The organism is Rhodococcus sp. NPDC060084, from assembly GCF_042730335.1.
Lineage (GTDB): Bacteria > Actinomycetota > Actinomycetes > Mycobacteriales > Mycobacteriaceae > Rhodococcus.
Map to the genome: position 1 here is coordinate 1 of NZ_JBHWWX010000003.1, position 113371 is coordinate 113371.

The window sequence follows — 113371 nt, forward strand, 5'->3', positions numbered from 1 at the left end:
CCGGCCCCGTCGTATGTTTCCTGCGTCTGTCAGCCACCCACGACGATGTAATCCTCGGTCGTCAAGGTGTTGTCGGGTCCGAAGACGAGACGGCCGTACGAACCGACTCCGGGCTCACCGGCATCCACGAACGACAGCTCGCCGGTCGCGCCGTCGTAGTCGATGTCCTGTCCCGATGCGAGGAGGTCCTTGCACTGCTGGAAGGTCGTGCACTTCTCGCCGTCCTTGGTGACCGCGTTGATGTTCGCCGCGATGTCGACGCCGGCGGTGGAGCCGGCCACCTCGGCGGCGAGCGCCGACACGACAGCTGCGTCGTAAGACTCTCCGGCGTAGTTGAAGTCGATGAGCGCGGGGTCGACCTCGAGCAGACGCTGCTGGAAGGCCTCACCGGTGTCGGTGAGAGGGGTCGTGCCGGCCATACCCGCGAGCAGGCCGTCGGCGACACTGTCGCCGAGCGCGTTGCCCATGTTCCCGTCGACACCGAAGACCGCCATGCCGTCGGACGGGCCGATGCCGACCTCGGCCATACGCGTGATGATCTTGGCCGATTCCTCGAACCCGATGAGCGCCACGGCGTCGGGGCCGAAGTTGGCAACCTGGTCGACCTCGGCGTTGAAGGACTGCGCGTTGGGGTCGTAGATGATCTTCTGGATCTGGTCTTCCGGGATACCGGCGTCGACGAGGTTCGTCACGGTGTTCTCGGCCAGGCCCGTGCCGTACGGGTCGTTCAGTGCGAGGATCGAGACGCGCTGAGCGCCGTCCTCGGCGATGAGCTGAGCGAGTGCCTGCGCCTGCAGGGAGTCCGTGGGCGCAGTACGGAAGTACATGCCGCCGTCGGCGTAACACACGAACTGATCGGACGTGTTGGCAGGCGAAAACATGACCACGCCCGCGCTGGCGATCTTGTCGATCACCTTGAGCGAGACCGACGACGACGCCGCACCGATGATCACCTGGGTACCAGCGGCGAGTTCCCGGTCGACGGTGGCGTTCGCTGTATCGGTGGTGGTGTCGCCCGAGTCGCCCGGGATCAGCTCCACGGGCTGGTCCAGGACGCCACCGGCGGCATTGATCTCGTCTACTGCCAGGCGCACCGCCGCGACCTCCGGCGGACCGAGGAACGCGAGGCTGCCCGTCTCGGGGAGCAGGGTGCCGATCTTCAGCGGGCCGGTCGCCGGGGTCGCCCCGGGCGTGGCCTGTTCGGGTTCGCAGTCGGTGTCGACAGTCGTGGCAGTCGCGGAACCACCGCCCTCGGCAGAACCACTCGTGGAATCGTCGCTGTCCGAGCTACAACCCGCGAGTGCGAGTGTCACAGCACCGAGAACCGCAGCGGCGCGGACATAGGTCCGTTTTGCCATCCAACTCTCCTTCAATCGCCTGTCCCCCCGGCTGATGCGCCGGATGTCGTCGAAACATAGCCGGAGAAGTGACGATTCGAACACAGCCGAAATCGTTGTGACCCGACCGTTATATTTCAGGCAGGAGAATTGATCCGGACGTAACGAGCCGAGGCTCAGCCGGCCGCTTCGGAACCAAGGGTGTCGACGATGACCTCGGCGACCTGTTTCATGGTGGTCCGCCGGTCCATCGCGGCACGCTGGATCCACCGGAAGGCCTCCGGTTCGGTCATTGCGTGCTTCGCCATGAGCAGGCCCTTGGCGCGATCGATGAGCTTGCGGGCCTCGAATCGCTCCGACAGCCCGGCAACTTCACGTTCGAGTTCGCGCAATTCGGCGAACCGGCTCACCGCCACCTCGATCGCGGGAACGAGGTCGCTCTTGGAGAACGGCTTGACCAGATAGGCCATCGCTCCGGCGTCGCGAGCACGTTCGACGAGGTCGCGCTGGCTGAAGGCTGTGAGAATAACCACAGGCGCGATGCGGCGCTGCGCGATCTCCGACGCTGCGTCGATCCCGTCCCGGCGAGGCATCTTCACGTCCATGATCACGAGGTCGGGCGAGAGTTCCTCTGCCAGTTCCACCGCCCGCTGGCCGTCGCCCGCCTCCCCGACGACGTCGTACCCTTCTTCGCGCAGCATTTCCACCAGGTCGAGCCTGATCAGCGTCTCGTCTTCCGCAACGACGACCCTCCGGGGGGTTGCGGTGCTGTCGTGCGGCGCGGTTGTCATGATCGGCCCTTCCCATCGTGCTCTGGCGGCCCCCGCGAAGGGGTGGAACGATTGAAGGGTACCGGTGTTTGACCGCCACGCCTGATCCCTTACAGTGGTCTCCGCAAGCACGCCCTCGTATCCCAATTGGCAGAGGAAACGGATTCAAAACCCGTGCAGTGTGAGTTCGAGTCTCACCGAGGGCACCACCACACCGGTCGACGAATGATGGTGCGGCACCACCTGCGTGGTCCCGCACCATCGCCCGTTTCAGGAGTCCGCCCACTCCCCTAGGATCGCCGGGTGACCGGTTACGACGATCTCGATATGTTCGGCGGCCTCGACGCCTCCGCCCTTCCCCATCGCCAGCAACTGATTCTGGCGACCATCAGGGATTGGGTGGCCTCCCACGGTTCCGCCCCGAGCACCCGGCAGATCGCCGATGCGGTCGGCCTGAAATCGACGTCGACGGTGTCGAAGCATCTGCGACTCCTCGAGGATGCGGGTTTCCTGCGCCGTGGCTCCGCGATGGCACGCCAACTCGATGTGCGACCCTTCCTCGCCGGATCGTCGGCGGGCCGATCGTCCGACAACAGGGTGTCGGTGCCCGTCGTCGGCGACATCGCGGCCGGCACACCGATCCTCGCCGAGGAGCATCCCGACGAGGTGCTCGATCTCCCCCGCGAACTCGTCGGCACCGGCACCGTGTTCGGCTTGCGCGTACGCGGGGAATCGATGATCGACGCCGCGATCTGCGACGGCGATGTCGTCGTCGTCCGTCGCCAGGACGAGGCCCACTCCGGAGAGATCGTGGCGGCGATGATCGACGGCGAGGCGACCGTGAAGGTTTTCCGGCGCCGCAGCGGTCACGTCTATCTCGAACCCCGCAACGCCGCATACTCGGTGATCGACGGCGACAACGCGGTCGTGCTGGGCAAGGTGGTGTCGGTGATGCGGCGGCTCTGAGCGCCGGGCCGCCCCGCCGCACAGTGAGGTGTCGCGCGGCGGTCGGGCTCACTTCGACTGTGCGCGCATTCGGAACCTAAGGATCCGGTCCAATTCGACCGGGCCCCATAAACGGCGCGCTCCCTCGGGTGGATAAGAAAATCCTGGCACGATACGCCCGGCCATTTCGGCACCGAGCAGCACGATCACCAACGCGGGCACGAGGGTCTGCCACAAATATGCGAAACCGGGATCGGCGAGTCCTATTCCGCCAGCGCACAGCGCCGCCGGTACGTGAGGAGCGCGGAGAAACACCGTGACGGCGACGGCAGTCACGGCCGACAGCGCCGCAGCGGTCTGCGAGGGGGCGAGCAGTTCGGCGATGGTGAGCGCACCGATGGTTGCGGCGGGATACGCGCGGAGGATGACACCCGGACGCGGTCGCCCGAGCCTGCCCGCCATGCGAAGGAAGCGGCGCGGGTCCTGCTCGTGGAGTCCGTTCCGTGACGGCTCCGGGACGGAAGATGTTCTCGGACTGCACGCTTCGGAGCGCTCCCTGGTGCACGATGCCGCGCCCCGAAGTGCGCTCCATGAGGAGGATCGCCGCGGACATCGCACAGTCCGTGAGTCCGTCAGCTCCGCTGTCGAGGTACGAATCATCGCCGCCGATCCGCTTCATTCGCCCGAATCGCACCGGGCCGACAGACCACTGCTTCTACAAGTCGGAGAACCCCTACGCAGTCGGCTCCTCCGCCCGAGGAAGATAGCGGAGCAGAACGACGCCGGACCGCGCGAACGTTTTCGACTCCACCAATCGCAGATTTCGGCACCCCAGGGGAGGAAGCGGCATTCCCTTGTCGAGCAGCACCGGGAAGACCATCAGCCGGTATTCGTCGATCAGATCGTGGGAAGCGAAGGCAGAGATCGCGGTCGCCCCGGCGAAGAGTGCCAAGTCCTTACCGGGCTGTTCCTTCATCTGCGCGACCTCCCGTGGGAGGTCGTCGCCGACCCGCCGGGCCGGGCCCCAGTCGGTGGTGAGTGACGAACGCGAGAGCACGTACTTCGGCAGCGAGTTCATCCGCCGCGCCTGCTCGGCTTCGATTTCCCTGCTCGAGTTCTCGGCGGCGGGCCAATGCTGCGCCAGAAGTTCATAGGCCACGCGCCCGAAGAACATGCCGTCGATCCCGGCAAGCAACTCGGCGATGCGAGTGTCCAGTTCGTCGTCCGCGACGTCGATCCACTCGAGCTCTCCGTTCGGTCCCGCCGTGAAGCCGTCGAGTGTTGTCATGACAGACAGAATTACTTTGCGCATCGTCGTCGCCTTTCGTCCGGGTCTCGACAACACGGACTCGCAACCCGCGGCGAACTCATCGGCCACAGTTGTAGAGACTGGATCATTCGCGCAATTCTCTCACCACATGTGCGCAAGTGCGCACCTGTTGGCGTATCGTGGACAGTAGGAAAATGGTTCAGGAGGTAGCCGGGTGCTCGCGACCCTGCGGAACCGCACGTTCCGCCGATTGTTCGCCGCGCAGGTGGTCGCGCTCGTCGGCACCGGCCTGCTGACCGTCGCGCTCGGCCTACTCGCATACGACCTGGCCGGCACCCAGGCCGGCGCGGTATTGGGCACGGCACTGGCGATCAAGATGGTCGCGTACGTGGTGATCGCACCGGTGATCTCGGCCCTGACCGATCACGTGCCGCGGCGGGCGCTCCTGGTGGGTGCGGATGTGGTGCGTGCGGTGATCGCACTGGCGTTGCCGTTCGTCGATCAGCCGTGGCAGATCTACGTGCTGATCTTCGTGTTGCAGTCGGCGTCGGCGACGTTCACACCCGCGTTCCAGTCGGTGATCCCGTCGGTGCTCGTCGACGAGGACGACTACACCCGGGGGCTTTCCCTCTCGCGGCTGGCCTACGACCTCGAGTCGCTGCTGAGCCCGATACTCGCAGCGGCGCTGCTGTCGGTGGTGACCTACAACTATCTGTTCCTCGGTACCGTTGCCGGGTTCGCCGCCTCTGCGCTGCTGGTGGTCTCCACGACTCTGCCGATGATCGCGCCCGCCGATCGTTCGGTCCCGCTGGTGCAGCGGGTCACCCTCGGCGCGCGGGTGATGTTCTCCCGGCCGCGGCTGAGGGGCCTTCTCGCACTGAACCTGTCGGTCGCGGCAGCGACCGGGCTGGTCCTGGTCAACACCGTCGTCTACGTCCGCGAACTCCTCGGCGGCTCGAACACCGGGGTTGCGATTGCACTCGGTATCTACGGAGGCGGGTCGATGCTGGTGGCATTGACGCTGCCCCGCCTGCTCGCCCGGATCCCGGACCGGCGGGTGATGCTCACGGGCGCGGCCCTCCTGCCGATCGGACTGACGGCGACGGTCGCGCTGCTTGTCGCCGACGCGGGCCGCGGCGCCGGGTGGGCGTTGCTCGCAGGGACCTGGCTGGTCTTGGGCATGGGTACGTCGTTGATCAACACGCCGTCGGCGCGGCTGCTGCGGTTCGAATCCGAGCCGGAGAACCGGGGTGCGGTGTTCACCGCGCAGTTCTCGCTCTCGCACGCCTGCTTCTTCTTCACCTACACGATCGCGGGCTGGGTCGGGGCCACCGTAAGCCAGCCGATAGCGGCAATCACCCTCGCCGTTCTCGCTACACTCGCAGGACTCGTTGCTGCCCGGGCATGGCCGGCGCGCACCGAACCGATCACCGAGCCGGTGCCGGCAGGAAGGGCGTGAGCGATGAAGCCGGGAATCGAAGCGCCGCAACGGTCCGCGAGCCTGAGCCACCCGGTCGCGCCGGACCAGGAGCGGCTCGACGCAGCAACTTCTACATTCCGGATGCTCGCCGACCCGACCCGCTTCCATATTCTCTGGCTGCTCACGCACGGCGAAGCCGACGTCACCGCTCTGACCGATGCGTGCAGGGGCTCCCGCACCGCAGTCAGTCAACACCTGGCCAAACTGCGCTTCACCGGCCTCGTCGACACCCGCAAGGAAGGCCGGCGCGTGATCTACCGCATCCGTGACGGGCACCTCGCCCGCCTGGTCCGCGAAGGCATGAACCACGCCGACCATGTCGTAACCGGCGAACCCCCACACGAATAGACCCACCTACACTCCCCGGCGGGCTGTGCGCGGCTCGAAAGCGCAGGAGGCACACCATGAATGCAGACCCGCGCGACCCGTCCGCTTCCGACGGGCAACCACGGAAGATCCGGACCTACAGCCGGGGTCGCGCGCATCGCCTCGAGAACACTGTCATGAGTGCGCTGGTACGCGCCGGCGTCGTGCCCCACACCCACCTGCTGACCACCCGGGGCCGGCACACGGGCCGACCTCGCACCAACCCGGTGACGGTCGTCCGGCACGACGGCCGGCGCTGGCTGGTCGCGCCGTACGGCGCGGTTCCCTGGGTTCACAACGCCCGCGCCGCGGGCCACGTCCGTCTGACGCGCAGGTTCCGCAGCCACGACTATTCCGTGCGGGAAATCTCGGCACACGAGGCAGGACCCGTCCTGAAGCACTATGTCGCCGTCGCCTCGGCTACCCGGGACTATTTCCGCGCCGAGAAGAACGCGCCCGCGGAAAGATTCGAAGCCGAGGCACACCTGCATCCGGCTTTCGAACTGGAACCGCTGGCACCGCCGCAATAGCGCACGTCGCGGTGTGCTCGCCACCGGGCATGGCACGCATCGCGGCAGTCCCGCTCACGGGAGCGGGCCCGGATTCTGTCGGAGGTCCCGTCTAGGGTTGCGCCGTATCGGAGATTGCCTCGCACCTCACCGACACGGAACGGACTCCCACCATGACGCCGCCGGTCATTCCCCCCGCACCCCGAGCTTGTTCCGGCGCTGCCCCCGCACGCCCGGCGCGAGCGCCGGGCGACGGGCTGCCGCGCGGCGCATCTACATGCACTGCGGCCGCCCCCGCCCGCCGGACCCTGATTCCGTTCGGCCGCGACAGTGCGGGCATGCCGGTGTCCTGGGATCTGTCGGCCGGGCGCAATCTCCTCATCGCGCGCGACGAGCGACTCGCCCCGCCCAGCGTCGCCCTCGACCTGGCGGCCATGAACGCCCTGTCGTGTGGCACGCATGACGTGGTCGTGCTCGATCCGCACCGTCGGCACGGCTGGCTGACGGGGCTCGATGCCCGGCAGACCGCTGCGTGCCTTTCCGCCGTGACACCCGCACAGATGTCCCGGGTGGTCACCGACCTCGCAGCCGGCGTGGTGGTGCGGCCTCGCCTGTTGCTCGTGGCCGACCTCGCAGCCACGGTCGCGGCGCTGGGCGCCCAATCCCGTGTCGCGCTCACCGACCTGGCGGTCACGGCACGCGAGCGTCAACTGACGGTGGTGGCGACCACCGCGGACACCGATCCCCGATGGTTTCCCGAGCACCTGATCGACGCGTTCGACGACATCGTCGCGCCGCAGGTGGGCGCCGGGCGGTACCGCGAGCCGCGACTGTGGATGCGCTGACTCCCCTGCCCGGGCCGTGCCATGGCACCCCGGGCCCTCACCGTCGTCCGGTCACGCAACGCGCCGCGCGCCGGCGACCCTTTTGTCAGCGCGTGTCGGAGAACGGAGCGCTGTCCTCGGTGGCAGCGTGAGCAGGGTCAGCGGTACGCGCCTGGGTATCGGAGGGATGCCGGCCGCCTCCCGGCAAGGCAACGGTGCCCGGACGTAGTGCCTCCACGCGAAGGCCCGCCATGGCGGCTTTCAGCCCGAGATCCTTGATCGACAGGGCAATCCGGCCGGCAAATGCTCGATCCTTCGGGGTGTCGTCCCGCTCGTGGAACTGGACGACGCCCGAGCGTCGTCCCAGGCTGATACCGATGCCGTTGAATCCGAGGTCGAGCGTCGCGGGTTCCTCGCCCGCGATACGGCTGAGAACCGTATCGGCCGCGGTGAGTCCCATCGGAAGTGCAGACTGGCATGCCATCCGCACCGGGTCGCCCGAGGGGGCTGCGCAATCTCCTGCGGCGATCACACGATCGTCGTCGATGCTCGTCAGTGTCTCGTCGGTGAGGATCCGGCCGAGCGTATCCGTGCGGAACCCGCTCGCGCGGGCGAGTTGGGGAACCCCGAATCCGGCGGTCCAGACGGTGACCGCGCTGGGCAGAACCGTACCGTCCCCGAGCGCCAACTCATCCGGGCCGACCCGGACCACACGTGCATTCTCGTGGACCTCGACGTGCAGGTTCGACAGACGTTCGTGCGTGGCGCGGCGTGCTCTCCCGGTCAGCACCGGGCCGATGACACCGCTGCACACGAGACGGACCCGACGGCCTTGCTCGGCGAGTTCCCCGGCTGTTTCGAGACCGGTGAGCCCTGCGCCGACCACCGTGATCACCGCCTCGGCGTCGAGCGTGTTCAGGGCGTGCCGAAGGCGCTCTGCGTGCTCGAATTCCGCTACCGGGTAGGCGAATTCTTCGACCCCCGGCACGGTGGCCCGCCGTGTCGCGGTGCTCCCCACGGCGTAGATCAGGTAGTCGTACCCGACGGAGTCGTCGGTGGCGAGATGAACTGTCCGCGTGCGGGATTCGATGCGTGTCACGGTATCGACCAGCAGTTGTGTTCCTTTCCCCAGGAGTGTGCGGTAGTCGCCGGAAGCATGATGGTTTCCGACTGCGAACTGATGGAGCCGGGTCCGTTCGACGAAGTGCGGCCGAGGATTGATCACGGTGACCGCCGCCTTCCGGCTCATGCGACCGGCTGCGGCAGCTCCGGCGTATCCGCCGCCGATCACGACGACGCGGGGGCGTGGCTGAGACATGATTTCTCCGATCCCTACGTGGCTCTGTGTCGAGCCCTCGTCATCGAAGACAAGACAGGATCGGTGTTTGTGACACGGTTGCAGAGAATCGGGCCCGGCGGGTTCACGGTCGTTGCAGGTCGCGGAGCTGCTGCGCGAGCGCGCGTACGTCCGCGACCCGCCCGAGGTGCACGAGTTTGTCCGGGTTGATCACGACCCGGACTGCGCCGATCTTTCCGTCGGCGATGTCGAAAGACATGACCTGCACGATGGCACCGCTGTTGTCGCGCACGATCACACCTGGATGCCGGTTGATGTTTCGAGGCTCGAGCACCATGCCGATCTGCGCCATGGGCGCCACATACGAGGCGAGCAAACGCATGACCTTGTCGTCGCCGACGACAACCCTCCGCACCGCCGGCGCGTTGCCGCCGCTGTCGGCCACAAGGTGCACGTCGGCGGCCAGCAGGTCGCGCATGCCGTCGACGTCACCGTCCTGAAACGCCGTGAGAAATCGCGCGGTGAGCTGTTCGTGGGCATGCGGATCGGCATCGAATCGTGCCGCGCCGCGGTCGACGTGACGGCGTGCTCGCACCGCAAGCTGCCTGCACGCCGCCTCCGATCGGTCGACGATGTCGGCGATCTCGGCAAAACCGAATCCGAATGCTTCACGTAACACGAAGACGGCGCGCTCGAGGGGGGTCAGGCGCTCGAGCAGGACGAGCGCCGCCATCGACACCGATTCCGTCAGCTCTGCCGAGCGCTGCGGATCGTCGTAGGGCTCGTCGAGTATCGGCTCCGGAAGCCACTCCCCCACATACTGTTCGCGGCGCGCGCGGGCCGATTCGAGCACGTTGATCGACACCCTCGTGACGACCGTGGACAGGAACGCTCGAGGCGACTCCGGCAGTGTTCCGGATGCGTCGTATCGCACCCAGGTTTCCTGGACGGCGTCCTCGGCCTCCGCGACGCTCCCGAGGATGCGGTAGGCGATGGCGAAGAGCAGTGGACGCAGGTCTTCGAACTCCTCGACGGCAGTCACCTCTGCCCCTCCCGTAGATCGTGTGTTCGATGACAGCACCCCACCCGGGGTCGGTGCAACGACCCGCAGCCGACGGAGTCGCCCAACCCGTCCCGAGGTCGGCGCTCCGGGCGCACAATCGATCGGAGCGCCCGTGCACATCCGCCGGGACTTTCGGTGGCGGTCCGCGCGGCGGCAGATCGATCCGCAGGTCGGGAGGAGACTCATGTCGCATCCGGAACCCGGTCACTCCCATCCGGACTCGGCCACGGCCACGCACGCCGAGCACGTCACCCACGGCGAGCATCCGGCCCACGCGGAACAGGGCGGTCACACCGGACACGCCGACCACGGCGGGCATATGGGACATGCCGGTCACGCCGCGATGTTCCGCCGCCGATTCTGGATCAGCCTCGTCCTGTCTGTGCCCGTGGTCGCATTCAGCCACATGGTCGCCGACCTGCTCGGCTACCACCTGCCGGATTTCCCGGGCGCCTCGTGGATTCCGCCCGTTCTGGGCACGGTGATCTTCTTCTACGGGGGTATGCCCTTCCTCACCGGGGGCTGGGCCGAACTGCGCTCCCGCCGGCCGGGAATGATGCTGCTGATCGCCATGGCGATCACCGTCGCGTTCGTCGCATCGTGGGTCACCACGCTCGGAATCGGTGGGTTCGAACTGGACTTCTGGTGGGAACTGGCCCTGCTGATCGTGATCATGCTGCTGGGGCACTGGCTGGAGATGCGCGCCCTGGGATCGGCGTCCGGAGCCCTCGAAGCGTTGGCGGCGATGCTCCCGGACACCGCGGAGAAGATCACCGACGACGGGACCCGCGAAGTCCCCCTCAGCGAGTTGTCCACCGGCGATCTGGTGCTGGTGCGCGCCGGAGCCCGCGTGCCCGCCGACGGCACCGTCGTCGAGGGGCGTGCAGAGGTCGACGAGTCGATGATCACCGGCGAATCCAAGACTGTCGCCCGAAGCGCCGGCGACACGGTGGTCGCGGGTACCGTCACCACCGACAGCGCCCTGCGATTGCGGGTCACCGCGGTCGGCGACGACACCGCACTGGCCGGTATCCAGCGTCTGGTTGCCGACGCCCAGGCCTCCTCTTCCCGTGCCCAAGCGCTCGCGGACAAGGCTGCTGCGTTCCTGTTCTACTTCGCTGCCGGCGCGGGCGTGCTGACGTTCCTGATCTGGTCGCTGCTGGGGAACTTCGACGAGGCCGTGGTCCGCACCGTCACCGTTCTCGTCATCGCCTGTCCTCATGCTCTGGGTCTTGCCATTCCACTCGTGATCGCCATTTCCACCACGCGGGCCGCGCAGGCCGGGGTGCTGGTCAAGGACCGGCTCGCGCTGGAACGCATGCGCACTGTCGATGTGGTTCTGTTCGACAAGACCGGCACGCTGACCGAAGGCCGCCCGCGCGTCACGGGGGTCGCCACCACGGCGGACACCGGCGACGCGTACCTGCTCGCCCTGGCCGCCGCAGTCGAAGCGGACAGTGAACATCCCGTGGCCCGTGCGATCGTGGCTGCGGCCGACGACCGGGTCGCCGCGCCCGACCGTCTGGGCGCCACGGATTTCCGTTCCTTGCCGGGGCGCGGGGTGCGTGCGCTCGTCGACGGCACGGAAGTGATCGTCGGTGGCCCGGCGATGCTCTCCGACCTACGGTTGTCGGTGCCCGACGACGTCGCCGGAGTCACCCGTGGCTGGGTCCGGCGCGGCGCAGCGGTCCTGCACGTCGTGCTCGCAGGCCGCGTGCTCGGCGCCGTGGCGCTCGAAGATGCGGTCCGCGACGAATCCCGGCAGGCGATCGACGCTCTGCACGCCCGCGGAATCGATGTCGCGATGATCACGGGCGACGCCCGGCAGGTCGCGGAAGCCGTGGCCGCAGACCTCGGCATCGACGAGGTGTTCGCCGAGGTATTGCCCGAGAACAAGGACGCCGAGGTCGCCGAACTACAGCAGCGCGGTCGCACCGTCGCGATGGTCGGCGACGGCGTCAACGACGCACCCGCTCTGGCGCGCGCCGACGTCGGCGTCGCCATCGGCGCCGGCACCGACGTGGCCATCGAATCCGCCGGGGTGGTCCTCGCGGCCGACGACCCCCGGGCGGTGCTGTCGATCATCGAACTCTCCCACGCCAGTTACCGGAAGATGTGGCAGAACCTGGTCTGGGCGGCCGGCTACAACGTCGTCGCCGTGCCGCTCGCCGCCGGGGTACTGGCCTTCGCCGGGATCGCAATCTCACCCGCGGTCGCCGCCATCCTGATGTCGATCTCCACCATCGTGGTGGCCCTCAACGCCCAGTTGCTGCGCCGCCTCGACCTCGACCCTGTGCACCTCGCTCGCACCGGCACACCGGTGTCGCATCACCTGTCGTCGGAGCGCGTGCACCGGCTCTGATCGTCGGGCTCACGACCCGCCGCAGGGGTGATCGTCGGACCGCTACTGCAGGAATCCGACGGCTTGCTCCGCAAGGGAGAGCACCGGGGAAGGCATGATGCCCAGCAGAACGGTGATGACCGCCGCGAACGCCACCACCGCACCTGTGGACGTGCTCGTCGCCGCGAACTCCGGTGGCGACTCGGGTGGATCGTTGAAGAACATCAGCACGATCACCTTGACGTAGAAGTACGCGGCGATGGCACTGGCCAGTACACCGACGATCACCAACGGGACCGCGCCTCCCGCGACCGCAGCACCGAACACCGCGAACTTCGCGATGAACCCGCTGGTGAGCGGGATACCTGCGAGCGAGAGCAGGAACAACGCGAACACCGCGCCGAGGGCGGGATACCTCCTGCCCAGACCGGCCCACCGGGACAGATCCCACGCCTCGCCGTCCGGGTCGCGGACCAGGCTGACCACCGCGAACACGCCGACGGCACCCACGGCGTAGACGAACAGATAGAACAGTGTGGCCGCCACCCCGACCGCGTTCGAGGCCACGACGCCGGTGAGCACGAATCCCGTATGGCTGATGGCCGAGTACGCGAGCATGCGCTTGACGTCGGTTTGGGTCACCGCCAGCACCGCCCCGACGAGCATCGTCGCGATGGCGACGGCCCACAGGATGGGGCGCCAGTCGTCGCTCAGGCCCGGCACCGCGACGTACAGCACTCGCATGAGGGCACCGAATGCGGCGATCTTCGTCGCGGCGGCCATGAAGGCGGTGATCGGTGTGGGCGCTCCCTGATAGACGTCCGGGGTCCACGAATGGAACGGCACCGCACCGATTTTGAACAGCAACCCGACCGACAGCAGGCCGACGCCGATCAGCGCGACCGTCTCGTCTCCGATTCCCGCCGTGACCGCGTAGGCGATCCCGGGCAGTTGCACCGTGCCCGCGTAGCCGTACAGGAGGGCGATTCCGTAGACGAAGAACGCCGACGAGAACGCCCCGAGCAGAAAGTATTTCAGTGCCGCTTCCTGCGAGAGCAGCCGACGCCGGCGGGCGAGTCCGCACAGCAGGTACAGCGGCAACGACAGGACCTCGAGCGCGACGAACATGGTGAGCAGGTCGCCCGACGCGGGAAAGAGCAGCATGCCGCCGATCGCGAACAGTGCCAGGGGAAACACCTCGGTACGGGTGATTCCCGCCGCGGTCGCCTCACGCTCGGCGACACTGCCGGGCAGCGCGGCGGCTTGGGGTGCGAATGCGTCGGTGCGCAGGGGCGCACCCCCGCCGTCGGGTACCGGGAGAGGCGCGGTCTCGACGCCGCGTTCCGCGACGAGCCCGATGGACAGCACCGACACCACCAGGATCGAGCCCTGCAGGAAGAGCGTGACGCCGTCGATCACGACTGCCCCGCCCACCGTCCACCCTCGGGTGCCGATCAGCAGCACGACCGCTACGAGTGCGGCGATCAGTGCACCGAGACTCAGTACGACGTGCGTGACGTATCGCGCCCGGGACGGAACGAAGGCCTCGACGAGGACTCCGAGGACCGCAGCCGCGAATACGAACAGCATCGGCGCGAGCATGCCGTAGTCGATGTCGGGCGCCGGCAACGACTGTGCGAGCGCGGCTCCGCTGTCGGGAAGTATCACTCGTGGGCCCCTTCCTCGGTGCCGTCACCCGAGCCGTGCTCGGCTACGGGACTGTCCGACGGAACGGTCGGCTCGGGTTGGTCCAGGTCGATGGAGATCAGCGTGGCGTCGACCGCGGGTGTGATCACGTCGAGTACCGGCTGGGGGTAGAGACCGAGGAACAGCAGTACAGCGATGAGCGGTGCCACCACGGCGATTTCGCGCGGCACCAGGTCGGTGACGCGGGTGCCGTGCGGTGCGGCGTCACCGGACGTGTCGCCGCGGACCGGGCCACCCATCATGCGCTGGTACAGCCACAGGATGTAGAGGGCGGAGAGGACCAGCGCCACGGTCGCGATCACGGCGGCGGCCTGGTAGCGGGGATACGTGCCGACGAAGACGAGGAACTCGCTCACGAACGGTGCCAGACCGGGAAGCGAGAGCGTCGCCAGGCCCGCGACCAGGAACGTGCCGGCCAGGACGGGAGCCACCTTCTGCACCCCGCCGTAGGCGGCGATCGCACGGGAACCTCTGCGCGAGACCAGGAATCCCGCGATGAGGAACAATGCTGCGGTCGAGACGCCATGGTTGACCATGTACAGCGTCGACCCGGTCTGGCCTTGCGCGGTCATCGCGAAGATGCCGAGCACGATGAAACCGAAGTGCGAGATGGAGGTGTAGGCGATCAGCCGCATCACGTCCGTCTGGCCGATCGCGAGCATCGCGCCGTAGACGATTCCCACGACCGCCAGCGTGACCACCACGGGCGCGAAATACACCGACGCTTCCGGAAACAATTGCAGGCAGTACCGCAGCATGCCGAAGGTGCCGACCTTGTCGACCACCGCCATCATGAGCACCGCGGCCGCCGGGGTGGTCTGCACCGCCGCGTCGGGAAGCCATCCGTGCAGCGGCCACAGCGGCGCCTTGACCGCGAAAGCAACCATGAAACCGAGGAACAGGAAGTTGAGTACGACCGGTGCGACACCGAGATCCCCGGCCGCTGCGGCCTCGGTGATCACCCGAATGTCGAAGGTGCCGAACCCGGGGTCGCTGCCCAGTCCCGCCCGCGCGGTCACCACGTAGAGGCCGACCACGGCGGCGAGCATGACGAGACCACCGAGCAGGTTGTAGAGCAGGAATTTCACGGCGGCGCGCGACCGGGTACCACGGTCGCTGCCCCGGCCTCCGAAACCCGCGATGAGGAAGTACATCGGGATGAGCATGGCCTCGAAGAACACGTAGAACAGCAGCACGTCCAGTGCCGTGAACGAGACCAGCACCATCGATTCGACGAGCAGTATCAGCGCGACATAGGCGTGCGCGGAGCGGGGCCGTGACCGTTCTGCGCGGTCGCCGGACTCACGAGCGTGGGCATATCGTTCGTCGGCGTCCCGTTCGTCGGAGTCACGGCCGTCGTTCCACCCCGCCATCATGAGCAGTGGCACCAGGGCTGCTGTGAGCAGGACGAGCACGAGGGCGATGCCGTCGATGCCGAGCCGGTATCCGGAACCGAAAGACGGTATCCACGGCTGTGATTCGACGAACTGGAAACGGTCACCGGACGGATCGAAGCCGGCAGCCAGCCCGATACCGACGAGCAGGACCGCGACAGCCACCCCGAGCCCGAGCATCCTCGCCCCGGAGGCCATCCGGGCAGGCAGAGAAAAGACGAGCACTGCGCCGATCAGCGGGAGGACCCACAGGATCGTCAGCCAGGGCACGGTGGTCACGAGCGCTTCACCCCCATCACAGTCTCACCAGCATCAGGGCGCCGACGACGATCGTCGCGCCCGCGAACATGTAGAGGGCGTACGACCGGACGAACCCGGTCTGAAGACGACGCAACCGGCGGGACACACCACCGACGACGGCGGCCGTTCCGTCGATCGTGCCGTCGATTCCGCGGCTTTCGACCTCACCGAGCGCACTCACCGCCACCTGCCCGGGTCGCATGAAGACCTCTTCGTTCACGGTGTCGCCGTAGAGGTCCCGGCGGGCGGCAGTCGTGAACGACGACACGTCGACCGGGGCGGATTCCGGCACCGGCCGCGTCGCGTACTGCCGGTACGCCACGGCGACTCCGACGGCGACCACAGCGAGAGTGAGCGTCGTGACCAGCCACACCGGCAACCCGCCGCCGTGCGGTGCGACCCCCACCACCGGTTCGAGCCAGTGCTCGAGCGCCCCGCCGGCGACCAGCGCACCGCCCGCGGCCACCGATCCGATCGCAAGCACGATCATCGGCCACGTCATGATCCGCGGTGCTTCGTGCGGTTCGACAGGTTCGTCCCACCGCCGTTCTCCGAAGAACGTCATGATCATGACGCGGCTCATGTAGAACGCGGTCAGCCCCGCGCCGAGCAGCGCCGCACTCCCCAGTACGGCTCCCCCCACACCGCCCTCGGCGAAGGCGACCTCGATGATCTTGTCCTTGGAGAAGAACCCGGAGAACGGCGGAACCCCGATGATCGCGAGGTATCCGAGTCCGAACGTGGCGAAGGTGATGGGCATGACCGTCCGCAGCCCGCCGAATCGTCGCATGTCGGTCTCGTCGTTCATCGCGTGCATCACCGAGCCCGCGCCGAGGAACAACCCCGCCTTGAAGAATCCGTGGGTGAGCAGATGCAGGATCGCGAAGACGCATCCCGCGGGTCCCAGCCCGGCGGCGAGCACCATGTATCCGATCTGGCTCATCGTGGACGCGGCGAGCGCTTTCTTGATGTCGTCCTTCGCGCAGCCGATGATCGCGCCGAACAACAACGTGGCAGCGCCGACGATCACCACGGCGAGCCGCGCGGCGGGCGCGGCCTCGAAGACCGTGTTCGCCCGGACGATGAGATAGACGCCGGCGGTGACCATCGTCGCCGCGTGGATGAGCGCCGAGACGGGAGTCGGGCCTTCCATCGCGTCGCCGAGCCACGATTGCAGCGGCAGCTGTGCCGATTTCGCGCATGCGGCGAGCAGCAGCATCAAGCCCAGCGCGGTGACGATCCCCTCGCTCGCGTCCGGTACGGCAGCGAACACCGTGTCGTAGTCCAGGGAGCCGAAGGTGGCGAACATGATCATGAGCGCGACGAGCAGTCCCATGTCTCCCACGCGGTTGACCACGAACGCCTTCTTCGCGGCCGTCGCCGCGGAGGGCTTGTGCTGCCAGAAACCGATCAGCAGGTACGACGCGAGACCCACGCCCTCCCAGCCGAGGTACAGGACGAGGAAGTTGTCGGCGAGAACGAGCACCAGCATCGCCGCGAGGAACAGGTTGAGGTACGCGAAGAACTTCCGCCGGGCGGCGTCGTGAGCCATGTATCCGACCGAGTAGAGGTGGATCAGCGCCCCCACCCCGGTGATCAGCAGCACGAAACACACCGACAGCTGGTCGATCCGGAGCCCGAAGTCGACCTGCAGCCCGCCGACGGACACCCACTCGAACAGGGTCTGCCCGGTGCTGCGTGCGTCGGCGTCCGTGCCGAGCATCTGCGCGAACACCACCGCCCCGAGTACGAACGACACGAGTGCGGTGCCGCAGCCGAGCAGGTGACCCCACCTGTCGCTGCGGTGCCCCGCGAGTAGTAGTACCGCTGCCCCGAACAGTGGGATCGCGGGGATCAACCAGAGTGCCGACGAGGAGAACGAGTTCATGTCCTGTGTCCTCTCGGCGCGTCGTGGTTCGTCACTCTCACCGTCCTTTGGGGGCGACCGTCAGTATTTGAGAAGATCCGCGTTGTCCACCGAGGCGGAGCGACGAGTCCGGAAGATGGTGACGATGATCGCGAGTCCCACCACCACTTCGGCTGCAGCGACCACCATCGTGAAGAAGGCGAAGACCTGACCGTGCAGGTTGCCGTGCATTCTCGCGAACGTGACGAAGGCGAGATTCGCAGCGTTCAGCATGAGTTCGATGCACATGAAGACAACGATCGCGTTGCGCCGCAACAGCACTCCGGAGGCGCCGATCGTGAACAGCAATGCCGACAGGTAGAGATAGTTCTCCGGATTCACGGCCGTTCCCCCTCGTCACGGTCAGGCCGGGCCTCCCCATGCTTCGCGGGGCCCGGGATGCCGAGATCGGCAGGCCCCCAGCCGCGCCCGATCCGCCGCAACAGCGGACCGACGGAACTGTCCGCGAACGAGCCGTCGGGGAGCATCGCCGGAACGTCGGCGGCGTTGTGCCGGGCATAGACGCCCGGTCCGGGCAGCGGAGTCACCCGGCCGCCGTTGCGGAACCGTTCCTCGGAGAGTTCACGCTGGGTGCGCCGCGGCCCGAGCCGTTCCCGGTGCGCGAGCACCATCGCGCCGATGGTCGCGGTGATCAGCAGAGCGCCGGTGAGTTCGAAGGCCCAGACGTAGTCCAAAAACAGCAGTACGGAGAGTTCTTCGACATTTCCGGCTGCGTCGGCGGAGTCGAAGCCGACAAAGCCCGTCACCGCCGCGTTTCCGAGTCCGCCGATCAGCAGCACCCCGAAGCCGATTCCCACCGCGATGGCGAGAACGCGCTGTGCGCGCAGTGTCTCGACCAGCGAATCCGACGAGTCGATGCCCACGAGCATGAGCACGAACAAGAACAACATCATGACGGCACCGGTGTACACGACCACCTGCACGACACCGAGGAACAACGCTCCCTGGGCGATGTAGAACACGGCGAGCACCACCATGGTCATCGCGAGGAAGATCGCCGAATAGACGGCCTTCGCCGCGCCGACGACGCCGAGTGCACCGATCACCGCGACGGTCGCGAGAATCCAGAACTGAACCCCTTCCCCGGTAGAGGTGCGGGTGAGTTCCTGGGCGAGCAGCATTGTTCCCGGCGCACCCATCACTGTTGCCCTTCCGTCGGAGCCGACGCATCGCTGTCGTCCACCGGCGGGACGGTGCCGCGGTAGTAGTCCTCGTCCGTGGCGCCCGGCGACATGGGATGCGGCGCCGGCTGCATTCCGTCCTGGAGCGGCGCGAGAAGGCGATCCTTGTCGTAGATCAGATCGGTGCGGTTGTCGTCGACCATCTCGTAGTCGTTGGTCATCGTCAGGGCGCGGGTGGGGCACGCCTCGATGCACAGTCCGCAGCCGATACAGCGCAGGTAGTTGATCTGGTAGACGCGTCCGTATCGCTCACCCGGCGAATACCGTTCGCTCTCGGTGTTGTCCGCTCCCTCGACGTAGATGGCGTCGGCCGGGCACGCCCACGCGCAGAGTTCGCACCCGATGCACTTCTCGAGTCCGTCCGCGTACCGATTGAGCTGGTGGCGACCGTGGTAACGCTCGGCGGTCGGATTCTTTTCTTCCGGATAGAACTCGGTGTTGGGCTTTTTGAACATGGTCGAAAAGGTCACGCCGAAACCGGCGAGCGGGCCGAGGAATTCAGACATTGCTCTCCTCCTGGGTTGTGGCCGGCGCACTCGCGGGCAGTTGCCCGGGCAAGGGAGGCACCGGGTATCCGCCCATCGTGGGGTCGTGCCGGACGGGCGGCCCGGCTGTGCCGGTGCCGGGGTCGTTTCGGGGGTCGGCCGCACGACGCCAGCGGTACCCGAGGTACCAGAACGACACCGCCGAGACGGCGATGCCCGCGACGACGAGCGATGCGGTGCCGGGCAGGCGTCCTTCGCCGGCGAGAAGAACGATGACGGCGACCACCATCACCCACACCACGGCGATCGGGATGAGCACCTTCCATCCCAGTGCCATGAACTGGTCGTATCGCAGGCGGGGCAGCGTGGCCCGGAGCCACACGAACACGAACAGCACCAGCCAGATCTTCACGACGAACCACAGCAGCGGCCACCATCCGGTGTTCGCTCCGTCCCAGATGCTCAGCGGCCACGGCGCGCGCCAGCCACCGAGGAACAGCGTGGTGGCCAGCCCGGAGACGGTGATCATGTTGACGTACTCGGCAAGCATGAACATCGCGAACCGGAGCGAGGAGTATTCGGTGTGGAACCCACCGACGAGTTCGCCCTCAGCTTCGGGAAGGTCGAACGGCGCCCGGTTCGTCTCACCGACCATCGACACGCAGTAGATGAGGAATGCGGGCAACAGCAGCAGAGCGAACCAGATCCCCGTCTGCTCGGCGACGATCCCCGACGTCGACATGGTGCCGGCGAGCAGGAAGACGGCGGCGAAACACAGTCCCATCGCGATCTCGTACGAAATGACCTGCGCCGTCGAACGCAATCCGCCCAGCAGCGGGTACGTCGATCCCGACGCCCATCCGGCGAGCACGATCCCGTACACACCGATCGAGGTGACGGCGAGGATGTAGAGCACGGCGACGGGAAGGTCGGTCAGCTGCAGCGGCGTGCGTTCTCCGAACACGGACACCACGGGACCGAACGGGATGACCGCGAAGGCCATGAGCGCGGGGGCGGTCGCGAGCACGGGCGCAAGCAGGTAGAGGGGTTTGTCCACCCCGCTCGGGGTGATGCCTTCCTTGAGACCGAGTTTGATGCCGTCCGCGACGGTTTGCAGCAGTCCCTTCGGTCCGACCCGGTCCGGTCCGACCCGCATCTGCATCCATGCCATGACCTTGCGTTCCGCGAGGATCAGCACGAGCGTGGTGAGCACCAGGAAGGCGAAGACCAGCAGGGCTTTGACGATCACGAGCCACCAGGGGTCGATCCCGAACATCGACAGGTCGACCTCCCGCGCTGTGGGCACGGACCGGTCGGCGGAGATGATCATTGCGGTACCTCCGTATCCGGAAGCGCGGCACGGATACCCACCACGTCACCGGCCGTCGCGGCGAGGCGTTCGTGGACGCCCGCACCGGGCGAGGCCGTCGGGAGCCAGACCACCCGCTCGGGGAGCGCGTCGATCACGAGCGGCAATGTGATCTCACCGCGTTCGGTGAACACCGTGATCGATTCGCCGTCGCGGGCACCGATCTCGGCGGCCGTCGGCTCCGACAGCCGCACGACCGGTACCCGCGCGGTCCCGGCGAGATTCGGCTCGCCGTCCTGGAGCCGTCCCGCGTCGAGCAGCATCCGCCAGGTGGCCAGAACCGCTTCGCCCGGTCCGGGGCGTTCGCGTTCGGTGGGGACGACGTCGGGAAACGGTGCGTCCGGTGCCGGACGGTCACCCACACGGCCGAGTTCGGTTCGCGCCGAGGCGGTATCGGACGCACCGAGATCGATGTCCATGGCGTCGGCGATCGCGTGCAGTACACGCTGGTCGGGCATCGAGTCGGTCTCGCGCAGTGCGATTCCGAAGGGTCGTGCCCTGCCCTCCCAGTCGACGAACGTGCCGGACTTTTCGGCCACGGACGCGACGGGAAATACGACATCGGCACGGTCGGTGACCTCACTGCGGCGCATTTCGAGACTGACGACGAACGGCGCGGCGACGAGCGCCGCCCGCGCCGCGTCCGGGTCGGGCAGATCGGCGATCTCCACCCCGGCGACGACCAGAGCGCCGAGATCGCCCGCTGCCGTGGCCTCGAGTATCGCGGCGGTGTCGCGGCCGGGAACGTCCGGAAGATCGTCCGCCGAAGGCAGATTCCATGCCGCGGCGACCTCGCGTCGCGCGTCGGGGTCGGTGACGGCACGGCCACCGGGAAGCAACGCCGGGAACGCGCCCGCATCGAGTGCGCCGCGTTCCCCGGCGCGCCGCGGGATCCACGCCAGGCGCGCACCCGTGGCGTCGGCGAGTCGGGCGGCGGCGGTGAGTCCGCCCGGGGCACCGGCAAGACGCTCCCCTACGAGAACGAGTGCTCCGTCGCGGCGCAGGAGGTCGGTATCGACATCCTGCCGGTCACCCGAGCGCAGCGCGTCGAGCAGTTCCGCCTCGGTGCCGGGTACGCACCCGAGCACGCGGGCCTGCATTTTCTTCGCACCGGCACCGGCATACGGCGCGACGGTCCAGACCGCGGTGCGCCCGGCCCGGACGGCTTTGCGCAACCGGAGGAACACGATGGGCGATTCCTCTTCGGGTTCGACACCGACCAGGAGCACGACCGGCGCGTTCTCGAGGTCGCGATAGGTGACACCGACGCCGCGTCCCGCGACGCGGGTGGCGAGGAACCGGGTCTCCTCCGCCGAGTGGACCCGGGACCGGAAGTCGATGTCGTTGGTCCGGAGCGCGACGCGGGCGAATTTCGCGTACGTGTAGGCATCCTCCCGGGTGAGCCGCCCGCCGACCAGTACCCCGGCCTTGCCCCGGGCGGCTTTCAGGCCGCGCGCCGCGACCGCCAGTGCCATGGGCCAGGAGGCGGGGACGAGTTCACCCGACTCGTCGCGGACGAGCGGACCGGTGAGCCGGTCGGGCAGCGTGGCGTACGCGAACGCCCACCGGCCCTTGTCGCAGTTCCACTCCTCGTTGACCTCCGGATCGTCGCCGGCGAGTCGCCGGAGCACCACGCCGCGACGATGGTCGGTGCGCTGTGCGCATCCGCTGGCGCAGTGTTCGCACACGCTCGGGCTGGACACGAGATCGAACGGCCTCGCCCGGAACCGGTAGGCGGCGCCGGTGAGCGCTCCGACAGGACAGATCTGCACGGTATTTCCCGAGAAGTACGATTCGAACGGTTCTTCGGTGTAGATGCCGACCTGTTGCCGTGCCCCACGCTCGAGCATGTCGACGAAGGGATCGCCGGCGATCTGGTCCGAGAAGCGGGTGCAGCGCGCGCACAGGACGCAGCGTTCCCGGTCGAGCAGCACCTGCGACGAGATCGCGATCGGCTTGGGGTACGTGCGCTTTTCTTCGATGTACCGAGATTCGGCGCGACCGTTGCTCAATGCCTGGTTCTGCAACGGGCATTCACCACCCTTGTCGCACACCGGGCAGTCGAGCGGATGGTTGATGAGCAGCAACTCCATGACACCGCGCTGCGCTTTGTCCGCCACCGGCGAGGTGGCCTGGCTCCGGACGACCATGCCGTCGGTCACCACGGTGGTGCACGAGGCGAGCGGTTTGCGCTGCCCTTCGACGTCCACCAGGCACTGCCGGCACGCTCCGACCGGGTCGAGCAACGGGTGGTCGCAGAAGCGAGGGATCTGCACGCCGACGAGTTCGGCCGCGCGGATCACCAATGTTCCCTTGGGAACGCGGATTTCGATGTCGTCGATGGTGACGGTGACCTGATCGTCCGCCGGGGCGGCGCCGACCGGGTCCGTTCCTGGAGCTGAACTCATGAAGTCTCCTCGCGTACTGCGCCGGCGGCGAGTGTGGCGCTGTGCGGATCGAAGGGGCAGCAGCCCTGTTCGACGTGCGCGCGGTACTCGTCGCGGAAGTATCCGATCGACGAGGTGATCGGACTCGTCGCGCCGTCGCCGAGTGCGCAGAACGCCCGGCCCAGGATGTTGTCGGAGATGTCGAGCAAGGTGGCGAGGTCCTCTTCGGTGCCCCGGCCCGCCTCGAGCCGCTCGAGGATCTGCACGAGCCACCACGTGCCTTCGCGGCACGGGGTGCACTTCCCGCACGACTCGTGGGCGTAGAACTCACTCCAGCGCAACACCGTCCGGACCACGCACGTCGTGTCGTCGAAGATCTGCAGGGCGCGTGTCCCGAGCATCGACCCTGCGGCGCCGACACTTTCGTAGTCGAGCGGTGTGTCGAGATGCTCGGCGGTGAAGATCGGTGTGGACGATCCGCCCGGAGTCCAGAACTTCAGCTCGTGACCGGAACGGACACCGCCCGCGTACTCGAGCAGTTCGCGCAGCGTGATCCCGAGCGGAGCCTCGTACTGACCCGGGGTCGTGACGTGCCCGGACAAGGAGAACAGGGCGAAGCCCGGAGACTTCTCGGTGCCCATCGACCGATACCACTCGACTCCGTTGCGGATGATCGGCGGCACGTTGGCGATGGATTCGACGTTGTTGACCACGGTGGGGCACGCGTACAGACCCGCGACCGCCGGGAACGGCGGCCGCAGTCGCGGCTGCCCGCGGCGACCTTCGAGCGAGTCGAGCAGCGCGGTTTCCTCACCGCAGATGTAGGCACCGGCGCCGGCGTGCACGACGAGATCGAGGTCGTATCCGGAGCCGAGGATGTCGTTGCCGAGGTACCCGGCGGCGTACGCGTCGGCGACAGCGGCCTGCAACCGCCGCAGTACCGGAACGGCCTCACCGCGGAGGTACACGAACGCGTGCCGCGCGCGGATCGCGTAGGCCGCGATGATCGCTCCTTCGAGGAGGGCGTGTGGAGTGGCGAACAGGAGCGGGATGTCCTTGCAGGTTCCGGGCTCGGATTCGTCGGCGTTGACGACGAGGTAGTGGGGCTTGTCGTCACCCTGCGGAATGAACGACCATTTGGTGCCGGTGGAGAACCCCGCGCCCCCACGCCCGCGCAGGCCCGCGTCCTTGACCGCCGACACCACGGCGTCGGGTTCCATGCCGAGGGCGATCGGCAACGCCTCGTAACCGTGCTGACGGCGGTACGCGTCGAGTGTCCACGCCTCGTCGTCACCCCAGGACCGCGTGAGCACGGGCGTCAGAGCCGTCCCCACGTTCCCGAGATCGCTGTCGGCGCGGGCGTCACCGTCGCGCGGCGCCGGCGGGGCGGCCATACCGCGATCGCGAGCGACGCGCAGACCGGCCAGCGAGGCGCCACCTGCGGTGCCGCCGGCTTCGAGCGCGCCGTCGCGTTCGTCGGGGAATCCGGCGAGCAACCGGGAGGTGTCGCGGAACGTCGTGAGCGCGGCGCCGCGGGTGGGCTGAGGCGGCCGCCCCGCACGGAGGTCGTCGACGAGGTCGACCGCGGACTCCACGGACGCGTTGTCGAACAGTTCCCAGTTGACGGTCATCGCGGGGGCGAAATCGCAGGCGGCGTTGCATTCGATGTGCTCGAGCGTGACCGCACCGTCCTCGGTGGTCTCGCCGTTGGCGACGCCGAGATGATCCCGCACCGCTTCGAAGATCTCGTCACCGCCCATGACCGCGCAGAGCGCGTTCGTGCACACTCCGACGTGGTAGGTGCCGGTGGGCTTGCGCCGGTACATGGTGTAGAAAGTGGCAACCGCAGCGACCTCCGCGCCGGACAATCCCAGTTGCCGGGCGCAGAATTCGAGTCCTGCGGGCGTGATGTAGCTGTCCTCGGCCTGGACGAGGTGCAGCAGCGGAAGCAGGGCGGAGCGGCCGTGGGGGTAGCGGCCGATGATCTCGGCGGCATCCTTCTCGAGCCGGGCGAGCACGTCGTCGGGATAGCTCCGGCGTGCACCGGGGCGCACGATCGAGGCGTCTTCTTCCGGTCGCGGCCCGAGCGGAAGGAAGACCGGTTCCTGCCCTCCGGTGGGAACGGGTGTGTCTCCCTTGTGGACGTATTCGGTGCTCATCGGTCCACCCCACCCATCACCGGATCGATACTCGCGAGCGAGGCGATCACGTCGGACACCATGCCGCCCTCACACATCGCGGCCACCGCCTGGAGGTTCGTGAACGACGGGTCGCGGTAGTGCACCCGGTAGGGCCGTGTGCCGCCGTCGCTGACCATGTGGACCCCCAATTCGCCACGAGGCGACTCGACCGAGACGTACACCTGGCCCGCGGGCACCCGCAGTCCTTCGGTGACGAGCTTGAAATGGTGGATCAGTCCCTCCATGGACGTGCCCATGATCCGGCGGATGTGCTCGGGGGAATTGCCGAGACCGTCGCTGCCGCGGGTGAGTTGCGACGGCCACGCGATCTTCCTGTCCTCCACCATCACCGGGCCCGGGCGCAGCCGGTCGAGACACTGTTCGACGATCTTCAGCGACTCCTTCATTTCACCGATCCGGATCCGGTACCTGCCGTAACAGTCGCTGCCGGTGTCGGTGACCACGTCGAATTCGTAGTTCTCGTATCCGCAGTACGGCTGTGCCTTGCGCAGGTCGTGCGGCAGGCCGGTCGCCCGCAGGATCGGCCCGGTGACCCCCAGCGCCATGCACCCGGTCAGGTCGAGGTAGCCGATACCCCGGGTGCGCGAGATGAAGATCGGGTTGTCGTCGAGAAGCATCTCCATGTCGCGGATCCTCGAGGGCAGGATCGCCAGCAGATCGCGGATCTTCGGGACCGCGTCGGAGGGGAGGTCCTGGACCAGCCCGCCCGGCCGGATGTACGCGTGGTTCATCCGAAGTCCGGTGATGGTTTCGAAGACGTCGAGGATCAGTTCGCGCTCGCGGAAGCCGAACAGCATCGGCGTGGTGGCGCCGAGTTCCATGCCTCCGGTCGCGAGGGCGACCATGTGCGAGGAAATCCGATTGAGTTCCATGAGCATCACCCGGATGACGTCGGCCCGCTCGGGCACGAGGTGGGTGATGTCGAGCAGTTTCTCCACGCCGAGGCAGTACGCAGCCTCGTTGAAGAACGGCGCGAGATAGTCCATGCGGGTGACGAACGTGACGCCCTGCGTCCAGTTGCGGTATTCGACGTTCTTCTCGATACCGGTGTGCAGATAGCCGATACTGCATCGCGCTTCGGTGATGGTTTCGCCGTCGATCTCGAGGACGAGCCGAAGGACGCCGTGCGTGGACGGGTGCTGCGGGCCCATGTTGACCACGATGTGGTCTTCGCCCGCCGCCGCGGCGGCCGTGACGACCTCGTCCCAGTCCTGGCCGGATGCGGTGAGGATGGTGGTGTCGTCACGCGCGCCGCCGGACGTGGCTGCTGTGTCGCTCATCAGCTGTATGCCCTCCGTTCGTCCGGAGGCGCGATGGTGGCGCCCTTGTACTCCACGGGGATCCCGCCGAGCGGGTAGTCCTTGCGCTGGGGATGCCCGGACCAGTCGTCGGGCATCTCGATCCGGGTCAGCGCGGGGTGACCGTCGAACCTGATCCCGAAGAAGTCGTACGTTTCACGCTCGTGCCAGTCGTTGGTCGGATAGATGGCGTAGAGCGACGGGATGTGCGGATCGGACTCGGGCGCAGTGACTTCGAGTCGCACGCGCCGGTTGTGTGTGATGGACATGAGGGCGTACACCGCGTGGAGTTCCCTGCCGGTCTCCTCCGGATAGTGCACCCCGCTGACGCCCAGGCACAGTTCGAACCGCAACGCGGCGTCGTTGCGCAGGGTGAGGGCGACACGCGGCAGATGCTCTCGGCGGACATGGATCGTCATTTCGTCGCGGAAGACGACGATCTTCTCGACCGCGTCGGCGAATCCCTCCCCCGCGGTGGGCGCGAGCGCATCGTCGAGGGCGTCGGCCACGTCGTCGAAATAGCCGCCGTAGGGCCGGGGCGAACTGCCGGGAAGGGTGATCCTCCGTACGAGGCGCCCGTACCCGGAGGTGTCGCCGCTGTCGCGGGCACCGAACATGCCGCGCCGGACATCGATCTGCTCCCTGCCGGTCTCGGGGCCGATCTGTTCCCCGCCGGTCCGAGTGGGGTGTTCGCCCGTCATCGCCGCGGCACCGTCAACTCGATGAGCGGGCGTGCCGAGAGTGCGGCCTCCTCGGCGGCGCGCACAGCGTCCGCGCGGTTGGCACCGAGAGGCATGTGCGCGATCTTCTCGTGCAGCGCCAGAATCGCGTGGATCAGCATTTCCGGGCGCGGGGGGCACCCGGGCAGGTAGATGTCGACCGGCACCACATGGTCGACGCCCTGGACGATGGCGTAATTGTTGAACATGCCGCCCGAGGATGCGCACACCCCCATGGCGAGCACCCATTTGGGTTCGACCATCTGGTCGTAGACCTGGCGCAGCGCCGGCGCCATCTTCTGGCTTACCCGGCCGGCGACGATCATGACGTCGGCCTGCCGGGGGGACGCCCGGAAGGCTTCCATCCCGAATCGTGCGAGGTCGTAGCGGCCTCCCGCGGTGGACATCATTTCGATCGCGCAGCACGCGAGGCCGAAGGACGCCGGCCACAGCGAACCCTTGCGTGCGAATCCTGCGAGGGTTTCGACCGTGCTCAGCAGAAATCCGCTCGGCACCTTCTCCTCGAGACCCATGTTCGACTCCTACCACTTGCGTCGTTGGTGTGGATCACTTTCTCGCGCAGCCACTTCGACGACACCGCCCTCGGCCGGTGCGTCACGCGGGCTACTCCCAGGCGAGTCCTCCGCGTTTCCATTCGTAGGCGTACGCGACGAACACATTGACCATGAACAACCCCATCGCGAGCAGTCCGAACACGCCCAGCGCGTCGAAATTCACCGCCCACGGATACAGGAAGACGATTTCGATATCGAAAATGATGAACAGCATGGCCGTGAGGTAGTACTTGACGGGAAAACGTCCGCCTCCGACGGGCTGCGGTGTCGGATCGATGCCGCATTCGTAGGCTTCGAGCTTGGCACGGTTGTAGCGACTCGGCCCGGCTATCGACGCGACGACCACCGAAAACACCGCGAACGCGACAGCGATCGCTCCCAGCACCAGGATCGGTACATAGACGTTCATCGCCACCTCCGGTTCCGCTGACGTCTCCCGGTCGTGCCGTAGTCACAGAACCTCGGTCCCCGGTGCCCGAGCCCGGCAATCCGGGACAACTCGGTCACATGTGAGCTACCGCACACACACTAGTAGCGTTCGTGCCGCAGTTGTCAGCGATTTCGGATGGAGAATTCCGTCGCGCGTGTCCGCTCGGGAGCGAGGTACGAATGGGGTAGGTTCGTGCGCGCCGTTCGGTACGGAGCGGTCGGTTCGGTATCGGCCCGCGGGCGGTTCAGCGGCCGGCCGGACGCAGCAGTCGTACCACTTCACGGGCGAGCGTCAGTGGATCGATCGGGCGCGTGACGACCGCCTCGGCACGTGACCAGGACGCGAGCCACGCGTCATCGGCTCTGCCCGTGAGCACCACGATCGGTGGGCACGGATCGATCTCGTCCTTGAGCTGTTTCGCGATGCCGAGTCCGCCCGCGGGCGCCGTCTCACCGTCGAGTATCGCGAGGTCGACGTCGCCCGCGTCCATATGTGCGATCACCACCGGCGCGGTGGCCACTTCGAGGTACTCGAACCGGGGCAGGTCGGGGTGCACCCGGTCCCCGAGCGCCGACCTCAACTGCGCGCGCACACCCGCGTCGTCGCTGTAGAGGAGTATCCGCAGCGGCGCGGAGGGGCTGGTGCTGTCGGGCGCGGCGGTCACGCGCCCGATGCTAGAGGCTCACCGGGCGAGCGGGGCGTATCCGGCGGGCGTCGGGACGCGTGTCGCCGGAGGCCGGTCCGAAGCGCTCGCTGCCGCCGGTCTCACAGTGCTCCCGACCGGGAGGCGCCGGCGCGGACCGTGACGGGTTCGGCGAGGGACTGCCGGACAGCGCGTTCGTAGGCACCGACAAGGTCGACGACGGCCCGTCCCCAGGAATAGCGCGTTTCGGCACGATCGCGCCCCGCGACACCGAAAGCGCCGTGCTGCCCCGGATCAGCGATCAGTTCCCGTACGGCCGTAGCGACGGCGTGCGGGGAGCGCGGTGGTACGAGGAGCCCGGTCACCCCGTCGACCACGATGTCGCGCAGGCTCGCGACTGCGGTCGCCACCACCGGGCGTCCGCACGCCATGGCCTCGAGCGCCACGATCCCGAACGGTTCGTACCGCGACGGGCACAGCACCACGTCGGCCGAACGCAACAATGCGGGCATCCTGTCTCGCGTGACGTGCCCCTCCATGTGCACTCGCTCGCGCACCCCGAGTTCGTCGGCGAGCGCGAGCAATCGGTCCGTTTCGTCCGCCGCCGCGTCGTCGTGCGCGGCTCCCCCGGCGATGACGAGTTCGGTGTCGGGCAGCAGCGACAACGCCGTGACGGCGGTGTCGAACCCGTCCTCCGGCGCCGGCCGCCCCGCCGCCACGAGCCGGTACCGTCCACGGGACGACGGGACCGTGCCGAATCCGGCGACGGTGAAGTGGTCGACGTCGACGCCGGACGGGACTACCGATGCCCGCGTTCGTGGCAGACCCATCCGAGACAACTCGAAGACTTGTTCCGAGCACGTCGCGACCACATGATGTGCTCCCTTCGCCAGCACACGTTCGAGCCGCATCCGGCTCGAAAGGTCCATCTCCCCACCGGATTGCAGCGCGGATTCGGCAACGCTGAGGGTGGCGAAGGTCTGCACGGTAGGGAGGGAGAGCGCTCGGGCGGCGAGTTGGGTGGCGATTCCCGATGTCCACGAATGCGCATGCGCGACGTCGGGACGGTGCCGCATCCAGTCCGCTTCCAGGAAGCCTGCGAACGTGCCCATCGTCGGCAGCACTTCGTCTTCCGCCAGCGGGGCTGCCGGGCCCGCGGGTACATGGACCACCGTGTATCCGTGAGCTGTGGTGACGCGTTCGGGGAGATCAGGATTGTCGCGCCGGGTGTAGACGGTCACGTCGTGGCCCGCACGGGCGAGAGCGGCGAACAACTCGGCACTATGCGCTTTCCGGCGGTCCGTGTCCGCACGCCCGCAGGTGGCGAGCGGGCTGATGTCGTCGGATACCATCGCGATTCGCATGATCTTCCTCTTTCTTCTTTCGCGTATTCCGGTGGCCGGTCGGAGTCGGCTACTGCTGCCGACCGCGGCCGTAGCGCCGGTGCTCTCGACAGCGGAGGGGCGCCGCCTCCCACTGCGCGAGCGTTGTGTGCATCCGATGCCGAGCTGAAGACGAGCCGGCGACCTGCGCTGATTCGCGCGGTGACTCCGGAGCGCGCATGCTGACGACACGGTCGGCAGGCACGGGGCTCGGGGCTTTCATCCACCCGTCACCGAGGGCGGGAGCCCATCGGGGGCGTGGAGAACACCTCGTCCAGAGTGCGGCGATGAGCCGTTCGAAATACGTCGGATCCATCAGCAATGTCGCTTTCGCCTCGCCGGTGCCAAGCGCGGCACGCGGTGCATTCGATGCGAGGGCGGCGCACTGCTGGACCGACCTATCGGTACCGGACTTGTACCCGCGGTACGGGAGCACCAAACATGCGACGGGAGGGGCCGACATATGTCGGCCCCTCCCTGGTTCCTGCGCCCGAGCGCCGCTGTGCGTTTCCACTGCGGACCCGAACCACTCCGTGGTGTCCGTGGCCGCCGGGCACCGGCGACCGTCTCCCTCGCCTACTCAGGGTTCGGTGTTGACTGCGTCCTTCATCTTGCCCATCAGCCCCTTCTCCGTGCCCAGCGCAGCCGAACGCGGCTCACCCTGCGACCCGTCATAGGTCGCATACAGCTTCGGATCCGGCGGCGGCGCACTGGCCACATCACCGAGCGGAACCGGATCGGCCAGGAACGACATCGGCGTCGACCCGTCGGGACCGGTACCGTGCGCCCACCGGCCCTGATCCGACGCGACACCGTCCGACAGATGCCACAGGCTCGTGGCATGTTCGGAATGCTCCTCGTCGAACAACGCGTTCGGTGCGATCGGGGACGGCCCGATCCCGTCGGCCTGCAGTTCCTCGATCGCCGCGAGCCACAGATTCTGGTGGTACGTATCGCGCGCCAGGTTGAACTCGAGCATGTCCTTGACACCCGGATCGTCGGTCATGTGATACAAACGCGCGGTTTGTACCCTGCCCTGCGCTTCGGCAGCGACGTTGGCCCGGAAATCGGCGAGCAGGTTGCCGCTCGCGACGATGAACCGTCCGTTCCAGGGCACACCGTTGCTGTCCGACAGCGTCGGTCCGCCGCCGGAGACGATGGCCTGTTGCGGGTCCATCCCGCCGAGCACGGCCGCGACGACGGGGTCGGCGGCGGCGTTCTTGGTCGATTCGGTGGCCGGTGCGCCTTCGAGGAGCCGGGCGACCATGGTGGCGATCATTTCGACGTGGCCGATTTCTTCGGTAGCGACGTCCATGATCATGTCCTTGTACTTGCCGGGCATCCGGCAGTTCCATCCCTGGAACAGGTACTGCATGGTGACGGTCATTTCGCCGTATGCGCCGCCGATGAGTTCTTGGAGTTTGCGGGCGTAGACGGGATCGGGCTTCTCGGGTTTGACGTCGAACTGGAGGTGATCTGTGTGACGGAACAAGGGTTTCACCTTTCAGGAGGTCGGCGCACAGTGCGTGCAGTAGCGGTGTCGTACCACCGCACAACGCGCCCAAACTCCTGGAGCGGATCTGTCCCTTTTCGGTTCGGCCGGTGTCCGTCCCGGCGACTCACGGCGGCGCCCCGGTGCCACACCGGCCGTGACCGTCACCGTGCAGAACGATCCGGAGCGCCCCGGGTGTTGCGGACGCGCTCCGGATACGGAGGCACTCATCAGCCGTGACGGATCTCGAATACTCATGGCGGAGGTGCGATTTCGTGCCGAGCGGGACCATGGACAGTCCCCCGTCCGATGATCGCGCCGGGCGCGATCATCAGGTGCGCCACGATGATGCACGCTCCGATGAGCAGCGACGAGATCAGCCCCACCGAGTACGAACCGGTGAGTGCGGCAGCGACGAAGCCGATGGTGAGCATGCCGGAAAGAACAAGTATGGCGAGCATCCTCCGCTGCGACGACAGCGCGTTCTCGGATGCCTTTCGGCGGTGTGCAGCCATCACGATCTCTCCGTTCCCTCCCTGGAGAACAGTTGCCGGACGCCCCCACGTCCGCACCCCTGCCGACCGATGCCCTTCTCGGTACGACGGTGTGCACCTCCGCTGTCAACGGATTCGGCGTTCTGCTTCCCTTCCGCTCGAAGAGAGCGGGTTTGGTAACGGAAATACTATCAACTGTGACATACGTCTCGCAATCGATTAGTGACTCGTCACCGGCCTGTATCTGTCGACGATCACCGCCGGTGCGCGTAGGCCCGGATGATGCCGTCGCCGACCGATTGCATGATCTGCACCATCACGATCAGCACGACCACGGCAACCAGAAGCACCGGCGTGTTGAACCGCTGGTAGCCGTACACGATCGCGAAGTCGCCGAGTCCGCCACCGCCGATGACACCGGCCATGGCGGAGTACCCGACGAGAAGGACCAGGGTGAGCGTCGCGCCGGCCACGAGAGGCGAGACGGCTTCGGGCAGGAGAACCTTCCGCACGATCTGCCCGGTCGACGCTCCCATCGCCTGGGCTGCTTCGACCCGGCCGCGCGGCACCTCCCGCAGCGCGGATTCGACAATCCGCGCGAAGAACGGGATGGCCCCGATGGTGAGCGGGACGATCGCCGCCGTCGGGCCGATCGCTGTACCGACGATCGCCCGGGTGACTCCGATCAGCGCGATGAGCAGGATCAGGAACGGCAACGACCGGAACAGGTTCACGATCACACCGAGCACCGTGTTGAGCGTCCGCCGCGGCAGGAGGCCCGACGGGGAGGTGACCTGCAGGACGATGCCCACCAGCACTCCCCCGATCACCGTGAGCACGAACGACACCGTGACCATGTACAGCGTTTCGAGGGTCGCCTCCCACACTTCGGGCAAGGAGTCGTACCACGTGAGCTTGTTCATCGCGGATGTGACCTCATTCGGTGAGTCCCTCCAGTTCGGTCCCCGCGCCCCACGACAGGGTCAGGTGCGGGTGCTGGTCCACGAATCGTTCGACCCGGGCGTGGTCGGTGTCCGTCGTGAATCGCAAACGCATCCGGCCGACGGTCACGTCGCCCACCTGCTCGACGCGCCCGCCGACGACGGCGATATCGGCGTCCGCAGCCCGGATCATCTGGGACAGCCACGGCCCGTGCGCCGCGTCTCCGATCGCCGTGACCACTGCGGTGTCGGCGCTCGACCCCAGAGAGGGGTCGTCACCGACCGGCAACATCGCGGCACCGAGCGCAGAGTCGGGTGAGGCGACGAGGTCGGTGATGCGCCCGGTCTCCACGATCCGGCCGGCTTCGAGTCGCGCCGCCGACGTGCAGATTCTGCGTAGCACCCCGAGTTCGTGGGTGATCACCACAACCGTCACGCCCAGGGTGCGGTTCACCTCGGCGACGAGGTCGAGAACCTGCTCGGTGGTGTCGGGGTCGAGGGCGCTGGTCGCTTCGTCGCACAGCAGCACCTCGGGTTCTGCGGCGAGCGCGCGCGCAATGCCGACGCGTTGCTGCTGGCCGCCCGACAACTGGGACGGGTAGCTCTTCTCCTTGCCGGACAGGCCGACGAGGTCGATCAGCGACGCCGCGCGGGCGCGCCGCTCGTCCTTGCCCAAGCCGGCGAGCTCGAGTGGCAACTCGATGTTGCGGAGGACGGTGCGCGAATGCAGCAGGTTGAACTGCTGGAAGACGGTGCCGATCCGGCGCCGGGCGGAGCGCAGTTCGGCCCCGGAGAGAGTCGACAGGTCGTCCCCGCCGAGAAGGATCCGACCCGACGTGGGCTTTTCGAGGAGGTTCAGGCACCGGAGAAGAGTGGATTTACCCGATCCGGACGGACCCACGATGCCGAAGATCTCTCCGTCCGGGATGTCGAGAGAAACCCCTCGCAACGCCGCGACCTCCCCGGCGCCACCGGCGCCGGGGAAGGTCTTGACGAGGTTGTCGACGACGATCATCAGTTCGTGGGCTGGACCGGAACGACGGAACCCGAGTAGGTCTCCTCGATCCACGCAGCGGTTTCCGGCGACTCGAGAGCGTCCGCGAGTGCGACCACCGCGGGGTCGTTCTCGTTCTCGGCGCGCACAACGAGCAGGTTGGAGAAGGGGTTGCCGTCGACCTGCTCGGTGACGATGCCGTCCTCGGCCGGGGTGAGTCCGGCCTCGAGGGCGTAGTTGGAGTTGATGACGGCGGCGGTGACCTGCGCGTCGTCGAGCTGACGCGCGAGCTGGGGCCGCTCGATCGCCAGGAACTTCAGGTTCTTCGGATTCGCGGTGATGTTCGATTCGGTGACCACCGACAGATCTGCCTGGTCGAACGGCACGTCCATCTCGATCAGCCCGGCCGATTCGAGCAGGTACAGCGCGCGGGCGTAGTTGGTGGTGTCACGCGGCACCGCGATGGTGTCGCCGTCCTTCAACTCGTCGAGCGACCCGATCTTGTTGGAGTACAGGCTCAGCGGCTCGAGGTGCACGTCTGCAACAGCGACGAGATCGTCGACACCGTTCTGCTTCTGCCAGTCGATCAGGTACGGCTCGTGCTGGAAGAAGTTCGCGTCCACGTCACCGGCTTCGAGCAACTCGTTGGGATCGACCTCGCCGGTGATGTCGAGGATGTCGAGCTGGTAGTCGCCGAGCGCACCGGTGCTCACGAGGTGATCGAGGATCTCGACGTGCGGCGTGGACGAGGCCGAGATCCGCAGGGTGTTCTCGTCTCCTCCGGACGACGAGCAGGCTGCCAGGCCGAGGGCGAGGGTGAAAGCGGTGGTCGCGACGACGGTACGACGCAGGAACATCGGGTACTACCTTCCGTTGTGGAACTGCCGGTGCTCGGCAGGGTGGAACTGTGGGAGCGCCCCGGACGACGCGGGATCACGCAGTCCGGACGGGTCGGCTCTCAGGCTACGGCGGACGTGTGGTCGGGCCGGACGAATCCGGCGGTGCGGGGGCGGCAGGCGACGACGCGGTCATCGGCCGAGTTCGAACGAGCGGAGCAACTCCGCGTGGTACCGCTCGGTGACATTGGGATGAGCACGCAACCGGGATTTGAGCGCGTTCAGTCCGTACACCGCGTGCAGCGCTCCGCCGTGCGCGTCGTGTCCCACGCCCCGCGCCGCGGCCGCCAGATGATCCGGCAGCGGGAGGGTGGGCAGCGCTTTGTCGAGTGCGGGATTGAGGAAGAACGGCAGGGACACCCGATCCGTTCCTGTCGACGGCGGTTCGACGCGGTGGACGGTCGCCGTGAGATATCCGCCGGTGGCCACCTCGAGCAGTTCGCCGATGTTGACGAGGAGGTGCCCCGGGAGCGGATCGACCTCGAACCATGCGCCGTCGCGCTGCACCTGAAAGCCGGTGCTCCCGGGCTCGGGGTACAGAAGGGTCAGCGCGCCGACATCCTTGTGGCTGCCCACTCCCTGGTCGGTCACCGATCGATCGTGGCCGGGATAGCGCACGATCTTGAGCAACGGGTCCGGGTGGGCGAAGGCCTCGTCGAAGAAATCTGCGGGGGCCCCCAGGGATTCGGCCCAGGCGCGCAGCAAGCGGAGACCGACCACCTGGAGCCGGTCCATCCACTCCACTGCTGCCGGGCGCAACTGCGGAACCTGCGCGGGCCACAGGTTCGGTCCGTGGAGCATCTCCCAGGGACGCGCCGGATCGAACTCGGCGACGGCGTCGCGTTCCGGCCCGATGTCGAGTTGTTCGCGCCAGTCGACGTGGCCCTGGGTGCGCTCACCGCCGACCCGGGTGTAACCGCGGAAGTGTGGTGAGTGGCTGTTCTCGACCTCGAGTTTGGCGGCGTCGGGAAGCGCGAAGAACTCGCGGGAGGCAGCAATCAGGCGATCGGCCGCCGCGGGATCGATTCCGTGGCCGGCGAGGTGGAAGAAGCCGATCTCGTGCGTGACGGTGCGAAGACGGTCGAGCGCAGCATCGCGTGTTTCGGGTGCATCGAAGTCGGCGAGATCGATGACGGGAAGTGCCGTCGAATCGGACATGCGGAGGATCCTTTCGAACCGTCGCGGACTCGGGTGACGAGGCCAACGGCGCACGGTTCGGGGGACGGATTTCGGGCACGGCTCCCGAGGGGGACCTATGCCCCGGTCGGGGGTATCAGCGGCAGGCGCAACAACACGACGGGGCGGCGACGCCCGCACGTGTGTGCATGTCCTGTGCTCGATTCATGCCGAACATGTCCCCTCCGATGGGTCGGGCTCGACCCTAGACGACAGCAAAACCACCGAGTGGTCGATACGAGGCTAATCGTCGACGCGGCGGTCGGGCAAATCGTCCATCGACGGCATACCATTGACAGCACGCTGTCATGCTGACAGCATACTGTCATGGATGGCATCGTGTACTTCGCCGTGTACGACACGCTCGCCGACTGGGAGATCGGATACGCGATGTCGGGCATCGCAGATCCCGACTTCCAACGTCAGCCGGGGCGCTACAGCGTCCGCACCGTCTCGACCGGACGCGACCCGGTCACCACCATGGGCGGCCTCCGCATCGTGCCGGATGTCACACTCGACGAGGTGGATCCGCCCTCCTCCGCAATGCTCGTGCTCGCCGGCAACAACATCTGGCCCACCGAGGCCTTCACTCCGTTCACCGACAAAGCGAGAGAGTTCCTCGACGCGGGCGTCCCGGTCGCCGCGATGTGCGGAGCGACCGGCGGACTCGCGCGGGCGGGGCTGCTCGACGACCACGCCCACACGAGCAATGCGAGGGAATTCTTGGAGAGCGTCGGATACGGCGGCGCACACCTCTATCGCGACGACCTCGCCGTCACCGACCGGGACCTCCTCACCGCGAGCGGCATAGCGCCGGTCGAGTTCGCCCGCGCCATCTTCGAGCGTCTCGATCTGTACACACCCGAGGTGCTCACCGCCTGGTACAAGCTCTACGGCGAGCACGACCCGTCGGGATACTACGGACTGACGGCACACGAGGGATGAGCACGACCGAAACCTCGATTCCGGAACTGCTCAGCGCCGCCGCGTTGACGTCGTTCCGCCTCAACGGCCAGTTCCTGGACCTCGCGGACACCCTCGCCGCACCCGCGGGTCTGACCGCCTCGCGCTGGCAGGTACTCGGCGCCGTACTCACCACGCCGCTGCCCGTCGCGGGGATCGCACGCGAGATGGGTATCACCCGCCAGAGCGTGCAGCGCATCGCGGATCTGCTCGTCGAGCAGGGTCTCGCGGAATACCGGCCGAACCCGGCGCATCGCCGCGCGAAGCTGGTCGCCGCGACGCCGGCGGGTCTCGAGGCGGTCGCACAGATCGGCCCCGCGCACGCGACGGCCGCGCGCCGTCTGTGCGACGAGATGGGCTGCGACGACTTCGAGGAGGCCGTGTCGGCGCTGCGACGGTTGTCGGCGGCGCTCGAGCGGATGACCGGCGATTCCGGCGACCGCGCGTGAGCGTCGCTCAGCGACGGGACGGGAAGTGCCGCACCAGACCTTCCTGCACGACCGTCGCGACGAGTTGCCCGTCGAGGTCGAAGTACCGGCCCGTCGCCATCCCGCGCGACCCGGCCGCGACCGGCGACTCGGTGGCGTAGAGATGCCAGTCGTCGAATCGGAGCGGGCGGTGGAACCAGATCGAATGATTGACGGTGGCCGCGACGATCCGGTCGAGACCCCACGACAATCCGTGCGTGGTCAGAATCGAGTCGAGGACCGTGGTGTCGGAACTGTAGGCCAGAGTCGCCGCGTGCAGCAGCGCATCGCCGGGCATCTCACCGTCGGGACGCATCCAGACACGGTTGTGGTTGAGCTTCTCGCCGGTGCCCCGCAGCACCCATGCGGGGTCGTTCGCGTACCGCATGTCGATGGGCTTGAGTGCCCCCGCGAAGTACGGCAACTGTGCCTCGAACCCCTGCAACCGCTCCCCGATGGATGGAAGTGTTTCCGGCAGAGGAACTTCCGGAACCCCGACGGAATGCTCGAGTCCCTTCCCCCAGCGCTGGAACGCCGCGAGCATGACGAACAGTTCCTGCCCGTCCTGGTAGGCGGTCACCATCCGGTTCGCGAAGTCACGACCGTCACGGTGCCGCGCGACCCGGTACTCGATGGGCGCCTTGACGTTTCCGCCCCGGATGAAGTGCGCGTTGATAGCGTGTACCGGCCGGTCTCCGACCGTGCGCCCCGCCGCGACGAGCGCCTGCGCGACGAGCTGCCCTCCGAACGTCCGGGCACCGACCTGCGGGGGATGTTCGCCGCGGAGCACGTCCTCCCCGGTCTGCTCGAGATCGAACAGTCCGAGGAGGACGTGGAGATCCGACGTGTCGACACCCGTCACCGGGTGTCCTTCTCCCCCAGCCGGTGTACGTGGATCAGGTTGGTCGAACCCGTCCGTCCCGGAGGGGCACCTGCGACGATCACCACGAGATCGCCACGCTGGTAACGCCCGAGCGAGAGCAGCGCCGCGTCGACCTGCTCGACCATCTGGTCGGTGGTGTCCACCGGCGGCACGGAGAACGTTTCGGTGCCCCACGTCAGTGCCAGCTGATTGCGAATACTCGGCGCGGGCGTGAAGGCGAGCAGCGGGAGCCTTGTGTGCAGCCGCGCGAGTCGGCGCACCGTGTCGCCCGATTGCGTGAACGCGACGAGTGCGCTCGCATCGAGCCGCTCGCCGATGTCGCGGGCCGCATACGAAATGACGCCGCGTTTCGTGCGGGGCACGTGGGTCAGCGCGGGAACGTCGGTCGAATCCGATTCGACGGCCGCGATGATGCGCGCCATCGTCTTGACGGTCTCGATCGGGAACTTGCCCACCGAGGTCTCGCCGGACAGCATGACGGCGTCGGCGCCGTCGAGTACGGCGTTCGCGACGTCGGATGCCTCCGCGCGGGTCGGGCGGGAATTCTCGATCATCGACTCGAGCATCTGCGTCGCGACGATCACGGGCTTGGCGTTCTCCCGGGCGATCTGGATCGCGCGCTTCTGCACCAGCGGGACCTCTTCGAGCGGCAGTTCCACACCGAGGTCGCCGCGAGCGACCATCACCGCGTCGAATGCCAGCACGACCGCTTCGAGGTTCTCGATCGCTTCGGGCTTCTCGAGCTTGGCGATGACCGGGACACGCCGGCCGACACGATCCATGATCTCGTGCACGAGTTCGATGTCGGCCGGGGAACGCACGAACGACAGAGCGATGAAGTCGACACCGAGCTGCAGCGCGAATTCGAGGTCGGCGATGTCCTTTTCGGACAGCGCCGGAACGGAGACGTTCATCCCGGGCAGGGAGACGCCCTTGTTGTTGCTGACCGGGCCGCCCTCCGTCACGCGGCAGACCACGTCGTTTCCTTCGACGGATTCGACCACGAGGCCGACCTTGCCGTCGTCGACGAGCAACCGGTCGCCGGCGACCGCGTCCTGCGCGAGTTCCTTGTACGTGGTCGAGACGCGGTCGTGGGTGCCTTCGACGTCGTCGACGGTGATGCGGACGAGTTCACCGTTGTTCCAGACGGTGGGGCCGTCGGCGAATCGGCCCAGACGAATCTTGGGTCCCTGGAGGTCGGCGAGCACGCCGACGGCCTTGCCGGACGACTCGGCGGCGGCACGAACGTGGTTGTACTGGAGCTCGTGATCGGCGTGATCTCCGTGGCTGAAGTTCAGCCGCGCCACATCCATGCCGGCGTCGACGAGTTCCCGGAGGACGTCGGGGTCCGAGGTAGCCGGGCCCATTGTGCATACGATCTTGGTACGTCGGGTCACGCCTCGAGCCTAGCCCCCATGGTGCGCGCCCACCATCGGAGTCCGTAACCCGCACGCGCGCACCCGGAGCGGCAGCCCGGTGTGTCAGTCCTTCTGGTCCTCTGCTATTTCGGGTGCGTTCTCCCTGGTCGCCATCCCGCCGGTCCCGCCTTCGTCGGCGGGTCCGGGCCGGCCGCCCTTGGGTTCGCGGGCGTGCGACGCGCTCTCGTCGGTCGTCTTGCCGGGGCCGTCCGAACGATTCTTCTTCTCTGCCATCACGTCGTCTCCTCATCTACCGGATACATGGACACCGTCGGTCTCACGCGTCGAGAACCTCACGCATCGAGGGAGGCTGCCCGTCCCGCGCGGCTGCCGCGATACGCGTCCCGGCGAATCTCTGCGACGAAGTCGGGCCACATCCGCAACGTAGGGGGACAGTGCACCACCGGGTCGAACGAGGTCATCTCGGAATCGTCCACCGCGAGTCGCGAGGTGAGGGTGACATTCCCGAACGGGAGTGCCGCGCCCCGCGCCGGCGCCCAGCCGAGCGAGAAGACGAGCGGTGCCACCTCGGGCCGGAGATCGTCCGCCGATGTGGTGTTCGGCTGCCGTCCCACGGGCGTCGCGAGGACCCATCGCACCCGGTCGTCCCCGTATCTGCGGTACGCGGCGAGGCTGCTGTAGCGCGCGCTCCCCCAGCCGCGCACCGGGAGCAGTACCGCCCGCGCCGGGAGATACGAGGTCGCGAGCAGCAGATCCCAGGGACCCGATTCCAGGGAGACCCGCAGCGCGAGACCGAGAATGTCGGGAACGCCGGCGGGCAGCCCGATGCCCCGGGAAAGCCGGCCGGTGACGGCATAGCGCCCCGGAGGCACGGGCCCGCCGTCCACCCGTACGTCCAGGTGGCCGCGGAACAACGCGCCTTCGGGGTGGAACGCTCGCGCACCCCGCAGCGCCGAGGCGGCCCGGAACACTCCGGACACGGCCGAACGCAGGGGTCCTGCGGATCGGGTGCGGCTGGAAAGATCGAGGGGCGACACGGACCGCGTATACCCGGTGCGGTCGGGTTCAATCCTGGCCGTCCGGTCCGGGCCGGAGGTTCGCCGCACGGGTGAACCCGTCACCGGTCGGTGCCGGCCGCTACGGGCGGAGCGGCCGGCCGTGCTCGTCGCGCACCTTGCCGGTGAGCATCAAGATGCCGTCGATGAGCGGCCAGATCCCCCCGATACCGCAGGTCAACCATGTGACGGCGATCTGCGCCACCGCCGTGCCGGGCTGGCCGAGGTAGAAGCGTCCTGCACCGAAGGCGCCGAGCAGGATTTCGAGTACGCCGGCCGTGACCTTCGACTTGTCCGAGTACGCCTCGCCGGTATAGGGGTCGCGTCCGAACGGGGCGGAAGGATCGGTGCCGTATCCCTGGGGCGCGCCGTAGCCCTGGGGGCTGCCGTAGGCCGGCGGAGGTCCGTAGGCAGGCGGAGTGCCGTATCCCGGCTGCGGGACATCCTGCGCGGGAAAGCCGGGGGCGGAAGTCGGATAGCCCGGGTCGGGAGTGCCGTAGACGGGACCCGGCGACGCCGATTCCTGCCCCTGGTTCGGACCGGGGTAGGGATAGCCGCTCGGGGGCGGATAGTCGGACTGGTGCGCCGCCGGCGGAGGGTAACTCGGCGTGGTGCCCCAGCCGGGACCGTTGCCGATCCCGGAGTAGGTATCCCAGCCGGGGCCGGGGGTTCCGGTGTGACCGCCGAAGGACTCCGCCGGGGGCTGCTGCTCGGAGAGCGAGGCCTGCGCGGTCGCGTCGTAGTCGAAGGTCCGGCCGAAATCCCGGGTCGGCTCGTCGTGGTGCGCGGTGTCTCCGCCCGGTGTCCCGGTATCGGAGTGTTTGCGCAGGTCCGGCTTGGCAGGTTCGGCGTCGCGCGAGTCGGACGCGCCCGGGTCCGGTGCGGTCACGAGTTGTCTCCCTTGCTCTTGCCTGGCCGTGAACCATCTAGTTTAGCTGCGACTTCGGTCCCGTCGTCGTCCGCTGCGCGGGGCGTCTCGGGGGCAGTCGATTCGCCCTCGGCCGTCTCGGCTGCGGAGTCCTTGTCGCCCGGCGCGACCTGTGGGTCGGCAGGCGTGCCGCCGAGCGTGGCCGGATCTTCACGGCCCTTACGCGCGAAGATCACGTAGGCGACCGCCAGCACGAACACGATGCCCGAGGTGAAGGTGTTGACGCGGATTCCGGCGATCTCGGTTGCCGCATCGGCACGCATCAGCTCGATCCAGAACCGTCCGGCGCAATAGCCCGCGACGTAGAGCGCGAACAGGCGTCCGTGCCCGATGGTGAATCGGCGGTCGATCAGCACCAGCAGAATCACCACGGCGACGTTCCACAGCAACTCGTACAGGAAGGTCGGGTGGACGACGAAGGCCACTTCGCCGGTGGAGACGCCGTCGATCAATGCCGGCGATACGCGACCGGCGTCGTCGCTGCGCTGGTAGATCTCGAGGCCCCACGCGACGGTCGTTTCCCGCCCGTAGAGTTCCTGGTTGAACCAGTTGCCGAGTCGCCCGATGGCCTGGGCCAGCAGAATGGCGGGTGCCAGCGCGTCGCCGAACGCGGGCAACGGGATGCCGCGGCGGCGGCAGCCGATCCAGGCTCCGACGGCGCCGAGCGCGACGGCCCCCCAGATTCCGAGGCCGCCTTCCCAGATCTTCAGGGCATCCGCAGGGTTCGCGCCCTCCCCGAAGTATGTCTGCCAGTCGGTGAGGACGTGGTAGAGACGGCCGCCGATGAGACCGAACGGCACGGCCCACACGGCGATGTCGAGAACCGTGCCGGGCTTGCCGCCGCGGGCGACCCAGCGACGATCGCCCCACCAGATGGCGACGACGATGCCGACGATGATGCAGAGGGCGTAGGCGCGCAGAGCCAGGGGCCCGACGTACCAGACGCCCTGTGAGGGGCTCGGCAGATAAGCCAGAACAGACGCAGTCGATGTCACGAGGCCACGGTAGCCGAGCGCACGCCCCTCGCGAGATCCTGCGTCAGGGCGAGCAGCGCGTCGCGGCCCTGGGCCGCCGCCGTCACCAGCGCCGAGCCGACGATCACGCCGTCCGCGTACCCGGCGATCTCGGCGGCCTGCGCGCCGTTGCGGACGCCGAGTCCGACGCCGACCGGGATGTCGCTGTGGGTGCGCACCCGGGCGACGATCTCGGGTGCACGGTTGTCGACCTTGTCGCGGGCGCCGGTGACACCCATCGTCGACGTCGCGTAGACGAAGCCCACACACTGGTCGAGCGTCTTGGCGAGGCGCTCGTTGGTGGACGACGGGGCGACGAGGAACGTCCGGCCCAGGCCGTACTTCTCCGCGGCGGCGATCCACTCTTCGGCCTCGTCGGGAATGAGGTCGGGGGTGATCATCCCTAGTCCGCCGGCAGCGGCGAGGTCACGGGCGAAGTTGTCGACGCCGTAGCGCATCACGAGGTTCCAGTACGTCATGACGACCGCTGCGCCGCCGGCGGCGTTCACCGCTTCGATCGCCCGGAACACGTCGCGCACCTTGACGCCGTTGGCGATCGCCTCGAAGGCCGCTTCCTGGATGGTGGTGCCGTCCATCACCGGGTCGCTGTACGGGATGCCGACCTCGATGAGATCGCACCCGCCCTCGACCAGGGTGGTCATGGCTTCGAGCGAGCGTTCGACGGTCGGATAGCCGACGGGGAGATATCCGATGAGCGCGGCGCGGTTCTCCGCCCGGCAGGTGTCGAATATCTGGGTGAGGCGTTCGTGCGGGGCGCTCACTGCGCGGCTCCTTGGGTGCTGTCGCTGGCGTTGTCCGGGAGGTAGCCGAACCACTTGGCTGCGGTGTCGACGTCCTTGTCGCCCCGGCCGGACAGGCTCACGAGGATGATCGCGCCCTCCCCCAGCTCGGGTCCGAGTTTCAGGGCTCCGGCCACGGCGTGCGCGGATTCGATCGCGGGAATGATGCCTTCGGTCCGGCACAGCAGGCCGAACGCGTCCATCGCCTCGCTGTCGGTGATCGCCCGGTACTCCGCGCGACCGATGTCGGCGAGCCACGAATGCTCGGGGCCGACACCCGGATAATCCAGACCTGCCGAAATGGAATGCGATTCGATGGTCTGTCCGTCTTCGTCCTGCAGCAGGTACGAGTAGGCGCCGTGCAGTGCGCCGTGGGTGCCACCGCCGATGGTCGCGGCGTGCCGGCCGGTGTCGACGCCGTCGCCGCCGGCTTCGCAGCCGATCAGCTTGACCGACGGATCGTCGATGAACGGATGGAAGATGCCGATGGCATTCGACCCGCCGCCGACGCACGCGACGACCGCGTCGGGCAGGCGACCGGTCATCGCCCGCACCTGCACACGCGATTCGAGTCCGATGATGCGCTGGAAGTCGCGCACCATGGCGGGGAACGGGTGCGGTCCGGCCGCGGTGCCGAAGCAGTAGTACGTGTTGTCGGCGTTGGTCACCCAGTCGCGCATCGCTTCGTTGATCGCGTCCTTGAGGGTGCGCGACCCGGTCTTGGCGGCGACGACCTCGGATCCCAGCAGGCGCATCCGCGCGACGTTGAGGGCTTGGCGCTCGGTGTCGACCTCGCCCATGTAGACGCGGCACTCGAGCCCGAGCAGCGCGCAGGCGGTGGCCGTGGCGACGCCGTGCTGCCCCGCACCGGTCTCGGCGATGACGCGGGTCTTTCCCATGCGCTTGGCGAGCAGGACCTGCCCCAGCACATTGTTGATCTTGTGGGAGCCGGTGTGGTTCAGATCTTCCCGCTTGAGGAGGATGCGGGCCCCGCCCGCGTGCTCGCTCAGTCTGGTCGCTTCGAACACCGGGGACGGCCGGCCGGTGTAGTCACGCTGCAGCCGGTCGAGTTCGGCGAGAAATCCGGGGTCGGTCCGTTCCTTCTCGTACGCGGCGGTGACCTCTTCGATGACCGCCATGAGCGCCTCGGGGACGTAGCGTCCACCGAACACCCCGTAGTGGCCACGAACGTCCGGCTCGTGGGCGGTGGGGGTGGATACGGCGTCACTCATCGAGGGAAGGCCGTGTCCCTTGGCGAAAAGTGCGGAATCGTCTGCAGTCACGTCTTCAGTCTGCCCCACGTGGCGACGCGGATCGTGCCCGGGTCCGGCCCCGGCGACGGTTCAGCGAGCAGGCTTGGGGCACGACGGATGTGTGCCCACGGTCACCAGTTCGGCGACGGCCTGACGCGGGTCGCCACTGGTCACCAGACCCTCGCCGACCAGCACCGCATCGGCTCCTGCTCCGGCGTAGGCGAGCAGGTCGGCCGGTCCCCGCACACCCGATTCGGCGATCTTGATGACGTGGCTGGGCAGTCCGGGCGCGATGCGGCCGAAGGTGTTCTTGTCGACCTCGAGAGTCTTGAGGTTGCGGGCGTTGATTCCGATCACGGTCGCGCCGGCCTCGAGCGCGCGGGAGGCTTCTTCCTCGGTGTGGGCTTCCACCAGGGCGGTCATCCCGAGCGATTCCGTGCGGTCGATCAACGCCGTCAGCACGGTCTGCTCGAGGGCCGCCACGATGAGCAGCACGATGTCTGCACCGTGAGCACGCGCCTCGTGGATCTGGTACGGACCCACGACGAAGTCCTTGCGGAGCACCGGGATACGCACCGCGCGCCGCACGGCATCGAGGTCGGCGAGGCTGCCGTGGAAGCGCCGCTCCTCGGTGAGCACACTGATCGCGCGTGCACCGCCTGCTTCGTAGGCCTTGGCCAGCTCGGCGGGATCGGCGATGTCGGCGAGCGCACCCTTGGACGGGCTGGCGCGCTTGACTTCGGCGATCACTGCGATGCCCGGCTCGCGGAGAGCGGCCTTCGCGTCGATCGGCGCGGGCGCGGCAGCACCGGCGGCCTTGACGGAAGCGAAGTCGACAACTGCCTCACGGGCGGCGACGTCGGCTCGCACACCTTCGAGAATCGAGTCGAGAACTGTCATCGTGGCTCGAGTCCTTTCCCACCCTTGTCAATCCCGATGTGATTAAGCTCATCGGATTTCCTCAGAGCCTAGTGCGCGTGCCCACGGCGCTCATCGCCGGGTACCCGAATCCGACGGGCCCTCCTCGTCGTGCCCCTCGTCACCGTGGTCGACGGTCGGATCCTCCCCCGCATCCATTGCGTCCCACAGCGTCCGTTCGGTCATCGGTTCGTCGGTGTCGGCCCGTCGCACCGCCGCGTCACGGCGTACTGCGGGGCTGTCGTACTTCGACGACAACCCCGCTTGCTCGCGCGGGGTCCGCCACAGTGCGAACGCGGCGCCGAGCGCCAGGACCGCGCCCAGCAGTGCCAGGACCGCCGGCAACGGCGACACGGTCACCGCGGTGACCGTGGCACGGCCCGGAAGTTCGGCGATCCTGGCCGCCGTCTCCGGATCTCCGCCGCCGGCAAGCAGCTGCACCGCGGGAACAGCAGCCGCCACCGCAACTGCCGCGACCGCGACCGCGACGACGCGCAGGGCCCGTCCCCGGACCGCGAACGCCGCGGCGATGGCGGCGAGCAAGGCCAGCGCGAGGGGTGTGGTGGCTGCGGCCCATCTCGCACCTTCGAGGTCGGTGACACGATCGGCACCGAGCCCGTCCGACGATTCGGCCCGCACCCAGGTCATCCGGCTCGAACCCCACAGTGCGGCCGCGCCGAGGGCGAGAAGCCCCGCCGCCACGACCGTGGGGCGCCTGCTCACGCCTGTGCGCGGGCGGGCATGGTCGCCGGTCTGCGGGTCCGGGGCGGTCACCGCGCGTCCCCGCTGTAGTTGGTGACGGTCGCGGCCGCAGCGACCGCTGCGAGCGCGGACATCGCCTTGTTGCGGGCTTCGGTGTCCTCCGCGTCGGGTACCGAGTCGGCGACGATGCCCGCGCCGGCCTGCACGTACGCGACCTTGTCCTTGATGAGCGCCGATCTGATCGCGATGGCGGTATCTGCGTCACCGGTGAAGTCGAGATAGCCCACGATGCCGCCGTAGATGCCGCGGCGGGTGGGTTCGAGTTCTTCGATCAATTCCATCGCCCGCACCTTGGGAGCGCCCGAGAGGGTTCCCGCCGGGAAGCACGCGGTGACGGCGTCGAGCGCGCGCTTGCCCTCGGCCAGCCGCCCGGTGACGGTGGACACGAGATGCATCACGTGGCTGTACCGCTCGATGTGCCGGTAGTCGTGCACCTTCACGGTGCCTGGCGCGCACACCCGGCCGAGATCGTTGCGCCCGAGGTCGACGAGCATGAGGTGCTCGGCGTTCTCCTTCTCGTCGTGCAGGAGATCCTTCTCGAGCAGGGTGTCCTCTTCCTCGTCGGCGCCTCGCCACCGCGTCCCGGCGATCGGATGTGTGGTGGCCGTGCCGTCCGCGACGGTCACCAGCGCCTCCGGACTCGAGCCGACGATGGAGAACGCCGTGTCGCCGTCCGGTCCCGGAATGTGCAGCAGGAACATGTACGGGCTCGGGTTCGACGCGCGGAGCATGCGGTAGACGTCGATGGGCGCAGCGTCGCAGTCGATTTCGAAACGTTGCGAGAGCACGACCTGGAACGCTTCGCCGGCTTCGATGTCGCCGATGAGCTTGCGGACGTCGGTGCCGAACGACTCGGTGGTGCGCTGACGACGGTATGCCGGTTCGGGGCGCGAGAACGTCGCGACGGTGGCCGGTGCCGGTGCGGCGAGCGCGGCCGTCATCCGGTCGAGGCGTGCGACCGCGTCGTCGTAGGCCTCGTCCGCGCGCTGATCGGTCCCGTCCCAGTTCACCGCGTTCGCGATGAGCCAGATGGTGCCTTCGTGGTGGTCCACGGCGGCGAGATCGGTCGCGAGCATCATCACGAGCTCGGGAATCTCGAGGTCGTTCTCGGAGAGGTTCGGCAGCTTTTCGAGATAGCGCACGGTGTCGTAGCCGAGATACCCGACCATGCCGCTCGTGAGGGGCGGCAAACCGTGGATGCGGTCGGTGTGGAGCAGTTCGAGGGTGTCCCTGAGCACGTCGAGCGGGTTGCCCCCGGTGGGTGTGCCGGCGGGGACGTGCCCGTACCACGCGGCTTCGCCGTCGACCACGGTCAGCGCCGCGGGGCTGCCCGCGCCGATGAACGACCACCGGGACCACGACCGGCCGTTCTCGGCGGACTCGAGCAGGAACGTGCCGGGACGGTCGTCGGCGAGCTTGCGGTACGCCGAGAGCGGTGTCTCCGCGTCGGCGAGCACCTTGCGGGTCACGGGGACCACGCGATGCTCGCGCGCCAGTTGCCGGAACTGCTCTCGCGTCGTGGTCGAATCGGACCAGCCACCTGCGGGGGAATCGGTGGTGGCTGCGGGAATGGTGGTGGGCTCGCCGGACATGAAGACATCATCCCAGGGATCATCCGGGGCGGCGCAGGCGCGGTCGTCCGCAACCGGACGTGCGCCGCCTCCGGAACGGCCACGTGTCTCAGGCGACCTGGATCGACCGCTTCGCCAGTCCCATCCAGAATCCGTCGATGACCTGTTCGGGCGGCTGCGCCGGGTCGCGGGATGCGCCGAGGGTGACGAACAGCGGAGCGAAGTGCTCGGTGGTCGGATGCGCGTACGGCATGCCGGGTGCGCGGTTGCGGAAATCCAGCAGTGCGTCGACGTCCCCGCGCGCGAGTTGCTCACCCGTCCACTGGTCGAACTCCGCGGACCACCCCGGCGCCGGGGCTTCGGGCCGCGGGTCGCGCAGGAACGGGAGTCCGTGGGTGGTGAAACCGGAGCCGACGATGAGCACTCCTTCGTCACGCAGCGGCCGCAACCGCTCACCGAGGAGCAGCAGGCGCTGCGGGTCCAGGCTCGGCAGCGATATCTGCAGGACCGGGACGTCCGCGTCGGGATACATCACGGTCAGCGGCACGTAGGCGCCGTGGTCGAGGCCCCGGTGCGGTTGTTGTACGACGGGCTCCCCGTCGGGCATCAGCATCGCCACCCGGCGCGCGAGGTCCGGTGCTCCCGGCGAAGCGTAGGTGACCTCGTAGAAGCGGCGTGGGAAGCCACCGAAATCGTAGACGAGTGGTGTCCCCGTGGTGGTCGACCCGATCGTGAGGGGTGCGGATTCCCAGTGCGCCGAGACCACGAGGATCGCCGTCGGGCGCGGCAGACCCGCGGCCCAGGTGCGGAGCTGCTTCACCCACAGGTCGCTGTCGACCAGGGGCGGTGCCCCGTGGCTGAGGTAGAGGGCAGGCATCTCGCTCATGAAACTCCTTAAGTTGAAGCTTCAAGTATCGTAGCGCGTGCGGGCCGGTTTGCCGAACCGGCTCCCCCGCCGGATACACCCACCACGGCTTTGACAGGCTGGACACAGGACTACGGAAACGAGGACACCGGCAATGAACAGCGAACCGAGGTGGCTCGATGCGGACCAGCAGGCGGCGTGGCGCGTGCTGGTCTCGGTGATCACCCGGCTACCCGCGGCCCTCGACACCCAGATGCAGCGCGACTCGGACATGACGCACTTCGAGTACTTCGTGCTCGCTGTGCTGTCGGAGGCTCCCGGGCGCCGGTTGCAGCTGAGCACGCTCGCCACCGAGGCCAACGCGTCGCTCTCGCGCCTGTCCCATGTCGTGACCCGACTCGGCAAACGCGGGTGGCTGCGGCGCGAACCGGTCACCGGGGCCCGCGGGTCCTACGCGGTGCTCACCGACGCCGGGCACGCGAAAGTCGTCGAGTCCGCCCCCGCGCACGTGGACACTGTCCAGCGCTTGGTGTTCGACGGACTCGACGACTCTCAGGTGCGTGAACTCACCCGCCTCGGCACGGTGCTCGTCGAGCAGATCGACAAGGGGATCGCCTCCGGCACCGGCAAGGCCTGATCTGGTCTATCCCGCAGCGCGGCCCTTCGGCACGTCGCGGAATGCGAGATTGGGATCGTGGCTGCGCTCGCGCGGCATGCCGAGCACCCGCTCGCTGATCGCGTTGCGCGCCATCTCGGTGGTGCCGCCGGCGATGCACCACACCTGGCGCAGCAAATAGTCGACTCCGCGCTCGGCAACCGCGCCGTCGTCCTCGTCCCACGCGGCTCCGTCCGCGCCCGTGAACTCGTATCCGATGGTGACCAGGCGGGACTCGACCACACCGGACATCAACCGGGAGATACTCGCGGACTGGTCCGAGATCGTCCTGGCCGCCATCCCCTGCCCGACGCGCTTGTTCAGTGCCTGTTTGGCCAGTTCGAGCGCGCGGGCCTCGCCGAGAAGATCGCGTGCGACCGGGTCGTCGAGCCGACCCGCGTCGCGGGCTACCGCGAACAATTCCGAGATACGGGATCCGCCGCGCACCGAACCCGCCGGAATCGTGGTGTACGGCGAGTTCTGATACATCCGCTCGTGGAACATCCACCGCGTCCCCACGGTCCAGCCGTCGTCGACCTCGCCGATGCGATCACTGTCGGGCACACGCACATCCGTGAGGTACTCCTGGCAGAATTCGCTGGAGCCACTGAGCATTTCGATGCGGTGCACTTCGATGGACGGTTGCTTGAGCGGCAGCATGAACACGGTCAGGCCGCGGTTCTTGGGCACATCCCAGTTGGTGCGCACCAGGCACAGCGCCCAGTCCGACCACCATGCCCCGGTGGTCCAGATCTTCGAGCCGTTGAGAATCCAGTCTTCGCCGTCGCGCACCGCAGTGGTCACCGCGCCCGCGACATCGGATCCCCCGCTCGGTTCGGACAGCATCTGCATCCACAGTTCCTCGCCCTTGAGGATGGCGGGGATGTGGCGCCGCTTCTGCTCTTCGGTACCGAACTCGAGCAGGACCGCGGTGCACGGCACGAAGGTGGGCACCTGTAGCCGCGACGGGTATTCGTAGCCGCGGAGTTCCTCGTTGAGTACCTGCTGGTACGGCCGCGTGAGCCCCTGCCCGCCGTATTCGCGGGGCACGCAGATTCCTGCGAGTCCGGCGTCGAAGAGTGCGCGCTGAAGGTCGCGTTCCCGTTGGACCGCGGCGAGTTCTTCCTCGTCGGAGCTTTCCTCGCGCAGCACCCCGATGTGGGACGCGAAGTCGGACCGTTGCAGATTGGCGCTGATCCATGTGCGGGCGCGGGCACGGAAATCGTCGAGCGATTCCACATCCCGGTCGGTCGCCGAACTCTCGACGGTCATCGGTTGGCCTCCTGGTATTCGACGATGTCGGCGATGCGGGCGCGATGCTCGGCGGGCGTCCCGTAGTTCGACCGGTTGGCGGCGCCGCGGCGCGCGAACAGATGCAGGTCGTGCTCGAACGTGATGCCGATACCGCCGTGGATCTGCATGCAGTCCTGGAACAGTTCTCCGCCGTAGTGACCGATGTACGCCTTTGCGGCCGAGACGAGTTCGGGCGCGTCCGCTGCCTGCGTCGCCACGGCGTATGCTGCGCTGTCGCTGATGCCGTGGCTGGCCTCGAGCCACATCTTCATGTCGGCGAACCGGTGCTTGAGTTCTTGGTAGGAGGCCAGGGGGCGACCGAACGAGTACCTGTCGAACGCCCATGCCACCGTGAGGTCGAAGGCGGCCTGAAGCGCGCCGACGGATTCTGCGCAGCCCAGCACGGCGCCGACTCGCAGCGCACGTTCGGTGTCGGCTGCGGCGCCGCCTGCGGCACCGACGAGCGCGGTGGCGGGTAGGCGTACCTCGGTGAACTCGACGGCGGCGTAGCGCCGGGTGATGTCGATGGACTTCAGGGGAACGATCCGCACACCGGGGGCGTCACGCGGCACGAGCACGTGAGTGAGGCCGTCACCGGTACGGCCGGTCACGAGCAGGAAGTCGGCCGAGACCGCCGCCTCGACGGGACGCTTCGTTCCGCGCACGACGACCTCGTCGCCGTCCACCGTGATCTCGACACCGTCGGAGGCTACTGCGCCGCCCGCACGAGGCTCCTCGAAACACCATGCAGCGGTGGCAGTTCCTTCCACGAGTGAAGTCAGAACATCGCCGTGTGCCTCGGCGTGCCGGCTCAGGAGGTCGGTGACGACGTTGGTGGGGACCAGCGGGCCCGGAGCCGCATGCGTACCGAACTCGTATGCGACCAAGGTCAGATCGACGAGGCCGTGGTCGCCGATCGACCCGCCACCTGTGGCGTCCCCCGCGAGCAGGCTGGTCCAACCGAGCTCGGCACCGCTTCGCCAGTATTCCGCGCCGAACCCCGCCGGGTCGTGGCGGAGGCGACGGATCTCGGCCACGGGCACCCGGTCGGCGAGGAACCGAGATGTGGTGTCCCGGAAGAACTCTTGATCCGGACTCGGATCCAGCAACATGCGCTCCCCTATCCACTTTCAGTTTACGTATATATAACTCTCAATACAGAGAACACTATTCTCTATCAATGCGAAAGGTCCGGGGTGACATTCGTCGGGACGCCGAGCAGCCCGGGCCGGGCGGGCACCGGCGGACCAGGTGCCGGGTATGGCAGAGTCGCCGCTGTGCCCTTGATTCAGATCAGCCAGACACCAGGTCTCACGCCGGAGCAGAAGCGCGCAGTCATCGCAGCGGTGACCTCGGCGTACGCCGAAGCAGCCGGAAAGAATCCGGACAAGGTGTGGGTGACGATCACCGAGGTTCCCGGCGAGAACTGGGGCGTGGGCGGCGTTCCACTGAGCTGACACCTTCGGCGTCCCAGCACTCCGCGGGCACCCGGGCATACACCACACCGAGCGAACCTCGGAATTGTGATCGGCCCACCGATGAGCCCCGAGTCTGTTTTTATTCGAATGTATGTGCGAATATTGCGGACATGGGGTCGTGTGAGCGTACGCGTGGGCCGCCGCCGGCATCGATGTTCAGGCGGCCGCCACACCCCGCCGCTGCGCGCGCCGCCCAGGACGCCGGTGCGCGGCAGCCCCTCCCCCGTGGCGGACGGTTCTTCGGGTTTTCCGCCCGTGAGCCCTTCGATTCCGGCCACGGACACCGCGCAGCGGACCATGGCCCTTGGCGTTTCCGGCCGAGTTCGCATCGCATTCGCTCTTCGATCGAATCTCCAGGAGCCCTCATGCCGAGCGAAAACTTTTCGACCGCCTCAGGTCGAGGCGACAATGTCATCCGCGCGGGCGCCGACGCCCTGCCGTGCCACGATGAGGACCCCGACCTGTGGTTTGCCGAGGACCCGTCAGACGTGGAACGGGCCAAATCCCTGTGCACCGGATGTTCCGTGCGTGCGCGCTGCCTCGAGACAGCGCTCGCCCGCCGAGAGCCGTGGGGAGTGTGGGGTGGCGAAATCATCAACCAGGGTGCGATCGTCGCTCGCAAACGCCCCCGTGGACGTCCCGCACGAGGTCCGATCAGCCAGCCGCGAAAAGACTTGGTGTGCGCCTGATCGTGCCGTGGTATTCGGCGCTGCCGTCGCTGGACGCACTCCTGGGTCCTGCACCCCATGACCGAGTCGGTTGATCCTTCGGCAGATGTCCCGCCTCGTTCGTGCGCCCTTAACTGCGGGACATAGTTTTTTCACGTACCGGGTATTCGCTCCTGTGCGCCTCGACCCGGACGATCGCCGCCGTCCCGACCGTGGGATCCAGATCCGCGACGTTGCTGAACACCTCCGTGTTGTTCTGTCTGCCGGACCTGCCGATGGGCGCGACCGCACAGTTACCGGCATCAGCGACGATTCCCGAACGGTGCAGCCCGGCGATCTGTACGTGGCTCTTCCCGGACACCGATTCCACGGCCTCGACTTCGATGCCGATGCCGCGGCCCGCGGCGCCGTCGCCGTGCTCAGCGACCGGCCTTCTCGACTCCTGCCCACCTTGATCGTCGACCGGCCACGCGACCGGGTCGGCGGGCTGGCGTCCTGGATCTACGGCCATCCCTCGCACGAACTGCAGGTCCACGGCGTCACCGGCACCAACGGCAAGACGAGCGCGACCTATCTCCTCGACGCCGCCCTCGCTGCCACCGGTGTCGTCACAGGCTTGATCGGTGGTGTCGTCGTCCGGGGACCGGAGAGCACCCGGCCCGCCACACACACCACACCGGAAGCCGCGGTGATCCAGCGGACCCTCGCGGAGTTCCGGGACCAGGCCGCGAGGGCGGTGACACTGGAAGTGTCGTCGCACGCCGTCAGCCACGGCCGCGTCGACGGCGTGCGGTTCCGTACGGTCGCCTTCACCAATCTCGGACCGGACCATCTCGACTTCCACCACACGATGGAGGAGTATTTCGCCGCCAAGGCAGCGCTGTTCACCTCCGACCGCGCGCAAGCGGCCGCGGTGAACATCGACGACGAGTACGGCAGACGGTTGGCCGCCACAACGGACGTACCGGTGTGGACGCATTCGACGCGCGACCCGGGCGCCGACGTGTACGCAGACTCGATCCGGTGCGACGTTCACGGCAGTACCTTCACCGTGCACACTCCGACCGGTCACGCCGGAGTCCGTCTGGCCCTTCTCGGCCCCCACCAGGTGGCCAATGCACTGACAGCGCTCACCTCGATAGCCGCAGCAGGGCACGACGTCCTGCAGGCCGCCGCGGGCTTGGAAACTCTCGCCTGCGTGCCCGGCCGACTCGAGCGCGTCGAGGCAGACCACGGCATCCTCGGCCTGGTCGATTTCATGCACAACACCTCCGGACAGCAGGAACTACTGCCGTTCCTGCGGTCGCTGGCAGCCGAGCGCCGACTGATTCTCGTGATCAGCGCGACCGGAGAGCGCGATCCCGGAAAGCGCTTTCCGATCGGCCACACCGCGGCGACCTACGCCGACATCGTGGTCGTCACCGACGACAGTCCGTACAACGACGACCCCAGGCTCCTCAGGGAAGCGGTCGCCGAAGGCGCGCATGCGGCGCAGAGCGCCCACGTGGTCGTCGAAGGCGACCGTCACCGCGCTTTCGAGATCGCTGCCTCCCACGCGAGGCCCGGGGATGTTCTCGTCGTGGCGGGACGGGGCAGTGAGCAGCGCCTGGTCTCGGGCGACTCGGTGCGGATGTTCGACGACAGGGAAGAACTGGAACGCGCGCTGCAGCGGATGCAGCGCAGTGTTCGAAGGACCCGAACCGGTCGTGAGACCCGCGGACGCTGATCGGGAGACACGGGCGACCGGCCCTCCCCACTTTGGGTTCGTGCGCGTCGACACGGCCTCCGGCCGGATGCTTCCCGTGTATGTTCCGGTTATGCCCGACGACGTCACCGGGATCAGCACACTCGCCGAAGCCCAGCAGACGCTCATTTCTCAACCGTTCAGTGTTCTGATCGGAGCACAACTCGTCGTGTACACGAGGGGCCGTGCCGAACTGGAGATTCCGCTCAGACCGGACCTTTTGCAACAGTTCGGTTTCGCACACGGCGGGGTTCTGGCCTATGCGGCCGACAACGCACTCACCTTCGCCGCCGGTACGGTCCTCGGCCCGTCGATCGTGACGACAGGCATGACCCTCGATTACCTACGTCCGGCGAAGGGCCCGCGACTGCGGGCGGTCGCGACCGTCCTCAACGGCGGCCGTACGCAGGCGCTGTGCCGATGCGAGATCTACTCCGTCGACGACGACTCGGTCCAGAAGCTTTGTGCCGCTGCCCAAGGTGGGGCACGCGTCATCGACCTGACCCGGTAGCCGCCGTGGGCGGGATCGGGTCGTTCGGGACGATGAACGACGTTGTGCAGCACATGACGGCCGATTAGTCACTGGTTCTATTCGGGCCGACCGTAATTCGTGACGTGACGCCACCACGTTGGTTGGCTGCCTTCATGACAGACGAACCTCAGCGTGTGGATGCCGCGCGCACCACGTTGCTCAACGAGGACTGGGCCGCAGTCGTCGCGGGCCTGATCCTCATCGCCGCCGTGTTGCTCGGCGTGATTCCGTCGGGGCTGGTCCCGTGAAGACGCGAGATAGCGACGAGCGGAACGCCGCCGTCGAGACCGAGAGCGCGCCCCGGGCAGACGGTGCAACGAAGGTCGAGGCGGCACCCGCACGGCGTTCCTCCGCTCCTGCGTGGGCCGCGGCGGGCGTAGCCGTCGTCATCGTGCTGGGTGGCCTCACCAGATTCCTCGAGCAGAACGTCCCGGACTGGGCCGAGGGAGGACCCTTCGAGCGGGTGGCGGGAGCGATCGAGTTCCCCGTCTACGCGATCGCGATCGGCCTGCTCGGGAATCTCGTCCTGACCCGCACGGGTGTGCGCGACAAGCTTTCCGGTGGTTTCCGTACCGAGTTCTTCATCAAGACCGGGCTGGTTCTGCTCGGCGCATCCATCAACCTGACCGTGCTCGCGACGGCAGCCGGGCCGGCGATCCTGCAAGGTCTGCTGCTGATCACCGCCGTGTTCTCGTTCAGCTGGTGGTTCGGCGGGAAACTCGGACTGGACGAGAAGCTGCGGGCGCTGCTGTCCGCCGCAGTATCGATCTGTGGGGTGAGCGCCGCCATCGCCGCGGCCGGGGCCGTGCAGGCCAAGCGGGAACAGCTCGCGTACGCCGCGTCGCTGGTGATCGTGTTCGCGTTGCCCTCGATCTTCCTGTTGCCCTGGCTCGCCGGTGTCTTCGGACTGTCCGATGTCGTCGCCGGAGCCTGGATCGGCGGCAACATCGACACCACCGCCGCCGTCGCGGCGTCCGGCGCGATCCTCGGCGACGACGCCCTGCAGATCGCCACGATCGTCAAGACGACCCAGAACGCCCTCATCGGTTTCGTGGCGGTGGGCTTGACGGCCTATTTCGCGCTGAAGGTGGAGCGTCGTCCCGGCTCGGCACGGCCGAGCATCGGTGACTTCTGGGAGCGCTTCCCGAAATTCGTGCTCGGCTTCATCGCCGCGTCGATCATCGGCACGCTGTGGGTGAAATTCGTCGACGACGGCAAGGCCGATATCTCCACCATCAACGACCTGCGGACGTGGTTCCTGATCTTCGCGTTCGTCTCTATCGGCCTGGAGTTCTCCGCGAAGGGACTGCGCGACGCGGGATGGCGCCCGGTAGTGGTGTTCGGATCGGCGACGGTCGTCAATATCGTCGTAGCGCTCGGTCTCGCAACGGTGTTGTTCGGCAACTTCGAACTGCCGCAGTGAGCGATCGCCCCGCACCTCGGCGCGGGGCGATCTCGTGTTCACCGTGTCGTGATCAGCCGGGCTGTTCCGCCCCCAGCAGTACGTCGGTGTCGAAGCACGTGTGGGTGCCGGTGTGGCACGCCGCCCCGACCTGGTCCACGACGAGCAGCACGGTGTCGCCGTCGCAGTCCAGCCGCACCTCGTGCACGTACTGCGTGTGCCCGGAGGTCTCTCCCTTCACCCAGTACTGCTGCCGTGACCGCGAGTAGTACGTGGCCTTGCGGGTCGCGAGTGTTCGGGCCAGTGCCTCGTCGTCCATCCAGGCCATCATGAGCACGTCGCCGGTCGACTTCTCCTGGACGACCGCGGCGAAGAGTCCGTCGTCGTTGCGCTTGAGTCGTGCGGCGATCTCCGGGTTCAGGATGTCGCTCATCGGACGATGATCCCTTCCGCGCGCATCGCGTCCTTGACCTGGCCGATGGTGAGCTCACGGAAGTGGAAGACGCTGGCGGCGAGCACCGCGTCGGCGCCGGCGTGGACGGCAGGCGCGAAGTGTTCGACGGCTCCGGCACCGCCCGAGGCGATCACCGGAACGTCGACGGTCTCGCGGACCGACGCAATCATCTTCAGATCGAATCCGGCCTTCGTGCCGTCGGCGTCCATCGAGTTGAGGAGGATCTCCCCGACACCCAGTTCGGCGCCGCGGCGCGCCCACTCCACCGCGTCGATCCCGGTGCCCCGGCGACCTCCGTGGGTCGTGACTTCCCAACCCGACGGTGTGGGCTGCTGATCGGCGGGGACGGTGCGGGCGTCGACCGACAGCACGATGCACTGCGACCCGAAGCGCTCGGACATCTCCCTCAGCACCTCGGGACGCGCGATCGCCGCAGTGTTCACCGAGACCTTGTCGGCACCGGCGCGCAGTAGGCGGTCGACGTCCTCGACGGTGCGCACGCCGCCACCCACCGTGAGGGGAATGAATACCTGCTCCGCGGTGCGTGTGACCACGTCGAGCATCGTGCCGCGGTCTCCGCTCGAGGCGGTGACGTCGAGGAACGTGAGCTCGTCGGCGCCTTGAGCGTCGTAGAGCGCGGCGAGTTCGACAGGGTCGCCCGCGTCGCGCAGGTTCTCGAAATTGACACCCTTGACGACGCGTCCGGCGTCGACGTCGAGGCACGGGATGACCCGCACGGCCAGTGTCATGATCGATCTCCTTCGAAACGCGGATTCGTCGCGGATTGCACTATGTCCAGTATTTCACCGTGGATTCCGGGTGCGGCGGCGAGCACCGACCCCGAGCCGATGCGCCACGGCTTCCCGTGGAAATCGGTGGCGATCCCACCTGCCGCGCGCACGAGCGCGACACCGGCGGCGTTGTCCCAGGGATGGTGGCCGAAGACCACGGCACCGCCCAGCGAGCCCGCCGCGGTGTAGGCGAGGTCGACGCCGGTCGATCCGTGCATCCGCAGGCGCGAGACGCGCCGGCTCAACTCGGTGATCACCGCGAGCCGTTGCGTGCCCGGGACGCGGCCACGACTGTCGATGTCGAAACTGCCGACCCCGACCATCACGTCCTCGAGACGGCGCGGCTTCAATTTCTCGGCGATCTTCCCGTTGAACCACAGCGGGCCTTCGGCTACCGCAGAGAACCGCTGATCGGTCAGGGGTAGCCAGGTCAGTCCGATGACGGGAACCCCGTCCTGGACCAGAGCGAGCAGGATGCCCGCCATCGGCAGGCCCGCCGAATAGTTGACGGTGCCGTCGATCGGGTCGAGCAACCAGACGGTGCCCTCGCCGGCCGCCGGACCACCGAATTCCTCGCCGTGCACCGCGATTCCGGTGCGGTCGACGAGCTCGGCCGAAATCCGCCGTTCGAGTTCGAGATCGAGGTCGGTGGCGAAGTCGTTGGGTCCTTTGTCCACCGAACGCGGCGCGCCGTGCCCGGCGACGAAGCGCTCCGACACCTCGTCGAGCACATCACCCGCTATCGAGCGCAGACGGTCGAGATCGACGGATGCGGTCATGGGATCAACGGGACACGGCGTCGAGCGCCTCGGTCAGCGTGAACCGTCCTGCGTAGAGCGCCTTGCCGATGATCGCGCCTTCGACGCCCTCATCGACGAGCGTGGCGATGGCACGCAGATCGTCGACCGTCGAGACACCGCCCGACGCGACGACCGGTGCATCGGTCGCGGCGCACACCTCACGAAGCAGGTCGAGATTGGGTCCGGTCAGGGTGCCGTCCTTCGTCACGTCGGTGACGACGTAGCGCGAGCAGCCGTCGCGGTTGAGGCGCTCGAGCACCTCCCACATGTCTCCGCCGTCGGACACCCAGCCGCGTCCGCGCAGCCGCCACTCGCCGTCGATCAGCTTGACGTCGAGGCCGACGGCGATCCGGTCGCCGTACTCACCGATCGCGCGGGCACACCACTCGGGGTTCTCGATGGCGGCGGTACCGAGATTGACGCGTGCGCACCCGGTGGCGAGCGCCGCGGCCAACGTGGCGTCGTCGCGGATGCCACCGGAGAGTTCGACCTTCACATCGAGTTCGCCGACCACACCGGCGAGTAGTTCACGGTTGTCACCACGGCCGAAGGCGGCGTCGAGGTCGACGAGATGCACCCATTCGGCTCCGGCGTTCTGCCATTCGAGGGCGGCGTCGCGGGGAGATCCGTAACCGGTTTCGCTGCCTGCCTCTCCTTGTACGAGGCGAACTGCTTCACCGTTGGCAACGTCGACTGCAGGCAAAAGGACCAGGCTCACTGTCCCTACATTAGTGCCTGCGCGACGGACGCCACCACGCGCCTTCGACGGGAGGCCGCCCGCTGCGGTCACCGCAGTTTGATGGTGCCGCCGTCGACCATCAGGGTCTGCCCTGTCATATAGGCGGCGTCCCTGCTCGCAAGGAAAACGGCGACCCCGCCGATGTCCGCCTCCGGGTCGCCGAAGCGGCCCAGCGGTGTCTTCGCCAGCAAGGCCTTCTCGATGCCGGGATTCGCCTGGATGTACGCCTCGACGCCCTCCGTCAGCGCGAGCGGCGAGATGATGTTGACATTGATGTCGTCACCGGCCCACTCGTTGGCGGCGACACGGCTGATCGCGCGGATCGCTTCCTTGGCCGCCGCGTACGACCCCTGCGTCACCAGACCGTCGATACCGGCCCCGGAGGCGAAGTTGATCACCGATCCGCGCTGCGCGGCGAGTTGCGGATGTGCCGCTTTCATCAACCAGAACGTCGGATAGAAGCCCGTTCCGAAGGACAGGTCGAGCATCTCCTGGGTGGTCTCGAGCAGCGGTGCCTGCCGGGAGGCGTGTGCGTTGTTGACGAGAATGTCGAGTTGTCCGAACGCGTCCACCGCGGCCGCCACGATCGCGGCGGCGTTCTCCTCGACGGAAATGTCTGCCTTCATGAACTTGCCCGCGCCGCCGAGTTCCTCCTCGAGCGCCCGCCCGGCGTCGTCGTCGATGTCGACGAACAGCACTCGGGCACCTTCCTTGGTGAACGCCCGGACGATTCCCCGCCCGATTCCGCCTGCACCACCGGTCACCACGGCAACCTTGTCCGTCAGCCTCATGCGGTACTCCTCTGCATCGAGTCGATCACAGGCCCGTCGTGGATCGCGTGCTGCCGCGGCAGGCTCCAACACTTCCGACCGTACGCATCGAGACGCGTCGACCGCCGCAGTCTTCTGCTCTCCGAGACTGATGCCAGGTCCTGCCCGGCGAGCCCATTCGACGCCGACGACACGGGGCGGCTTGATGTCAGGGGCGGGCGCGGGCAGACAGGTCGCGGATGAAGCGTGCGATCTCGGCAGGCTTCTCTTCGGCCATGAAGTGCCCGGCCTGGATGGGCTCATAGGTCAGATCAGGTGCCCACGCCCGCCAGAGCGACGCGGCATCGAACCCCAACTGGGAGCCCCAATCCTGAGAGATGACTCCGACGGGCATGGTGAGCTGCTTGCCCACCTCGCGGTCGTCTCGGTCCATGTCCAGGTCGATACTCGCCGTGGCGCGGTAGTCGGCGACGATGGAATCCACGGCATTCACCGAGCTGTCGACGTAGTGCCGGCGGACCTCGAGCGGGAACGTCGAAGCATCGGTCTCCCAGGCGTCCAGGAACGAGCCGAAGAACTCGGGTCCGACGGCGCGGATCATCTTCTCGGGGAGACCCACGGGCTGCGCCATGAGATAGAGGTGCCAAGCGACTTTGGCGTCTACGCCCCGCAGGACGTCCCAGGTGTCCAAGGTGGGCAGTACGTCGAGGATCCCGAGAAACTGCACCGCGTCCGGGTGGTCGAGGCCTGCGCGAACACCGACGAGGGCGCCTCGGTCATGACCGACCAGCCCGAAGCGGTCGTGGCCGAGCGCCTCGGCGATCAACCGAATGTCTCGGGCCATGGTCCTCTTCGAGTAGGTTTCCGGGCCCCGCTCTGCCGGCTTACCGCTCTCGCCGTACCCACGCAGGTCGGGGACGATGACGGTGTACTGCGCAGTGAATTCGCGTGCGACGTGACGCCACATGTAATGCGTCTGAGGAAACCCGTGGAGGAGGACGATCGCGGGACCGTCGCCGGCGACGGCGACGTTGAGGTCGACTCCTTCGGCGCCGTGTAGCGTCTTGTATCGGAATCCGTCGATAGTCAAGCGGGTCATGATGTTTCCTTCTCAATGATGTCGGTCGGTTGGGCGGCAGGATGGCCCGAGAAGATTCCTGCGGGTAGTGAATGCCTCGCGGACGGTGTGGCACGGAGTGCGGGGATCAGAACGGTGTCGACGAGGGACTCGAGATAGCGGTCGTCGATCTCGAGTCCGTTGAGTCGGCGAAGCAGGATGACAGCGCCGGCGACTTCCTCGAACGGGAACGGATCGATGCCCGGAGGCAGTTCCCCACGATCGACCGCGGCCTGGATGACGGTCTGCGGTAGCCGCGACCCGGTCGGGCCCACCGATCGTTCGATTTGCTCGCACAGTTCCGGGTCCTCGAGACCTGCTTGGAGCAGCAGCATTGCGGTCTGCCCGTCTGCAGAGCGCATGGACTGCACGAGGCGGCGACCCAAGGCGAGAAGGTCACCGCGCAGGCTTCCGGTGTCGACCTCGTCGGGCCCGTCGCGGCGTGCGGGACCCGCTTTCAGGGCGGCAACCACCATGTCCCTCTTGGACTTCCACCGTCGGTAGAGAGTGGCCTTGGATGCGCCCGCCCGGCGGGCGACCTCTTCGAAGGTGACACCCTCGTACCCGACCTCAGAAAGCAGCGAGTTCACGGCCGTGAGGATCTCGGTCTCTCGTTGATCATCACGAGGGCGCCCACGACGAGCGCTCGGCCGAGTCTCGTCGAACTGATCCTGATTTGTATACGACACGTTTCGTATCGTAACAGCTACTCCAGCCGGCGGTTCTCGTGCCCTCTCGCCGAGCGAGCGTCGAGCCCAGGAGTGAGGGGCAAGCGAACGGATAGCCCAAAGTGCCCGGGTCCTCGACTGCGGAGCGGCATCGAGCCAATTTCGGCACAGAGCCAACGAGTTGAGCGATTCCCATCGAGCAAGCTCCCGCCGACCTCTTCCCACCGACCCCCGCGTGAGGTAGACAGAACTACGTTCCGCTCACATGAGAACGTTGTTTTACTCTGCCGATAGGAAGGTTCTTTTCGGCGGGAGCTCTGAGCGGAACGCTGCAACTTCCGGCCCACCATCCGATACGAGGCACCGATGCTCCGACGACGACGCTCCGTCACTTCGACACTCGCCGCGCTGTGTGTCGCGGCCCTCGCGCTCACCGCATGCAGCAGCGGCGACACCTCGGCTGCATCCGCGCCCGGGACGCCCGTCGGCGACCCGGTCTCCGGTGGCACGTTGCAGGCGATCCAGATCCGCGAGCCGGTCAGCCTCGATCCCGTCGCGCTTCCGAATGTGTGGACCAACTCCGGACTGCTCGGCAACGCGTTGTACGGCACCTTGATGACCAACGACGTCGACACCCTGGAGATCGAGTACTCGATGGCCACGGACTTCTCTACCGACGACGGGGGCCGCACGTTCGTCCTGAAACTCCGGCCCGGGCTGACCTTTACGGACGGCACCGCCCTGGACGCGGCCGCCGTCGCGTACAACTGGGATCGCCTGCGCGACCCGGCCAACGGATCGGAGTCGATCCGGCAAGCCGCGCAGATCGCGGGCACCGAGGTCGTCGACGCCGAAACACTGAAGGTCACGATGGTCGCCCCCAGCCCGGTGTTCGCCTCGTCGCTGGTGCTGTCCGGACTCAACTGGATCGCCTCCCCCACCGCACTGGCGAAGGGCCGGCAGGCGTTCGACGAGAATCCGGTCGGCGCCGGGCCGTTCACCCTCACCAAGTGGGCTCGGCAGGACGTGCTCGAACTGACCCGTAACCCGGGCTACTGGGACGCGCCGCGACCGTACCTGGACGGCATCACGCTGCGCCCGGTGCCCGACGCGAACCAGCGTCTCAACGCGCTCACCTCCGGCAGCGCCCAACTGGCGTCGGAAAGCAGTTGGTCGAACCTGAGCAAGGCGGAAAGCGCGGGACTGTCCACCTCGGTGGTGCCGCTCGGTGGCGGTCAGTACCTCGCGATGAACACCCGTCGGAGCCCGTTCGACGACGCCCGTGCCCGACGCGCGGTCTCCCTCGCGCTCGACCTGGAGGCGATCAACACCGCGGTGTTCGAGGGCACCGGCACCGTCCCCCGGACCCTCTTCCCCGAGACCTCGCCGTTCTTCGAAGACATCACACTGTCGAATTCCGACGACGCCGAAGCACAACGCCTGTTCGACGAACTGGCAGCCGACGGCACTCCGGTGAAGTTCACGTTCCTCGCGTACTCCCTCGTCGAGATCAAATCGGTCGCGGAAGTCGTCCAGGCACAGCTCGCAGCGTTCGACAACGTCGAGATCGCCGTCGAGATCATGGATTTCACCGCAGCGCAGGCCAGGGTCGCCGCCCGCGACTTCGACATGACGATCGCTGCCGCCGTCGTCCAGGACCCGGACTCGTCACTGTGGACGTCGTTTCACGCTCGCTCCCAGGGCAACCCGACGGGTATCGATGACCCTGAGCTCAACGACGCGCTCGACGCCGGACGGATCGGCACGACGGTCGAGGAGCGCAAGGCCGCTTACGACGTGGCACAGCAACGTCTGGTCGATCTGGCTCCGGGAGTGTTCTACGTCCACTCGGCGCCTTCGGTCGTCTCGGGCCCGGAGGTGCAGGGTGTACGGATGTACGGGATGGGATCCGCGATGCTCGACGCAGTGTGGCTCAGCGAGTAGCGCGGCTACCGCTTCTGCCCGCCGCGTCCGAAGGCGCGGCGGGTGGTGCGAACCGACACGAATCCCATCGCTGCGATAGCGCCCACGACACCGAGGAGCGCGATCGGGAGGCTCAGTCCCGGACTCGGCTTCAGCACCACGATGACCACGGTGACGAGCGCGAGCACCGCTGCTGCGGATCCGAGCGAGGACAGGGCGAGCCGGGCCAGCGAGAAGTTCGCACCCGGCTCGTCGTCCCCGCCGCGTGTCACAACGAGTTCACCCAGTTCCTCAGCAACTGCGCCCCGGCATCCCCGGACTTTTCGGGGTGGAACTGCGTTGCCGACAACGGACCGTTCTCGACGGCCGCGAGGAAGCGGCTTCCGTGCTCGGCCCAGGTCAGCTTCGGCGGGGCGAGCCGCTCCGGATCGGGCAGTTCCCATTTCTGCGCCGCGTACGAGTGCACGAAGTAGAAGCGGGTGTCGGGGTCCATGCCGGCGAACAGCACCGAATCTGCGGGGGCCTCGACGGTGTTCCACCCCATGTGCGGCAGCACCGGTGCGTCGAGGCGCTCCACGGTTCCCGGCCACTCGCCGCATCCCTCGGTCTCGATGCCGTGCTCGATGCCGTCTTCGAAGAGGATCTGCATACCGACGCAGATGCCGAGCACCGGGCGACCGCCCGCGAGGCGAGTACCGATGATTTTCTCGCCACCGACGCTGCGAAGGCCGCGCATGCACGCGTCGAATGCCCCGACGCCGGGCACGACCAGTCCGTCGGCGGCGAGCGCAACCTTGTGGTCGGAGGTGACCTCCACGTCCACGCCGGTACGGGCGATCGCCCGCGTCGCGGAGTGCAGATTGCCGGAGCCGTAGTCGAGGACGGCGACCTTGGTTGTGCTCATGGAGTCGATTCTATGCGGCGGCACGAACAGCACTGTGCGGTGGCAGGTGCTGTCTAGTCCGCGCCGGGACGTTCGGCGACCTGTTGCACCCCGGGACGCTCCGAGGGACCGGCGAGCCGAGCCAGGAGCGGGAGGACCGGGACGAGCACCGCAGCAACGGTGAACGCGGTGGGATAACCGGAGGCTGCCGCGATCGCGCCGAGCGCGAAGGAACCTGCTCCGGTGCCGGCGTCGAATCCGATGTTCCAGGCGGCGCTGGCCGAGCCGATGTGTTCGGAGCCCGCACGACGGAACGCGATGAGCAGCGCCTCGTTCTGCACGACGCCGAACCCGAGTCCGAAGCACACCGCCGCCCCGATGAGAGCCACGGCGCCGGCCCGGCCGTCCGCGACGAGCGCGAACGGCACCATCGCGAGCGCGGCGAGGCCGAGCCCGACGGGAAGCATCCGGCCCGCACCGATCCGGTCCGCGACCGCGCCGGCACCGAACCGGCCCACCAGCGTCGAACCGCTCAGCACGGCCAGCGCCGCCGCCACCGGGAGGTCGGCCACGGCGATGGCGAGCAGCGATGTCAGACCGCCGTACGCGATCGCGCCGGCGCCCACCGCCACGGTCGGGAGCAGTAGCAACACGAACGGCATCCGTGCCGGGCGCGGACCCGTGCGCGCTTCGAGGCGCGGCAGACGCGCCGCGGCGATCAGTCCCGCCGACGACAGGACGGCGCCCAGCACGAACACCGGTGTGGTCGAGAATCGTTCGGCCAGTGCGAGCCCCGTGGGCAGTCCGATCATCTGCGACGCGGCGATCGCGATACCGAGCATGCCGGTGGCGCGGCCGAGCAGACGGGCGGGTGCGAGTTCACCGACCAGCGCAGCGGAGGCCACGGTGATCATTCCGAAGCCGATCCCCCGTATCGCCGAAATTCCCAGCGCGGCGGCAGGCTCCATAGACACGAGGAACAGCAGCGACGGCGGACCGAGGAACAAGCAGCCCGCGACGAGGGTCGCGCGATGACCGAATCTGCGGAGCAGCGCGGGCATCGCGATCTGGGTGAGCACCGTGGTGAACATGAACACCGCGGTGACCGAGCCCGCGACGGTGTCGCTGCCGCCCTCTTGCGCGATCGCCCAGGGCACCACGGGCAGTAACAGCGAGAAACCCGCGAATGCTGCCGCGGATGTCGACCACGCCGCGACGAGTCCCCGGACTCCGAACAATTTCGGGTTGTCCGTCACATCGGATTCGGCCACGTCAGATCAACCGGAGGACACCGGCGATCGCTGCCAGCAGTCCGAGGGCGAAGAGGATACCCGCGAAGAGGGTGTTGCGGGCTTTCCACATCGACCACGTGCCGCCCGCGAGGATTCCGGCGGCAATGAAGCACAGGTAGGTCAGTACGACATCCATACCGTCAGAGCATTCCCTTGGTGGACGGCACGCCGGTGACGCGCGGATCGGGTTCGACCGCTTCACGCAGCGCGCGTGCGACTGCCTTGAACTCGGCCTCGGTGATGTGGTGCGGGTCGCGCCCGTACAGCACGCGCACATGCAATGCGATCCGCGCGTGGAACGCGAACGATTCGAAGACGTGCTTGTTGATCACGGTGGCATAGGGCACGCCCGGGTAGCCACCGATCACCGAGTGCACCAGGTAATCCGGTTCGCCGGTGTGGACGAAGTACGGACGTCCCGACACGTCGACCGACGCGTGGGCGAGCGTTTCGTCCATCGGGATGAACGAGTCGCCGAAGCGCCGGATGCCGCGCTTGTCGCCGATGGCCTGGTGGAACGCCTGCCCGAGAACGATCGCGGTGTCTTCGACGGTGTGGTGCGCGTCGATCTCGACATCACCCTTCGCATGCACGGTGAGGTCGAAGCTGCCGTGCTGGCCGAGCGCCGTGAGCATGTGGTCGTAGAACGGGATGCCCGTGGAGATGTCGGTGCGGCCGGTGCCGTCGAGGTTCAACTCGACGGTGATGGACGATTCCCGCGTAGTGCGCTCGACCCGGGCGGTGCGATCGTTCGTGGTGATGGGGTCGCTCATCGGGTTGCCTCGATTTCCGTAGCGGCGAGTTTCTCACTGACCCGCAGCAACTCGTCGTTCTCGTGTGCCAGGCCGATCGTGGTGCGCAGATATCCGGGGATGCCGACGTCCCGGATCAGGACACCTTCGTCGAGGTAATGCTGCCAGGTGGTGGCCGAATCGGCGAAACGGCCGAAGAGGATGAAGTTGGCGTCGGACGGGATGACGTCGTATCCGAATCCGGCGAGTTCGGCTGCGACGCGGTCGCGCTCGGCGGACAGTTCCGCGACGGAGCCGAGGGTGTCGTCGGCGTGACGCAGTGCGGCGCGCGCTGCGGCCTGGGTGATCACCGACAGGTGGTACGGCAACCGGACCAGCAGCAGCGCGTCGATCATCGCGGGCGCGGCGGCCAGGTAACCGAGACGGCCACCGGCGAAAGCGAATGCCTTGCTCATGGTGCGCGAGACGACGACCTTGGCCGGATACTCGTCGATCAGGGCGACTGCGCTGGGCGCGCTCGAGAACTCCGCGTACGCCTCGTCGACGATCACGATGCCGGGAGCGGCGTCGAGGATCTCGCGGATCCCGTCGAGCGGGACGCTGTGCCCGGTCGGGTTGTTGGGGCTGGTGACGAACACCACGTCGGGACGCCGGTCGCGGATGGCAGCGACCGAAGACTCGATATCGAGAGTGAAGTCGGAGCGGCGGTACGCAGGCACCCACTCGGTCTGGGTGCCGTCCGCGATGATCGGGTGCATCGAGTACGACGGCACGAATCCCATCGCGGAGCGGCCCGGTCCACCGAACGCCTGCGAGAGCTGCTGCAGGACCTCGTTGGACCCGTTTGCAGCCCAGAGGTTTTCGACGCCGAGCGTGACACCGGTCTGCCGAGTGAGATACGCGGCGAGGTCGGCGCGCAGCGCGACGGCGTCCCGGTCCGGGTACCGGTGCAGCTGTGTCGCGGCCTCGCGGACCGACTCGGCGACGTCGTCGACGAGGGCCTGCGTGGGCGGGTGCGGGTTCTCGTTGGTGTTGAGCTGCACGGGCACCGACAGCTGCGGTGCGCCGTACGGCGACTTGCCGCGCAGGTTCTCGCGAAGCGGCAGGTCCTCGAGCGTGATGCGCGAGCCGGGAATCGACGTGCCTGTCACCGGAGTGCCTCGAATCGCAGTCGCACTGCTTCGCCGTGTGCGGGCAGATCCTCGGCGTTCGCGAGGGTGATCACGTGACCGGCCACGTCTTTCAGTGCGGCTTCGGAGTATTCGACGACGTGGATGCCGCGCAGGAAGGTCTGCACACTCAGTCCGGACTGGTGCCGCGCGCAACCCGCCGTAGGCAGGACGTGATTCGAGCCGGCGCAGTAGTCGCCGAGGGAGACCGGCGCCCACGGGCCGACGAAGATCGCTCCCGCCGCGCGGACCCGCGCGGCGACAGCGGACGCGTTCTCCGTCTGGATCTCGAGGTGCTCGGCCGCGTAGGCGTTGACCACTGCCAGGCCCTGATCGATGTCGTCGACCAGCACGATGCCCGACTGGCTTCCGGACAGTGCGGTGGCGACCCGTTCGCGGTGCTTGGTCAGCTCGAGTTGCGCGGCGAGCGCGGCATCGACGGCGTCGGCGAGCTCGGGGCTGGTGGTCACCAGGACGGAGGCGGCCATGACGTCGTGCTCGGCCTGGCTGACCAGATCGGCGGCGACGTGCACGGCGTCGGCTGTGTGGTCGGCGAGGATCGCGATCTCGGTGGGGCCGGCTTCGGCGTCGATGCCGACCACCGAGCGGCACAGCCGTTTGGCGGCCGTGACGTAGATGTTGCCGGGGCCGGTGATCATGTCGACCGGGGCGAGTTCGCCGCCGTCGGTGTCGGTGCCGCCGTAGGACAGCAGGGCCACGCCCTGCGCGCCGCCGACCGCCCACACCTCGTCGACGCCGAGCAGCGCGGCAGCAGCGAGGATGGTCGGGTGCGGGAGACCGCCGAAGTTCTTCTGCGGCGGCGAGGCGATGACGAGGGACTCGACTTCCGCGGCCTGCGCGGGCACGACGTTCATCACCACCGACGAGGGGTACACGGCGTTGCCGCCGGGCACGTACAGGCCGACACGGTCGACCGGCACCCAGCGTTCGGTGACGGTGCCGCCGGGGACGACCTCGGTGACGGTGTCGGTGCGACGCTGCTCGGCGTGGACCTTGCGGGTCCGTTCGATGGCGACCTCGAGTGCGGCGCGCACAGCGGGGTCGAGTTCGGCGAGCGCGCGGTCGAGTTCGGCCTGCGGAACGCGCACCGAGGCGGGGCGCACGCCGTCGAACTTCTCGCAGTAGTCGAGGGCGGCGTCGGCGCCGCGCTCGCGGATGTCGTCGACGACGGGACGGACCTGATGGAGCACCGCGTCCACGTCCACTCCGCCGCGGGGCAGCGCGCCCCTCAGCTCCGCGGTGGTGGGTGTACGACCACGCAGGTCGGTGCGGGCAAGCATGAGGTGTCCTCTCTCGCAGAACAGGGATCGACCCCCATTATCCGCGATGAACCGGAGTGGTCTGTCATCCACTCCCCGTAGTGGGCGTTGTGTGCCCTCGTCGACCATAGACCGACGGCACGCCCGGCGAATCGGTCTCGAAGTGCCGCGGGTGCGTCGCAGGCCCTCTACCGTGCGATACATGGCTGCCGCGTGGCGTGCTCGGATGTCCGTCGCACCCGCTCGCGCGGCACTGCGCGTGGTGCTCGTCACTATCGTGGCGCTGACGGCGGCCGTGTCGGGCGGCCCTGCCCACGCCGACACCGGCGCCTTTCTGTGGGGCGTGTCGAGTTCCGGTTTCCAGTCCGAGGGGTCGAGCCCGGACAGCAACTGGTCGCGGTATGCGGCGAGTGGTCGGCACGAGCCGGTGGGCACCGCCGTGGACTTCCGGCATCGCTACCGGGAGGACATCGCGCGCGCCGCCGACCTGGGCGTCGGGGTGTACCGCCTCTCGGTGGAGTGGGCCCGCATCCAGCCGGAACCGGAGCGGTGGGACGACACCGAACTCGCCTACTACGACGACGTGATCGCGACGATCCGCGGGCACGGCATGACTCCGATGATCACGCTCGACCACTGGGTGTACCCGGGCTGGATCGCCGACCGGGGCGGCTGGGCCCACCCGGGGACAGTCGACGCGTGGCTCGCCCACGCGGACACGGTGGCGGCACGCTACGCCGGACACGGCGCGCTGTGGGTCACGATCAACGAGCCCAGCGTCTACGTGTGGCACGAGGTGTCCAACGGTGCCCTCTCCCCCGGTGACGCACCGATGATGTTCGACCGTCTCGTGGACGCGCACCGCGGGGCCTACGAGACGATCCACCGGTACGACCCCCGGGCGCAGGTCACCTCGAACGCCGCCTATGTTCCCGGTGCGGCGCCCTACCTCGACACCTGGTTCCTCGATCGCGTCCGCGACCATCTCGACTTCGTCGGCGTCGACTACTACTACGGGGTGGCCCCCGGCAATCTCACCGCGATTCGTGCGGCCACCGGGGAGCCGGCTTCGGTGACCCCGCACCCGCCCGGGATGTACGACGCACTGATGGATTACACCCGGCGCTTTCCCGGGATGCCTCTGTATGTCGTCGAAAACGGAATGGCGACCGCGGACGGCGCTCCCCGCCCGGACGGCTGGACCAGATCGCGGCACCTGCGCGAGCACGTGGACCAGATGATGCGTGCGGTCGACGACGGCGCGCCGGTGTTCGGGTACAACTACTGGTCGATCACCGACAACTACGAATGGGGTTCGTACGAGCCGCGTTTCGGCTTGTATTCGGTCGACGTCCGGACCGATCCCGCACTCCTCCGGCGGCCCACCGAGGGGGTGGAGACCTACCGGACGATCATCGCGGAGACCCGTGCCGGGTAGCGGATCAGTGCCGTGCGGGATCGACGCCGAGTCGCGCACACGCCGCCTGGTAGAGCGCGACCACCGCGGTACGCAAACCGGAACGGTCCGTGACCGGCTCGAGCCACGGAATCCGGACGGTCTGTTCCTGGCCGTCGATCACGATCACCCACACGCCCGCCTCGCTGCTCACGCCGGTCATCCGGGTGTGCGCCGCGCGCGGTTCGGCGAACGCCCGCACGATGAGCAGACTGTCGTCGGCGTGGTCGTCGTTCATATGAGCGGTTACCGCCGCCACCACATCGGGTTCGAATTCGGTCACGGGCGTCGAGCCTAGCCAACGACCCGCCGGCGTGGGTCTCACCGGCTGGGTCTCACCGGGCCTCGTCGACCGCACCCACGGTGACGACGGCTTCGAGTGCGAGGAGTTCCGCGTCGAGATGGTCGAGCAGACAGTGCAGATCCGGCACGGTGCGCCCACATGCCGTGAGCCCGAAGGCGATCTCGTCGTCGGTGCTCGTGCACGTGATGTTGAGAGCCTGACCGTCCACCGGAACCGACAGGGGATACAACGCGTCGACGCGCGCGCCGTTCCAGTACAACGGCTCCTCCGGCCCGGGAACGTTGGAGACGATCACGTTGAACGGCGTCCACGGCACTGCCCGGTTGCCGGTCAGTACACCGACCGCGACGGGGGCGACACCGACTGCGCTTGTCGCGAGACGGCCCACCTTGCTCATTCCGCGCATCGCACGTTTGCCCTCGGTCATCGAGTTCCGTACCCGCTCGAGCCGGTGCGCCGGATCGGCGTGCCGGGTGCCGAGATCGCACATCAGGACGGCGATGTCGTTGCCGGACTCTTTGCTGCGCAACGAGACCGGGACCATCGCCACAAGGGACCGGTCGGGAAGCGCGTCGCGTTCGAGGAGGTAGGTCCGCAGCGCTCCGGAGGACAGCGCGAGCACCACGTCGTTGATCGTGCTGTCGGTGAGCTTCGCCACCAGCCGGAGACGCTCGAGCGGCCACGACCGGGCGGCGAACCGTCGCGAACCCGAGATCTGCTCGTTGAACATGGTGTGCGGTGCACCGAGCGACAGCGGACCCCCGCGGTCGTGGAGGGCACGATCGACCGTACCGACCAGCGCCGGAACCAGGGAGGCTGCACCGGAGGCGACCGTCAGCGCCTCCGACACCGCACCTCGGACGGCGCGCACGGCGTGGCCGGGGAAGCCGATGGCCGCGGCCACCGTCGAGCGTGCGGGCGGTGCCCCGTCGGTCGCTGCCCACGGCGCGGGCATCCCGACCTCGCTCGGATCGGTGCCGAGCGCGCGTCGCAGCAACCGCATGGCGCCGATCCCGTCGGCCAAGGAGTGGTGGATCTTGACGTAGAGCGCGTACCGGCCGTCGGACAGGCCCTCGATGAGGTGCATCTCCCACAGCGGCCGCGTGCGATCGAGCAACGAGGCATGCAGCCGGGAGACCAGGTCCCACAAGACCTCGGTGTTTCCCGGCGCGGGCAGGGCGTTGAACCGCACGTGATACTCGATGTCGAATCTCGGATCTTCTTCCCACGCCCACTGTCCCAGGGTCGTCACCGACCGAACGGGCCGCTTGCGCCACAGTGGTGCTGCCGGAGCGTCGCGGCGCAGCGCCTCGTCGAACCTTTCGCGCAGTTCGGTGGCATCGGAATTCTCCGGCGGTTGCAGGAGCAGCAGGCCGCCGACGTGCATCGGATGGTCGGGCGATTCGCCGAGCAGGAACATCGAATCGGTCGGTGCCATGGGTAGCCGCATCGTCAATCTCTCCGCCCCCGCTGACGAGAACTGTTCTCCGCGCGGGGCCGCCCCACCCCGCGATCCGACATCACTGGTACTCAGATGAACAGTTGTACCCCAGATCGATCGGCCCCGACCTCGGAACGACGCAGTTCCGGGACTCGCCGAAGATCGCCCCGTAGGCAAATTGCCCGTAGGCAAATAGCACTGCACCGGAAGTTCCGGTGCCGCAGAATGGGCGCCAGTCGCGACGAACGGAGATCTCGTGAGTCTTCGAACCTGGACCGGGCCGCTTCACGGCGGCATCGTCATTCTCGGCGGTGGCCTGAGCGGGCTCTCGCTCGCCGCGCATCTCGCGGCGACACGTGCTCGGCCGGGCCCGGTTCTGGTGGTCGACGACGCCGCCCGCGACATCACCGCCGCCTCGTGGGCGTCGTGGACGCGGCGTACCGCGCTGCTCGACTCGGCGGCCACCGAGATGTTCGACCGGATGCGTGTATATGCGGGCGGGCACGACCGGACCCTGGCGCTCGGGCACTATCGCTACCGCGTGGTGCACGGTGCCGCGCTGGTGGCGGCGGTTCGCCGCCTCACCGATCCGGTGCCGGACGTGGGATCGGTGACCGGGCACGTCGTCGACGTCGACGATGCCGACCGGCCACTGGTGACACTCGACGACGGGCGAGAACTACGCCCCGACTGGGTGTTCGACGCGCGCGGTCCCGCCGCTACGACCGCCGGAGAAGACGCCGCCCTGGATTTCCTCGGCGTGCGCGTGCGCGCCGAAGCGCCGCTCTTCGACCCCCACGTTCCGGTGCTGTTCGATTTCCGCACCGATCAGGCCGAGCGGGCGTCCTTCGTGTACGTGCTTCCGAGCGATGCCCATCACGCGCTCGTCGAGCACACCTGTTTCGTCGCGCCGGGAACCCCTGATGTAGCCCCAGAGGTGCATCTCGCGGCGCTGCGCGTCTATCTGACACAGGTCCTCGGCGTACCGGAGAACGCCTACGAGCTCGGACGCTCCGAGCACGCGCGTCTGCCTCTCGTCGCGCAGATCGCCGAACGCGGCGAAGGACGTATCCTCCGGATCGGGGCCGCCGCCGGGATGATGAAGGCGAGCAGCGGTTACGCCTACGAACGCATCCAACGGGACTGCGAGGCGATCGCGCGGTCGTTCGAGCAGCACGGACATCCGTACGACCTGCCCAAGCGCCCCGGACGGTTCGCCCGCTACGACCGCGCGTTGCTCACCGCCGTTACCGAACACCCCGGTTTCCTCGAGGAGACGTTCGCGGCGTTGTTCTCGCGCCCGTCGGCCGAACCCGTCCTGCGGTTCCTCGACGAGGATTCGTCGTTGCGCGACGAAGCCGGGTTGTTCGCATCCCTCCCCGCGGGGCCGCTGATCCGGGCGATGACCGGGCGATGACGCCTACATGTCGAGGCCGAGGTCGAGCACCGTCACCGAATGGGTGAGGGCACCGACCGCGAGGAAGTCCACTCCGGTGCGGGCGTACTCCGCGGCGACCTCGAGCGACAGGCCTCCCGACGACTCGAGCCGGGTCTGCGGGGCGTGGGTGTTGCGCCGTTGCACCGCGATCTGTGTCTGCCACAGCGGAAAGTTGTCCAGGAGGATCAGTTCGACGTTCTCGGCGAGCACCTCGTCGAACTGCTCGAGGGTGTCGACCTCGACCTCGCACGGGACGCCGGGCGCGTGCGCACGGACCGCACGCAGCGCGGCGAGCACCGACCCTGCGGCCGCGACGTGGTTGTCCTTGATGAGAGCCTCGTCGCCGAGACCCATGCGGTGGTTGACACCGCCGCCGACGCGCACCGCGTACTTCTGCAGTGCGCGGAGGCCGGGCAGCGTCTTGCGGCTGTCGCGGATCTTCGCCTCGGTGCCCTGCACCGCGTCGACCCAATGCGACGTGGCGGTCGCGATACCCGACAGGTGGCACAAAATGTTGAGCATCGTCCGTTCGGCGGTGAGCAAACCGCGCGTCGGGGCGTCGACGGTGAGCACGGCCTCCCCCGGCACGACGCGGTGGCCGTCGTCGGCGCGGTCGACCACCCGATAGTGATCCGGTCCGATCACCTGGTCGAGGACGAGAAGTCCGACGTCGAGGCCGGCGACGGTCCCGGCCTGCCGGGCGACCACCGACGCGGTGGTGGTCGCGTCTGCGGGCACGGTGGCGTCCGAGGTGATGTCGGGTCCGTAGCGCAGGTCCTCGTCGAGGGCGCGCACGACCAGCGCGCGCGTCTCCTCGAGATCGAGGCCGGCGGGCAGGGCGGTGGCCATATCAGTTCGCTCCTGTCAGTTGCGGTGTGGTGACGACGGTGCGGCCATCGGGGCCGAGACGCATTTCGATGCTGTGTGCCCGGCCGGGGTGGGACTCGGGGTGGTCGCTTCGGGTATGACAGCCGCGTGACTCGGTGCGCCGCTCCGCCGCGGCGACGAGTGCCCGCGCCGTGACGGTGAGCGCGGCGTCTTCGAGCAGCGGCAGGTCGATGCACGTGCTGCTCGGGGCCGCGCCGAGCGTGGCCGACGCGGCCGCGAGTCCGTCCGCATCCCGGACGACCGACGCGTGCCGTGTCATCAACCGTTGCAGGACGTCCCGGTCGAGTCGGGGCAGGACGGGCGGCGACGCGTCGGCTGCTTCGACGCGCACACCGGTGCGTTCCACAGCGGCGGCGATGCCGGCACGTTCGCCGAGCACCAGCCCTTCCAGCAGGCTGTTGGACGCGAGACGGTTCGCCCCGTGCAGCCCGGTGCGGGCGACTTCCCCGGCCGCGTACAGCCCCGGAATCCGGGTGCGCCCGTGGACGTCGGTGACGACACCGCCACACGAGTAGTGCGCGGCCGGGGCGACCGGCAGCAGGTCGTGGGCAGGATCGAGTCCCGCGTCGGCACACAGGGCCGTGATGGTCGGGAACCGCCTCGCGAAATCGCCGAGGTGGCGTGCATCGAGGAAGACGTGATCCTCACCGAGATCGGCGAGGCGCCTCGCGATCGCGCGGGAGACCACGTCACGAGGTGCCAGGTCGCCGAGCGGATGGACACCGCCGGTGACCGATTCGCCCCGCGAATCGACGAGGCGAGCGCCCTCGCCGCGGACCGCCTCGCTGATGAGCGGTCGCCGTCCCATGCCACCTGCGGCGAACAGCACCGTGGGGTGGAACTGGACGAACTCGAGATCGGCGATCCCCGCACCTGCCGCGAAGGCGAGCGCGATGCCGTCGGCCGTTGCCCCGGGCGGGTTGGTGCTGCACGCATAGAGCTGTCCCAGACCGCCGGTGGCGAGCAGCACCGCGGGAGCGTGGACGACACCGGCGCCGCGCTCGTCGAACACCAGTACGCCGGTCACGCCGGCGTCGTCGGTGAGGATCCGTGCTGCGGCCGCACCGAACAGCACGGGAAGACCCGCGGCACCGAGCGCACGCTGGATTTCGGCGCCGGTCGCGTCGCCGCCGGCGTGGATGATGCGGCGGATGCTGTGCCCGCCTTCCCGGGTGCGGGCGACGTCACCGTCCCGGCCGGTGTCGAACACCGCGCCGAGGTCGCGCAGTGCGGCGACCGCGTCGGGACCCGCCGACACGATCGATCGCACGGCGTCGCCGTCACACAGCCCACCACCGGCGGCGACGGTGTCGGCGACGTGCGCGTCGACGGTGTCACCCTGCGGCGCGACCACGGCGATACCACCCTGCGCGTACTGGGTGGAGGTGTCGGTGGGCCCACCCTTGCTCACGGTGAGCACCCGCATCCCGCGCCGGGACGCGGCCCGCGCGGCGGTGAGGCCGGCGACCCCACCGCCGATCACGACGAGGTCGGTGTGGTCTTCCCACACCACCGCGCTCGTGCGGGTCGTCACTCGCCGCCACCCGGGTTTCCGATGGCGATCATTCGCTGCACCGACAGGCGGGCACGCTCGGCGACGTCGGGAGCGACGTGCACCTCGTCCTTGCCTTCCTGGAGGCACCGCAGCAGAGCGGCAGGGGTGATCATCTTCATGTACGGGCAGGAGGCGCGATCGTTCACGGCCTGGAAGTCGATGCCCGGCGCGGCCTTACGGAGTTGGTGCAGCATCCCGACCTCGGTGGCGACGAGAACCTGCTTCGCGCCGGTTTCGCGGGCGGCGTCGATCATGCCGCCGGTCGACAGGATCTTCACCTTGTCGTCGGGGACGAACCCTTCCCCCGCGAGGTAGAGCGCCGACGTCGCGCAACCGCACTCGGGGTGAACGAAGAGGTCGGCGTCGGGATGTGCCTTGGCCTTGGCGGTGAGTTCGTCACCGTTGATCCCCGCGTGTACGTGGCACTCACCGGCCCAGATGTGGATGTTCTCGCGCCCGGTGACGCGCTTGACGTGCGCGCCGAGGAACTGGTCGGGCAGGAACAGCACTTCGCGGTCCGGGTCGATCGACGCGACCACGTCGACCGCGTTGGACGACGTGCAGCAGATGTCGGTCAGGCCTTTGACCTCGGCGGTCGTGTTGACGTAGGAGACGACCACCGCGTCCGGGTGTTCGGCCTTCCACTCGCGGAGCTGGTCGGCGTTGATGGAGTCGGCCAGCGAGCAACCCGCGCGTTCGTCGGGGATCAGGACGGTCTTGTCCGGGCTGAGGATCTTCGCGGTCTCCGCCATGAAGTGGACGCCGCAGAAGACGATGGTGCCTTCTTCGGCCTCCGCCGCGATGCGCGAGAGGGCGAGCGAGTCGCCGACGTGGTCTGCGACGTCCTGGATCGCAGGCAGCTGATAGTTGTGCGCCAGCACCGTCGCGTTGCGCGCTCGGGCGAGCCGGCGGACCTCGTCGGCCCATTCCGGTGTTGCCTCGATGCCCGTGTAACCACCGGGGCCGTCGACGATGGCGGCGGCTCCCGCCCACTCGGTCGTGGTCATGGCCTTGCTCCTTCGGGAAGGGGATTCCGGGCGGGCTGCGCTCGGATTTCCGCTTTCAGGGGTTTTCGACTTAGAATCGAAAACATGCCACATAGTAACACTCGTCACGAAGTGCTCATCGTGGTGTTCCAGGTTCGCACCTTCCCGCCCTCGTCACGGAACCCGGGCGGCGACCCCGAACTCGGGGTCCTGCTCTGGCAACGCGCCCTCGATCCCGAAGCCGGAACGTGGTCGCTGCCGGGAGGCACGCTCCGCGACGACGAGGACCTCACCTCGTCCGCACGTCGCCAACTGGCCGAGAAGGTGGACGTGCGCGAGGTCGCCCACCTCGAGCAGTTGTCGGTGTACTCCGATCCCCAGCGGGTGCCCGGCGAACGCACCATCGCGTCGACGTACCTGGGCCTGGTGCCGATCACGTCCGACCCGCAGCTACCGGCGGACACGTCGTGGCATCCCGTCTCGCAACTGCCCGCGATGTCGTTCGACCACGGACGGATGGTCGGCAACGCCAGAACCCGCCTCGCAGCGAAACTCTCCTACACCAACATTGCGTACGGACTCGCGCCCGCAGAGTTCTCGATGTCGACATTGCGCGACATCTACTGTGCCGCACTGGGATACCAGGTGGATGCGACGAACCTGCAGCGCGTACTGGCTCGGCGCCGCGTGCTCACGGCGACCGGAAACACCGCACCGCCCGGGCCGGCCGGTGGCCGTCCGCCCGCGCTGTACCGATTCACTGAATCCCGGCTGCGCGTCACCGACGAATTCGCCGCGTTGCGCCCGCCCAGCTGACGACCCGACCGAACACGGGTACGGCGAAGTGTGGTTAGGGTGCGCACGTACTCGACATCGGCTATCCAGGAGCATCGTGACCACGATCGGCAATTCCCGGCTCGACATCTTCCCTCTCGCCCTCGGCGGCAACACCTTCGGCTGGACAGCCGACGAAACCGCATCCTTCGAGATCCTCGACGCGTTTCGCGCCGCGGGAGGCAACCTCATCGATACCGCGGACTCCTACTCCGCCTTCGCGCCCGGCAACTCGGGTGGCGAATCCGAGACGATCCTCGGCAACTGGGCGGCAGCGCGCGGCAATCGCGACGAGGTGATGATCGCAACCAAGGTCGGGCACCATCCCGAACACCCCGGCCTCGCCCCCGCGAACGTCCGCGCCGCCGCCGACGCCTCCCTGAAGCGGTTGCAGTCCGACCACATCGACTTGTACTACGCGCATTCCGACGACCCCGACACGCCGCTCGCCGAGACCGTGGCCGCGTTCGACGACCTCGTCCGCGACGGCAAGGTGCGCTACGTGGGCCTGTCCAACTTCTCCCCCGCCCGGGTCTCCGAATGGCTCGAGATCGCGGACACGCACGGGTTCGACGCTCCCGTATCACTGCAACCGCACTACAACCTCGTCCACCGCGCGGAGTACGAGACCGGCTACGCCCCCATCGCTCTGGAACACAACCTGGGTGTGCTGCCGTACTACTCCCTCGCCTCGGGGTTCCTGACCGGCAAATACCGGTCGCAGGACGATTTCACCGGCCGGGTCCGCGAGCGGATGGCCTCGCGCTACCTCACCGACGCCGGCCTCGCCGTGGTCGACGCGCTCGGTGAGATCGCGACCGCCCACGCGGTCGAGATCTCCACGGTCGCGCTGGCCTGGCTGCTCACCCGCCCCGGTGTCGTCGCCCCGCTCGCCAGCGTCAGCGGGATCGAGCAGCTACCGGCACTGCTCGACGCCACACGTCTCACGCTCACCGACCTCGAACGCGACCGCCTCACCGCGCTGTCGAACGCCGTCGGGGCGTAGGGAATCCGGCACCGGGGTGGTGGTGGACGCGGTGCCCACCACCACCTCGTCGGCTACCGCGGAGTTCGGGGTGGACGTATCTCCCTCGGTCGGCTCGCCGACCCGCCCGAGAAGCAGCAGGCCTATCGTGCCGACGGCTGTCACGGCCATCGCGACCGGTGCCAACGCATCGGTACCCGAACCGGCCACCAGGCTTCCGAGTGCAGCCCCCGCGGCGACGCCGAGGTTGAGGAGCGTGATCACCACCGCTCCCGCGAGGGAACGGAACTGCGCGGACGCGAGCCGGACGACTCGGACTTGGAATACGGGTGGAAGCAACCCGATGGCAGTTCCCCACACCACGATCGCGGTCACGAACACCGCGGGCGTCGTGGGTGCGATCGTCACCAGGGCGAACGCGGCGAGCATCGCCAGGGCAACCGCGGGCAGGGTCGCTCTCGGCCAGCGATCCGAGAGCCAGGCCGACAGCACCAAACCGACCGCCCCGGCCGCGCCGAACAGTGCCAGGAACCACGCGAGCCCAGTGGGTTCGTACTGCGCGACATCGGTGACCACCAGCGAGACGTAGGTGAAGACCACGAAGTGTCCGACCAGCACGAGCGCCCCGGCCACTGCGGTCCCGACGGAGGGGATCGCACTGCGATCCCATCGCGCCGCCGAGGCACGATCGGCTGTTCCCACCGACTCGCCGCTATCGGCGAGGAGCGGCACGAGGGCGACGGCGATGACGGCGAGAACCACCGACGCTCCCGCGAATATCGCACGCCACCCGACCACGTCCGCGAGCGCGATTCCGAGGGGCAGCCCGACGAAACCGGCGATCGTGGGCCCGGCGAGCACGATGGCCATCGCACGGCCGATGCGCTCGGGTGCCACGATGTCGGCGACATACACGACGATCACCGCCACCAACACACCGTGTCCGGCTGCAGCGATCACTCGCCCGAGCAAAGCCGTCTCGAAGGTCGGCGCGAATGCCGTGGCCGCCCCCGCCGCCGCGACCACACCGAGGGCTGCGGGGATCAGCCGCGCCCGGCGGGCCTTTCTGGTGATCCGGACGAGTGGGATACCGGTGACCACGATCGTGAGTGCCCACGCCGTGACCAACATTCCCACCACGGCCGGATCGACCCCCAGGCCGCGCCCGATCTGCGGGAGAAGCCCCGAAGGAAGCATCTCCATCGTCACCGTCGCGAACGCTGCGCAGGCCAATGCGATCAACCTCGGCCACGGCAGTGCGGCAGCGTTCGGTGGGATCCCCGCGGTGGATTCGTTCGTCGTGCTTTCGGATGTGTTCGATCCGTCGATGTCGGTCATGGCCCGACGCTAAACTTTGACATCAGTGTCAAGGTCAAGCCCGAAATCGAGGGAACCTATGCGGATCGGCGACCTGTCCCGTCACACCGGACTCAGCTCCCGGATGTTGCGCTACTACGAGCAGGAGGGTCTGCTCCACCCGACGAGGGGCGCGAACGGCTACCGCGAGTACACAGAGGATGACGTCGATCGCGCGAAGTGGATTCGCGACCTGGTCACGTCCGGTGTACCCACTCGTCTGATCTCGATCGTCATCGACCAACGCGACGACCGGGAAGGCAGGTGGACGAGCAACTGCGATCGGGTTTTCGCCGAGCGGCTGAGCACCGAGATCGAGGACCTCGACCGCCGAATCGCCTGCTTCACCCGCAGTCGGCATGCACTCGACGAACTGTTGCGTATCACCCGGTCGGAGATTCGGTCCGCGCAGGCAAATGCCTGAGCAGTCCTGATCGCTGCACCGGATTCGGGAGCGGAGAGCGAACGCTACTTCACAGCTGCCGGTACCCCCGAGTCGGTCGGCTCAGGGGTACCGGTTCAGACGATGGTTGCTAGTCGCCGAGCCTCTCGTCTGCGTAGACGACCATGGCGTCTCGCTGATACTCGGCCAGGCCCTCGGCGATCTTCTCGTAGTTCGCCTTGAACCGCTCGTCGTCCACGTACATCTGCCCCAGGCACTTGTACGCGTCCCGGTTCGGGGTCCACATGCGGCAGATGCCCTGGTACTGCGTGTGGATTTCCGCTTGCACGGCCGCGTCTCCGACCTGGGTTCCGGCGGCCATGAACTCTGCCATACGGATCATCGCCGCGGTGACCTCACGCTGCATGTTCTCGACGTCGTCGGTGGTCAGCGTGGCGGTCTTGCGCCGGGACTGCTCGAACTCCTCCGGCCAGCGCTCGCGGGCCTCGTCGTCGTACTGCTTGTAATCGAAGCCCTCGAACAGGTTCTCCGGGCGGTTGATCTTTCCGGTCATTGCCATTGTCCCTTCGATTTCGGCGATGGTGCGCGCCACCGTGTCGGCCATCCGTCCCAGTCGGTTCCGTTCCGTCAGCAGACGGTCGTGCTGCCGTTTGAGGGCGGCGAGCGTGTCCGGCTCGGAGTCGACCGCGTGTGCGATCTCGGCGAGGCTCAGTCCGATTTCACGCAGTACGAGAATCTGCTGCAGGCGCAGCAGTTGCTCCTCCTCGTAGTAGCGGTAGCCGTTGGCGCCCACATAGGCAGGCTCGAGCAGTCCGATGTCGTCGTAATGCCGAAGAGTGCGGGCGGTGACTCCCGACATCCTCGCCACATCCGCGATCGACCAGCTCATATCCGTTCCCATCGTTCCGCGAGACCGGTCGGTCCGGTCTCGGCTCCGACCGTAGAAGTTGCCGTAGCGAGAAGGTCAAGCGAAAAAGCATGCACTCTTCACGTCACACCGCTGCGAACTCAGCCGAGTCGTCGCGCGCGCAGCACCGAGTCGCGGACGGTGATCTCCTCGCCGGTGTGCGGGTGGGTAGCCGTGCGGGATCGGGCCTCACAGACTTCGATCTCCCACTTGCCGTCCTCGAGCGCCTTCACGAGCGATTCGGGAGTGAAGAGGAACGAGTGGTGGCCGTGCCGGAGCCCGGTGGCCATGTCGTCGGGATGGTGGCCCACCACGAGCAGAGTGCCGCCGGGGGCGACCGCGGAGCCGAGACGCCGGGTGACGTCGACCATTCCGCCGTCGGGCAGGTGCATGAACTGCGACGAGACCAGGTCCCAGCGCTCCTCACCGGGCTCCCAACTGCGGATGTCTGCCTGGCGGGTCGTGACGCGGTCACCGACTCCGGCCTGGGCTGCGTGTGCGGCGGTCTTGTCCAATGCCGCGACGGCGAAGTCGAGGGCAGTCACCGACCAGCCGCGGCCGGCCAGCCAGATCGCGTCGGCACCCTCGCCGCAGCCCACGTCGAGTGCCCGCCCGGGTGCGAGGGCGGATGCCTCGGCCTCGAGTTGCGGGTTGACGTTTCCGCTCCAGACGCGATCCCCGGAGTAGCGATCCTCCCACGCGGGTTGCTCGAACATCTCGGCCCTGCGCTCGGCGACCGCACGGTCGGCGTCCTCGGCAGCCAGGTCCGCATTGATGAAGGCGCCCACCCGATTTCCGTGTGCGGCCGAGCCGATCAGGGTCATGCTGATGTCGGTCGCGTTGCCGGCTACGTAGAGACCGGGAACAGTGGTTGCTCCCATCGCGTCGACCGGGATCACGGTGCCCATCGGCACCCCACCGAACTCGACCTCTTGCGGCTCCAGTCCCAGAGGCGCGAGGAACTCGAGATGTACCTGCGGCCGCGCCCCGACCACGATCGCCTCCCGTTCGAGGACCGAACCGTCGGCGAGCCGCAACCCCACCAGTCGATCACCATCGGTGACGACCTCCTTCGGAGTGCCGTGCTCGATCCGCACACCGATGGCGGCCATCCGTTCCACATCGTCGTGCGGCAGTTCCACCCCGTCGGCGACGACGATCACGACGTCGTCGGTCAGTTGACGGAAGAGCAGACCCTGATGTCCTGCCATAGGGGTAGTCGCCAGCACCGCAATCGCTCGATCGCGCACCTCCCAGCCATGGCAGTAGGGGCAGTGCAGCACGTCGCGGCCCCATCGTGCTGCCAGTCCGGGAACGTCGGGCAACTCGTCAACCGCGCCGGTCGCGATCAGCACGCGCCGGGCTGTCACCTCACGTCCGTTTCCGGTGCCCACGGCAAAGCCGTGCTCTGTTCGGGTCACGGCTTGCACCCGATCGCCGGTGACTTCGACGCCGTACGCTTCCACCTCGGCTCTGCCGTCGGCCAGCAGGTCGAACGGAGCGACGCCTTCCCGGCCGAGGTAGTTGTGCGCATGCTCGGCGGGGGCATTGCGGGGTTCTCCGGCGTCGATCACCAGCACCCGGCGACGGGACCGGCCCAGCGCCATCGCGCCGCTCAGGCCGGCAGCGCCGCCGCCGATGATCACCACATCGAAGTTCTCGTTATCCGTCATGTTCCCAGGGTGCAGACCCGAAACCGGAATTGGCAAACATTCTTGCCGAGTCAGCAAAGAAGTCGGGCATACTGGATGCCATGGAAGACGAAGACGTGCTGAAGGGCGTGGGCCCGAGACTTCGACAGCTCAGGCTCGAGCGGGAGGCCACCCTCGGCGACCTCGCCGCGGAGACCGGCATCTCCGTCAGCACCCTGTCCCGGCTCGAATCGGGACAGCGCAGGCCCACCCTCGAACTTCTGCTGCCGCTGGCCCGCGCCTACCGCGTCGCACTCGACGAACTCGTCGACGCCCCGGAAACCGGCGACCCCAGAATCCGGCCGAAGGCGGTGACCCGGCACGGCCGGACGTTCCTTTCGCTGACCCGGCGTCCCGGCGGCCTTCAGTCCTTCAAGATGGTGCTTCCCACCGTCGACGACGTTGCCCAGCCGACGTTGCAGACGCACGAGGGTTACGAGTGGCTCTACGTCCTCAGCGGGCGGCTGCGTCTGATCCTCGGTAGCCGAGACATGGTGCTCTCACCAGGAGAGGTCGTCGAATTCGATACCCGTACTCCCCACTGGATCGGCAATCCCGGCCCCGACGCGTGCGAGGTGTTGGCGATCTTCGGTCCCCAAGGCGAACGGATGCACGTGCGTTCGTGAACAGACGCGGCGCCGGTGCCTGCGGGTGGTCGGAAAATCTACGGACTCGGCTCGAAACCGACCGCGGCGAACCCGGCGCCGGCCGCGACGACCTGCGCCGGGTTCGAGTTGATCACCTCGCCGATGAAGGCGTGACCAGCAGTGCCGCGAAGAGAACGGCCGCTCCGCTCAGCCCGCTACACCCGCCGTCACAGTCGCTGGCCGCCGGAGGCCTCGATCCGCTGACCGGTGACCCACGCCATCCGGGGATCGAGGATCGCGGCGACGGCCGCCCCGATGTCGTCGGGCTCGCCGATGCGGCCCATCGCGACCGTCGGCAGCACCACGGCGCGATATCGCTCGTCGTCGCGCACTGCGCCCCCGCCGAAGTCGGTGGCGGTCGCTCCCGGCGCGATGACGTTCACGGCGATGCCGCGGGCGCCCAGGTCTTGCGCGAGATACACCGTGAAGGTCTCCACCGCGCTCTTGACCGCCGCGTACACCGCCATGCCGGGCGCGGCGAAGCGGGTCAGCCCCGTGGACACGTTGAGGATGCGGCCGCCGTCCGCGAGCGCGGGCAACAGCTGCTGGGTCAGCAGCACGACACCCGTGAAGTGCACGGAGACGAGGCGCTCGATGCCGTCGCGGTCGAAGGCTCCCACGGGTGCGGCACCGCCATAACCGGCGTTGTTCACCAGAACGTCGAACGTGTCGCGGGCCCACTGGGTGTCGAGAGTCTCACGCAACCGCTCCGCGAACTCCGCGAAGGTCTCGGGGGCGGTGGTGTCCAGCGCGAGGGCCACCGCCCGCCGTCCTCGCGCGCGGACCTCGGCGACCACGGCGGCTGCTGCCTCCGCATCGCTACGGTAGGTGAGCACGATGTCGTCGCCGCCGTCGGCGAGGGCGAGGGCGGCGGCGCGGCCCAGCCCACGCGAGCCGCCGGTGATGAGGATGATTCGTTCGTTGGTCATGTCCTCAGGCTCCGCCGCATCCGTCCGCCCATCCAGGCCCCAGCGATCGAGGGACCGCGGATACCTGGCTCGGCGCCGCGCACACGAGGAGGATGAGAGCATGCATCAGCTGGCCGAGTTCCTGCGCAAGCGCCGCGAAGCACTGCAGCCTGAAGACGTCGGACTGCCGCGCGGTCCCCGACGGCGCACGCCCGGGCTGCGGCGGGAAGAGGTCGCCGTGCTGGCGGGCATGTCTACGGACTACCTCAACCGGCTCGAGCAGTCGCGGGGACCGCAGCCCTCCGTGCAGATCCTCGCTGCCCTGGCCCGTGCCCTGCACCTCGACCGCGCCGAGCGCGACCATCTGTTCCGGCTGAGCGGGCACGCCGCTCCCGAGCGTGTCACGGCAGATCTGCACGTCTCACCCGGGATACAGCGGATCCTCGAGCGTCTCACCGACACCCCCGCGCAGGTCGTGACCGAGCTGGGGGAAACCCTCGCCCAGACCGAGCCCGCCCGTGCGCTCCTCGGCGACGCGCGGGAGCTGAGCGGACTGCGCCGCGCCACCGTGTACCGGTGGTTCACCGAGCCGGAATCGCGCGACGTGTACGCGCGCGCCGACCACGACCTGCGGGGGCGCACGTTCGTCGCCGAGCTGCGGGCCGTGTACGCGCGGACCGGCGACCGCTCGCGCGCGGGCGCGATCGTCGCCGAACTCAAGCGGGTGAGCCCGGAGTTCGCGGCCGTGTGGGCCGACCACGAGGTCGCCGAAAAGCATCCGATGACCAAGCGCTTCGCGCATCCCGACGTGGGCGAGCTGACGCTGCACTGCCAGACGTTGCTCGACACCGAGACCGGCCATCGCCTCCTCGTCTTCACCGCGACCCCCGGCACCGACGACGCCGCCAAACTCGACCTGCTGCGCGTCATCGGCACGCAGCTGTCCACCCGCTGACGCGGTCGCCGACGGCGCAGCGCAACCCAGGGCGTCAGCGATCGACTTGCCGCCGAGAACCCCGACTTCGTCTCCCAATGGGGCGCACCATCGCGCAGGTCACCGCCGCTGGTAGCCAGCTCACCGCTGACAACCACGTACTGAACGAGTCTCCCCGGTCGGATAGGCCACAGAACCCGAGTCCAACCGACGACGAGGGCCGAAGCGCTCAAACGATAACCGGCAGCGTCCTGTCCGGCGACGGGTCCTCCGGGAAGGCACCGCTCCTACGGGGCATCGTTCACCAGGTCGGATCGACGTTGATCGGGTGGTCGAGGATGACCTCGCGCGGACGAGCGGATTTCACCCCCGCCAGGCATACCTCGGGCGGTCCGATGGTGCTCAGACCGGTCGGAGCCATCTCCCGATCCTGCCCGACCACCGCGACGAAAGGTGGGATCAGCAAGCCGGTGTCCCCCGGGCTGAGCTACACGGATGCGCGGGCCTCGTTCAAGCCCTTCGCCGACGCGGAGTCGCGGCGAGCGTGTATACCGAGCCCGGTGTCTAGGCTCGTCGCATGAGCAGACCCAGCGTGTTCGTCACCGGTGCCGCATCCGGAATCGGACGGGCCACCGCACTGCAGTTCGCGCGACACGGCTACCGCGTCGGCGCTTTCGACGTCGACGTGGCGGGATTGCACAGCCTCGCCGACGCGCAGCCCGACATGGTCACGGGCATTCTCGACGTCACCGACGCCGACGCCTGGGCCCGTGCCCTGTCGGAGTTCTGCCCGGACGGTCGGCTCGACATCCTCGTCAACAACGCCGGCATTCTGTCGTCCGGTCCGTTCGAGGACACTCCGGCCGAACGGCACCGCCGGATCATCGACGTCAACGTCACGGGCACCGTCCTCGGATGCCACAGTGCCTTCGAGTATCTGCGCCGCACCCCGGGCGCGCAGGTCGTCAACCTCTGTTCGGCGTCGGCGATCTACGGGCAACGCGACCTCGCCACGTACAGCGCTTCCAAGTTTGCGGTGCGCGGTCTGACGGAGGCTCTCGAACTCGAATGGGGCCCGCACGATATTCGAGTGTTCGCGTTGTGGCCGCTGTTCGTCGAGACCGCGATGACGCACGACATGAACGTCGGTGCCGTCCGCACGCTGGGCATCCACCTGACTGCAGACGATGTCGCCGCCGGACTTTACGAGGCGACCCGCCCGGGGCGTGCCTGGGGCCGGGTGCACCGTGCGGTGGGATGGCAGGCACGAGTGCTCGCGACGGTCGCGCAGTGCTCACCGGCAAGGCTCAACCGGTTGGTCAACAAGTGGGTGACACGCCGCTGACAACCGGTCGAGAGCAGGATCGGCATCTCGTCGCGGTAGATCTCGGCGATTGGCAATGATCAGCTGAAATGATCCTTGTAGATCTGCCCGTGAACGCCCACGGTCCGGTCGACCACCTGCGACACCGTGAAGTCGGCCGCTGCCGAGAGATATGCGTACGCGGTCGCGCGGTCCATGCCCTGGTCCTTTTCGAGGAAGTCCAGAGCATTGACGACAGCCCTCCGCATCGCAACATTGAGGTCACTGCCCTGACCGTCGATCGCGCCGTCGGGGTCGGACAGCCCGATGGGGATCCAAGACTCGGTTGTTTCCGCGAACGGGTAGCCGTAGGCGACACTCGGTGCATCTCCCGATCCTGGTTTGCAGACGGTCAGTCGGAAGGTCCCGCGCAGTGAACCTTCCATTGCGGTGAGCGCCACTTCACCGTCCCCCATCGCCATGTGCGGGTCACCGACGTAGAAGAGTGCGCCGGGGGCGAAGACGGGTAGGTAGAAGGAGGAACCTTCGCCCAGCAACCGGATATCGATGTTGCCACCACCCAGTGTCGGCGGAATCGAGTTCGAGTTGGGTGAGGTCGGATCGGCGTCGGTGGAAAATGCGACGCCCATCATGCCCATGAACGGGCGGAGCGGAAACTGGACGCGAGAGTTCTGCCCGAAGGGCATGACCCCCAGCCCGTTTTCGATGGTCGTGAAGACCGATACGTTGCCGTGCGAGGTGGGATCGGCACCGGTTCGCCCGTCTGTGGAGACCGGTGGCATCACCTCGGCGATCTCGATACCCGCGGGTGCGCCACCGTCACCGGTCCTCGCAAGCGCACCCTTGCCGTGCCGACTGGAGACGACACCGTACGGAACTCGGGGGATGATCTCCAAGGTCTCGATCTTGAGGACATCGCCGGGTTCGGCACCTTCGACGAAGACCGGTCCGGTGACTACGTGGGGTCCATCCTTGCCGAAATCACGTGGTGTGCGGTTGTATTCGGCGGCGATCGCCGCAGCGTCCTGGAGCACGTCGCCGGCGGCGACACCTTTCGTACCGAAGTAGTCGATGGGGTTGCGGCCCTGGTCTTCGAGTATTCCCTCGTGGGAGACGGTGTCGATGGTGATTGTCTGTCCCGACCTCATCTGGACCACCGGACTGGTGTGCACATTCGGCACGTAGCCCCAGAGCACTTCGTCGGGGAGCGATCCCAGGTATATGTCGCCGGACCGGTCACCTTGGCCCGGCTGCAGGAACGGAATCCCGCCCGCATACGGCAGAGCAGGTGAGGAAACTGTCGGTCCCGCTGATGCGTCCGAGCACGCCGCGGCTGCCCCTGCCACACCCACGCCGGCACCGACCGCTACCACGCTCTGAATGAAACGGCGACGGCCGAGACCCCTCGTGAGAAGTTCTGCCGCATTCCGTGAGAACTGTTCAGGCACAATGAGCCTCCGGTCGGTGTCGGAGCGACCAGGCTACCGAGACCATGTTTCGTCCCCATTGCAGCCCGGTTCACAGAACACGCGGGGTTGTTCACGGGCCAACAGGTTTGAAACAAAGAGAACAGCTACAGACCCGCAGCTGGATGCGTGGTCGTCGTGCCCGGCGACTCCTCGAAAGCGCCGGTGTGGGCAGGGGAACCCTTGACCTTGACCTTGCGTCATAGTTGAGACTTGATTCATGCGAATAGGCCAGCTCGCCGAATTTGCCGGCACAACGACGCGGACCGTGCGGCACTACCACCGACTCGGCCTGCTGAACGAGCCGCGGCGTCGATCCAACGGCTACCGTGAATACACCCTCACCGACGCTGTCCGCTTGATGCGAATCCGCTGGCTGGCGACCAGTGGAGTTCCTCTCGGGTCGGTCGCCGCCATCCTCTCCGACGAAAGATCGAGTGAAGACGAACGCGACGTCGCCGCGGACCTTCGGGCTTTGATCGCCGGCATCGAGAAGGAACAGAACATCCTCGCACGCAAGAAGATGCAGCTCACCGCGATGCTCGCCGAGGTTGATCGCGGCAATCCGATCTCAGCGCTGCCCGCGGGACTGACCACGGCCTTGTCCGACGCCATCGACGGCGCTCCGTCCGTCGAGGTCGGTTCGGCTCTTCGGCTGGACCGGGACCTCGTCGAAGTCCTCTCGATGTCGGGGAGCGCGCCCGAGTTCCTGCTCACGGGCTACGAGGCAACGATGATCGACGACCTCCGGCGCGAGCGGTACCTGAAGCTACTTGCGCACTGGTCACAACTCGAAGGGTGCAGCCCGGACTCGGTCGAGTCGGAGATCGATGCACTCGCAACCCGACTTCTCGAGTTCTTCGATCAACAGCAGATGGGGATCATCGCTCGCGCCACTCCGCCGTGTCTGACTCGAGCTGCGGCTGTGCGGCCCATGCCTCGTCATCGAGCGACCGATCGTCCCACGGGTTGCCGGGCTCAGCCCCAACAGTGCCATCGCCCCACGGATCTGCCTTGCCCGTCATCCGATCCCTACCTCCTGCTTTCGCGTGCACACCATGGTGACGGTTACCGTTCCGGTCCCCCCGCCAGATGTTCGCGCCAACGCTCGTGCACTACGCCGGTCCGCCGGTCTGTCCAGCCGGTGGAACAGTCCACGGACCATTGCTGGAGCCGGGATGTCGATCTTCTCGCGTCTGGTGTTCGTGTGCGAGCCACGCAGGCTGGCCCGGACCGCTGCGCCACGACTCGCTGAGGGGGCTGTTGTCGACGGTGTCGAACCCGAAGTCGTCGTACAACCTGGTGACCAATTCGACGGCATCGGGGAAGTCGCTCGAGACCGAGAGCGCGTGACGGTCGGGGCTTCCCGCCGGCTTCGCGGAGGTGAGGAGGCGGGGCGCTTGGATGTGAGTGAACGCCTTGGCTACCTTCGAAAGCGGAAGCTGCTCCTGCCGAAGTTCGTGCACCGTCTTCTCACCCGAATCGAGGACGGGAAAGTGGCCGTCGCGCCAGGGCATGTAATTGTTGGTGTCGAGCACGATCTTGCCGGCCAGTTCGCGCACCGGCATGTTGTTTTCGAGCCGTAAGGGAACGGCCACCACTACGAAGTCGCCCGCAGCCGCAGCGCCGGCAGCCGTGTCGGCGCATGCCGACGGGCCGAGTTCGTCGACAAGATCCGTCAGAGTCTCGGGGCCTCGCGAATTGGCGATGATCACCGCGTATCCGGCCCCGATCGCTGCTCGCGCGATCTGGCCACCCACTTCCCCCGCCCCGAGGATTCCTATGGTTGTCACGGCTGAAGCTCCTCGGAGTCAACGGTTTTCGTCACGGATCGTTCGATCATGTCGAGCGCAGCGTGCTTCAGACGTCGCACCTCGTCCTCGGCGATACCCGATTTCTGCAGGAACTCGATGCCCTGCATGACGGCGATCAAGGCCCTGGCCGTTTCCGTCGGATCGACATCGGAATCGATCTCGCCTTTCTCTTGGGCCTCGGTGATCTGCCGCGCGAACAGCGCGAGCGTGTCGGCGTACACGCGGCACGCACGCGCTTGCACGTCGTCGTCCTGAGCACTGAGCGCCGCGATGCTGTTGGCCATCAGGCAACCTTGGGGCGGCAACTCCATGCGGCCGTCGTCTTCGAACACCACTGCGGTAGTGAGCCCGTGCCACGGACTGGGGTCGGCGGTGACCGCGGCTTCGAGGCCGGCAGCCTGGGTCGCGCAGTACTCGTCGAGAATCCGCATGAACAGGTCCCGTTTGCTGCCGAACGCACCGTAGAGACTCTGCGCTCCGAGTCCGGTCGCCTCGGCGAGATCCTGAACCGATGTGGCCTTGTAGCCGCCCCGCCAGAACGTGTCCCTCGCAGCGGTCAAGACGTCCTGCTCGTCGAACTTCCTAGGCCTGGCCATGCACGCGAGAGTACCCATTATTGAATGATCCCTCAAATTTGACTTCGGGACGCAAGTCCTCTTTATTTGAGCAACCATTCAATAACCACGAAGGGACGTTCCGCTCATGAACACACGACCGCTCGAAGGCAAGACCGCACTGGTGACAGGAGGATCGCGAGGCGTCGGCGCAGGGATCGTGGCGCGCCTCGCCGCAGACGGTGCGCAGGTGGCGTTTACATATGCCAACTCCCGGACCCGGGACGAAGACGTCGCTGCCGCGGTGATCGCGAGCGGTGGCATCGCACACGCCATCCACGCGGACAGCATGAAAGAGGAGGACGTGACGTCTGCTGTCACACAGACCGTCGAGCGATTCGGGAGTCTCGACATCGTGATCAACAACGCCGCGGTCGGCACCTTCGGCCCGATCGACGAGTTGAAGATGGACGAGATCGACGCGATGCTCACCATCAATGTGCGATCTGCGGTCGTCACCATCTGCGCGTCACTCAGCCACATGGGCAGCGGCGGCCGGATCATCAACATCGGCAGCATCAACGCCGATCGGACCCCGTTTCCCGGTCAATCCGTCTACGCCATGACCAAGGGAGCACTGGCAAGTCTGACGCGAGGCCTCGCCCGGGACCTGGCCGCGCGAAACATCACGGTCAACAACATCCAGCCCGGCCCGATCGACACCGATGCCAACCCAGCCGACGGTCCCGCTGCCCCGAACATGCTGGGAGTGATGGCAGTAGACCGCTTCGGGACCACCGCCGAGGTTGCCGCATTGGTCGCCTACCTCGCAGGCCCGGAGGCCGCCTACATCACCGGCTCCAGCCTCGACATCGACGGTGGATTCGGCGCATAGCCATCGGGCCCCGGTCGACCCACAGGGGATGCCGCTGCGCTCAGCGATCGTGCCCGCATCCGGTTCGCGAAGTGAGTTCGAGCGCGAAACCGGCGGGCAATCTGCTCGTCTTTACTCTGGCCGTGACCTGGGTCGCCGTCATCGGTTCTTCACGGCAACGGCCGTCTACCGACGCAAGACCCGCTAGACAGATTCAAAAGCAGAATGCCCACCGGACGGACGGGATGGCGGGCGCGATATTCCCGTAGAGCACGCTCGGCGCGGTCGGCAGCGTAGCTTTCACGTGTGGACCTACCGATGTCCGTGTGAATCTCACGGTCGAGGAAGGAGCGATGTGACAGGTCAGAAGCAACGCATGCTGGCGGGCGAACTGTATATCGCGGACGACCCCGAACTCGTTGCCGACGCGTCGCGCGCAGCGGAACTGAGCGAGAAGTTCAATTCGTCGAGCGTCACGGATCCCGCAGCCCGGCGAGCGATCTTGGCGGCCCTGGTCGGATCATTGGGCGAGGGTGCCGAAGTGCGCGCCCCGCTGTATGTGGACTACGGATACAACATCACGATCGGGCCGCGAACCTTCGTCAACTTCGGAGCGGTCATGCTGGACGTCGCGCGGATCTCGATCGGCGCCGATGTGCAGATCGGACCCAACGTCCAGTTGCTCACACCCACCCACCCTCTCGATGCCGAACTGCGGCGCGCGAAATGGGAAGCTGCCGAACCGATCACCATCGGCGACAACGTGTGGCTGGGGGGCGGCGTGATCGTCTGTCCCGGAGTGACGATCGGCGAGAACACTGTTGTCGGGGCCGGAGCGGTGGTGACGCGCGATCTGCCGCCGAACGTGGTGGCTGCGGGCGTGCCCGCCCGCGTCGTCCGGCAGGTACCACCTTCCTCGCCGGATTCGGACCTCTGATCGCCTTCCGGTCAGCGTTGCTCGTTGCGGGACGAATCGATGATGCCGTGGCGTGAACACCGCGCCCACCATCCGTCGGGGATGACCTGCACGACCATCCGCCGACCACACAGCGTGCAGTACCGGGGTGGTTCGAGACCCAGCCGAACTCCCCGGCGGCTCTCGACCTCGAGACCGTCGACGAGTTCGGCACCGGTGTACGCGTCGAACACGTCAGATACTTTCGCCGAGTGCCTTGATCGGCATCCGCAGATCGACGAGCAGGTCGAGGTCGGTTTCGGCACGACGCCCGAGGGTGGTGAGGTAGTTGCCGACGATGACGGCGTTGACGCCGCCGAGCATGCCCTGCTTCGCACCGAGATCACCGAGGGTGATTTCGCGGCCGCCGGCGAACCGGAGGATGGTGCGCGGCAGGGCGAGCCGGAATGCCGCAATCGCCTTGAGTGCCTCGGTGGCCGGGAGCACCTCCCGATCTGCGAACGGCGTGCCGGGCCGCGGATCGAGGAAGTTCAGCGGCACCTCGTCGGGTTCGACCGACGCGAGGTCAGCCGCGAATTCTGCTCGCTGCTCCAAGGTTTCGCCCATCCCGAGAATGCCGCCGCAGCACACCTCCATGCCGGCCTCTTTCACCATGCGGAGTGTCTCGAATCGTTCCTCCCAGGTGTGGGTGGTGACGACGTGGTTGAAGTACGAGCGCGCGGTTTCGAGGTTGTGGTTGTAGCGGTGGACGCCCATGGCCGCGAGTTGGTCGACCTGGTCCTGGGTGAGCATGCCGAGGGAACACGCGACCTGGATGTCGACCTCGTTGCGAATCGCCTCGACGCCGGCGGCGACCTGGGCCATCAACCGCTCGTCGGGGCCGCGCACGGCGGCGACGATGCAGAACTCGGTGGCGCCGGTCTTGGCAGTCTGCTTGGCGGCTTCCACGAGCGACGGGATGTCGAGGCGCGCGGCGCGCACCGGTGAGGCGAACAGGCCGGACTGGGAGCAGAAGTGGCAGTCCTCGGGGCAGCCGCCGGTCTTGAGGCTGACGATGCCTTCGACCTCCACCTCCGGTCCGCACCACGCCATGCGGACGTCGTGCGCGACGTCGAGTAGTTCCTCGAGCCGGGAGTCGGGCAGGCGGAGCACGTCGAGCATCCGGTCGCGGTCGAACCCGACCCCGCCCCGGAGTACCTGGTCGCGAGCGAGGTCGAGGATGTCGGTGCGAGCGGGCGCCTGGGTCACTGCGTCTCCTGACATGAGAAAACTTGAACGGTGTTCAATTGAACGGCGTTCAGGTTAGGTGGGGGGTCCGATACTGTCAACGGGAGGCCCAGACACAGCGGGACGGACAGGAGCGGACACGGTGCAGTTGCGACGCGGCGACGTTCTCGACGGCGCCATGGCGATCCTCGACGAATACGGGCTCGGCGACCTCACAATGCGCAAGCTCGCCACCTCGCTCGGCGTTCAGCCCGGCGCGCTGTACTGGCATTTCCCCAACAAACAGACTCTTCTCGGCGCGATGGCCGACCGCATCCTCGACGGCGTCGACGCGGAACCGGACTCCCCCGACTGGGACGATGCGCTCACCGAACTCGCCCACCGGTTGCGCTCCGCTCTGCTCGCCCATCGCGACGGCGCCGAACTCGTCGCATCCACCTACGCGTCGCGGCTGACCACTTCCCGCGCCCGCGATGCGTTCGTCGCCGCGGCGCAGCGCGGAGGGCTTTCCCGCGCGCACGCCGAACTCGCCGGTTACGCGCTGCTGCACTATGTACTCGGCCACACCGTCGACGAGCAGTCCCGCGCGCAACTCGCCGAACTCGGCGCGCTGACGCGGGGGCCGGTATCGCCCGATGTCGCGACGGAGACGGCGCCGACCTCGGACGACGATCTCCTCGACGGTGATCCCGCCATCCGTTTCGACTTCGGCCTGACACTCTTCGTCGACGGCATCCGGAGGCGTTTGAACACCCGTGCCACATCCTGACGATTCGGTCGCTGTCGGAACCCTGCCGTACGTTCTCAGGACGTGACAAGCCCCTGGCCCCCCGATCGGATCGCTGCCGCCGCACCTGATCCGTCCTCGCTGACCGCTGCGCGCGGACTGGTGTCGGGGTGGATCGATACGGGGCGGCAGGACGGCGCGCTCTGGGGCGAATGCCGCGGCCGGGGCACCGCTGTCTACCGCACCGCGATCGACCTCGACGGCCCCGCCTACACATGCACGTGCCCGAGCCGGAAACTCCCGTGCAAGCACGCACTCGCCCTGCTCATGCGCTGGTCCGACGGCATGGTGCCGAAGGCTGACCCACCCGGCTCGGTCACCGAATGGCTCGCGTCACGCGCCGCGCAGACCACTCCCCCGGATGAGCCGGGCGACGAACCCGCAAAGGCTCCCGATCCGGCGACCGTCCAGCGCCGCGCCGAGCGCGCGGCCGCCGGGCTCGACGAACTCGACCGCTGGCTGACCGACCGGATCCGCAGCGGTCTCGGTGCCGTCGACCACGGGTACTCCACCTACGACGACATCGCGGCTCGCATGGTCGATGCGCAGGTCCCCGGCGTCGCCTCGACACTGCGCGCTCTCGCCGGGGTCGTCGCGACCGAGGTGGACTGGCCCGCCCGGGTGCTCACCGAGTACGCGCGTCTGCATCTGCTGGTGGTCGCGTACCGGCAGATCGACGACCTGCCCGACCCTCTCGCGCGGTCGGTGCGCACCCACCTCGGATTCCCCACCCGCGCCGACGACGTGCGTTCCGAGCCGCCCGTCCGCGACCGATGGCAGGTACTCGCGACCCGCATCTCCGAGGACAGCCGACTGTTCACCCGCAAGGTGTGGTTACGTGGCCGCGACACCGGACGCTGGGCGATCCTTCTGGATTTCTCCCACGGCACCGCCCGGTTCCCCGACGCGACTCCCCCGCCGGGCATGCTCGTCGACGCCGACCTGCATTTCTATCCCGGTGCCGCACCGCTCCGCGCGCTCGTCGGCGAGCGGTACGCCGATCCCGAACCGTTCACCACGCTGCCTGCCTCCTTGCCCGGGACCGCACCGGATTTCGATGCGGCACTCGACGAGTACGCCCGTGTGCTGGGCGCCGACCCGTGGATCCGCTCGTGGCCGATGCTGCTCGACAGCGTCGTTCCGGTCGGATCGGACGGGTCCTGGCACCTCGTCGACCGGCACGGTCGCGCGCTGCCGCTCGGCGGTGACGACGACACGCGGTGGCGACTACTCACGGTCGCGGGTGGCCACCCGCTGACGGTATGCGGAGACTGGGACGGTACCCGCCTGGCACCGGCGTCGTTGTTCACGGCAGGACAGGAGTTGTCACTGTGACGGAGACCTTCGAAACCCTGTCGACCGCGGCGCTGCTCGGCACAGCCCGCTCGGCACCGGCAACGTCGACGCTGCACACCGCGGACGCGGCGACGGCGCTGACCGGCGATCCGGCTTCGCGTCTGCTCGCGGCCGCCGCCCTCGAGTCCGCGTTCCTCACCGCCGCGACCCTCCCCACGGTGCGCACACTGCCGAGCCCTGCCCCGGACGACGACCGCCTCACGCTCCCACCGGCGGCAGCCGAGCGGTTGCGTGGACTGCTCGTCGTCCGCTCGCCCCTTCTTCCGGAGTGGTTCGCGCTCGCCGAGCGGTTCCGGGCACCGCACGAGATCGTGGTGGATCTGCTGTGGTTCGCCGCGCCCGACACCCCACACCGCGAGCACCTGCTGCGCCTCGCCGGCGCCCGCGGCCAGTGGGTGGCGGCGCTCAACCCGGAGTGGTCCCACCTCGTCGCACCCGACCCGGCCGACGAACGACTCTGGCTGCACGGCTCGCCTGCGCAGCGCCGCCGATGGTTCGCGGTGGCGCGGGCCGCCGACCCCCATGCCGCCGCAGCGCGACTGACGGCGTCGTGGTCGTCGGAGACGGCGGCGCAGCGAGCGGCGCTGCTCGAACTGCTGACGAACGGCCTCGGCGAGCACGACGAAGCCTTGCTCGAGCACGCGCTCGACGACCGCAGCCGCAAGGTCCGCGCGACCGCCCTCGGGTTGCTGCGCCGCCTCCCCGACTCCGATTTTGCCGAGCGGATGTCCCGGCGGGTGCGGGAGTGGACACGCGTCGACGACGGCGATCTCGTGGTCGAGGTCCCGGACCGACTCGACGCGGAAGCGCTGCGCGACGGCGTGGACGAGGGCGCCTCCCGGCCGGGTGGTGTCGCGATGCGCCGGCTGACGACGGTCGTGTCCTCCGCTCCTCCGTCCGCGTGGCAGCACATCGCTCCGACCGCCCGGCAGGTACTCGGGTACCGCGTCGGCGAACCCGCACGCGAGGCGCTCGACGCGGGCTGGGCTGCGGCCACTGCCCTGCATCGCAACGGAGAATGGGCCGCCGCACTGCTGCGCCGCGACGGCACGGTCGGTGCCGACGTCGCGCAGGCGCTGCCCCGCCCCGTACTGGTGGCGCATCTGCACGACTCGGCCGGCCGCGCCCTGCTCGACCCCGACCTGCTCGGCGCTCTCCCCGCGCCGTGGCCCCGGGATCTGGCGGAGAAGGTACTCATCGCGCTGTACGGCGATGAGGGAACCGGCGTCCGCTCGTTCCGGACGATCCTCGCGCTGATCGCGCATCGCGCACCGTTCGAGCTCACCGAACTGCTCGCCGACGCCGCGAACCGCACCGACCACCTCGACCGGCTGAACCTGTTCGCGACGGCCGCCGACACCTTGACCCTGCGCAAGACCCTTCACGAGGAGCTGAGTTGACCGACGCCGTTTCCGAACCAACGCTGTTGCGCCCCCATGCGGAGCAGCAGTACGCGCACGAACTCGCGGCGCTGGCGCGGCTCGACGACCGGCCCCGCCCGCCGTCCTGGCACCTGTCGCCGTGGGCGGTGGTGACGTACCTGCTGGGCGGCGAACTGTCCGACGGCACCGTCGTCAGTCCCAAGTATGTGGGCCCGCGACGTCTGATGGAGGTCGCGGTGGCCACCCTCGCCACCGACCGCGCCTTGTTGCTGCTCGGTGTCCCGGGTACCGCCAAAACGTGGGTGTCCGAACATCTTTCCGCTGCGATCAGCGGGTCGTCGACCCGACTGGTCCAGGGCACGGCCGGCACGTCCGAGGACTCGGTCCGCTACGGCTGGAACTACGCGCGACTGCTCGCCGAAGGACCGTCTGCGGACGCGCTCGTCCCGTCGCCGATCATGACGGCGATGCGCGACGGTGCCATCGCCCGCATCGAGGAACTCACCCGCATCCCCGCGGACGTGCAGGACGCCCTCATCACGATCCTGTCGGAAAAGACGCTGCCCGTCGCCGAACTCGGCATCGAAGTGCAGGCGAGCAAGGGCTTCAACGTGATCGCCACCGCCAACGATCGCGATCGGGGCGTCAACGAACTGTCCTCGGCGCTGCGACGACGATTCAACACCGTGGTGCTCCCCCTGCCCGCCAGCGAAGAGGACGAGGTCGCGATCGTGACCCGTCGCGTCGAACAACTCGGAACCTCGCTCGAACTCCCGAAGATCCCTGCTGCCGCCGAGGAGATCCGGCGCGTGGTCACTGTGTTCCGGGAACTGCGCCAGGGTGTGACCACCGACGGACGCACCAAACTCAAGTCGCCGTCCGGCACCTTGTCGACCGCCGAAGCGATCTCCGTGGTCACCGGTGGGCTGGCGCTCTCGGCGCACTTCGGTGACGGAGTCCTGCGCTCCACCGACATCGCCGCGGGCATCCTCGGGTCGGTGGTGAAGGACCCGGTCGCCGACCGCGTGGTGTGGAACGAATATCTCGAGGCGGTCGTGCGGGAGCGTCCCGAGTGGGCGGACTTCTATCGCGCATGCCGGGAGATCACCGGGTGAGCGACGGCGCCGAAATCCGGGTCTTCGGCATCCGGCACCACGGGCCGGGGTCGGCGCGGGCGGTGCTGCGCGCCCTCGCGGAGTTCGAGCCCGACACCGTCCTGATCGAGGGACCGGCCGACGCCGATCCGTTCCTCGCCCTTGCCGCATCCGACGAGATGCAACCGCCGGTCGCGCTGCTCGCCTACGTGCGCGACGAACCCGCGCGCGCGGCGTTCTGGCCGTTCGCGGCGTTCTCGCCGGAGTGGCAGGCATTGCGCTGGGCGATCCTGCACGACGCCGACGTGCGCTTCTGCGACCTTCCGGCGGCAATATCGTTGGCCGCGGACCGTTCTCCGGAATCTGCGGAGCGCACCGACCCGCTCGCGGCGCTGGCGTCCGCGGCGGGTTACGACGACTTCGAGCAGTGGTGGGATGCCGTGATCGAGCATGCCTCGGCGGAGGAGGAGTCGGGGGCCGGAGCGTTCGACGAGATCACTGCGGCGATGGCGGCCTTGCGCGCCGACGTGGAACTCGACGAACACACGGCGCGCCGCGAAGCCCACATGCGGCAGGTGTTGCGCACGGCCGTCAAGGCCGGTGCCCGCAACATTGCCGTCGTGTGCGGGGCGATGCACGCGCCCGCCCTGAGCGGCCCGCTCGGTCCGGCGGCGCCGGACGCGCGCGTGCTCAGAGGTCTTCCGAAGGTGAAAGCGGCGCTCACGTGGGTGCCGTGGACCCATTCGCGGCTCTCTGCCGCGTCCGGCTACGGCGCCGGCATCACCTCGCCCGGCTGGTACGACCACCTCTTCCGCTACCCGGACGACACGACCGCACGCTGGTTCACCCGCGTCGCGCGGGTGTTGCGCGAGGAAGACCTCCCGGTCTCGAGCGCGCATGTCATCGAAGCGACCCGCCTCGCCGATACGCTCGCGGCGCTGCGCGGCCGTGCAGTGCCCGGTTTGGCGGAGGCCGTCGAGGCCACCCGTGCGGTCCTGTGCGACGGCGACGAGGTGCTGCTCGACTTCGTGGCGCGCACACTCGTGATCGGAGAAGCACTCGGCGCGGTTCCCGAGGACACCCCGACGGTTCCGCTGGACGCCGACCTGCAGGCGCGCTCGAAAAGCCTTCGGCTCAAACGCGCCCCGATCGCCAAGAAGCTGGACCTCGACCTCCGCAAAGATCTCGATCTGCAACGATCCCGCCTGTTGCACAAGTTGTCGCTGCTCGGGATCGAGTGGGCGCTACCGGCCGAGAGCGCGGTGCGTTCGACGGGAACGTTTCGCGAGACCTGGTCGCTGCAATGGGATCCGGAACTGGCGGTCGCCATCGTGGAGGCGTCCCGGTGGGGCACCACCGTCGAGGCCGCCGCATCAGCCACGGTGCTCGACCGCGCCCGGACCGCGGGCACCACGCTCGGCGAGGTCACCGACCTGCTCGAACAGGCATTGCTCGCGGATCTGCGCGACGCGGTGCCCCAACTGGTCACTGCGATCGACGCGGCCGCCGCGCTCGATCACGATGTGCTGCATCTGATGTCGGCACTCCCGTCGCTGATCCGTACGGTCCGCTACGGCGATGTGCGCGGGACCGATCTGTCCTCGCTGGTGCATGTCGCCGATGCGGTCCTCGCTCGCGTCTGCGCGGGCCTGCCGTCCGCCGTCACCGGGCTCGACACCGACGCCGCCGACACGGTACGAAACGCCGTCGACGAGGTGCACACGGCTCTGGCATTGCGCGACGATCCCGGCGCGACGGAACGCTGGCTCGACACGCTCGCTTCGGTGTGCGACCGCGACGATGTCGACGGCGTGCTCACCGGCCGGACGGTCCGGATGCTTCGCGATGTGGGGAGATTGGACGAACGCGCGACCGCTGTGCGGGTCGCCCGCGCGTTGTCGGTGGGGTCCGCGGCGGCCGCGAAGGCACGCTGGATCGACGGATTCGTCGGCGGTGGAGGGCTGCTGCTCGTGCACGACCGCGATCTGCTGTCCCTGATCGACACGTGGGTGTCGGGTCTGCGCTCCGAGGAATTCGTCGACGTCCTGCCCGTGCTGCGACGCACGTTCGGTTCGTTCGCGCACGGGGAACGCAGCCTGCTCGGCCGGGCCGTGCGAGGGGGCCCCGAGCACCGCACCTCTGCGGCACTCGACGCCGAACGCGGCCGTCGCGCAGTCGCGGCATCCGCCTTGATTCTGGGGGTCCCGGCATGACAACGGAGTTCGACGAGCGAATGCGGCGCTGGCGACTTCTCCTCGGCGATGCCGCGGAAGAATCTACCACCGCGCTGGGCGCGGGAACCGATTCGGCGATGGACGCGGCCCTCGCCGCGTTGTACGACACCGACGCGGACGGGACCGGAGGACCGCGCAGCGGCGGACTGGGCGCCTCGGCCCCGAAGGTCGCACGCTGGCTCGGCGACATCCGCACGTATTTTCCGACGACGGTCGTGCAGGTGATGCAGCGCGACGCGGTCGACCGCCTCGGACTCGACAGGCTGCTGCTCGAACCGGAACTGCTCGACGCCGTCGAACCCGACGTGCATCTCGTCGGCACCCTGCTGAGCCTCAACAGCGTGATGCCCGAGACCACCAGGGCGACAGCACGAGCGGTCGTCGGAAAAGTCGTCCGTGAGGTCGAGGAACGCATCGCCCAGCGCACCCGGACCGCGGTGTCGGGAGCCCTCGACCGATCGTCCCGGACCTCGAATCCGAAAACTCGCGACATCGACTGGCACCGCACGATCCGCGCCAATCTGGCGCACTACCAACCCGACTATCGCACCGTGGTTCCGCAGCGTCTCGTCGGCTTGGGGCGACGCTCCCAGGCGGTGCAGCGGGACGTGGTGCTCGCCGTGGACCAGTCGGGATCGATGGCGTCGAGCGTGGTGTACGCGGCGGTCTTCGCTGCGGTGCTCGCCTCGATGCAGGCGCTGCGTACCTCCCTCGTCGTCTTCGACACCGCCGTGGTGGACCTCACGGGCAAGCTCACCGACCCTGTCGACGTGCTGTTCGGCACGCAACTGGGTGGGGGCACCGACATCAACCGGGCGATCGCCTACAGCCGGACCCTCATCACGCGCCCCACGGACTCGCTGTTCGTGCTGATCTCCGACTTGTACGAGGGCGGCATCCGGGCCGAAATGCTCTCCCGGGTGCGCGAGATGCTCGCCGCCGGGGTCCAGGTGGTGGTGTTGCTCGCGCTATCGGACGACGGCGCTCCGGCGTTCGACCGGGACAATGCGGCGGCGCTCGGCGCTCTGGGCGTGCCGGCGTTCGCGTGCACCCCGGACCGTTTCCCGGACCTGCTCGCACTCGCGCTCGAACGTGGCGATATCGGTCGATGGGCACAGTCGATGTAACTCGGCCGCCGAGATACCGTGCCGCCCCCACCGGGGGTTAGGATCACCTAACGCACATACGACGTGCACCGGCAAGTGAAACGAGGACACCTGTGAAACTCCGACTTGTGGCGCTGATGGTGGCCACCACGCTCGCCGTGGGAGCGTGCGGCTCGACCGACAGCGATTCGGCCGACGAGACGAGCAACAACGGATCCGGAGCGTTTCCCGCCACCATCGCCACCATGTTCGGTGATGTGACCGTCGAATCACAGCCCGAGCGCGTCGCCGCCCTCGGATGGGGCGACGCGGAGACGGCACTGGCGCTCGGCGTCCAGCCCGTCGGCGTGAGCGACTGGCTGGCCTTCGGTGGCGACGGAGTCGGCCCGTGGGTCGAGAACGGCTACTCGGAGTCTCCGGAGATCATCGGTACCGTCGACCCGTCCTTCGAGCAGATCGCCGCATTGGCACCCGATCTCATCCTCGACACCGCCAGTTCGGGCGATCAGGGCCGGTACGACACGCTCTCGGCGATCGCCACCACGGTCGGTCCCCCGAAGGGCGCCACGGCATATCTGACGCCGCGCGACGAGCAGATCTCGATGGTGGCCTCCGCGCTCGGCGTCCCCGACAAGGGTGCCGAAGTGGTCGCGGACATCGACGAACAGTTCGCCACCGCGGCGGCGGAGCATCCGGAGTTCGCCGGCAAGACCGTCACCGTCGCCGCCTACACCTCGGACGGATGGGGTGCGTACGTCTCCGGCGACGCGCGCGTGCAGTTCCTGCAGGATCTCGGGTTCGTCAACAACCCGGCGGTGGAGGCCGTGGAGACGGACAGCTTCTTCATCCCGGTCTCGGAGGAGAACCTGGGCATGCTCGACGCCGACCTGCTCGTCGTGCTGCCGATCTTCGTCGAGACCTCCGAGGTCACCGACAATCCCTTGTTCCAGCAGCTTCCTGCCGTGCGGGACGGTCGTTTCCTCGTCCTCGACAGCGGCAGCGACATCGCCAACGCCATCTCGCTGAACTCGGCCCTGTCGATTCCGTTCGCGCTCGAGCAGTTGGTGCCGCTTCTGAGCGAGCGCGTCAGCTGACGACCGCGCGGGTAGGTCAGCGCCGGAACAGCTTGTTGCCCAGCCACACGACCGGGTCGTACCGGCGACCGGCCACCCGTTCCTTCATCGGGATGATGGCGTTGTCGGTGATGTGGATGTATTCGGGGCAGACCTCGGTGCAGCATTTGGTGATGTTGCAGAGGCCGAGTCCGGCTTCGTCCTGAGCGAGGTCGCGCCGGTCCGCGACGTCGAGTGGGTGCATGTCGAGTTCGGCGAGGCGGATGAAGAACCGGGGTCCCGCAAACGCGGGCCGGTTCTCCTCGTGGTCGCGCGTGACGTGACATACGTTCTGACACAAGAAGCATTCGATGCATTTGCGGAATTCCTGCGAGCGTTCCACATCGATCTGCTGCATGCGGTACTCCCCCGGCGCGAGGTCCGGGGGAGGCGCGAACGCCGGAATCTCCCGGGCCTTGGCGTAGTTGCCCGACACGTCGGTGACGAGGTCACGGATGACCGGGAAACCCCGTAAGGGCGTGACGACGATCGGATCGTCCGTCTCGAAGAGCGACATACGGGTCATGCACGTCAGACGCGGGCGTCCGTTGATCTCCGCCGAGCACGAACCGCATTTGCCGGCTTTGCAGTTCCATCGCACCGCGAGGTCCGGCACTTGGGTGGCCTGGAGTCGGTGGAGGATGTCGAGGACCACCTCACCCTCGTTGACCCGCACCGAATACTCCTGCAGTTCCCCGCCGTCGCGGTCCCCGCGCCAGATCCTGAACTCGGCGGTGTAGCCCTCACTGTCGGCCATCTCAGTGCCTCCGTCCGGGGTGACCGGCGAGTTCCTCGTCGGTGTAGTACTTGGCGAGTTCCTCGATATCGAAGAGTTCGAGCAGTTCCGGATCCATCGGGGTCTGCTGTTCCCGTTCGACGGACACCTCAGGGATGATGCGGTCCTCACCGGACTTGCGGCACACCAGCAATGTCCGCCGCCAGTTCGCGTCCATCGAGGGATGGTCGTCGCGCGTGTGACCGCCGCGACTCTCGGTGCGCAGCAACGCCGCCCGCGCCACGCACTCACACACGAGCAGCATGTTGCGCAGATCCAGCGCGAGGTGCCAGCCCGGGTTGTACTGCCGGTTCCCCTCCACCGCAATGTTGGGGATCCGCGCGCGCAGGTCGTCGAGTTCCGCGAGCGCGCGTTCCACCTCGTCGGCTGTGCGGATGATGCCCACGAGGTCGTGCATCACGCCCTGCAGCCGCTGGTGCAGCGTGTACGGGTTCTCCACCTCGTCGTGGTCGGCGGGATCGAACGGTGAGAGCACTGTGCGGGCCGCCTCTTCCACCGCTTCGTCGGCTACTTCGGGCCGGGTGGTGAGACCGTGCACGTAGTCGGCGGCACCGAGCCCTGCACGACGGCCGAATACCAGCAGATCCGACAGCGAGTTACCGCCGAGACGATTGGATCCGTGCATCCCTCCCGAGCACTCCCCTGCCGCGAACAGGCCCGGTACCGACGCCGCGCCGGTGTCGGGATCGACCTCGATGCCGCCCATCACGTAGTGGCATGTCGGGCCGACCTCCATCGCCTCCCGGGTGATGTCGACGTCCGCGAGTTCGAGGAACTGGTGATGCATGGACGGCAATCGCCGGATGATCTCCGCGCTGGGCATCCGCGACGCGATATCGAGGAATACGCCGCCGTGCGGGGTGGCGCGACCCGCTTTGACCTCGGAGTTGATGGCCCGTGCCACTTCGTCGCGCGGCAACAGGTCGGGCGTGCGGAGATTGTTCTCCTGATCCTCGTACCAGCGGTCCGCCTCCTCGGGAGTCTCCGCGTACTGCCCTTTGAACACCGGCGGGACGTAGGAGAACATGAACCGCTCCCCTTCGGAGTTCTTCAGGACACCGCCGTCACCGCGGACCCCTTCGGTGACGAGGATGCCCTTCACGCTCGGCGGCCAGATCATGCCCGTGGGGTGGAACTGGACGAATTCCATGTTGATCAGTGAGGCACCGGCACGCAGCGCGAGGGCGTGCCCGTCCCCGGTGTACTCCCACGAGTTGGAGGTCACCTTCCAGGATTTGCCGATTCCCCCGGTCGCGATGACGACGGCCGGCGCCGTGAACTGGACGAACCTGCCCGATTCCCGCCAGTATCCGAAGGCGCCCGCGACGCGGCCCTGCCCGTCGAGAAGGAGTTCGGTGATGGTGCATTCGGAGAACACCCTCACCTTCGCCTCGTAGTCGCCGGTCGCGGCGAAGTCCTCCTGTTGCAGCGAGACGATCTTCTGCTGCATCGTGCGGATCAGTTCGAGGCCGGTCCGGTCGCCGACGTGGGCGAGTCGCGGATAGGTGTGCCCGCCGAAGTTGCGCTGGCTGATCCGCCCGTCCGGGGTGCGGTCGAACAGCGCCCCGTAGGTTTCGAGTTCCCAGACCCGGTCCGGCGCCTCACGGGCGTGCAGTTCCGCCATGCGCCAGTTGTTGAGGAACTTTCCGCCGCGCATCGTGTCCTTGAAGTGGACCTGCCAGGAGTCGCGCGAGTTGGCGTTGCCCATCGCGGCGGCGCACCCGCCTTCCGCCATCACGGTGTGGGCCTTGCCGAAGAGCGACTTGCAGACGACCGCGACCCTCAGTCCGCGTTGCCGAGCCTCGATGACCGCCCGCAGTCCGGCTCCCCCCGCTCCGATCACGACCACGTCGTAGTCGTGCCGCTCGACTTCCCCCATGTGTAGTGCCTTTCCGTATCGCGTCGTGCCTCGTGTGGTGCCGGTCGTACCGGTCTGTCAGCCGATGAATCGGAGGTCGGAGATGGTGCCGCTCGCGACGAGCATGATGTAGAAGTCGGTGAGGACCAGCGTGCCCAGAGTGATCCACGCGAACTGCATGTGCCGCGCATTGATCTTCGAGACGAACGTCCAGATCTTGTAGCGCACAGGGTGTTTCGAAAAATGCTTGAGCCTGCCACCGGTGACGTGCCGGCAGGAGTGACAAGAGAGCGTGTACCCCCACAACAAGATCACGTTCACGACCAGGATCACGTTCCCGAGTCCGAACCCGAAGCCGCTCGGACTGTGGAACGCGAGTATCGCGTCGTACGTGTTGACCAGCGAGATGACGAACCCGATGTAGAAGAAGTAGCGGTGCGAGTTCTGCACGATGAGGGGGAATCGGGTTTCGCCGGTATACGTCCGGTGCGGTTCCGCAACACCGCAGGCCGGTGGCGACAACCAGAACGACCGGTAGTACGCCTTGCGGTAGTAGTAGCAGGTGAGCCGGAACAGCAGCAGGAACGGCAGCGAGACGAACGCCAGCGGAATCCACCGCGGGAGTTCGCCGACCCACACGCCGAAGTGCGACGAACCCGGCAAACACGAGGCGCTGACACACGGTGAATAGAACGGCGTGAGGTAGTGGTACTCGTCGACCCAGTAGGCAGAGCGCGTGAACGACCGCACGGTGGCGTAGACGATGAACGCGGCCAGACCGAGAACGGTCAGCGCAGGTGTCTGCCACCACCGATCGGTCCGTAATGTGCGCGCGGCGATGCGCGCCCGGGCCGCACTTCGGACCCCGGCGCCGGCAGGGGCGCTCACCGCTCCCCGTGCAATCCGCCGAGTCCTTCGTCGTCGGCGTCGACTCCGCGGAACAACGACTCGTCGTAGGGCGAATCCGGAATCGGGATGCGGTCCTCGGATGCCGCCCACAGCGAACGCGGCGGTGTCTCCTGGAAGTCACGCGCGTCGATGTCGAGCCGGTCGAGGTCGTTGGTGAGCCTGCGGACCGGCGCGGCGTCGCCGTAGCGCGACCGTAGCGACCCGACGCATCGGCGTAGCTGGCCGATCGCGTTCTGCAGCTCGTGCATATCGGTGGTGGACATCCGTACCTCCGAGGAAAACGGTCGGCACGCCGACGCCCGCCGACTCCATGTGATTGCATTCACACTACGACAGGTGTGCGTACTCCCGAGCCGTTTCCGGTTTGCGAAGAGCGGTTGCCTTCCCTCGCACACCGGCACCCGGAACGGAGGGCTCGTGGCGCAGCCGGACAACGCACGAATTGCGCAGGTCTTCGACGCCATGGCCGATCGATACGACTCGCAGATCGGTGTCGTCGAGCGACGCCTGCTCGGCCGTCCCCGGCAATGGGCGGTCGAGCAGGCCCGTGGCCGAGTGCTCGACATCGCCGTCGGTACGGGGCTCAATCTGCCCCTGTACGGGCCGGATGTCACCGAAGTCCTCGGGGTGGACCTCTCCGAGGGCATGTTGCGGCTGGCGCGGCGGCGCATCGAGGAATACGGGCTCGACCACTGCGCCGTGGTCCGCGGCGACGTGCAGTCGCTCTCCGTCCCGGACACATCGGTCGACACCGTGCTGTCGACGCTCACGTTCTGCACCATCCCCGATCCGGAGTCGGCCGCGCGTGAAGCGATGCGTGTACTCGTGCCCGGCGGCAAGGTCGTGCTCGCCGAGCACGGCCCTTCCACCAGCAGAGCGGTGACAGCGGCGATGCGCGTGCTCGAACCTGTGTCGATTCGGTTCGGAGCAGATCACCTCACCCGCGACCCCGTCGTCTACCTGCAACGGGCCGGATTCGTGATCGACGAGGTGCGACGCACCGGGTTCGCGGGAGTCGGTATCCGGGTGGTGGCGCACTCGCCGTCCTAGACCGGAACGTCACGCAACCAGCGGGGCGCAGCGCGCGCGAACTCCGCGGACGTGAGGGCGGCCGCCCCTTCGGGTACGGAACCGAGCAGTGGAACACCCGTGACCGCGGGCAGGTCACCGACGTTGCAGCGCTCAGCCAGATCCGGTGTGGCAGGACTGCTGCCGATGACGAGTCCGCGGCATTCCACGGCGGCCGCGCGCAGCGCCCCGACGGTCAGCGCGCTGTGATTGAGGGTTCCGAGGCCCGCGGCCACGACCACCACCGTCGGTGCGCCGAGCGCCCCGGCGAGATCGACGAGTGTGAACCCGGCGGCACCGAGACGGACCAGCACGCCGCCGGCGCCTTCGACGAGGACGAGGTCGGCGGTGTCCTCGAGCGCACGCACCGCGCCGACGGTTCGGTCGAGATCGAGCAACGGCCGTCCCGAGCGCCGGGCTGCGGTGTCGGGCGCGAGTGGGTCGGGGTATCGGGCGAGTTCGACGGTCTCGATATCGGTTCCGGTGAGCCGGACGATCTCGGCGAGGTCGCCGGGTTCGCCGTCGCCGACCCCGGTCTGCGCCGGCTTGCACACCGCGACCCGCAGTCCCCGGTTCGTGGCGAGTGACGCGAGCGCGGCGGTCACGACGGTTTTTCCGACTCCGGTGGATGTGCCGGTGATACACAGCGTGGTCACGTGCGGGCCTCGGCCACTACCTCGGCGAGTACCGAGTCCACCAGGGCGCGTTCGTGCTCGGAGAGATTCGCCCGTGCGGTCAGGCGCAGGCGGGAGGTTCCCTCGGGCACCGAGGGCGGGCGGAAACAGCCCACATGCACGCCACGCTCGCGGCATCGCCGGGCCGCACGTGCCGCGACGTGCGGGTCGCCGAGGATCACCGACACCACCGCGGAGGGCGGCGGCAGTACACCCGTCACCCGGGCGAGATGCGCCGCCTGCTCGAGGACCGCGCCGGCGAGTCCGGGCTCGGCGCGCAGCACCTTCAGGGCTCCGCGCGCGGCACCGACCGCGGCGGGAGCGAGTCCGGTGTCGAAGATGAACGTGCGGGCGGTGTCGATCAGGTGTTCACGCACCCGGGCGTCCGCGAGAACCACACCCCCTTGGGAGGCCAGCGATTTCGACAGGGTGGCGGTGACGATCACGTCCGGCTGCCCGGCCAGGCCAGTCTCGTGGACGAGCCCGCGGCCGCCCGCTCCCCGGACCCCGATCCCGTGAGCTTCGTCGACGAGGAGGAGTGCGCCGTGGGTGCGGCACGCTTCGTGCAGGTCGCGCAGCGGGGCAAGGTCGCCGTCGGTGCTGAACACCGAATCGGTGAGGACCAGCGCCCGCGGTTCGGTGCGTGCGGCGAGGGCGCCGGCGACCGCCCGGACGTCACCGTGCGGGGTGACGACGATCCTCGACCGGGACAGCCGGCACGCGTCGACGAGCGATGCGTGGCATCCCGCGTCGGAGACGACGACGGTGTCCCTGCCCGCCAGCGCGGTGACAGCGCCGAGGTTGGCGGCGTATCCGCTCGAGAACACCAATCCGGTTTCTGCGCCGGTGAACTCGGCGAGTTCGCGTTCGAGCAACTCGTGTTCGGCGGTGGTGCCCGTAACCAGTCGCGATCCGGTGGCACCGCCGCCCCAGCGGCGTAGCGCGGCCGTCGCCGCGGCCAGCACCTCCGGATGGCGGACGAGCCCGAGGTAGTCGTTGGATGCGAGATCGACGATCGGTGCGGCGACGGTGCGGGGAACGAGTTCTCGGTGCAGACCGGCGACCCGTCGCCGTTCCGCGGCGTGGTCGAGCCAGGCGAGACCGGCGGGTGTGGACATGGCCACACCGTACTTGAACAGTGTTCAAGTACGGAAGCCCCGGGTGTTCAGCCCCGGGTGTTCAGCCCCGCACCGTGGCAGCCGCAGCGACCACACCCGCGGTGATCGCGGCGACATCCTCCGGCGTGCACACGTACGGCGGCATCGTGTAGACGAGATTCCGGAACGGCCGCAGCCAGACGCCCGCCTCCACCGCCGCCGCGGTCGCCGCCCGCATGTCGACCGGTTCCCGGGTTTCGACCACCCCGATTCCGCCGAGCACCCGCACGTCGGTCACTCCCGGAAGATCGCGCGCCGTCGCCAGCCCGGACACGAGCCCGGCAGTGAGATCGGCCACCTCGGCCCGCCAGTCCCGCGACAACAGAAGCTCGGTCGACGCGACCGCGACGGCGCACGCGAGTGGATTCGCCATGAAGGTGGGCCCGTGCATGACACCGCCGCCCTCCCCGGCACTGATCGTTTCTGCGACGTGCGTCGTGCAAAGCACTGCCGCCAGGGTCAGGTAGCCGCCCGTCAGCGCCTTCCCCACACACATCAGGTCGGGCGCGACGCCGGCGTGGTCGGCGGCGAACATCTCCCCGGTCCGCCCGAACCCGGTCGCGATCTCGTCGAAGATCAGTACCAATCCGTGTTCGTCGCACATGCGCCGCAACTCGCGCAGGTACGCCGGGTCGTGGAAGCGCATACCTCCCGCCCCCTGCACGACAGGTTCGACGATCACCCCGGCGAGTTCGTGCGCGTGCTCGGTCAGGACCGACTCGAAGGCAGCGACGTAACCGGGATCGAACGCGCGGGGAGGCGCCGGCGCGAAAACCTGCCTGGCCAGCACGTCCGTCCACATCGCGTGCATGCCGCCCTCCGGGTCGCACACGCTCATGGGGGCGAGCGTGTCCCCGTGGTACCCACCCCGCCACGTGAGGAGGCGATGTCGCTCGGGACGGCCGACAGCCCGCTGATACTGCAACGCGATCTTCACGGCCACCTCGACCGACACCGATCCGGAGTCGGCGAGAAACACTTTGTCCAGGCCCTCCGGCGAGATGTCGACGAGCAACTCCGCGAGCCTCGCCGCCGGAGCGTGGGTGAGTCCGCCGAACATGACGTGACTCATCTTCGCGAGCTGATCGGTCACCGCGGCGTCGAGCACCGGATGCCGGTAACCGTGCACCGCCGCCCACCACGAACTCATGCCGTCGACAAGCTCGCGTCCGTCCGCGAGCACCAGCCTCGTACCGGCCGCACGGTCCACCACCAGGGGTTCCGTGCAGGCCGGAAACGCGCCGTACGGGTGCCACAGATGATCGGCGTCGAGCGTGCGGATCCGGTCGGCGGACATGCGGGGAGAAACCACGGCACGACTGTAGGCGGTTGGAATCGGCGGGTGCATTGGACGTAGTCTGCCCAAGTTCCTGGGTACCAAGGTCACAGGAAAACTGCTCGCGTGTTCCACGGCGTCCCGCCCGAGGCACCGCCGAGTCCACGACGCTGAGGAGTACACGTATGCCAGTCCGCACCTCGGACCGGGCCCCGGAGGCCACTGCGGCACCGGGCACCCGTCTCGGGTATCGCGCCGATCTCGACGGCGTGCGGGGCCTTGCGATCGCCCTCGTCGTGGTCTTCCACGTCTGGTTCGGACGCGTGTCGGGCGGTGTCGACGTCTTCCTCGCGCTCTCCGGTTTCTTCTTCGTCGGCACCCTGCTCCGGGTTGCCGAGTCGCACGCCCCGCTGGACCCGCGACCGGTGTTGCGGCGGGTGGGCAGGCGACTGCTCCCGCCGCTGGTGCTCGTGCTGCTGGGGACGACCGTCGCGGCTGTGGCGCTGCTGCCGTATACGCAGTGGTTCCGCGTCGCCGAGCAGACCGGTGCGTCGCTGCTGTTCATGCAGAACTGGCATCTCGCGCGCACAGCGAGTGATTACCTGGCGGCCGACCCGATGGTCAGCCCGCTGCAGCACCTGTGGTCGATCTCGGTCCAGGGCCAGTTCTACATCGGCGCACTGATCGTGGTGTTCGGCGCGACGTGGTTCCTGCGACGCAGATCGATACCCGCCCGCGCTCCCCTCGCGGCGCTGCTCACGATTCTCACCGTCGCCTCCCTCACATACGCCGTCCTGGCTGACGTGCCCCAGTCGTGGCTCTACTACGACAGCGCCGCCCGGATGTGGGAGCTCACACTCGGCGGAGTGCTCGCCTGTGTGGCCCCGTGGCTGCGGGTCCCCCGTCCGGCGCGGATCGTTCTGGGCGTCGTGGGTCTGGCGGTGCTGTGTGCCTGTGGTGTCGTCCTCGACGGCAACAGTCTCTTCCCGGGACCGTGGGCGCTCGTGCCGGTCGGCGCGGCCATGGCGCTGGTCGTGGCCGGTAACACCCGGGCCGGGGACAGCGTTGCCGACACACCGACCGCGCGGGTGCTGTCGAGCGTCCCGCTGGTACGGCTCGGAGCCGTCGCCTACGCCCTCTATCTATGGCACTGGCCGGTACTCATCGGCTACCTGGTGCTCCGGGACAGGCCCTCGGTCGGGTTGCTCGGCGGCCTCGGCGTGATCGCCGTGTCTCTCGCGCTCGCGGAGGCCACCACGCGATGGCTGGAGAACCCGATCCGCCGGTCCGAGTCCGGCCGCACCCGCAAGGTTCTCGTGGCGTCCGTCACAGTGGCCGGTGTCGCACTCGTGGCCGCGACCGCAAGCTGGACAACCCACGTTGCCCGTCAGGACGATGTCCTCGAGCGCGTGGTGGCACTGTCACCCGACCTGTATCCCGGTGCTGCTGCGCTGAAGGGCTTCGTCGACGTCGAGCCGCAGCCCGTCCAGCCCCCGCTGCTCGTCGCACACCGGGATCTGCCGCCGGCGACGCTCGACCACTGCATCGCCCAGCACACCAACCGCGAACCGCTGACGTGCACCTACGGCGACCCGTTGTCGACCCGGAGAATGGTGCTCGCCGGGGGCTCCCACTCCGAGCACTGGCTCGCGGCACTCGACACCCTCGGCAAGAAACACGGCTTCCGGCTCGACACCTATCTCAAGGTGGGGTGCCCGCTCTCGGACCCGCTCGCGGAGCTCACGGAGGAATCTCCGACGGTGGAGTGCGACACATGGTCGGTGAAGGTGCTGGCAGAACTCCAGGCCGATCCTCCCGACTACCTGTTCACCACATCGACGCGGACGAAGGACGAAGGCGAGGGGCCCGGCGATTTCACCCCGTTCTGGTACGTCGACCTGTGGCGCACACTCGACGAGTACGGCATCCCCGTCGTCGCGATCCGCGACAACCCGTGGTTGTTCCACGACGACATGAGCTACCGGGCTGCCGATTGCCTTGCAGGTGGCGGTAACTCCGACTCGTGTGCGGTGGCGCGCGCCGACGCCCTCGACCCGGTCGACCCGGCGATCGAGGCCTCGGCCTTCTCCCCCAACGTGAGCTTGATCGACCTGTCGGATTCCCTGTGCCGGCCCGAGGTCTGCCGCGTCGTCGAGGGCAATGTGCTGATCTACCGTGACGAGAACCACCTCAC

General features: G+C 67.9%; 112 protein-coding genes, 1 tRNA gene and 1 pseudogene (1 of these 114 cut by a window edge). 37 read left to right on the forward strand and 77 right to left on the reverse strand.

Features of this window, described 5'->3' with window-relative positions:
- Positions 1-29: 29 nt before the first annotated feature.
- Positions 30-1358, reverse strand: coding sequence for an ABC transporter substrate-binding protein (locus tag ACFWBU_RS02465; protein WP_378527372.1), 1329 nt, complete (start codon positions 1356-1358; stop codon positions 30-32).
- Between the two features lie 155 nt (positions 1359-1513).
- Positions 1514-2128, reverse strand: coding sequence for an ANTAR domain-containing response regulator (locus tag ACFWBU_RS02470; RefSeq protein WP_169620031.1), 615 nt, complete (start codon positions 2126-2128; stop codon positions 1514-1516).
- A gap of 111 nt (positions 2129-2239) precedes the next feature.
- On the opposite strand from ACFWBU_RS02470, the gene ACFWBU_RS02475 reads away from it, so the two are divergent.
- Both ACFWBU_RS02475 and lexA read left to right on the forward strand, forming a co-directional pair.
- Positions 2240-2316: transfer RNA gene (locus ACFWBU_RS02475), tRNA-Leu, on the forward strand.
- A 118-nt stretch (positions 2317-2434) separates the two neighbouring features.
- On the forward strand, positions 2435-3073 hold the full coding sequence (gene lexA, locus ACFWBU_RS02480; RefSeq protein WP_206036664.1) for a transcriptional repressor LexA: 639 nt from the start codon (positions 2435-2437) through the stop codon (positions 3071-3073).
- A gap of 48 nt (positions 3074-3121) precedes the next feature.
- Here lexA and ACFWBU_RS02485 read toward each other — a convergent pair whose 3' ends face one another.
- Together ACFWBU_RS02485 and ACFWBU_RS02490 are read right to left on the reverse strand one after the other, a co-directional pair.
- Positions 3122-3514: a hypothetical protein gene (locus ACFWBU_RS02485; RefSeq protein ID WP_169620033.1), complete on the reverse strand. Its 393-nt coding sequence runs from the start codon at positions 3512-3514 to the stop codon at positions 3122-3124.
- Positions 3515-3785: 271 nt separating this feature from the next.
- Positions 3786-4364: a dihydrofolate reductase family protein gene (locus ACFWBU_RS02490; protein ID WP_296549710.1), complete on the reverse strand. Its 579-nt coding sequence runs from the start codon at positions 4362-4364 to the stop codon at positions 3786-3788.
- Between the two features lie 172 nt (positions 4365-4536).
- Between ACFWBU_RS02490 and ACFWBU_RS02495 the strand changes: the two genes are divergently transcribed.
- The 4 genes from ACFWBU_RS02495 (at position 4537) to ACFWBU_RS02510 (ending at position 7522) form a co-directional block, all read left to right on the forward strand.
- Positions 4537-5781 (forward strand): MFS transporter, encoded by a 1245-nt coding sequence (locus ACFWBU_RS02495; protein ID WP_378527373.1) that lies wholly within the window; start codon positions 4537-4539, stop codon positions 5779-5781.
- 3 nt (positions 5782-5784) lie between these two features.
- Positions 5785-6150 carry a metalloregulator ArsR/SmtB family transcription factor gene (locus ACFWBU_RS02500; RefSeq protein ID WP_169620036.1) on the forward strand — a complete coding sequence of 122 codons (366 nt, stop codon included), beginning with the start codon at positions 5785-5787 and terminating at the stop codon, positions 6148-6150.
- 56 nt (positions 6151-6206) lie between these two features.
- Positions 6207-6698: a nitroreductase family deazaflavin-dependent oxidoreductase gene (locus ACFWBU_RS02505; RefSeq protein ID WP_378527374.1), complete on the forward strand. Its 492-nt coding sequence runs from the start codon at positions 6207-6209 to the stop codon at positions 6696-6698.
- 317 nt (positions 6699-7015) lie between these two features.
- A complete protein-coding gene (locus tag ACFWBU_RS02510; RefSeq protein ID WP_378527376.1) occupies positions 7016-7522 on the forward strand; it encodes a hypothetical protein in 507 nt (168 codons plus the stop codon).
- A gap of 85 nt (positions 7523-7607) precedes the next feature.
- Here the strand turns inward: ACFWBU_RS02510 and ACFWBU_RS02515 are convergent, their stop codons facing one another.
- Positions 7608-8819 (reverse strand): NAD(P)/FAD-dependent oxidoreductase, encoded by a 1212-nt coding sequence (locus ACFWBU_RS02515; protein ID WP_169652905.1) that lies wholly within the window; start codon positions 8817-8819, stop codon positions 7608-7610.
- Between the two features lie 103 nt (positions 8820-8922).
- Positions 8923-9840, reverse strand: a complete 918-nt coding sequence (locus ACFWBU_RS02520) for an RNA polymerase sigma-70 factor (protein WP_169652906.1) — start codon at positions 9838-9840, stop codon at positions 8923-8925.
- A gap of 340 nt (positions 9841-10180) precedes the next feature.
- On the opposite strand from ACFWBU_RS02520, the gene ACFWBU_RS02525 reads away from it, so the two are divergent.
- Complete coding sequence (locus tag ACFWBU_RS02525; RefSeq protein WP_378527473.1) at positions 10181-12223, forward strand: heavy metal translocating P-type ATPase; 2043 nt, start codon at positions 10181-10183, stop codon at positions 12221-12223.
- A 42-nt stretch (positions 12224-12265) separates the two neighbouring features.
- On the opposite strand, the gene nuoN is transcribed toward ACFWBU_RS02525, so the two are convergent.
- From nuoN to ACFWBU_RS02630, 21 genes are all read right to left on the reverse strand, one after another.
- Positions 12266-13870, reverse strand: coding sequence for an NADH-quinone oxidoreductase subunit NuoN (gene nuoN, locus ACFWBU_RS02530; protein WP_378527377.1), 1605 nt, complete (start codon positions 13868-13870; stop codon positions 12266-12268).
- Positions 13867-15582, reverse strand: a complete 1716-nt coding sequence (locus ACFWBU_RS02535; protein ID WP_378527379.1) for an NADH-quinone oxidoreductase subunit M — start codon at positions 15580-15582, stop codon at positions 13867-13869. Before ACFWBU_RS02535 ends, nuoN begins: the two co-directional genes overlap by 4 nt.
- A 16-nt stretch (positions 15583-15598) precedes the next feature.
- Positions 15599-17491 carry an NADH-quinone oxidoreductase subunit L gene (nuoL, locus tag ACFWBU_RS02540; RefSeq protein ID WP_378527380.1) on the reverse strand — a complete coding sequence of 631 codons (1893 nt, stop codon included), beginning with the start codon at positions 17489-17491 and terminating at the stop codon, positions 15599-15601.
- 60 nt (positions 17492-17551) lie between these two features.
- Entirely contained in the window at positions 17552-17851 is a 300-nt protein-coding gene (gene nuoK / locus ACFWBU_RS02545) for an NADH-quinone oxidoreductase subunit NuoK (protein ID WP_169620041.1), read from the reverse strand.
- Entirely contained in the window at positions 17848-18669 is an 822-nt protein-coding gene (locus ACFWBU_RS02550; RefSeq protein ID WP_378527382.1) for an NADH-quinone oxidoreductase subunit J, read from the reverse strand. The genes nuoK and ACFWBU_RS02550 overlap by 4 nt, the downstream gene beginning before the upstream one ends.
- Positions 18669-19217, reverse strand: coding sequence for an NADH-quinone oxidoreductase subunit NuoI (gene nuoI / locus ACFWBU_RS02555; RefSeq protein ID WP_169620043.1), 549 nt, complete (start codon positions 19215-19217; stop codon positions 18669-18671). Before nuoI ends, ACFWBU_RS02550 begins: the two co-directional genes overlap by 1 nt.
- Positions 19210-20526 (reverse strand): NADH-quinone oxidoreductase subunit NuoH, encoded by a 1317-nt coding sequence (nuoH, locus tag ACFWBU_RS02560; protein ID WP_169620044.1) that lies wholly within the window; start codon positions 20524-20526, stop codon positions 19210-19212. Before nuoH ends, nuoI begins: the two co-directional genes overlap by 8 nt.
- Positions 20523-22973, reverse strand: coding sequence for an NADH-quinone oxidoreductase subunit G (locus ACFWBU_RS02565; protein ID WP_378527383.1), 2451 nt, complete (start codon positions 22971-22973; stop codon positions 20523-20525). The genes nuoH and ACFWBU_RS02565 overlap by 4 nt, the downstream gene beginning before the upstream one ends.
- Positions 22970-25111 carry an NADH-quinone oxidoreductase subunit NuoF gene (nuoF, locus tag ACFWBU_RS02570; protein WP_296549694.1) on the reverse strand — a complete coding sequence of 714 codons (2142 nt, stop codon included), beginning with the start codon at positions 25109-25111 and terminating at the stop codon, positions 22970-22972. The genes ACFWBU_RS02565 and nuoF overlap by 4 nt, the downstream gene beginning before the upstream one ends.
- A complete protein-coding gene (gene nuoD, locus ACFWBU_RS02575; protein ID WP_378527384.1) occupies positions 25108-26433 on the reverse strand; it encodes an NADH dehydrogenase (quinone) subunit D in 1326 nt (441 codons plus the stop codon). The genes nuoF and nuoD overlap by 4 nt, the downstream gene beginning before the upstream one ends.
- Entirely contained in the window at positions 26433-27152 is a 720-nt protein-coding gene (locus tag ACFWBU_RS02580) for an NADH-quinone oxidoreductase subunit C (RefSeq protein WP_378527386.1), read from the reverse strand. Before ACFWBU_RS02580 ends, nuoD begins: the two co-directional genes overlap by 1 nt.
- Positions 27149-27703, reverse strand: coding sequence for a NuoB/complex I 20 kDa subunit family protein (locus ACFWBU_RS02585; protein WP_378527387.1), 555 nt, complete (start codon positions 27701-27703; stop codon positions 27149-27151). Before ACFWBU_RS02585 ends, ACFWBU_RS02580 begins: the two co-directional genes overlap by 4 nt.
- A 91-nt stretch (positions 27704-27794) precedes the next feature.
- Positions 27795-28154 (reverse strand): NADH-quinone oxidoreductase subunit A, encoded by a 360-nt coding sequence (locus ACFWBU_RS02590; protein WP_169620050.1) that lies wholly within the window; start codon positions 28152-28154, stop codon positions 27795-27797.
- A 265-nt stretch (positions 28155-28419) separates the two neighbouring features.
- A complete protein-coding gene (locus tag ACFWBU_RS02595) occupies positions 28420-28848 on the reverse strand; it encodes a response regulator transcription factor (protein WP_169620366.1) in 429 nt (142 codons plus the stop codon).
- A 92-nt stretch (positions 28849-28940) separates the two neighbouring features.
- A complete protein-coding gene (locus ACFWBU_RS02600) occupies positions 28941-30182 on the reverse strand; it encodes a glycosyltransferase (RefSeq protein WP_378527389.1) in 1242 nt (413 codons plus the stop codon).
- 598 nt (positions 30183-30780) lie between these two features.
- On the reverse strand, positions 30781-31692 hold the full coding sequence (locus tag ACFWBU_RS02605) for a manganese catalase family protein (protein WP_378527390.1): 912 nt from the start codon (positions 31690-31692) through the stop codon (positions 30781-30783).
- A 254-nt stretch (positions 31693-31946) separates the two neighbouring features.
- Positions 31947-32207, reverse strand: coding sequence for a hypothetical protein (locus tag ACFWBU_RS02610; protein ID WP_378527391.1), 261 nt, complete (start codon positions 32205-32207; stop codon positions 31947-31949).
- 233 nt (positions 32208-32440) lie between these two features.
- Positions 32441-33109, reverse strand: a complete 669-nt coding sequence (locus ACFWBU_RS02615; RefSeq protein ID WP_169652918.1) for a methionine ABC transporter permease — start codon at positions 33107-33109, stop codon at positions 32441-32443.
- Positions 33110-33122: 13 nt separating this feature from the next.
- Entirely contained in the window at positions 33123-34142 is a 1020-nt protein-coding gene (locus ACFWBU_RS02620) for a methionine ABC transporter ATP-binding protein (RefSeq protein ID WP_378527475.1), read from the reverse strand.
- The gene (locus tag ACFWBU_RS02625; RefSeq protein WP_169620055.1) at positions 34142-34978 is read right to left on the reverse strand and encodes a MetQ/NlpA family ABC transporter substrate-binding protein; all 837 of its coding nucleotides are present in this window, start codon (positions 34976-34978) and stop codon (positions 34142-34144) included. Before ACFWBU_RS02625 ends, ACFWBU_RS02620 begins: the two co-directional genes overlap by 1 nt.
- A gap of 171 nt (positions 34979-35149) precedes the next feature.
- Positions 35150-36175 (reverse strand): isopenicillin N synthase family dioxygenase, encoded by a 1026-nt coding sequence (locus ACFWBU_RS02630; RefSeq protein ID WP_378527393.1) that lies wholly within the window; start codon positions 36173-36175, stop codon positions 35150-35152.
- 345 nt (positions 36176-36520) lie between these two features.
- Between ACFWBU_RS02630 and ACFWBU_RS02635 the strand changes: the two genes are divergently transcribed.
- Both ACFWBU_RS02635 and ACFWBU_RS02640 read left to right on the forward strand, forming a co-directional pair.
- Complete coding sequence (locus ACFWBU_RS02635) at positions 36521-37138, forward strand: DJ-1/PfpI family protein (protein WP_378527394.1); 618 nt, start codon at positions 36521-36523, stop codon at positions 37136-37138.
- Positions 37135-37605, forward strand: a complete 471-nt coding sequence (locus tag ACFWBU_RS02640) for a MarR family winged helix-turn-helix transcriptional regulator (RefSeq protein WP_169652922.1) — start codon at positions 37135-37137, stop codon at positions 37603-37605. The genes ACFWBU_RS02635 and ACFWBU_RS02640 overlap by 4 nt, the downstream gene beginning before the upstream one ends.
- Positions 37606-37612: 7 nt before the next feature.
- Here the strand turns inward: ACFWBU_RS02640 and ACFWBU_RS02645 are convergent, their stop codons facing one another.
- From ACFWBU_RS02645 to ACFWBU_RS02700, 12 genes are all read right to left on the reverse strand, one after another.
- Complete coding sequence (locus ACFWBU_RS02645) at positions 37613-38485, reverse strand: acyl-CoA thioesterase (protein ID WP_378527396.1); 873 nt, start codon at positions 38483-38485, stop codon at positions 37613-37615.
- Positions 38482-39903, reverse strand: a complete 1422-nt coding sequence (gene pyk, locus ACFWBU_RS02650; RefSeq protein WP_169652924.1) for a pyruvate kinase — start codon at positions 39901-39903, stop codon at positions 38482-38484. Before pyk ends, ACFWBU_RS02645 begins: the two co-directional genes overlap by 4 nt.
- A gap of 84 nt (positions 39904-39987) precedes the next feature.
- The gene (locus tag ACFWBU_RS02655) at positions 39988-40158 is read right to left on the reverse strand and encodes a hypothetical protein (RefSeq protein WP_296550594.1); all 171 of its coding nucleotides are present in this window, start codon (positions 40156-40158) and stop codon (positions 39988-39990) included.
- A 59-nt stretch (positions 40159-40217) separates the two neighbouring features.
- Entirely contained in the window at positions 40218-40922 is a 705-nt protein-coding gene (locus ACFWBU_RS02660) for a phosphodiesterase (protein ID WP_346765062.1), read from the reverse strand.
- Between the two features lie 100 nt (positions 40923-41022).
- Positions 41023-41829, reverse strand: coding sequence for a TM2 domain-containing protein (locus ACFWBU_RS02665; RefSeq protein ID WP_346765063.1), 807 nt, complete (start codon positions 41827-41829; stop codon positions 41023-41025).
- Positions 41826-42863 (reverse strand): prolipoprotein diacylglyceryl transferase, encoded by a 1038-nt coding sequence (gene lgt, locus ACFWBU_RS02670; RefSeq protein ID WP_378527398.1) that lies wholly within the window; start codon positions 42861-42863, stop codon positions 41826-41828. Before lgt ends, ACFWBU_RS02665 begins: the two co-directional genes overlap by 4 nt.
- Positions 42860-43663, reverse strand: coding sequence for a tryptophan synthase subunit alpha (gene trpA, locus ACFWBU_RS02675; protein ID WP_296550590.1), 804 nt, complete (start codon positions 43661-43663; stop codon positions 42860-42862). Before trpA ends, lgt begins: the two co-directional genes overlap by 4 nt.
- Positions 43660-44913, reverse strand: coding sequence for a tryptophan synthase subunit beta (trpB, locus tag ACFWBU_RS02680; RefSeq protein WP_169620370.1), 1254 nt, complete (start codon positions 44911-44913; stop codon positions 43660-43662). Before trpB ends, trpA begins: the two co-directional genes overlap by 4 nt.
- A gap of 111 nt (positions 44914-45024) precedes the next feature.
- Entirely contained in the window at positions 45025-45834 is an 810-nt protein-coding gene (trpC, locus tag ACFWBU_RS02685) for an indole-3-glycerol phosphate synthase TrpC (protein WP_169620063.1), read from the reverse strand.
- A gap of 90 nt (positions 45835-45924) precedes the next feature.
- Positions 45925-46626, reverse strand: a complete 702-nt coding sequence (locus ACFWBU_RS02690) for a TIGR02234 family membrane protein (RefSeq protein ID WP_169620064.1) — start codon at positions 46624-46626, stop codon at positions 45925-45927.
- Positions 46623-48206, reverse strand: coding sequence for an anthranilate synthase component I (locus ACFWBU_RS02695; protein WP_169620065.1), 1584 nt, complete (start codon positions 48204-48206; stop codon positions 46623-46625). Before ACFWBU_RS02695 ends, ACFWBU_RS02690 begins: the two co-directional genes overlap by 4 nt.
- Positions 48207-48294: 88 nt before the next feature.
- Positions 48295-49062, reverse strand: coding sequence for a dioxygenase (locus ACFWBU_RS02700; RefSeq protein ID WP_169620371.1), 768 nt, complete (start codon positions 49060-49062; stop codon positions 48295-48297).
- Positions 49063-49204: 142 nt separating this feature from the next.
- On the opposite strand from ACFWBU_RS02700, the gene ACFWBU_RS02705 reads away from it, so the two are divergent.
- Positions 49205-49687, forward strand: coding sequence for a MarR family winged helix-turn-helix transcriptional regulator (locus ACFWBU_RS02705; protein ID WP_378527399.1), 483 nt, complete (start codon positions 49205-49207; stop codon positions 49685-49687).
- Positions 49688-49693: 6 nt separating this feature from the next.
- Here the strand turns inward: ACFWBU_RS02705 and ACFWBU_RS02710 are convergent, their stop codons facing one another.
- On the reverse strand, positions 49694-50977 hold the full coding sequence (locus ACFWBU_RS02710; protein WP_169620067.1) for an acyl-CoA dehydrogenase family protein: 1284 nt from the start codon (positions 50975-50977) through the stop codon (positions 49694-49696).
- On the reverse strand, positions 50974-52110 hold the full coding sequence (locus tag ACFWBU_RS02715; RefSeq protein ID WP_378527400.1) for an acyl-CoA dehydrogenase family protein: 1137 nt from the start codon (positions 52108-52110) through the stop codon (positions 50974-50976). The genes ACFWBU_RS02710 and ACFWBU_RS02715 overlap by 4 nt, the downstream gene beginning before the upstream one ends.
- Positions 52111-52194: 84 nt before the next feature.
- Here ACFWBU_RS02715 and ACFWBU_RS02720 point away from each other — a divergent pair, with 84 nt between their 5' ends.
- The 6 genes from ACFWBU_RS02720 (at position 52195) to ACFWBU_RS02745 (ending at position 56843) form a co-directional block, all read left to right on the forward strand.
- Positions 52195-52455, forward strand: coding sequence for a 4-oxalocrotonate tautomerase family protein (locus tag ACFWBU_RS02720; RefSeq protein WP_378527401.1), 261 nt, complete (start codon positions 52195-52197; stop codon positions 52453-52455).
- A gap of 386 nt (positions 52456-52841) precedes the next feature.
- Entirely contained in the window at positions 52842-53165 is a 324-nt protein-coding gene (locus ACFWBU_RS02725; RefSeq protein WP_378527403.1) for a WhiB family transcriptional regulator, read from the forward strand.
- Between the two features lie 322 nt (positions 53166-53487).
- Entirely contained in the window at positions 53488-54870 is a 1383-nt protein-coding gene (locus ACFWBU_RS02730) for a Mur ligase family protein (protein WP_378527404.1), read from the forward strand.
- Between the two features lie 91 nt (positions 54871-54961).
- On the forward strand, positions 54962-55399 hold the full coding sequence (locus tag ACFWBU_RS02735) for a PaaI family thioesterase (protein ID WP_378527476.1): 438 nt from the start codon (positions 54962-54964) through the stop codon (positions 55397-55399).
- A gap of 134 nt (positions 55400-55533) precedes the next feature.
- The gene (locus tag ACFWBU_RS02740) at positions 55534-55668 is read left to right on the forward strand and encodes a hypothetical protein (protein ID WP_277351054.1); all 135 of its coding nucleotides are present in this window, start codon (positions 55534-55536) and stop codon (positions 55666-55668) included.
- On the forward strand, positions 55665-56843 hold the full coding sequence (locus ACFWBU_RS02745; RefSeq protein ID WP_296549742.1) for a YeiH family protein: 1179 nt from the start codon (positions 55665-55667) through the stop codon (positions 56841-56843). Before ACFWBU_RS02740 ends, ACFWBU_RS02745 begins: the two co-directional genes overlap by 4 nt.
- Before the next feature lie 52 nt (positions 56844-56895).
- On the opposite strand, the gene hisI is transcribed toward ACFWBU_RS02745, so the two are convergent.
- The 7 genes from hisI to ACFWBU_RS02780 all read right to left on the reverse strand — a co-directional run bounded on the left by hisI (position 56896) and on the right by ACFWBU_RS02780 (position 62083).
- Positions 56896-57255 carry a phosphoribosyl-AMP cyclohydrolase gene (gene hisI, locus ACFWBU_RS02750; protein WP_169620074.1) on the reverse strand — a complete coding sequence of 120 codons (360 nt, stop codon included), beginning with the start codon at positions 57253-57255 and terminating at the stop codon, positions 56896-56898.
- Positions 57252-58025, reverse strand: coding sequence for an imidazole glycerol phosphate synthase subunit HisF (gene hisF, locus ACFWBU_RS02755; RefSeq protein WP_169620075.1), 774 nt, complete (start codon positions 58023-58025; stop codon positions 57252-57254). Before hisF ends, hisI begins: the two co-directional genes overlap by 4 nt.
- Positions 58022-58846, reverse strand: coding sequence for an inositol monophosphatase (locus ACFWBU_RS02760; protein WP_169620076.1), 825 nt, complete (start codon positions 58844-58846; stop codon positions 58022-58024). The genes hisF and ACFWBU_RS02760 overlap by 4 nt, the downstream gene beginning before the upstream one ends.
- A gap of 4 nt (positions 58847-58850) precedes the next feature.
- A complete protein-coding gene (gene priA, locus ACFWBU_RS02765) occupies positions 58851-59585 on the reverse strand; it encodes a bifunctional 1-(5-phosphoribosyl)-5-((5-phosphoribosylamino)methylideneamino)imidazole-4-carboxamide isomerase/phosphoribosylanthranilate isomerase PriA (protein WP_169620077.1) in 735 nt (244 codons plus the stop codon).
- A 68-nt stretch (positions 59586-59653) separates the two neighbouring features.
- On the reverse strand, positions 59654-60397 hold the full coding sequence (locus tag ACFWBU_RS02770; protein WP_169652935.1) for an SDR family NAD(P)-dependent oxidoreductase: 744 nt from the start codon (positions 60395-60397) through the stop codon (positions 59654-59656).
- Positions 60398-60584: 187 nt separating this feature from the next.
- Positions 60585-61475: an alpha/beta fold hydrolase gene (locus ACFWBU_RS02775; protein WP_378527406.1), complete on the reverse strand. Its 891-nt coding sequence runs from the start codon at positions 61473-61475 to the stop codon at positions 60585-60587.
- On the reverse strand, positions 61472-62083 hold the full coding sequence (locus ACFWBU_RS02780) for a TetR/AcrR family transcriptional regulator (RefSeq protein ID WP_296549746.1): 612 nt from the start codon (positions 62081-62083) through the stop codon (positions 61472-61474). Before ACFWBU_RS02780 ends, ACFWBU_RS02775 begins: the two co-directional genes overlap by 4 nt.
- 444 nt (positions 62084-62527) lie before the next feature.
- Between ACFWBU_RS02780 and ACFWBU_RS02785 the strand changes: the two genes are divergently transcribed.
- On the forward strand, positions 62528-64105 hold the full coding sequence (locus ACFWBU_RS02785; RefSeq protein WP_378527408.1) for an ABC transporter substrate-binding protein: 1578 nt from the start codon (positions 62528-62530) through the stop codon (positions 64103-64105).
- 5 nt (positions 64106-64110) lie between these two features.
- On the opposite strand, the gene ACFWBU_RS02790 is transcribed toward ACFWBU_RS02785, so the two are convergent.
- Genes ACFWBU_RS02790 through hisD form a run of 7 tightly spaced genes read right to left on the reverse strand, consistent with a single transcriptional unit; the run spans position 64111 to position 69481 of the window.
- Positions 64111-64356 (reverse strand): hypothetical protein, encoded by a 246-nt coding sequence (locus ACFWBU_RS02790; protein ID WP_378527409.1) that lies wholly within the window; start codon positions 64354-64356, stop codon positions 64111-64113.
- The gene (hisH, locus tag ACFWBU_RS02795; protein WP_169620083.1) at positions 64353-64988 is read right to left on the reverse strand and encodes an imidazole glycerol phosphate synthase subunit HisH; all 636 of its coding nucleotides are present in this window, start codon (positions 64986-64988) and stop codon (positions 64353-64355) included. Before hisH ends, ACFWBU_RS02790 begins: the two co-directional genes overlap by 4 nt.
- Before the next feature lie 53 nt (positions 64989-65041).
- Positions 65042-66238 carry an MFS transporter gene (locus ACFWBU_RS02800; RefSeq protein ID WP_378527411.1) on the reverse strand — a complete coding sequence of 399 codons (1197 nt, stop codon included), beginning with the start codon at positions 66236-66238 and terminating at the stop codon, positions 65042-65044.
- 1 nt (position 66239) lies between these two features.
- On the reverse strand, positions 66240-66395 hold the full coding sequence (locus ACFWBU_RS02805) for a hypothetical protein (RefSeq protein WP_169620084.1): 156 nt from the start codon (positions 66393-66395) through the stop codon (positions 66240-66242).
- 4 nt (positions 66396-66399) lie between these two features.
- Entirely contained in the window at positions 66400-67032 is a 633-nt protein-coding gene (hisB, locus tag ACFWBU_RS02810) for an imidazoleglycerol-phosphate dehydratase HisB (protein WP_378527412.1), read from the reverse strand.
- Positions 67029-68162 (reverse strand): histidinol-phosphate transaminase, encoded by a 1134-nt coding sequence (locus ACFWBU_RS02815; RefSeq protein WP_378527414.1) that lies wholly within the window; start codon positions 68160-68162, stop codon positions 67029-67031. Before ACFWBU_RS02815 ends, hisB begins: the two co-directional genes overlap by 4 nt.
- Entirely contained in the window at positions 68159-69481 is a 1323-nt protein-coding gene (gene hisD / locus ACFWBU_RS02820) for a histidinol dehydrogenase (RefSeq protein ID WP_169652938.1), read from the reverse strand. The genes ACFWBU_RS02815 and hisD overlap by 4 nt, the downstream gene beginning before the upstream one ends.
- A gap of 181 nt (positions 69482-69662) precedes the next feature.
- On the opposite strand from hisD, the gene ACFWBU_RS02825 reads away from it, so the two are divergent.
- Entirely contained in the window at positions 69663-70898 is a 1236-nt protein-coding gene (locus ACFWBU_RS02825; protein WP_240955187.1) for a family 1 glycosylhydrolase, read from the forward strand.
- A 4-nt stretch (positions 70899-70902) separates the two neighbouring features.
- Here ACFWBU_RS02825 and ACFWBU_RS02830 read toward each other — a convergent pair whose 3' ends face one another.
- On the reverse strand, positions 70903-71199 hold the full coding sequence (locus ACFWBU_RS02830; RefSeq protein ID WP_296549755.1) for a DUF2470 domain-containing protein: 297 nt from the start codon (positions 71197-71199) through the stop codon (positions 70903-70905).
- Positions 71200-71251: 52 nt separating this feature from the next.
- Positions 71252-72670, reverse strand: coding sequence for a wax ester/triacylglycerol synthase family O-acyltransferase (locus ACFWBU_RS02835; protein WP_206036636.1), 1419 nt, complete (start codon positions 72668-72670; stop codon positions 71252-71254).
- Between the two features lie 247 nt (positions 72671-72917).
- On the opposite strand from ACFWBU_RS02835, the gene ACFWBU_RS02840 reads away from it, so the two are divergent.
- Positions 72918-74078, forward strand: coding sequence for a lycopene cyclase family protein (locus ACFWBU_RS02840; protein ID WP_378527415.1), 1161 nt, complete (start codon positions 72918-72920; stop codon positions 74076-74078).
- 3 nt (positions 74079-74081) lie between these two features.
- Here ACFWBU_RS02840 and nadC read toward each other — a convergent pair whose 3' ends face one another.
- The 3 genes from nadC to nadA are packed head-to-tail and all read right to left on the reverse strand — an operon-like array spanning position 74082 to position 77549.
- Positions 74082-74948 carry a carboxylating nicotinate-nucleotide diphosphorylase gene (gene nadC / locus ACFWBU_RS02845; protein WP_169620090.1) on the reverse strand — a complete coding sequence of 289 codons (867 nt, stop codon included), beginning with the start codon at positions 74946-74948 and terminating at the stop codon, positions 74082-74084.
- A 1-nt stretch (position 74949) separates the two neighbouring features.
- Positions 74950-76521, reverse strand: coding sequence for an L-aspartate oxidase (locus ACFWBU_RS02850; protein ID WP_378527417.1), 1572 nt, complete (start codon positions 76519-76521; stop codon positions 74950-74952).
- Positions 76518-77549 carry a quinolinate synthase NadA gene (nadA, locus tag ACFWBU_RS02855; protein ID WP_169620092.1) on the reverse strand — a complete coding sequence of 344 codons (1032 nt, stop codon included), beginning with the start codon at positions 77547-77549 and terminating at the stop codon, positions 76518-76520. The genes ACFWBU_RS02850 and nadA overlap by 4 nt, the downstream gene beginning before the upstream one ends.
- 84 nt (positions 77550-77633) lie before the next feature.
- On the opposite strand from nadA, the gene ACFWBU_RS02860 reads away from it, so the two are divergent.
- Positions 77634-78344 (forward strand): NUDIX hydrolase, encoded by a 711-nt coding sequence (locus ACFWBU_RS02860; RefSeq protein ID WP_169620093.1) that lies wholly within the window; start codon positions 77634-77636, stop codon positions 78342-78344.
- Between the two features lie 76 nt (positions 78345-78420).
- A complete protein-coding gene (locus tag ACFWBU_RS02865; RefSeq protein ID WP_378527418.1) occupies positions 78421-79368 on the forward strand; it encodes an aldo/keto reductase in 948 nt (315 codons plus the stop codon).
- On the opposite strand, the gene ACFWBU_RS02870 is transcribed toward ACFWBU_RS02865, so the two are convergent.
- On the reverse strand, positions 79279-80685 hold the full coding sequence (locus tag ACFWBU_RS02870; RefSeq protein ID WP_378527419.1) for an MFS transporter: 1407 nt from the start codon (positions 80683-80685) through the stop codon (positions 79279-79281). The two genes, ACFWBU_RS02865 and ACFWBU_RS02870, sit on opposite strands and share 90 nt — an antisense overlap.
- Before the next feature lie 58 nt (positions 80686-80743).
- Here ACFWBU_RS02870 and ACFWBU_RS02875 point away from each other — a divergent pair, with 58 nt between their 5' ends.
- On the forward strand, positions 80744-81127 hold the full coding sequence (locus tag ACFWBU_RS02875; protein ID WP_296549767.1) for a MerR family transcriptional regulator: 384 nt from the start codon (positions 80744-80746) through the stop codon (positions 81125-81127).
- A gap of 109 nt (positions 81128-81236) precedes the next feature.
- Here the strand turns inward: ACFWBU_RS02875 and ACFWBU_RS02880 are convergent, their stop codons facing one another.
- On the reverse strand, positions 81237-81995 hold the full coding sequence (locus ACFWBU_RS02880; protein ID WP_378527420.1) for a MerR family transcriptional regulator: 759 nt from the start codon (positions 81993-81995) through the stop codon (positions 81237-81239).
- Between the two features lie 119 nt (positions 81996-82114).
- Positions 82115-83686, reverse strand: a complete 1572-nt coding sequence (locus ACFWBU_RS02885; RefSeq protein WP_296549770.1) for a bifunctional NAD(P)/FAD-dependent oxidoreductase/class I SAM-dependent methyltransferase — start codon at positions 83684-83686, stop codon at positions 82115-82117.
- Positions 83687-83766: 80 nt separating this feature from the next.
- Between ACFWBU_RS02885 and ACFWBU_RS02890 the strand changes: the two genes are divergently transcribed.
- Entirely contained in the window at positions 83767-84330 is a 564-nt protein-coding gene (locus tag ACFWBU_RS02890) for a helix-turn-helix domain-containing protein (RefSeq protein WP_169620099.1), read from the forward strand.
- 188 nt (positions 84331-84518) lie between these two features.
- Here ACFWBU_RS02890 and ACFWBU_RS02895 read toward each other — a convergent pair whose 3' ends face one another.
- On the reverse strand, positions 84519-85280 hold the full coding sequence (locus ACFWBU_RS02895) for an SDR family NAD(P)-dependent oxidoreductase (protein WP_296549772.1): 762 nt from the start codon (positions 85278-85280) through the stop codon (positions 84519-84521).
- 100 nt (positions 85281-85380) lie between these two features.
- On the opposite strand from ACFWBU_RS02895, the gene ACFWBU_RS02900 reads away from it, so the two are divergent.
- Positions 85381-86214 (forward strand): helix-turn-helix transcriptional regulator, encoded by an 834-nt coding sequence (locus ACFWBU_RS02900; RefSeq protein WP_296549774.1) that lies wholly within the window; start codon positions 85381-85383, stop codon positions 86212-86214.
- A 280-nt stretch (positions 86215-86494) separates the two neighbouring features.
- On the opposite strand, the gene ACFWBU_RS02905 is transcribed toward ACFWBU_RS02900, so the two are convergent.
- Positions 86495-86659, reverse strand: coding sequence for a hypothetical protein (locus tag ACFWBU_RS02905; protein ID WP_296549776.1), 165 nt, complete (start codon positions 86657-86659; stop codon positions 86495-86497).
- Positions 86660-86770: 111 nt separating this feature from the next.
- Between ACFWBU_RS02905 and ACFWBU_RS02910 the strand changes: the two genes are divergently transcribed.
- Entirely contained in the window at positions 86771-87538 is a 768-nt protein-coding gene (locus tag ACFWBU_RS02910) for an SDR family oxidoreductase (RefSeq protein WP_378527422.1), read from the forward strand.
- Positions 87539-87597: 59 nt separating this feature from the next.
- On the opposite strand, the gene ACFWBU_RS02915 is transcribed toward ACFWBU_RS02910, so the two are convergent.
- Complete coding sequence (locus ACFWBU_RS02915; protein ID WP_378527477.1) at positions 87598-88899, reverse strand: acetamidase/formamidase family protein; 1302 nt, start codon at positions 88897-88899, stop codon at positions 87598-87600.
- Positions 88900-89203: 304 nt separating this feature from the next.
- Between ACFWBU_RS02915 and ACFWBU_RS02920 the strand changes: the two are divergent.
- Positions 89204-89347, forward strand: a pseudogene (locus ACFWBU_RS02920) (MerR family DNA-binding transcriptional regulator); the annotation flags it as partial.
- 751 nt (positions 89348-90098) lie between these two features.
- Here ACFWBU_RS02920 and ACFWBU_RS02925 read toward each other — a convergent pair.
- Together ACFWBU_RS02925 and ACFWBU_RS02930 are read right to left on the reverse strand one after the other, a co-directional pair.
- Entirely contained in the window at positions 90099-90776 is a 678-nt protein-coding gene (locus ACFWBU_RS02925; protein ID WP_378527423.1) for an NADPH-dependent F420 reductase, read from the reverse strand.
- Entirely contained in the window at positions 90773-91393 is a 621-nt protein-coding gene (locus ACFWBU_RS02930; protein WP_378527424.1) for a TetR/AcrR family transcriptional regulator, read from the reverse strand. Before ACFWBU_RS02930 ends, ACFWBU_RS02925 begins: the two co-directional genes overlap by 4 nt.
- 106 nt (positions 91394-91499) lie before the next feature.
- Between ACFWBU_RS02930 and ACFWBU_RS02935 the strand changes: the two genes are divergently transcribed.
- Entirely contained in the window at positions 91500-92246 is a 747-nt protein-coding gene (locus tag ACFWBU_RS02935) for an SDR family oxidoreductase (protein WP_378527425.1), read from the forward strand.
- Between the two features lie 334 nt (positions 92247-92580).
- Positions 92581-93162, forward strand: coding sequence for a sugar O-acetyltransferase (locus ACFWBU_RS02940; protein ID WP_296550256.1), 582 nt, complete (start codon positions 92581-92583; stop codon positions 93160-93162).
- Positions 93163-93173: 11 nt separating this feature from the next.
- On the opposite strand, the gene ACFWBU_RS02945 is transcribed toward ACFWBU_RS02940, so the two are convergent.
- Complete coding sequence (locus ACFWBU_RS02945) at positions 93174-93374, reverse strand: hypothetical protein (protein ID WP_206036753.1); 201 nt, start codon at positions 93372-93374, stop codon at positions 93174-93176.
- A gap of 1 nt (position 93375) precedes the next feature.
- Positions 93376-94389 carry a biotin synthase BioB gene (gene bioB, locus ACFWBU_RS02950; protein ID WP_169653095.1) on the reverse strand — a complete coding sequence of 338 codons (1014 nt, stop codon included), beginning with the start codon at positions 94387-94389 and terminating at the stop codon, positions 93376-93378.
- A 121-nt stretch (positions 94390-94510) separates the two neighbouring features.
- Between bioB and ACFWBU_RS02955 the strand changes: the two genes are divergently transcribed.
- The 7 genes from ACFWBU_RS02955 (at position 94511) to ACFWBU_RS02985 (ending at position 103421) form a co-directional block, all read left to right on the forward strand.
- Positions 94511-95137 carry a TetR/AcrR family transcriptional regulator C-terminal domain-containing protein gene (locus ACFWBU_RS02955; protein WP_169620109.1) on the forward strand — a complete coding sequence of 209 codons (627 nt, stop codon included), beginning with the start codon at positions 94511-94513 and terminating at the stop codon, positions 95135-95137.
- Positions 95138-95179: 42 nt separating this feature from the next.
- Positions 95180-96490 carry an SWIM zinc finger family protein gene (locus tag ACFWBU_RS02960; RefSeq protein WP_169620110.1) on the forward strand — a complete coding sequence of 437 codons (1311 nt, stop codon included), beginning with the start codon at positions 95180-95182 and terminating at the stop codon, positions 96488-96490.
- Complete coding sequence (locus ACFWBU_RS02965; protein WP_378527426.1) at positions 96487-97911, forward strand: DUF5691 domain-containing protein; 1425 nt, start codon at positions 96487-96489, stop codon at positions 97909-97911. The genes ACFWBU_RS02960 and ACFWBU_RS02965 overlap by 4 nt, the downstream gene beginning before the upstream one ends.
- The gene (locus ACFWBU_RS02970) at positions 97908-99008 is read left to right on the forward strand and encodes an AAA family ATPase (RefSeq protein ID WP_169620112.1); all 1101 of its coding nucleotides are present in this window, start codon (positions 97908-97910) and stop codon (positions 99006-99008) included. Before ACFWBU_RS02965 ends, ACFWBU_RS02970 begins: the two co-directional genes overlap by 4 nt.
- Positions 98987-101200, forward strand: coding sequence for a DUF5682 family protein (locus tag ACFWBU_RS02975; RefSeq protein ID WP_378527427.1), 2214 nt, complete (start codon positions 98987-98989; stop codon positions 101198-101200). Before ACFWBU_RS02970 ends, ACFWBU_RS02975 begins: the two co-directional genes overlap by 22 nt.
- A complete protein-coding gene (locus ACFWBU_RS02980) occupies positions 101197-102348 on the forward strand; it encodes a VWA domain-containing protein (protein ID WP_169653092.1) in 1152 nt (383 codons plus the stop codon). The genes ACFWBU_RS02975 and ACFWBU_RS02980 overlap by 4 nt, the downstream gene beginning before the upstream one ends.
- A 116-nt stretch (positions 102349-102464) precedes the next feature.
- Entirely contained in the window at positions 102465-103421 is a 957-nt protein-coding gene (locus ACFWBU_RS02985; protein WP_378527479.1) for an iron-siderophore ABC transporter substrate-binding protein, read from the forward strand.
- Between the two features lie 16 nt (positions 103422-103437).
- Here the strand turns inward: ACFWBU_RS02985 and ACFWBU_RS02990 are convergent, their stop codons facing one another.
- Genes ACFWBU_RS02990 through ACFWBU_RS03005 form a run of 4 tightly spaced genes read right to left on the reverse strand, consistent with a single transcriptional unit; the run spans position 103438 to position 107265 of the window.
- Positions 103438-104196, reverse strand: a complete 759-nt coding sequence (locus tag ACFWBU_RS02990; protein WP_169620115.1) for a succinate dehydrogenase/fumarate reductase iron-sulfur subunit — start codon at positions 104194-104196, stop codon at positions 103438-103440.
- 1 nt (position 104197) lies between these two features.
- On the reverse strand, positions 104198-106114 hold the full coding sequence (locus ACFWBU_RS02995) for a fumarate reductase/succinate dehydrogenase flavoprotein subunit (protein ID WP_169653091.1): 1917 nt from the start codon (positions 106112-106114) through the stop codon (positions 104198-104200).
- A gap of 57 nt (positions 106115-106171) precedes the next feature.
- Positions 106172-106981: a hypothetical protein gene (locus tag ACFWBU_RS03000; protein WP_169620117.1), complete on the reverse strand. Its 810-nt coding sequence runs from the start codon at positions 106979-106981 to the stop codon at positions 106172-106174.
- A complete protein-coding gene (locus tag ACFWBU_RS03005) occupies positions 106978-107265 on the reverse strand; it encodes a hypothetical protein (protein ID WP_169620118.1) in 288 nt (95 codons plus the stop codon). Before ACFWBU_RS03005 ends, ACFWBU_RS03000 begins: the two co-directional genes overlap by 4 nt.
- A 154-nt stretch (positions 107266-107419) precedes the next feature.
- On the opposite strand from ACFWBU_RS03005, the gene ACFWBU_RS03010 reads away from it, so the two are divergent.
- Entirely contained in the window at positions 107420-108052 is a 633-nt protein-coding gene (locus ACFWBU_RS03010) for a class I SAM-dependent methyltransferase (protein ID WP_169620119.1), read from the forward strand.
- Here ACFWBU_RS03010 and bioD read toward each other — a convergent pair.
- The 3 genes from bioD to ACFWBU_RS03025 all read right to left on the reverse strand — a co-directional run bounded on the left by bioD (position 108049) and on the right by ACFWBU_RS03025 (position 111213).
- Complete coding sequence (gene bioD / locus ACFWBU_RS03015; protein WP_378527428.1) at positions 108049-108726, reverse strand: dethiobiotin synthase; 678 nt, start codon at positions 108724-108726, stop codon at positions 108049-108051. The genes ACFWBU_RS03010 and bioD overlap by 4 nt on opposite strands.
- Positions 108723-109862, reverse strand: coding sequence for an 8-amino-7-oxononanoate synthase (locus ACFWBU_RS03020; protein WP_378527429.1), 1140 nt, complete (start codon positions 109860-109862; stop codon positions 108723-108725). The genes bioD and ACFWBU_RS03020 overlap by 4 nt, the downstream gene beginning before the upstream one ends.
- A 61-nt stretch (positions 109863-109923) precedes the next feature.
- Positions 109924-111213 (reverse strand): adenosylmethionine--8-amino-7-oxononanoate transaminase, encoded by a 1290-nt coding sequence (locus tag ACFWBU_RS03025; RefSeq protein ID WP_378527430.1) that lies wholly within the window; start codon positions 111211-111213, stop codon positions 109924-109926.
- 149 nt (positions 111214-111362) lie between these two features.
- On the opposite strand from ACFWBU_RS03025, the gene ACFWBU_RS03030 reads away from it, so the two are divergent.
- A protein-coding gene (locus tag ACFWBU_RS03030) for an SGNH hydrolase domain-containing protein (RefSeq protein WP_296550270.1) crosses the window boundary here: on the forward strand, positions 111363-113371 show its 5' portion. The gene runs 70 nt beyond the window's last position; 2009 of the gene's 2079 nt are visible here — the first part of the coding sequence; it begins with the start codon at positions 111363-111365; its stop codon lies beyond the right edge, outside the window.

What these genes read in the sequence shown, in the direction of transcription:
- ACFWBU_RS02465 (WP_378527372.1), bottom strand. Translation starts at nt 1,358, where the DNA reads ATGGCAAAACGGACCTATGTCCGCGCCGCTGCGGTTCTCGGTGCTGTG.
- ACFWBU_RS02470 (WP_169620031.1), bottom strand. Translation starts at nt 2,128, where the DNA reads ATGACAACCGCGCCGCACGACAGCACCGCAACCCCCCGGAGGGTCGTC.
- lexA (WP_206036664.1), top strand. Translation starts at nt 2,435, where the DNA reads ATGTTCGGCGGCCTCGACGCCTCCGCCCTTCCCCATCGCCAGCAACTG.
- ACFWBU_RS02485 (WP_169620033.1), bottom strand. Translation starts at nt 3,514, where the DNA reads ATGGCGGGCAGGCTCGGGCGACCGCGTCCGGGTGTCATCCTCCGCGCG.
- ACFWBU_RS02490 (WP_296549710.1), bottom strand. Translation starts at nt 4,364, where the DNA reads ATGCGCAAAGTAATTCTGTCTGTCATGACAACACTCGACGGCTTCACG.
- ACFWBU_RS02500 (WP_169620036.1), top strand. Translation starts at nt 5,785, where the DNA reads ATGAAGCCGGGAATCGAAGCGCCGCAACGGTCCGCGAGCCTGAGCCAC.
- ACFWBU_RS02505 (WP_378527374.1), top strand. Translation starts at nt 6,207, where the DNA reads ATGAATGCAGACCCGCGCGACCCGTCCGCTTCCGACGGGCAACCACGG.
- ACFWBU_RS02510 (WP_378527376.1), top strand. Translation starts at nt 7,016, where the DNA reads ATGCCGGTGTCCTGGGATCTGTCGGCCGGGCGCAATCTCCTCATCGCG.
- ACFWBU_RS02515 (WP_169652905.1), bottom strand. Translation starts at nt 8,819, where the DNA reads ATGTCTCAGCCACGCCCCCGCGTCGTCGTGATCGGCGGCGGATACGCC.
- ACFWBU_RS02525 (WP_378527473.1), top strand. Translation starts at nt 10,181, where the DNA reads ATGGGACATGCCGGTCACGCCGCGATGTTCCGCCGCCGATTCTGGATC.
- nuoL (WP_378527380.1), bottom strand. Translation starts at nt 17,491, where the DNA reads ATGAACTCGTTCTCCTCGTCGGCACTCTGGTTGATCCCCGCGATCCCA.
- ACFWBU_RS02550 (WP_378527382.1), bottom strand. Translation starts at nt 18,669, where the DNA reads ATGGGTGCGCCGGGAACAATGCTGCTCGCCCAGGAACTCACCCGCACC.
- nuoI (WP_169620043.1), bottom strand. Translation starts at nt 19,217, where the DNA reads ATGTCTGAATTCCTCGGCCCGCTCGCCGGTTTCGGCGTGACCTTTTCG.
- nuoH (WP_169620044.1), bottom strand. Translation starts at nt 20,526, where the DNA reads ATGATCATCTCCGCCGACCGGTCCGTGCCCACAGCGCGGGAGGTCGAC.
- ACFWBU_RS02565 (WP_378527383.1), bottom strand. Translation starts at nt 22,973, where the DNA reads ATGAGTTCAGCTCCAGGAACGGACCCGGTCGGCGCCGCCCCGGCGGAC.
- nuoF (WP_296549694.1), bottom strand. Translation starts at nt 25,111, where the DNA reads ATGAGCACCGAATACGTCCACAAGGGAGACACACCCGTTCCCACCGGA.
- nuoD (WP_378527384.1), bottom strand. Translation starts at nt 26,433, where the DNA reads ATGAGCGACACAGCAGCCACGTCCGGCGGCGCGCGTGACGACACCACC.
- ACFWBU_RS02580 (WP_378527386.1), bottom strand. Translation starts at nt 27,152, where the DNA reads ATGACGGGCGAACACCCCACTCGGACCGGCGGGGAACAGATCGGCCCC.
- ACFWBU_RS02585 (WP_378527387.1), bottom strand. Translation starts at nt 27,703, where the DNA reads ATGGGTCTCGAGGAGAAGGTGCCGAGCGGATTTCTGCTGAGCACGGTC.
- ACFWBU_RS02590 (WP_169620050.1), bottom strand. Translation starts at nt 28,154, where the DNA reads ATGAACGTCTATGTACCGATCCTGGTGCTGGGAGCGATCGCTGTCGCG.
- ACFWBU_RS02600 (WP_378527389.1), bottom strand. Translation starts at nt 30,182, where the DNA reads ATGCGAATCGCGATGGTATCCGACGACATCAGCCCGCTCGCCACCTGC.
- ACFWBU_RS02610 (WP_378527391.1), bottom strand. Translation starts at nt 32,207, where the DNA reads ATGGCTGCACACCGCCGAAAGGCATCCGAGAACGCGCTGTCGTCGCAG.
- ACFWBU_RS02615 (WP_169652918.1), bottom strand. Translation starts at nt 33,109, where the DNA reads ATGAACAAGCTCACGTGGTACGACTCCTTGCCCGAAGTGTGGGAGGCG.
- ACFWBU_RS02620 (WP_378527475.1), bottom strand. Translation starts at nt 34,142, where the DNA reads ATGATCGTCGTCGACAACCTCGTCAAGACCTTCCCCGGCGCCGGTGGC.
- ACFWBU_RS02625 (WP_169620055.1), bottom strand. Translation starts at nt 34,978, where the DNA reads ATGTTCCTGCGTCGTACCGTCGTCGCGACCACCGCTTTCACCCTCGCC.
- ACFWBU_RS02630 (WP_378527393.1), bottom strand. Translation starts at nt 36,175, where the DNA reads ATGTCCGATTCGACGGCACTTCCCGTCATCGATCTCGCCGACTTCGAT.
- ACFWBU_RS02635 (WP_378527394.1), top strand. Translation starts at nt 36,521, where the DNA reads ATGGATGGCATCGTGTACTTCGCCGTGTACGACACGCTCGCCGACTGG.
- ACFWBU_RS02640 (WP_169652922.1), top strand. Translation starts at nt 37,135, where the DNA reads ATGAGCACGACCGAAACCTCGATTCCGGAACTGCTCAGCGCCGCCGCG.
- ACFWBU_RS02655 (WP_296550594.1), bottom strand. Translation starts at nt 40,158, where the DNA reads ATGGCAGAGAAGAAGAATCGTTCGGACGGCCCCGGCAAGACGACCGAC.
- trpB (WP_169620370.1), bottom strand. Translation starts at nt 44,913, where the DNA reads ATGAGTGACGCCGTATCCACCCCCACCGCCCACGAGCCGGACGTTCGT.
- trpC (WP_169620063.1), bottom strand. Translation starts at nt 45,834, where the DNA reads ATGACAGTTCTCGACTCGATTCTCGAAGGTGTGCGAGCCGACGTCGCC.
- ACFWBU_RS02695 (WP_169620065.1), bottom strand. Translation starts at nt 48,206, where the DNA reads ATGTCCGGCGAGCCCACCACCATTCCCGCAGCCACCACCGATTCCCCC.
- ACFWBU_RS02700 (WP_169620371.1), bottom strand. Translation starts at nt 49,062, where the DNA reads ATGCCTGCCCTCTACCTCAGCCACGGGGCACCGCCCCTGGTCGACAGC.
- ACFWBU_RS02705 (WP_378527399.1), top strand. Translation starts at nt 49,205, where the DNA reads ATGAACAGCGAACCGAGGTGGCTCGATGCGGACCAGCAGGCGGCGTGG.
- ACFWBU_RS02710 (WP_169620067.1), bottom strand. Translation starts at nt 50,977, where the DNA reads ATGACCGTCGAGAGTTCGGCGACCGACCGGGATGTGGAATCGCTCGAC.
- ACFWBU_RS02715 (WP_378527400.1), bottom strand. Translation starts at nt 52,110, where the DNA reads ATGTTGCTGGATCCGAGTCCGGATCAAGAGTTCTTCCGGGACACCACA.
- ACFWBU_RS02725 (WP_378527403.1), top strand. Translation starts at nt 52,842, where the DNA reads ATGCCGAGCGAAAACTTTTCGACCGCCTCAGGTCGAGGCGACAATGTC.
- ACFWBU_RS02735 (WP_378527476.1), top strand. Translation starts at nt 54,962, where the DNA reads ATGCCCGACGACGTCACCGGGATCAGCACACTCGCCGAAGCCCAGCAG.
- ACFWBU_RS02740 (WP_277351054.1), top strand. Translation starts at nt 55,534, where the DNA reads ATGACAGACGAACCTCAGCGTGTGGATGCCGCGCGCACCACGTTGCTC.
- hisI (WP_169620074.1), bottom strand. Translation starts at nt 57,255, where the DNA reads ATGAGCGACATCCTGAACCCGGAGATCGCCGCACGACTCAAGCGCAAC.
- hisF (WP_169620075.1), bottom strand. Translation starts at nt 58,025, where the DNA reads ATGACACTGGCCGTGCGGGTCATCCCGTGCCTCGACGTCGACGCCGGA.
- ACFWBU_RS02760 (WP_169620076.1), bottom strand. Translation starts at nt 58,846, where the DNA reads ATGACCGCATCCGTCGATCTCGACCGTCTGCGCTCGATAGCGGGTGAT.
- ACFWBU_RS02770 (WP_169652935.1), bottom strand. Translation starts at nt 60,397, where the DNA reads ATGAGGCTGACGGACAAGGTTGCCGTGGTGACCGGTGGTGCAGGCGGA.
- ACFWBU_RS02775 (WP_378527406.1), bottom strand. Translation starts at nt 61,475, where the DNA reads ATGACCCGCTTGACTATCGACGGATTCCGATACAAGACGCTACACGGC.
- ACFWBU_RS02785 (WP_378527408.1), top strand. Translation starts at nt 62,528, where the DNA reads ATGCTCCGACGACGACGCTCCGTCACTTCGACACTCGCCGCGCTGTGT.
- hisH (WP_169620083.1), bottom strand. Translation starts at nt 64,988, where the DNA reads ATGAGCACAACCAAGGTCGCCGTCCTCGACTACGGCTCCGGCAATCTG.
- ACFWBU_RS02805 (WP_169620084.1), bottom strand. Translation starts at nt 66,395, where the DNA reads ATGGATGTCGTACTGACCTACCTGTGCTTCATTGCCGCCGGAATCCTC.
- hisB (WP_378527412.1), bottom strand. Translation starts at nt 67,032, where the DNA reads ATGAGCGACCCCATCACCACGAACGATCGCACCGCCCGGGTCGAGCGC.
- hisD (WP_169652938.1), bottom strand. Translation starts at nt 69,481, where the DNA reads ATGCTTGCCCGCACCGACCTGCGTGGTCGTACACCCACCACCGCGGAG.
- ACFWBU_RS02825 (WP_240955187.1), top strand. Translation starts at nt 69,663, where the DNA reads ATGGCTGCCGCGTGGCGTGCTCGGATGTCCGTCGCACCCGCTCGCGCG.
- ACFWBU_RS02835 (WP_206036636.1), bottom strand. Translation starts at nt 72,670, where the DNA reads ATGCGGCTACCCATGGCACCGACCGATTCGATGTTCCTGCTCGGCGAA.
- nadC (WP_169620090.1), bottom strand. Translation starts at nt 74,948, where the DNA reads ATGGCCACCGCCCTGCCCGCCGGCCTCGATCTCGAGGAGACGCGCGCG.
- nadA (WP_169620092.1), bottom strand. Translation starts at nt 77,549, where the DNA reads ATGACCACGACCGAGTGGGCGGGAGCCGCCGCCATCGTCGACGGCCCC.
- ACFWBU_RS02860 (WP_169620093.1), top strand. Translation starts at nt 77,634, where the DNA reads ATGCCACATAGTAACACTCGTCACGAAGTGCTCATCGTGGTGTTCCAG.
- ACFWBU_RS02870 (WP_378527419.1), bottom strand. Translation starts at nt 80,685, where the DNA reads ATGACCGACATCGACGGATCGAACACATCCGAAAGCACGACGAACGAA.
- ACFWBU_RS02875 (WP_296549767.1), top strand. Translation starts at nt 80,744, where the DNA reads ATGCGGATCGGCGACCTGTCCCGTCACACCGGACTCAGCTCCCGGATG.
- ACFWBU_RS02880 (WP_378527420.1), bottom strand. Translation starts at nt 81,995, where the DNA reads ATGAGCTGGTCGATCGCGGATGTGGCGAGGATGTCGGGAGTCACCGCC.
- ACFWBU_RS02885 (WP_296549770.1), bottom strand. Translation starts at nt 83,686, where the DNA reads ATGACGGATAACGAGAACTTCGATGTGGTGATCATCGGCGGCGGCGCT.
- ACFWBU_RS02890 (WP_169620099.1), top strand. Translation starts at nt 83,767, where the DNA reads ATGGAAGACGAAGACGTGCTGAAGGGCGTGGGCCCGAGACTTCGACAG.
- ACFWBU_RS02895 (WP_296549772.1), bottom strand. Translation starts at nt 85,280, where the DNA reads ATGACCAACGAACGAATCATCCTCATCACCGGCGGCTCGCGTGGGCTG.
- ACFWBU_RS02900 (WP_296549774.1), top strand. Translation starts at nt 85,381, where the DNA reads ATGCATCAGCTGGCCGAGTTCCTGCGCAAGCGCCGCGAAGCACTGCAG.
- ACFWBU_RS02910 (WP_378527422.1), top strand. Translation starts at nt 86,771, where the DNA reads ATGAGCAGACCCAGCGTGTTCGTCACCGGTGCCGCATCCGGAATCGGA.
- ACFWBU_RS02930 (WP_378527424.1), bottom strand. Translation starts at nt 91,393, where the DNA reads ATGGCCAGGCCTAGGAAGTTCGACGAGCAGGACGTCTTGACCGCTGCG.
- ACFWBU_RS02935 (WP_378527425.1), top strand. Translation starts at nt 91,500, where the DNA reads ATGAACACACGACCGCTCGAAGGCAAGACCGCACTGGTGACAGGAGGA.
- ACFWBU_RS02975 (WP_378527427.1), top strand. Translation starts at nt 98,987, where the DNA reads ATGCCGGGAGATCACCGGGTGAGCGACGGCGCCGAAATCCGGGTCTTC.
- ACFWBU_RS02980 (WP_169653092.1), top strand. Translation starts at nt 101,197, where the DNA reads ATGACAACGGAGTTCGACGAGCGAATGCGGCGCTGGCGACTTCTCCTC.
- ACFWBU_RS02985 (WP_378527479.1), top strand. Translation starts at nt 102,465, where the DNA reads ATGGTGGCCACCACGCTCGCCGTGGGAGCGTGCGGCTCGACCGACAGC.
- ACFWBU_RS02990 (WP_169620115.1), bottom strand. Translation starts at nt 104,196, where the DNA reads ATGGCCGACAGTGAGGGCTACACCGCCGAGTTCAGGATCTGGCGCGGG.
- ACFWBU_RS02995 (WP_169653091.1), bottom strand. Translation starts at nt 106,114, where the DNA reads ATGGGGGAAGTCGAGCGGCACGACTACGACGTGGTCGTGATCGGAGCG.
- ACFWBU_RS03005 (WP_169620118.1), bottom strand. Translation starts at nt 107,265, where the DNA reads ATGTCCACCACCGATATGCACGAGCTGCAGAACGCGATCGGCCAGCTA.
- ACFWBU_RS03020 (WP_378527429.1), bottom strand. Translation starts at nt 109,862, where the DNA reads ATGTCCACACCCGCCGGTCTCGCCTGGCTCGACCACGCCGCGGAACGG.